This is a genomic window from Micromonospora sp. HM5-17 (assembly GCF_003762835.1).
Lineage (GTDB): Bacteria > Actinomycetota > Actinomycetes > Mycobacteriales > Micromonosporaceae > Plantactinospora.
The window spans coordinates 864,641-979,983 of sequence record NZ_RJWA01000002.1 but is presented as its reverse complement, the minus strand read 5'-3'; the positions used below and the strand labels follow the sequence as shown (position 1 = coordinate 979,983).

The window sequence follows — 115,343 nt, the reverse complement described above, 5'->3', positions numbered from 1 at the left end:
GCGCGCAGGGTGCCGGCGTGATGGGTACGGATCACGGCAAGTGTCTCCTCACGTGTCGCGGGCGGTCCGGGGACCGGCGGTCTGCACCGTCATTCTGTCAGGGCGTCCCGGGGCCGCCGCCGACCCACCCGGCTCCCGCCCGGGCCGGAACGCCCGGGGGGCGGAGCCGGGACGTCCGGCTGTGGAGCCGTCCCGTGCGGCCGGTGGGCAACCGGCGTCACATCCTCGCCCTGGTGGCCGCCTCGGCGCGTCCGCACCGCACTCCGGCGGGCGGTGGTGACGCCACGCCGCGATGGCGCGCGATCGCCGGCAGCGTGATCGCCGGCTCGGTGCGGAGGCGGTGGCGCGTGACCCACCCGGCATCAGCGCAGGCCGACGTGGTCAAGGCCACTCCGATCGGGATAGTAGGAAATACCGCGGAACCGGTAGCCTCACGGCATGAACACCACGGCCCTGACCTGGCACATCGGGCCCGCCTCCGGCATGGTGCCGGGGCGCCGCCACTGTTGTCGCTGACGACCCCGACGCCGTCTCGGCCTTCTCACCACCGTTCTCCCACCCTCGCTCCGCCCGGCGAACACCGCACCCGGCCCACCGAGCGCGGGTGTCCGTAGCACGTACGACATCCGGTGCCGTCGGACGGCACCGTCCTTCCTGGAGCAACACATGCCCCCCGCCTACCGCCGACGCCCGCTCGGGCTCCTCGCCACCGCGGTGGCGACGACCGCCGCCCTGCTCCTCTCGGCCTGCGGCGGCGCCACCGACAACGCCTCCGGATCCGGAACGCCGGATCCCGACGCGACCATCACGATCGGATCGCTCACCGAGCCGACGACCCTGAACACCGTCAAGGGCGGCAACACCGGACACGCCCAGGTCCTGCTCCGCAACGTCGTCGAGGGTCTGACGGTCCTGACCGACGACGGTACGGTCGAGCCGCTGCTCGCCGCCTCCTGGGACATCTCCCCCGACGGCACGGAGTACACGTTCCGTCTCCGCCCCGGGGTCACCTACTCGGACGGCACCCCGCTCCGGGCCGCCGACGTGGTGACCACCCTGAAGCGGGTGATCTCCGACGAGTCGACCAGCGCGCGGAAGAAGAACCTCTCGATCATGAAGGAGATCACCGCGCCGGACGACGCGACGGTCCGGGTGGTGCTCTCCGCGCGCTCCCAGTCGTTCCTGTTCTACCTCACCACGACGGGCGCGGCCGTGACCAAGCCGGGGGTCGGCAACCCGGACACCACGGTCATCGGCACCGGCCCGTACGTCCTCAGCGAGTGGAAGAAGGGCGACTCGATCACCCTCACCCGCAACGACCGGTACTGGGGTGAGCCGGCGAGGAACAGGGAGGTCGTCTACCGGTTCTTCACCGACGCCACCGCCGAGCACAACGCGCTGCTCGCCGGGCAGCTCGACCTGGTCACCCAGGTCACGTCACCGGACGTCCTCACCCAGTTCGAGAACCGGCCGGAGTTCACCATCGTCGAGGGCACCTCGACAACCAAGGAGCTGTTCGTCGTCAACAACGCGATCGCGCCGTTCAACAACGTCGACGTCCGGAGGGCGATCCGCCGGGCCACCGACCGCAGGGCCCTGCTGAACGCCGTGTGGGCCGGGCGCGGGCAGATTCTCGGCTCGATGGTGCCGCCGACCGACCCGTGGTACGAGGACCTGACCGGCATCGACGACCACGATCCGGCGAGCGCGAGGGAGCTGCTGGCCAAGGCCGGGTACGCGGACGGGCTCACCTTCACCGTCGACTACGTGCCCTCCGACTCCAGCACCATCATCGCCCAGGGTCTGAAGAACCAACTCGCCCAGGTCGGGATCACCATCTCGCTCAACCCGGTCGACGACGCGACCTGGACCGACAAGGTCTACCAGCGGCACAACTACCAGGCCACGATCATGACCCACGTCAACCAGCGCGACCTCATCTGGTACGGCGACCCGGACTTCTACTGGCAGTACGACAACCCGCAGGTGCAGCAGTGGGTGGCCGCCTCGGAGACCGCGGCGACGCCGCAGGAGCAGACCGAGCTGCTGCGGAAGGTGGCCCGACAGATCTCCGAGGACGCCGCCAGTGACTGGCTCTACCTCAACCCGGCAATCAAGATCGCCTCGTCGGCGGTGACCGGCTACCAGAAGAACAACACCACGGACAGCTTCTATGTGGCGCCGATCAGCAAGCGGCGCTGACCGGAGCCGCGCCGGGCTCGGCTGGCTGCTCCGCCGGATCGGCTGGCTGCTCGGCTCGCTGGTGGTGGCGGCGTCGGCGGTGTTCCTCCTGCTCCGGGTCCTGCCCGGCGACCCCGCGGTGACCCTGCTCGGGATCGGCTCGTCACCCGAGCAGTACGACGCGGTCCGGCGGCAGCTCGGCACCGACCGTCCCCTGCTCGCCCAGTACGTCGACTGGTTCGGCGGGCTGCTCACCGGCGACCTCGGCGAGGGCCTGTTCACCCGTACCCCGGTGCTCGACCAGATCACCGAGCGCCTGCCGGTGACCCTGCCGCTCGCGCTCAGCGCGTTCGTCGCCTCGGCCCTGGTGGCCGTACCCGTCGGCGTACTGGCGGCGGTCCGCCGGCGCGGTCTCCTCGGGGTGGTGCTCTCCGGCCTCGCCCAGCTCGGCATCGCGCTGCCGGTCTTCTGGCTGGGCATCCTCCTGGTCTGGCTGGTCGCGGTGCGGTGGCGGCTACTGCCACCGGGCGGGTTCCCCAGGGTCGGGTGGCGAGATCCGGGAGGTGCCGTCGAGTCGTTGGTACTGCCGGTGCTCACCCTCACCGTCGCGCAGGCGTCCCTGCTGATTCGGTACGTCCGCTCGGCCACGCTGGACGTGCTGCACCAGGACTACCTGCGCACCGCCCGTTCGCTCGGGTACAGCCTGCCCCGGGCCCTGTGGCGGCACGGGCTGCGCAACGGCGCCGCCCCGGTGGTGAACGTGCTCGGCGTCCTGCTGGCCAGCTCACTACTCGGCACGGTGGTGATCGAGAGCGTCTTCGCGCTGCCCGGGCTGGGCACCCTGCTGCTCTCCAGCGTGCAGGCCCGGGACCTGCCCGTCGTGCAGGGAACGGTCTTCCTCATGACCGCCACCGTGCTGCTGGTGGGGCTCGTCGTCGACGTCGTCCAGCGGCTCATCGACCCGCGGCTGCGAGGTCGGGCGTGACCGCCCGGGCCGGGGGCACGGACCGGGCCGTGCCGGTCGTATCACGGAGTCGGGGCGGGTCACCGTCGTTGGTGGTCGGACTGGTGCTGCTCGGCCTCGTCCTCGGCCTGGCCGTGGTCTCGCTCTTCTGGACCCCGTACGGGATGGACCCGCCGCAGCCGGGCAGCCGGCTCGCCGCCCCGTCCGCGCAGCACTGGGCCGGCACCGACCGGCTCGGCCGGGACCAGTTCAGCCTGCTCATGCTGGGCGCCCGTACCGCGGTCTGGATCGGGCTGGCCGCGGTCGCGGTCGCCGTCGCGGTGGGCGTCCCGCTCGGCCTCCTCGCCGCGGGCGGGGGCCGGCGGATCGACAGCGCGGTGATCGGCCTGATCGACGTCGTGATCGCTTTTCCCACCCTGCTGCTGGCGATGCTGCTCGTCACCGGGTACGGGGCGTCGAGCCTGGTGGCGATCGTGGCGATCGGCGTCGGTGTGTCGGCCGAGGTCGCCCGGCTGACCCGCATCTCGGCCAGCCGGATCCTCACCCAGGACTACGTGCTGGCGGCCCGCACCTGCGGCACCGGTCCACTGGCGATCCTCGTCCGGCACGTCCTGCCCAACATCTGGCACACCCTGCTCGTACAGGTCACCCTCGCGTTCGGGATCGCGGTGATCGCCGAGGCGTCGCTGTCCTACCTCGGGCTGGGCACTCCCCCGCCCACACCGTCCTGGGGGCGGATGCTCCAGGAGGCGCAGTCGACGGTGGCCGTGGCGCCGTGGAACGCGATTCTGCCCGGTCTGGCGGTCTCCGCCACGGTGATCGGGGTCAACCTGCTCGGCGACGGTCTGCGGGAGGTCCTCGATCCGGAGCTGCGCCGACCGAGGCGCGGCACGGCCACCCGCCCCGGCCGTGGCCGGGACCGCCGCCGCCCCGGCCGACCGGGTCGCGCCGCCGGGCACGGGGAGGAGATTCGATGACCATCCTGGCCGCGGAGGACCTCTCGGTCAGCGCTCCCGACGGAACGCTGGTCAGCGGGGTCAATCTCCGGCTCGACGCGGGTGACCGGGTGGGTCTGATCGGCGAGTCGGGCTCGGGCAAGTCGCTGACCGCGCTGGCGCTGCTCGGGCTGTTGCCGGACGGGATGCGGGCCAGCGGCCGGGTCGTGGTCGACGGCCGGGACCTGCTGGGTCGACCCGACCGGGAGTGGCGACGGGTCCGCGGTCGAACCCTGGGCGTGGTCTTCCAGGAGCCGCTGACCGCCCTCGACCCGCTGATGCCGGTCGGCCGCCAGCTCACCGGACCCCTCCGGATGCATCACGGGCTCAACCGGGCCGACGCCGAGGCCGAGGCGGTCCGGTGGCTCGCCCGGGTGCACCTGCCCGACCCGGCCCGGCTCGCCCGGGCACTGCCGCACCAGCTCTCCGGCGGTCAGCGGCAGCGGGTCGCGATCGCCATGGCCCTGGCCTGCCGACCCCGGGTGCTCATCGCCGACGAGCCGACCACCGCCCTGGACGTCACGGTCCAGGCGCAGGTCCTGGAGCTCCTCGGGGAACTCGTGGCCCAGACCGGGGTGGCCCTGCTGTTCATCAGCCACGACCTGCCGGTGGTCGCCGGGTTGGCCCGGGACCTGGTCGTGATGCGGCACGGCCGGGTGGTCGAGTCGGGGAGCGTGGACGACGTCTTGCGCCGTCCCCGGTCCGGGTACGCCCGGCGCCTGGTGCGCAGTGCCCTGGCGGTGACCCGGCTGGCCGGCCAGGCGGTGCCCGCCGGACCGGAGCCGACCGCCGCGGCGGCGCCGGAGCGGCCCGCGGAGCCGGGCAGCGCTGACCAGCCGAAGCAGACCGCACAGCCGACCGCCGCCGGCGACCTGATCCTCACCGGGCAACACCTGACCCGCCGCTACCCGGGACGGCCGGCGCCGGCGCTCGACGACGTCGACGTGAACATCCGGGCGGGCACCAGCCTCGGCATCGTCGGGGAGTCCGGCGCGGGCAAGAGCACACTGCTCCGGCTGCTGCTCGGGGTGGACCGGCCGACCTCGGGCCAGGTTCGGTTCGCCGGGCAACCGCTCGACCGGGTCGACGCGCGTGACTTCCGCCGACAGGTGCAGGTGGTCTTCCAGGATCCGCGGTCCTCGCTCGATCCCCGGATGTCGGTCGCCTCGATCATCGCGGAGCCGCTGCGGTCACTGCGCCTCGCCCCGAACCGGGAGGAGCGGGCGCGCCGGGTGGCCGAGGTACTCACGGCGGTCGGGCTGCACCCCGACGATGGCCGGCGCTACCCGCACGAGTTCTCCGGGGGACAACGACAGCGGATCGCGATCGCCCGCGCCCTGGCACCGCGCCCCCGGCTGCTGCTGGCCGACGAACCGGTCGGCGCGCTGGACGTGTCGGTACGGCAACAGATCGTCGACCTGCTCCGGGAGCTCGTGGACCGGTACGGGCTCACCCTGGTGCTGGTCTCGCACGACCTGGCGGTCGTCAGTCAGCTCTGCGCGCAGGTGATGGTGCTGCGCGACGGGCGGGTGGTGGAGTCCGGCGCGACCGACCGGGTGCTGACCGAGCCGGCCGACGCGTACACCCGAATGTTGCTGTCCGCGGTTCCCCGGCTGCCTTCAGACCTGGAACCGCTGTCGGACGACGGCCGGGTCGATCCGGGCAGGGACGTCCCGGCGTCGACGCTCGTCCGGTGACCGGCATGCCGACGCCGCACCGGGCGCCGAGCCGGCGGCGACCGCCGGCCACGGAACGGGAGGAACGCGATGACCGACCCTGACACGTTCGTCGAGGACTGGCACCGGTGGCGGGCGGAGCGGATCGCCGCCGTCGCCGCCCCCGGCGGCCACCTCACCCTGACCGGGACGCACTGGCTCTCGCCGCGCGACGCGAGGGTGCTGGACGGGGTGCCGGGCAGGTGGTGGGTCGACGGCACGGCCGTCCGGGTCGCCGACGCCGAGGGACTGCTGGTGGACGGCGTGCTCACCCGGGACGCCGTCCTCCGCGACGACCAGCGGCTGACGGTCGGCCGACTGGACCTCCGGATCATCCGCCGGGCCGGCGACGTGGCGGTCCGCACGTTCGACCCGGACGCCGACGCGGTACGCCGGTTCGCCGGCATCGACGCGTACCAGCCCGACCCGTCCTGGGTGATCGAGGCCGAGTTCCGGCCGGCGCCGGCGACCCGTACCGAACGGATCCGGCACTCCAATTCGGACCGCGAGGCGGACTACCGGGCGGTCGGCACGTTCACCTTCCGGGTCGGCGAGGAGCGGGCCACGCTTCTCGGCCTGGACACCGGCGACCCCGGCACGGCGCACATCACCTTCCGCGACGCGACCAGCGGACGAGAGACGTACGGGGCGGCCCGCTTCCTGTTCGTGCCGCTACCGGCCACGGCCGGCCGGGTGGCCTTCGACTTCAACCGGGCGGTGCTGCCACCCTGCGCGTTCTCCGACGCCTTCATCTGCCCGTTGCCGCCGCCCGGCAACGTGCTGCCGTTCCCGGTGACGGCCGGCGAGAAACAGGTGCTCAACCACGGTTAGTCGGGACAACGGTCGCGTCCGAGCCGGCACACCCGCGTCGCCCGCGACGGGCGTGCAGCCCGGTCAGGCCGCCCGACGGCGCGGGACGGCGACGGCCCGGGTCCGGGTGCACGCGGCGGCGAGGCCGGTGGCGAGGGTCGCCGGGCCCACGACGATGAGCAGCAGTGGCAGCCACGGGATCCGCCAGTGCACCGACGCGTTGTACGCGACGTACCCGGCGGATGGGCCGAGGCCGGCGAGCAGCCCGAGCGGCGTACCGAGGCCGGCAACGACGGCGGCCTGGGCGGCGGTGATCCGGCGGCGGAGCCGGGGCCCGGCCCCGACCGCGCTCATCGTGGCGAGATCGTCGCGGAGCTCGGCGATGGTCAGCCCGACCGCCACCCCGGTCGCCGCCACGGTGACCGTCGCGCTGACGGCCGCGAGCAGCCAGAACATCGTCTGGCTCTCGGTCGGGCCGCTCCGCACCCGTGCCGGCTCGACCAGGATCGGGGCCGCCGGCACCGGATCGGCGGCGAGCTGCGCCCGGAGCAGCACGGTCGTGGCGGCGGCGATCTCCTCCGCCCGGGGCATTCGGGTGGTGTCCACCAGCAACTGTCCCGGTGTCACGGTGAGTCCCACCGACCGCGCGGTCGCCTCAGAGATCACCATGCCGGGCAGATCCTTGAAGTACTCGCCGTGCACCGCCACCACGGCCGGCACGGTGACCGGTCCGGCCTTTCCGCTCGCGACCGTGGTCCGGCCGTTGACCAGCAGCGTGTCGTTGAACAGCACCGCGGCGCCGTCGCGCAACGCGGCGAGCTCCGCGCCGGTCGCCTCCCGGCCCGTGACCGCCCGGATCGTCTCGGCACCGCCGACCGCGATCCCGAGCTGGAAGCTGGCGGCGCTGGACAGCACGGCCGGGTCCGACGACGGCATGGTCACGGTGGATCCCGGAGGCAGCTTCGGGTCCGTGCCCATCCGCAGCATGACCGCGCTCCGGGTGGGCAGCGCCGCCGTGAGGCGGCGGATGCCGTCCGGCCCGAGCATGGCCGCCGCGTCGGCCGGCAGCAACACCTGCCCGTCCCGGGCCTCCCGCCAGACCGCCGCCGTGTCGCCGCGGGCCGCGCCGACCAGCCCCAGTCCGACGCTGCCGGCGACCGCGGCGCTGACCGCCGCGACCGCCGCACCGGTACGGAGCCGATGCCGGGCCGAGTGCCGCACCGCGAGTCGGACGGACAGCGGCAGCCGGGACGCGAGCCGGCCGACGACCCAGACCAGCGCCGGCGCGGCGGCGGCGACGCCGAGCAGCACCAGGATCCCGCCGAGCGCGATCAGTTCGACCCGACCGTCTGGGTGCGCCGACCAGAGCAGCGCCGCCACACCGGCACCGAGCAGCAGCAGACCCGCCACCAGCCAGGCCAGGTCCGCCCGGGACCGGTCCCGCTGGCCGCCGAGCCTGGCCCGGACCAGTTCCCTGGCCGCGGCGCGGGCGGGCAGATACGTGGCGGCCAGCCCGACCAGGACGGTCACCGTCACCACGCCGACGACGGACCAGACCGGTACGGAGATGTCGAGCAACGGGTGGTCGGAGATCCGTTCGACGGCCGGCCCGGCGAGGGCGACGGTGGCGACCCCGAGCACCGCCGCGGCACCGGCCGCGACGGCTCCGAGCAACAGCCCGGCGGCGAGCACGATCCGACCCACCTGGCGCGGGGTGCCGCCGGCCGCCGCCACCAGGGCGAGTTCTCGCCGCTGCCGGCGCGCGCCGACCAGGAACGCCGCGCCGACGAGGAGCGTCACCTGGGCCGCCGCAAAGCTGACCACGAGGGTCACGGCTGCCGCCTGCATCGCCCGCTGCTCCAGGGACGGCACGGTGTCGGCACGGGTGAGCATGCCGAACGAGATCCCGCTCGGCACGGCTTCGCCGTTGGGACCCGTCTCGTAGCGCGCGCCGGGCGGTGGGCCCGACCAGCCCGCACCCGCGGGAAGGTCGACCAGCAGTGACCGGCTTGCCCCGGCCGACAGCGGTGCGTCGGCCGGGACGACCAGCGCGGGCAGCCGCAATGATCGACTAATGTCGATGATTCCGACCACGGTCAGCTGGCGCAGCGGCATCCCCGCCTCGATCCGGTCGCCGAGCGTGACGTCGATCTGGTCAGCGAGTGCCCGGGTCACCGCCACCTCGGTCGCGCCCCGGGGCGGGACGCCGGCCCGGACGACGTACCGGCCCCGGTTCAGCGGGTCGGTCGGATCCGTCGCCTCGTACTCGTAGCTGTTCAGTCGCTCGCCGGGCAGGGCGACCACGGTCCGGCCGGTGGCGTGTGGCGCGGTACGGCTGCCGGTCGGGAGCATGGTGGAGAGCTCGGCGAGGTCGGACGGCGCCGCGGAGAGCACCAGATCGGCACGACCGAGCTTGAAGTCGGCGTCCCGGTCAGGGGTGCCCAGGTTGGCCCAGGCGACCACCAGGACGGTGGCGGCGTACGCCGGCAGGAACAGCATCAGCAGGATCAGGGCGCTGCGTCCCCGGTTGCGCCGGACCGACCGCCGGGCGATCCGGAGCGCGGTGCGCCAGGATCCGAGGTACTCGCCGGTCATGCCCGACCCCCGAGAAGCTGCTCCGCGGTGGTGCGGGGTCCGGTGGAGTCGACCAGCCGGCCGTCACGGAGGAAGATCGTGCGGTCGGCCCAGCCGGCGTACCGGGGCTCGTGGGTGACGAGCACCCCCGCGATGCCGGCATCGACCTGCGCCCGTAGCACCTCGAGCACCGCCTCGCCGGTTTCCGAGTCCAGCGCCCCGGTGGGCTCGTCGGCGAGGACGAGCCGCCGCTGCCCGACCAGGGCCCGGGCGATCGCGATCCGCTGCTGCTGCCCGCCGGAGAGCTGGTCGGGGAAGCGGTCGGCCAGCTCGCCGAGGCCGACCCGGGTGAGCGCGTCGAGCGCCTCGCGGCGGGCGAGGCGCGGCCGTACCCCGGCGAGTTCCCGGGGCAGCGCGACGTTCTCCGCGGCGGTGAGGTCGGTGATCAGGTTGTAGTCCTGGAAGACGTAGCCGATCCGGTCCCGGCGCAGCCGCGCCAGGGTGGCGGCGTCCAGTCCGGCGAGGGCGACGCCCTCGACCTCGACCGTTCCCCGGGTGGGCGCGTCAAGCCCGCCGGCGAGGGCGAGCAGGGTGGACTTGCCCGAGCCGGACGGCCCCATCACGGCGACCAGCTCCCCCGCACCCACCTCGAAGCTCACCTCGTCCAGGGCTCGTACCTCGGTATCGCCGGAGCGGAAGACCCGGGTCACGGCGGTGAACCGCAGCACCACGTCGGTCATCGCACCCGCTCCCCCTCGGCCACGCCGGGTTCGGCGGCAGCCGGGTCGGGTGCGGCGGCGGCTCGGGGCGCGGCCGACCGACGGGCGCGGCGTCGGCGCAGCACGGTGGCCTCGACGTGGTCGAGCCAGCGGATCTCGCTCTCGAGCGTGAAGACCAGATGGTCCAGCAGGAGCAGCCAGGTGATGTCGTCGCGGCTGGGGTCGGCGGCCCGACGCAGGTCGGTGAAGTCCCGCATCTGCCGCATCGACTCCGTCCGCTGGGCCTGGATGACGGCGGCCACGTCGACGTCCGGGGTGGCCGCCGCGATGGCGAGCTTGATCGCCAGCTCGCTGCGGGGGCGGTCGGTGTCGGTGACCGGGGTGGCGAACCAGTTTGCCAACGCCTGCCGACCCTTGTCGGTGATGGCGTAGATGGTGCGCCCCTCGTCGTTGGTGCCGGCCTTGGCGACCAGGCCGTCCCGGTCGAGCCGTTCGAGGGTGGTGTAGAGCTGCCCGACGTTGAGCGCCCAGGTACCGCCGGTACGGGCGTCGAACTCGGTTCTCAGCTGGTAGCCGTACTTGGGGCCGTCGGCGAAGAGGGCGAGCAGCCCCCACCGCACCGCGTTCCGCTGCATGGCCGCCAACTTACTCGATAAGTACTTGCTGAGTAAATACCACCCTCCCGGGTACGGAGGGGCGAGCTGACCGATCGCGGAGGCCGCCGGGGCGGGTCGGTCCGACCATGGTCGTTCCTCCCGGTACGCCGACCGCCGTTCCCGCCGGAGGACGCGGATCAGGCCACCGGGCGGCCGTCGTCACACCAGACGTTGCTGTCGGCCCAGTGCACTCCCGGGTGGCCGGGCCGGCTGACGGCACCGAGCCGGTAGCGGCGGCCGAAGACGTTGCCCCGGATGACGACGTTCGAGGCGACCAGTTCGGGGCGGATCGTGACGCTGTAGGCGCCCCCGTCGCAGTAGTTCTCCTCGAACCGGAGATTGTGGACGGCGCCGTCGAGCAGCAGGCACGAGTTCAGCGGTTCTCCGGTGTCGGGCTGGTACGCGTCGAGGCGGTTGTGTCGGACGACCACGTCGGTGGCGTCGGAGACGCGCAGACAGTCGTTGTGCGAGCCCGGGGCCGGGACGAGGTCGTGGATCCAGGAGTCGACCACAACGGTCCGGGAACCGAGCCGGACACCGTCCCGGACGTGGTGGATGTCGACCCGGCGGAGTGTGTAGTCGTCAAGATGGACGGCGGCGGAGGCCCATCCTCGCCCGTCGATCTCCACGTCCTCGACCAGGAGGTTGACCGCCGAACCGAGCGTGCGGATCGCGAACGGCCCGCCCGCACATGTGATCTTCGTGCGACGGATGACGACGTCCCGGGCGTAGACGTTGACGTACCCGGTGACGTGGAGGTCGGTGACGACCTCGCCGTCCCGCTTCAGGTCCAGCGGACCCGAGGACGTCAGTCGGGCTGCCGCCGGTACGCCGGTGGTGGCCGGGCCGGGCCACCGGGCGAGTGGGGTGAGTGGTGCGGGCATGGTCTCTCCCGTACAGACCGTGGTGAAGGAGTCGGAGTCGCGTCGGGCAACCGCCCGACGCTGCTCCGCCCGCCCACCGGTCTCCCGGGGCGCCGCCCGGACCGCTGGCCGGGCCGCCAGGCCGAAGATCGACGGATCCCGCCTCCCCGGATAACCCAGTGTTACCAGACATCGGGGTCACCAGGCACATACCGGACTGACGGATCACGGACAGCGGTCATCCACCTCGGACAGATTCTGCGGGCCGAGGCGAGGCTCCCACGGTTAGTCGGCCAACGACTTCGTGGCAGAGGTAATGGTGCAGTTGTAGTAGGTGCGCTTGGTCATGGTGTAGCCCTGGGTCACGGTGAGCTTTCGATCCCGGCCTGCGGCCACCGTCACCTGGAGGCTCTGGCCGCCGAAACTGTCATCCGAGAAGGGAGTGTCGCCGCCCGTGAAGTTGATCAAGATGTTGTACGTGAAGGTGTGCTCCGACGAGGCGTTCTGCACCGAGATGTCGTACTTGAACTGTCGGGAATCCCTGTCGTAGCGGCAGTTCGTCCCGACGACCTCGCCCATGGCGTTTGAGTCGTAGGTCGGTTGGTCTTCCGAGGCTTCCCGCGGGTCGGCGTTCGACTTGGGAACGAGATCCCGCACGAAGCCGCAGCCGAGACTGGTAACCGCCAGGACAGCCATCATCCCCGTGACAGCAACGCGGGCACGGCGCCGGTTGCGCACCCAAACCTCCCGAACACTCGACGAGCGCGAGTCAGCGTAAAACACCCTCGCAATCGCAGGCCGACGCGAGGTCGATCCGCGTGCGCGGCAATAGGGTCGCCCCTCCACCGTCCGGAGCCGGACGACTGGCCCAAAGGATCACCCCCGCGTGCGCGGGGAACAGTTCACGCCGCGCGCCTTGGAAGTTCCACCATCCGGATCACCCCCGCGTGCGCGGGGAACAGCCACGATGGCGCCTAGGGCCTCTAGCTCATCGAGGGATCACCCCCGCGTGCGCGGGGAACAGGCGCGTCGGCCGGCTTGGGTTTGGGGAGCCTGGGGATCACCCCCGCGTGCGCGGGGAACAGGTCATCCCACGATGACAATCTGCTGACTCATACGGATCACCCCCGCGTGCGCGGGGAACAGGGCGAGCAAGGCCATGTCGGCCGGCGCGGACTCGGGATCACCCCCGCGTGCGCGGGGAACAGGACGCCCCGCATCGGATCTGGTCCGTGCCCGCGGGGATCACCCCCGCGTGCGCGGGGAACAGGCGATGCAGCTCGCCATGTACTCGCGGGGCTGGGGATCACCCCCGCGTGCGCGGGGAACAGTCCGGTCCGGCTCCGATGCGCGGACACGCGCCGGTGGATCACCCCCGCGTGCGCGGGGAACAGATCTCGGCGGAATCGTCGCCGGGCTCGTATAAGGGATCACCCCCGCGTGCGCGGGGAACAGTCCTCTGCCGTCGCTGGCAGTGAGCCGAACAGGGGATCACCCCCGCGTGCGCGGGGAACAGACTTCTTGACCTGGGGCGCTAAAGATCAACTCGCACGATTTCCTTCACTTGATACATCAAGATCACCTATCCCGACAGGAGAACGGAGCCTGGTCCAGAGTCGATGACAAGTCGGTCAACCGAGAGACTACCGACGCAGCAAGCAGCAACGGCCCACTCCAGCGCAACGGTCGAGACACACTCGTAGACGGGACCAATCGCTACCGGGACGAGGTCTTCGGCGACGACACCGTCGCCGCCATGACCGACCGCATCGTCCACCACGCCGAGGTCATCTCCTCTCAAAGGGCGACGGCTACCGGCTACGCAACCGGACCTCAGCTGCGTCCCGGCAGCCAACACCACCGAAACCACAAGCAACGATCCAGACGAAATAAGGGGTCCCGATTCACCCGACGCCAAAGGGTCAAGGTTCAACCGTCGCCGACAACCCCGCGTACGCGGCGAAGAGAGGCCATCACCGCCACCGGTGGTCTTGAGGGCGGGATCACCCCCCGCGTACGCGGGGAAGAGTACGGCGTCGGCGAGGATTGGCGCACCGTGCAGGGATCACCCCGCGTACGCGGGGAAGAGCCATCGAGAAAGGGCGGACGGTGACCAAGATGGGGATCACCCCCGCGTACGCGGGGAAGAGGCCCACCCGCTGGCGGCGCTGGCAATCCGTCGGGGATCACCCCCGCGTACGCGGGGAAGAGGGTCGCCACGCCGAGCGGCGGTTCCGGACACAGGGGATCACCCCCGCGTACGCGGGGAAGAGCAGTGGATCGAGGGTGCCGGTGATGGTGCCCGAGGATCACCCCCGCGTACGCGGGGAAGAGGCTGCTTGACTACCGCGATTCCCATCACACGAGGGATCACCCCCGCGTACGCGGGGAAGAGACTTCGTGACCTGGGGCGCTAAAGATCAACTCGCGCGATTTCCTTCACTTGGCTGCTCACGATGGTGTCTCCTCCATGGTCGCATGAGGACGGGTCCGAAGGCGTCGATCGCTGGGTGGCGTACCCGCGTGACGAGCCGTGACGAGTCACCAGCCAGGCCGGCGACCGACGGGCACAGGCAACCGCGCCGGCTGCGCGCCGCCTACCGTGACGCGACGGTGTGGACGAAGGCTCGCCAGGCGTCCGTCTCGAAGATCAGCACCGGCCCGTTCGGATCCTTGCTGTCCCGTACCCCCACCACGCCGGGCAGGTTGTCCGCCACCTCGACACAGTTGCCGCCGTGGCCGTTGCTGCGGCTGCTCTTCCGCCAGACCGCGCCGGTCAGTTCCATGACTCCGCCACTTCCAGGATCAACTCGATGGACTGCTGCTCGTTCAGGGCCTCACTCCGGATCGACTCCCAGAGCTGCCGGACGACGGTGATGTCGTCACTGCGCTCGACCAGCCGTCCCTGAAGCTGGTCGTCCAGGCAGGCGACGTCGTCGCCGTCGACGAGGGTGGCGATCACGAAGGGGCCGTTCAGCCCAGCGTACGCGCCGGCGCTCGTCGGCACGACCTGCATTCGGACCCGGGGCCGCTCGGCGCACACCTTCGCGATGTGCAGAAGCTGCTCCCGCATCACGGCCGGTCCGCCGACCGGCTGGTGCAGCACCCGCTGGTCGATTACGGCGGTGAACATCGGCGGGATGTCCCGGGCCAGCATCTCCTGCCGGGCCAATCGGGCGGCCACCTGCTGCTCGACCCGTTCCCCCGTCAGCAGGCCACCACTGGCGAGCAGCGCCCGCGCGTACGCCTCGGTCTGCAGAAGCCCCGGAACCACCGACAGCTCGAAGCAGCGGAGCGCGATCGCCTCCTGCTCGAAGGCCGCCCACTGCCGGAACCAGGGCAGGATCGGACCTGGCCCGAGCACCTCGTGGATCCGTTCCAGCAGTCCGCCGGTCTCCAACACGGCGTCGCACCGTTTGGCGAAGTCCCTGGTCGGGCGACGCTGACAGAGCTCGACCTTCGCAACCAGCGCCGCCGAGAAGTTGATCCGCTGGGCCAGGCCCTCCTGGGACAGCTTGGCCATGCTGCGGAACCGGCGTAGCTCGCCGGCGAAGAGGCTGAGTGTGGAGGGCGATTCGGCCACGGACAGGCTCCTTACCTTGGTTGATTGGCCCCGGACATCGACCTGGGTCGCCGGGTGGAGGCTTCCGACAGTAGTGCCTGGATCACCAGACTGTGAACCGGGAAACGCGCCCGACGGCGACCGGAGCCCGACCGGTGGGCGCTTCCCCGCCCCGGGGACCGGGCCCCCGCCTCGCCTGCCGAACCGGTCCCCGGGGCTTCAACCCAGGCATCCCCGGAGGTCGTCCGATGTGGTCACTGTCGCGCCGCCCGCCCACGCCCGTCCGGTACGCCCCACAGCATTGTCGCGACTGGCGGCGTCCCTGGTCGCGGCGCTGCCGCTGCGGTGACCGCTGGCCGTGCCCGGACCGGATCAACCCGCCGCCGCTCGTCCCGCCGTACCCGCCGGACGGTCCGCCAGGCCCAAGATCGGGCGTGAGCGCACCGACGCAGGCGACCTGGACCGGCTCGATCCGGAGCCCGGACCCGATCCGGCCGCCCCGTTCACCCGGTTCCTCGGCTGGCTCCGCCCGGCCCGGGCGGCCCTGACAACGGCCATCCTGACCCGGGCATCCCCGCCCGGGCGTCCTCACCCCGGATCGGGGATGACGGAGTATCGGCCGACTCGGCCTGCCGGACCCGGGTCCGGCCGTAGGGTCAGGACATGCCTGCGGTGCCCTGGTGGGGGGTGCTCTCCTCGGTGGCGGCACCGGTGCTGCTGGCCACCGGCTGGACGCTGGCGGCGGTCCGCCGACCCGACGGGTACGACCCGGTCGCGGACACCATCAGCGTGCTCGCCTCGTTCGGCATGGTGGACCGGCTGATCCTGATCACCTGCCTCGCGGGGCTCGGGGTGGCGCACCTGGTGACCGCGCTCGGCCTGCGTGTCGTCCCACTGGTCGCCCGCGCGGTGTACGGGCTCGGCGGCGTCGCCACCATCGTGGTCGCCTCGGTCCCGAAGGTCGACTCGGCCACCCCGCCTGCCCACGGGATCTCGGCCGTGGTGGGCTTCGTCGCGCTCGGGCTCTGGCCGGCGGTGGCCCTGCTGCCCCGTGCCCGGCGACAATCCGGCGGCACCGGGCGAAGCGGGCCGGTCGTACCCCGGGACCGGCCGTGGGTGCTCCGCCCTCCCGCGGCGCTCGCCGCGACCGGGGTGATGCTCGGCTCCGGACTCTGGCTCGCCCTACAGTTGCCCGACGGCGCCACGGCGGGGCTGGCCGAGGGGGTGACCTCCGGCACGGAGGGACTCTGGCCACTCACCGTCGTCCTCGTCTCCCGTCGGTGGTCCCGTCACCGCCGGCGCGCGGTGCCGGACGCCGGCCGGGACACGCCGTGACCGGCGTGGTCGGGGCCGCTGCCGGTCCGGACGTACCGACCGTCACGGTGGTCCCCGGCCACGCCGGTCGAGGGATGATCGGATCGGATCAGATCAGGAGACGGTCGCTCAGTAGACGCTCACGCCGTACGCGTTCAGCGCCTCGACGACCGGCTGGAAGTAGGTGACGCCGCCGGTCGTGCAGTTACCGCTGCCGCCGGAGGTGAGGCCCAGCGCGGTGTTGCCGGCGAAGAGCGGGCCGCCGCTGTCGCCCGGCTGGGCGCAGACCGTGGTCCGGATCAGCCCGGAGACCGTGCCGCTGCCCTGGTAGGTGACGGTGGCGTTCAGCGCGGTCACCCGGCCGCTGCGCAGCCCGGTGGTGCTGCCGCTCCGCTGCACCGACTGGTTGACCGTCGGGTTGGCGGCGCCGGTGATGTCCCGGTAACTGCCGTTGTACAGGTACACGTCGCCCGGCTGCTGGCCCACGCCGCTCGCGTACCGGACGATGCCGTAGTCGTTGCCGGGGAAGCTGCTGCCGGCGCGGGTGCCGATCACCGAGCCGCCCGAGCTGGCCGACCAGTTGGCCCCCGCGTTGGTGCAGTGTCCGGCGGTGAGGAAGTAGTAGGTGTTGCCGCTGCGGACGTTGAAGCCGAGCGAGCAGCGGCTGCCGCCGGTGTAGATGGCGTTGCCGCCAGAGATCGTGGTGCTCAGGATGCCGGGGATCGGCTGGATCCGGGCCGCGTCGCCGTACGGGGCGATCACGGACTTGATCTTGGCGAGCGTGGCGCCGGTGATCGTGCTGTCCACGTCCACCACCACCTGGTTGCTGACCGGGTCGACATACCAGGCGGTGCCGGGGATCCGGGCCGACGCGTCGAGCGCCGCGGTGACCTTGGCGAGCTCGGCGGCGCCGCGGGCGACGATGCGCGGGATCGCGCCGGCGGCCCGGACCTCGCGGGCGGCGGCCTCGTCGGTCACCGTCACGACCATCTTGCCGCTCACCTCGTCGAGGTACGTCCCGGCGGAGCGGGCGCCGAGCCGCTCGGAGAGCGCCGTGGCGGCGTCCGGGGACGCGACGACGGCGGGTGCGGCGTGGACGGGGGCGCCGGCCAGCACTCCGGCCACCAGGGTGCCGGCGGTGATGGCCACCGCGACACGACGGAGTGGGGACCTCGTGGATCGCATGGAGGGCCTCCCATAGGGGGGTTTGGAGGGTTCTGCACCGAACAACGGCACATCGTTCCCGAGTATTCAGACATATAAGATCATGAACAAGACATCCGCCATATCGACTCGATAGGGACGTACGCCTTATGCATCAGATGCTGACCGCGACCTGACACGACCATTGAGGAGGGTGACTGTCCTCTCTATGCTCTGGCGCACTTCCCACCGGTCACTTCGAGCGGACCACCCCGACGGGATGACCGCCAACCGGCCCGGTCCCGATCGGACCACCCCCCGCTTCTGGCCCAGGCACCGCGATCCGGAGGCCACCGATGTCCACCACCGTCCCCCGCCGCTGGCGAAGGCTTCGCACCACGCTGCTCGCCACCGCCGTCCTCGTCTCCTCGGTCGTGCTCACCGCCGCTCCGGCCGGCGCCGACCCCGGTCCCCCGCCCGCGTCGATGGCCAGCATGGGTGACTCGATCACCCGCGGCTTCAACGCCTGCGGCTGGTACGTCGACTGCCCGTCCCGGTCGTTCAGCACCGGCACCGACTCCGCCGTGAACAGCCACTACCTGCGGATCCGCGCGGTGAACCCGGCGATCAACGGCCATAACCACAACGTCGCCCGCTCCGGCGCGAAGTCGGCGGACATGCCGGGCCAGGCCGACGCGGCCGTCGCACAGAACGTCGACTACGTCACCATGCTGATCGGCGCCAACGACGCCTGCACCAGCTCCGAGTCCACCATGACCCCGGTGACCACGTTCCGGGCCAACATCGACACCGCACTCAACCGGCTGAGGTCCGGGCTGCCGAACGCCAGGGTCCTCGTGATCAGCATTCCGGACCTCCATCGGCTCTGGTCCGTCGGCCGGGGCGACATCCTCGCGCGGACCGCCTGGTCGCTCTTTGGGATCTGCCAGTCGATGCTGGCCAACCCGACCTCCACAGCCCAGGCCGACGTGGACCGCCGCAACCGGGTACGACAGCGCGTCATCGACTACAACACCCAGCTCGCCCAGGCCTGTGCCGCGTACGGCCCGAACTGCCGGTTCGACGGCAACGCGGTCTTCGGCTACCCGTTCACCCTGGACCACCTCTCCGGCTGGGACTACTTCCACCCCAACACCAGCGGGCAGCGGGTGCTGGCGAACGTCTCGTACGCCGCCGGTTTCCGCTGGTAGCCGGCGTCGTACCGGAACGGATGGACCGGCCCGGTGGCTCGTCGTCAGGTGCGGCGGCGGGCGCCGGGACCGGGGCGGGGAACAACGTCCCGGGATCGGGCCACCTCGTGCCCGGCGGCACAGCGCAGCGCCACCCGCACCTCGGCTCCGCAGTCCCGGTGTACGGCCGTGAGCGCCGAGCCCTCCGGGTCGGCCAGGTAGCGGTCGCCCCAGGCCAGCACCGCCACCAGCACCGGCCACAGCTCCAGCCCCATCTCGGTGAGCCGGTACTCGTGGCGCAGCCGTGCGCCCGGCTCCCGGTACGGCTCCCGGCGCAGGACGCCCCGCTCGACCAGCATCGCGAGCCGGGCGGCGAGCACCTGACGAGGAATCCCGGTCCGTTTGCGCATGTCGTCGAAGCGACGGATCCCGCTGAAGATCTCCCGGAGCACCACCAGGGTCCACCGTTCGCCGATGATCGCCATGGCACGGGCGATCGTGCAGTTCTCCACCGACCAGTTGAGCGCCTCGGGTGCCGCCATCCCGCCAGGCTAGGTCTCATTGACAGACCCAGCAAGCTCCTGCCAGGCTGCGTCCATGACTCAGACGCAGCCGGGCCTCCGGCACCGCACCTTCTCCTGGTCCGATCCCGCCGAGAACGCCGCCCTGGTCGGCCGACGCGACGGGCTCGCCCTGCTCCGCGCCGTCACCGCCGGGGAGGTGCCGCCCCCGCCGGTGATGCACCTGATCGGGCTGGACCGGATGACCGCCGACGAGGGCCGGGTGACGCTTGAGATGACCGTGCAGGAGTTCCACTACAACCCGCTCGGTTCGGTGCACGGCGGTGTGCTCTCCATCCTGCTGGACACCGCCGCCGGGTGTGCGGTACACAGCACGCTCCCGGCCGGGATCGGCTACACCTCGCTGGATCTCAACGTCAAGTTCCTCCGCCCGGCCACGCTGGAGAGCGGCGTGCTGCGCTGCGAGGGCACGGTCATCCAGCGCGGACGCCGGGTCGCGCTGGCCGAGTCGCGGCTGACCGACGAACGGGGACGGCTGATCGCCCACGCCACCTCGTCATGTCTGCTCTTCGAGGTACCGATCGACGAGCCCCCGACGGCCTGACCCCGACCCTGGTCGGCCGCCACCGTCACCAAGGGCGACGGCATGGCCCGCCCCCGGTCGGCGATCAGCCGGCGCCGATCCTCCGCCCTCCGGGCGGGCCACCGGGCGGGGCGGCCGGACGATAGGCGACCAGGCCATCGCCGGCCGCCGCGACCAGCAGCCCGGGCAGCGCCACCAGACCGGTCACCGGAGCACCGAGTTCGCTCGTCCAGCGCGGTTGACGATCGTCCACGACGGGACACCAGAGCAGCAGGGCGCCGTCCGCCACCACCAGCCAACTGTCCCACCCGGACCGGACCACCGCGAGGGACCGCACCGGCCCGGTCGCGGTCAGCATCAGCGTCGGCTCGGGAGACTCCGCCCAAGAGGTGTCGGCGCCCCCACCACCGGTCCCGTCCGGCCCGGCGGCCGGCGGCGGATCGGTCCGGAGCAGCTCGGTCACGTCGACGCCGCGGACCAGGCCGCTACGGCCCGCGCCGAAGACCAGCGCCCGCCCGTCGACCGTCGCCCCGGCGACGGCGTACGCCGCACCGCCGTGCCCGGCCAGCACCACGCCGAGCCCTCGACCGGAGCGCAGGTCCCAGAGCCGTACCGTGTCGTCCCCGGCGGCGGTGAGCCCGACCGGCACACCGTCCAGCTCGGCGGTGGCGATCGCGTGGATCGGCCTGGTGTGGCCGTGCCAGGCCACGACCGGCGTACCGGCGGCGATGTCGGCCCGGTGCACGGTGGAACCGGCCGCGAAGAGCAGCGTCCAGACGCCGTCGACCCGGGTCGAGGCCATCGGCCCGAGTCGACCGGCGGACGCCGGTGTGCCCGTCGGGAGCGGCCCGACCAGGCCGAGGTACTCCCCCGTGGCCGGATCCCAGAGGTCGACCCCGTCGGGGGTGACGCGGGCCAGCGTCGGATGGCTCCCCGGCACCAGCACCGGAGCGTCCGGGAGCCCGGCAACCGACGCGGGCGCCCTCCGGACACCGTCCCGCCAGGCCGTCGTATCGGGGACCGGAACCTCGGCACCGTCCGGGCCGGCGAAACCCCGGACCACCCCGTCGGCCCCGCCGGCGAGGACGACGGGCCGACCGTCGCGCGTCGTACCGGCCAGCCGTACCCGGTCGCCACCGGACGCGGCCGGGTCGGACTCCGGCCCGGACGCCGCCACGTCGGAGGCCGGGTCGGCCGTCCCGCAGCCCGCCGCTCCACAGCCGGCCGGGCCGACTCCGGCCAGTCCGGAGCCGATCCGCCGGGAGCCGGCCCGGTGGAAGGGGTACGGCCGCTCCGGGTCCCACACCCAGACCAGCCCCGCGGCGTCTCCGCTGACCAGCATCGGCCCGCCGTCGATCTCCGCCACCGTCATGCTGGTCAGCGCCGCCTCGTACGGGTAGTGGAACGCCTCCCCCACCTGCCCGCCGGTCTCCGGTAGCCAGGCCCGGACCGTCGCGTCGTCGCTGCTCCACACCACCGGACGGGCACCGTACCGGCCCACCGCGACCGCGTTGACCGCCCCACCGTGCCCCGCGAACGACGGCCCGAGCGGGGATCCGCCCGCCGCCTCCCAGGCCCGGGCCAGCCGCCCGGCCGCGCCGAGCAGCACGGGCCGGCCCTGCCACCACACGAACTCCAGCGTGCTGACCAGACCCGGCGCCTCGAAGCCGTACTCGCCGAGCGACGCGATCCGCACCCCGCTCCCGGTCCCGTTGGTGACGCTCAGCCGCCAGAGCGTGATCCGGCCGGTGGTACCGCCGAGCGCCACCACGACATCGTCGCCCAGGTTGGTCGCGGCCAGCGCGGCGACCCGCCCGGTGCCCGCCCGGACGACCGCCAGCCGGTCCCCCCGGTTGGCGGCGAGCGACCAGATCTGGAGCTGGGGCGCGCTGCCGGCCAGCACCGCGACCGGACGGCCGGCGAGGGTCGCGGTCGCCAGCGAACGGATGTCACCGCACCAGCGCCGCCACCGGGGTCGCCCGCTGGCCAGGTCGCTCAGCTGGAGATGACCGGCGACCCCGCCGGAGACGATCATGCGCTCGCCGTCGATCCGAACCGGGGCGCAGACGCTGGCGTTGGGACGCTCGTCCGGCGCGCCGATCACCCGGCCGTCGCGGAGATCGAGCACGACCCGCGTGCCGGCATAGCTGGAGACCACGACCCGGGGTGTCCGATCGTCCGGGTAGCTGGTCAGCCGGGTGACCCAGGCCGGCACCGGGTGGTAGGGCCCGGGCCGACTCCACAGCGATCGCGGTTGGCGCTCCGGTGGTCCCCAGGTCCACGCCGGTTCCCAGGCGATGCCGGAAGCGGGCCGGGCGCCGATCCGCCGCCCGGTGCCGCCGGCGGTACGAGGTGTCGGCCCGCCGGTCATCCGGGCCGCGTCGTGGTCGCCGGTCATCACCGGTCGGCCACGGTTGGATCCCCGTCGCGGCGGTGACCGCCCCGGAGCGTCGACCCATCGAGCCTCGTCGCATCGACAGACATGCCACGTCATGGTAGTCCGGGTCGCCGACGCACCGGTCCCGGCGAAAGCTCCGGCATCCCCGGCAGGCGGGACATAGCGACGGATGCCGACCCTCCGTCGCCTCGTTCCGCAGCCGCGGTGCAATCACCGGCCGGCGCCGCGGTGACTGCTCCGCTCCGCCGGCCTGCGCCCGCGGAGACGCCGGCGGACCCGTCCGGTCTCCGATGACACCGGACGGGCCCGCGGTGCAGCCGTCAGCCGATCGTCGGGTGGAGGTCGGCCGCCGGCGGCTGCCAGACGTCCGCGCTCGCCCCCACCTGCTCACCGGAGCGGATGTCCTTCACCTCGTCCCCCGCGCCGTCCACCCCGGGGAACCAGACGTACGGGATACCCCGCCGCTCGGCGTACCGGATCTGCTTGCCGTACTTGGCGGCCGACGGGGCGACCTCGGTGGGGATGCCGCGCCGCCGCAACGCGTCGGCGATCCGGTTGCTCTCCGCCCGCCGCTCCTCGGAGACCAGCGCCACCAACACACAGGTCGGTACGCTGCGGGAGATCGACAGCGCGTTCGCGCCGAAGAGGAGGCCGAGCAACCGGGTCACCCCGATCGAGATGCCGACACCGGGGAACCGGACGTGCTCGTCGCTGGCCAGGTTGTCGTACCGGCCGCCGGAGCTGATCGACCCGAAACGCTCGAAGCCGCGCAGCTGGGTCTCGTAGACGGTGCCGGTGTAGTAGTCGAGCCCCCGGGCGATCCGCAGGTCGGCGACACAGAGCCCCGGCGCGTGCGCGGCGGCGTTCTCCATCACCGCGACCAGCTCGGCCAGCCCCTCGTCCAGCAGCGGGTCGGTCACCCCCAGCTGCCGCACCGCGTCGGCGAACGACGCGTCCGGGGCGGAGATCTCGGCCAGCGCCAGGCACGCCTTGGCCTGCGCCTCGGTCGCCCCGGCGGTCTCGATCAGCAGCGTCCTCACCCCGTCCGGGCCGACCCTGTCGAGCCGGTCCACCGCGCGCAGCGCCGCCATCGGGTCGGCCAGGCCGATGCCGCGGTAGAAGCCCTCGCAGATCTTGCGGTTGTTGACCTGGATGCGGATCGGCAACCGCCCGTCGGTGCTGCCCAGCGGCAACCCGCCGAGCGCGTCGCCGATGACGAGCGGCATCTCCGCCTCGTGGTGCGCCGACAGGGTGTCCCGGTCGACGATGTCGATGTCGGCCTGGGTGAACTCCCGGTAGCGTCCCTCCTGCGGGCGCTCGCCCCGCCACACCTTCTGGATCTGGTAGCGGCGGAACGGGAAGTGCAGCCTGCCCGCGTTCTCCAGGACGTACCGGGCGAGCGGCACGGTCAGGTCGAAGTGCAGCCCCAGGGTGCCCTCGCCGACGGTGGGGCCGTCCTCGTCCTGGAGTCGGCTGATCAGGTAGACCTCCTTGGAGGTCTCTCCCTTGCGGAGTAGCTGGTCCAGCGGCTCCACCGCGCGGGTCTCCAGCGGCGCGAAGCCGTACAGCTCGAAGGTGGTACGGATCCGGTCGAGGACGTACTGCTCGATCATCCGCTGCGGCGGCGCCCACTCCGGAAATCCGGAAATTGGTCGTGGCTTGCTCATGATGCTCGGTGCTCCTGTCGGATCTCGCGCGATCGGGCGCGCGAGCGGGGATTACCAGCCTCGGGTGGACGCGGCCCCACGCGGCCCGGCGAGGCCGGCGGCCTCGGCCAGGTACGGGTTGCTCGTCCGCTCGCGGCCGATGGTGGTCGCGGGGCCGTGGCCGGGCAGCACGACGGTGTCGTCGGCGAGCGGGAGGATCTTCTCCCGCAGGCTCGTCATCATCGCCGGCAGGCTGCCGCCCGGCAGGTCGGTGCGGCCGATCGACCCGGCGAACAGCACGTCGCCCGCCAGGCAGATCTGTTCCGCCGCCCAGTCCACGCCAGGTGGAAGGGGCAGGTCGGACCGGACAGCCGCGCCTGCGCGCGGCAGCCGGAACAGCACCGACCCGCTGGTATGGCCCGGAGCGTGGTCGACAGTGATCTCCAGCCCGGCCAGGTTGAGCGTGGTGCCGTCGGTCAGCTCGGCGACGTCCTCCGGCTCGGCGTACGGCAGCCGCCCGCTGAAGAGCGCGGTGAGGTCGGCGGAGAGCCCCTTGGCCGGGTCCGCGAGCATCTCCCGGTCGCCCGGATGCACGTACGTGGTGATTCCCCGGGCGCCGCAGACCGGCGCGACCGAGAAGGTGTGATCAAGATGACCGTGGGTCAGCAGCACCGCGGCCGGCCGCAGCCGATGCTCCGCCAGCACAGCGTCGAGCCGTTCCAGCACCCCGATGCCGGGGTCGACCACGACACACTGTTCCCCGGGCGCCGGGGCCACCACGTAGCAGTTGGTGCCGAAGGCGTCCGCGGGGAAGCCGGCGACGAGCACGTCCGCTCCCTTCACTCCACGGTTGGCTCCGCCTACCCTATCCGTCCCGCGCCGGACCGACGCGCCCATCCGCACCGGCCCGGGAGGCCGCCGGATCGGCAGTGATAATCTCCGATGGCTTCGGGGTGACCTCGTACAACACTTTTCCAGCCGGTACCCGTACACTCTGGCGGGCGTGTGGCGTGGCGCACGTGACGCCGCAGCCGCGGAGCGCGCGCGGCCGGACGACCACCGGGCACGGCGACCAGAGGTCAGACGACGACCAGCGGCACAGGGAAAGGGGAGCACGGGTGGCTTCCAGCAAGGACCGGCAGCGAAAACTGGCGCGGGCCAAGTTCGAACGCCAGATGGCCCGGCGGGCGGCCGCCGCCCGCCGCAAGCGGCAGCTCCGAGCCGCCATCGGCTCCGCCGTGGCACTGCTGCTGATCGCGCTCGGTTCGTTCTGGGCGCTCGGCGGTTTCGACCGCAAGCCCACCGCCGACCCCGCGGCGATGGACATCTGCGCCTGGACCAAGCAGGACGCGAATGCGAACACGAACCTCAAGGAGGTCGGCACCCCGCCAACCCGTGACCTGCCGACCACCGGCACCCGCCCGATGACGATCACCACCAACCAGGGCGAGCCGGTGGTGGTGCAGCTCGACCTGGCCGCCGCGCCCTGCGCCGGCGCCAGCTTCACCTACCTGGCCGGCCAGCAGTTCTTCGACAACACCAAGTGCCACGAGATCACCACCGAGGGCGCCCTGCGCTGCGGGGACCCGAGCGGCACCGGGTTCGGCGGCCCGACGTACACCTTCTTCGACGAGAACGTGCCGCCCGCGCCGACGCCGAGCCCGTCCGAGAGCGCGGCCACCCCCACCGCCACCCCGTCCGCGAGCCCGTCGGCCAGCCCCACCGCCACCCCGTCGGCCACCGCCCCCGCCGGTACGCCGCCGGCGTACCCGGCCGGCACGGTCGCCATGATGGGCTTCCCGCCCGGCTCCAACGGCAGCCAGTTCCTGATCTTCTTCAAGGACTACGGTCCCGCCGATCCGATCTACCCGATCGTCGGCAAGGTCACGTCGGGGATGGATGTGATCAAAAAGATCGGCGCCATGGAAACCGTGGACAATGGTTCGGGCGCCAAGGTGAAGCCGAAGCATGACGTGATCATCCAGAGCCTGACCGTCGGTGAACCGTCCTCCGGCAGCCCGACGGCGACGCCGCCGAGCCCGACGCCGACACCGACGACGTCCCCCTCGGCCAGCCCGACCGGCGCCGGGAAGTCCTGAGAACACCCCCAGACCACCGAGCCGCGGCAGGCCAGCCGCGTGCGGCACATAGTCCAGGAGGAGCCACCGTGACGTCGACCAGAGAGCGGCAGCGCGCCGCGGCGCGGGCAAAGCTGGAACGGGAGATGGCCGAGCGTGCCGCCGCGGCCCGCAGGCGCCGTCGGCTGCAGGCCGCCATCGGGACGGGCGTGGCGTTGCTGCTGGTGGTCGCCGGCACGGTGTGGCTCGTGGTGAGTCTCGGTGACGACGAGCAGACGACGAACGAGGCGGGCACGACCACCTGCTCCTGGACCGAGATCCCGGCCGACCAGCGCACCGAGACGATCAAGGACGTCGGGCTGCCGCCGACCACGGTCAAGAACACCGGCAGCCAGATCATGACGATCGACACCAACCTCGGCCAGATCACGGCGAAGCTGAACCTGCGCGACGTACCGTGCACGGCGGCCAGCTTCACCCACCTGGCCGAGAAGAAGTTCTTCGACAACACCAAGTGCCACCGGCTGGTGACCCAGGGGATCCAGGTGCTCCAGTGCGGCGACCCGAGCGTCACGGCCGACAGCAAGTGGAAGGAGACCGACGGCACCGGCGGCCCGGCGTACCGGTTCGCCGAGGAGAACCTGCCGACGGACAAGCGGCCGCCCTACCCCGCCGGCATCATCGCGATGGCCAACTCCGGCCCATCGAGCACCGGCAGCCAGTTCTTCATCGTCTACGGTGACTCCCAGCTCCCCGCCTCGTACACCGTGCTCGGCACCGTGACCCAGGGTCTGGATCTGGTCGCCCAGGTCGGCGCGGCCGGTGACGACGGCGCCTTCGCCAACCAGGCCGGCGGTGGCCACCCGAAGAAGGAAGTTGTGATCAAGAGCCTCACCATGAGCGCCCCGGTCGGCTGACCGGCAGCTCGGCACGAGCGTCCGTCGCGTCGCGACGGACGCTCGTCGTTTGTGGGCGGAGTTTGTGGGCGGACGGAGGCCTGGCCCGGGGTCGCCACAGCGGCGGGATGACGGCATCGCTCGTTCCGCCCCGCCCGGAAGGCGGCCGGTCTCCCGGGCCGGTGCCGGGCCGGGTGGTCCGGCCGTACGCCGCCGGCCCGGTCAGGCCCCGGAGGTGACCCGGTACGCGTCGAAAACGCCGTCGACCTTACGGACCGCGGCGAGCAGGTGCCCGAGGTGCTTCGGGTCGGCCATCTCGAAGCTGAACCGGCTCACCGCCACCCGGTCCCGGGTGGTGGTGACGGTCGCCGAGAGGATGTTGACCCGCTCGTCGGAGAGGACCCGGGTGACGTCGGCCAACAGCTTGTGCCGGTCGAGCGCCTCCACCTGGATCGAGACCAGGAAGGTTGAGGCCGAGGTGAGCCGCCAGCTCACCTCGACGATGCGCTCGCTCTGCACCCGCAGGTTCTCCGCGTTCGCGCAGTCGTCCCGGTGCACGCTCACCCCGCCGGAGCGGGTCACGAAGCCGAAGACCGAGTCGGGCGGGACCGGGGTGCAACACCGGGCGAGCTTGATCCAGACGTCGCTGACCCCCCGGACCACCACACCCGGATCACCGCCGGTGCCGGTACGGCGCGGCGGACGGGTGGCGACGGCGGTCTCGGCGAGGTCCTCGGCCGCGCCCTCCTCGCCGCCGTACCCCGCCATCAGCTTCTGCACCACGGACTGCGCCGAGACCTGACTGTCGCCGACCGCCGCGTAGAGCGAGGCGACGTCGGCCAGGTGCAGGTCCCGGGCGATCGTCATCAGGTTGTCGTGCGTGAGCATCCGCTGCAACGGCATGCCCTGCTTGCGCATCGCCTTGACGATCGCGTCCTTGCCGGCCTCGATCGCCTCCTCGCGGCGCTCCTTGTTGAAGTACTGCCGGATCTTCGTCCGGGCCCGCGGGCTCTTGACGAAGCCCAGCCAGTCCTGGCTCGGCCCGGCGGTGTCGGACTTCGAGGTGAAGATCTCGATGACGTCGCCGTTGGAGAGCGTCGACTCCAGCGGTACCAGCTTGCCGTTCACCCGGGCGCCGATGCACTTGTGCCCCACCTCGGTGTGTACGGCGTAGGCGAAGTCCACCGGCGTGGAGCCGGTCGGCAACGGGATCACGTCCCCCTTCGGGGTGAAGACGTAGACCTCCTGGCTGGAGAGGTCGAACCGGAGCGCGTCCAGGAACTCACTCGGGTCCGCCGCCTCCCGCTGCCAGTCCAGCAGCTGCCGCAGCCACGTCATCTCGTCGATGTGGGCCGGCGGGCCGACGACCGTCTCGCCCTTCTTCTCCTTGTACTTCCAGTGCGCGGCGATGCCGAACTCCGCCGTACGGTGCATCGCGTACGTGCGGATCTGCATCTCCACCGGCTTGCCCGTCGGGCCGATCACCGTGGTGTGCAGCGACTGGTACATGTTGAACTTCGGCATTGCGATGTAGTCCTTGAACCGGCCCGGCACCGGCTGCCAGTTCGCGTGGATCACCCCGAGTGCCGCATAGCAGTCGCGCACCGTGTCGACCAGGATCCGGACCCCGACCAGGTCGTAGATGTCGTTGAAGTCCCGGCCCCGGACGATCATCTTCTGGTAGATCGAGTAGAGGTGCTTCGGCCGGCCGGTGACCTCCGCCTTGATCTTGGCTGCCCGAAGGTCGACCTGGACCTTCTGCGTCACCTGCCGCAGCAGCGCCTCACGCTGCGGCTGGTGCTCGCCGATCAGCCGGTTGATCTCCTCGTACCGCTTGGGGAAGAGGTTGGCGAAGGCCAGGTCCTCCAACTCCCACTTGATCGTGTTCATCCCCAGCCGGTGTGCCAGCGGGGCGAGGATCTCCAGGGTCTCCTTGGCCTTCTGCTCCCGCTTCGCCAGGGGAAGGAAGGTCAGCGTACGCATGTTGTGCAGCCGGTCGGCCAGCTTGATCACCAGGACCCGGGGATCCTTGGCCATCGCGACGACCATCTTGCGGATGGTCTCGGCCTTGGCCGCGTCGCCGAGCTTCACCTTGTCGAGCTTGGTGACACCGTCGACCAGCAGGGCGACCTCGGCGCCGAACTCGGCACGCATCTGGTCCAGGGTGTAGTCGGTGTCCTCGATGGTGTCGTGCAGCAGGGCCGCGACCAGGGTGGTGGTGTCCATCCCCAGGTTGGCCAGGATGGTGGCGACCGCCAGCGGGTGCGTGATGTACGGGTCACCGGACTTGCGGTACTGCCCGGAGTGCCACCGGGCGGCCGTGTCGAAGGCGCGCTGGAGCAGCCGGGCGTCGGCCTTGGGGTGGGACGCCCGGTGGGTCGCGATCAGCGGCTCCAACACCTCGCTGACCTGCGGTGTCTGCCAGGGCGCGTTGAACCGGGCGAGCCGGGCGCGGACCCGTCGGCCGGTGGGGGCGTTGGCCAGGGCGAAGCCGGACGTGGATGCGGACCCGGTGCCGCCCGGGCCGCCGGAGCGGCCGCCCACGGCCGCCGGGCCGGGCCTGCTCGCCGTCGGACCGGCCGGGGCAGGGCTGACCGGGGCCGCACCCTGCCCGACAGCGGTACCGCCGACACCGTTGGCACCACCGGCCCCGGGCGACACGGCGCCGGGCGCCGGCGTCACGTTACCGTCCGCGCTGGTCACGGCGTTGGTAGGACCATCAGCCTGGTTGCTGGGACGCACCGTACCCTCCGCCGGAGGGGCGACATCGTGGGACACCGGCCTCCTCACCACCTCGCCGGGAATGAGCCGACCGTAGCCGGTCGGTCCCGTCCCGCGCCAGCCGGACGCAGGCATGGCGTCCGACCACGAACGAAAATCGTACCCGGCTCACCGGCCCGGCGACCGTCCTCCGGACGTACGGGCCGGTCGAGGCGGGCAGGGACGGATCAAACGGTCAGGAGGGCGTGAACCGGCTGTGGTGCCAGTCGCTCCCGTCCCTTCAGGAAGCCGAGCTCCAGCAGAACGGTGAAGCCCGCGACCGTGCCGCCGGCCCGCTCGACCAGCTCGAGCGTGGCCTTGGCCGTCCCGCCGGTCGCGAGGACGTCGTCGACCACCAGCACCCGGTGCCCGGCGGTGAAGGCGTCCTGGTGCACCTCGAGCGTCGCCTCGCCGTACTCCAGGGCGTAGGAGGCAGCGTAGGCGGCTCGGGGCAGCTTGCCGGCCTTGCGCACCGGCACCACGCCGACCCCGGCCGCGTACGCGATCGCGGCCGCCACCACGAAGCCACGGGCCTCGATTCCGACGACCACGTCGAACGAGTCCCGACCGTGGTGGTCGACGATCTCGTCGACCACCGCCCGGAACGCCGCCCCGTCGGCGAAGAGCGGCATGAGGTCCTTGAAGACGATGCCCGGTTTGGGGAAGTCGGGTACGTCCAGCACCCGGCTGGCCACCAACTGCGCGGTCAGCGGGCCGCTGTCACCACGTACCTCGGTGGGCGTCTCCGTCACGGTGTGTCCTTTCGAACGGAGGCGTCCGCCGGTCAACCCGGCGGACGCCTCGATCTCCGTTCATCGCCTGTCTCCCCGGCGAGGGCCCGCCGGGTGTGGTGCGGCGTGAAACGCCGTCGCCCTGGGTGGCTCAGCGACGCTTGCCGCCGGGCCGGTTTCCACCGGAACGACCGCCACGCGAGCCCGAACGCTTGCCTCCGGCTGGCCGGGCCCCCACCTTGGGCGCCGCACCCGCGAGCGCGGCGCGTTCCGCGTCGGCCGAGGCGGTGGCCTCCTCCGCCTGCTCGGTGGACGAGTCGGCGGAGGCGCCCGGCCGGGGCTGACCGGGCCGTCGCTGCGCCGCCCCGTCGCGGCCTCCGGTCGCCCGGCGGGCGATGACGCGCTGGGTGTGCGACTTGATCCTCGGCTCCTGCTCCTTGAGCGTCACCAGCAGCGGCGTCGCCAGGAAGATCGACGAGAAGAACGCCGCGGCCATACCGACAAAGAGCACCAGACCAAGGTCCTTCAGGGTGCCGGCACCGAGGAGGCCCGCGCCGATGAAGAGCAGACCGCCGACGGGCAGCAACGCGACGACCGAGGTGTTGATCGACCGCATCAGGGTCTGGTTCAGGGCCAGGTTGGCCGCCTCGGCGTACGTCTGGGTGGTGCCCGCGGTGATGCCCCGGGTGTTCTCCTGGATCTTGTCGAAGACCACGACCGTGTCGTACAGGGCGAAACCGAGGATGGTCAGGAAGCCGACGATGGTCGAGGGGGTGACCTCGAACCCGGTCGCCGAGTAGACCCCCGCGGTGAGCACCAGGTTGAGCGCCAGACCCATGATGGCGGCGATCGCCATCCGCAGCTCGAAGCGGATCACGAGGTACGCGGTGACCAGCGCCACGAAGATCAGCAAACCGATCAGGGCCCGCTCGGTGACCTGGCTACCCCAGGCGGCGCTGACCCGGTTGTCACTGACCTCGTCAACCTGGATGCCCAGCTCCTGGGCGATCTCGCCCCGGACCTTGTCGGCCTGCTCCTGGTCGAGCGGGGTCGTCCGGAACAGGTACGTCGCGTCGCCGACCCGCTGGCTCGACACCACCTCGGCCGGGCCGTCCGGCGTCGACTCGTCGGCGAGGGCGGCTTGCAGCGCATCCTCGGCCCGCTGCATGGTGCCGACGCTGGTCGGCACCTGGAACTCGTTGCCGCCCTTGAACTCGATCCCCAGACTGAAGCCCTGGAGAACGACGCTCAGCACCGCCAGCAGCACCAGGCCGCCGGAGATGGCGAACCAGAGCCGGCGCTTGGGGACGATCTCGAGACCGGCTTCACCGCGGTACAGGCGGCTGGCAAGACCACTCCGGCTCATCTCAGGCCTCCTTCACGCGCGGCTTGCCGGGCTGCGGCTCGTCGTCCCGCTGTATCGCGCGGCCGAGCCCGCTGACCCGCGGTGACAGGAACGCCGGGGTACGCGCGAACAGCGTCATGATCGGGTGCCGGAACAGGAAGACGACGACCAGGTCGAGGATGGTGGCCAGGCCGAGTGCGAAGGCGAAGCCCTGCACCGTGCCGACCGAGACGAGGTAGAGCACCACTGCCGCCATGATCGAGATGGCGTTCGCCGAGATGATGGTCCGGCGGGCCCGTGCCCAGGCCCGGGGTACCGCGCTGCGCGGGCTCCGACCCTCCCGGATCTCGTCCTTCAGGCGTTCGAAGTAGATGACGAAGGAGTCGGCGGCGACACCGAGCGAGACGATGAAGCCGGCGATTCCGGCGAGGGTCAGGGTGAAGCCGATCTGCCGACCGAGCACCACCAGCGCGCCGAAGACCAGCAGGCCGGAGAGGAGCAGGCTCAGGAAGATCACCGAACCGAGCAGGCGGTAGTAGAAGAACGCGTAGATGACCACCAGCAGCATGCCGATCCCGGCGGCGAGGAGACCGGCCCGCAGGTGCTCGGTGCCGAGGGTGGCGGTGATGTTCTGCGCCTCCTGCGGCTTGAAGGTCAACGGCAGGGCGCCGTAGCGGAGCTGGCTGGCCAGCTCGTTGGCGGAGGCGGCGGTGAAGTTACCGCTGATCTGCGAGTTGCCGGTGAGGACACCCTGGATCTCCGGCGCGGAGATGACGTCGTTGTCCAAGACCACGGCCACCTTGCACCGGCCCTCGTTGCCGAGCGCCGCCTGGTCGCAGGCCCCACCCTCGTTGTTGTAGGCCTCCCGGGTCAGGGCGGTCCACTTCTTCTGCCCGTCACCGGTGAACTCCAGGCTGACCACCCACTGGCTGGTGCTCTGGTCGAGCACGCCGTCGGCGTCGGCGACGTCGGTACCGAGGACCTTGGCGACGTCGAGGAAATGCTTCACCTGGCCGAGCTCGCACGCCACGGCCTGCTGCTTCTCGTCCTTGATCGAACCGGGCGGACGCTGGTCGAGCTTCTCGCAGGTGATGGTGGGGACGTTGTACTGGATGTTCGGGGGCAGGACCGCGATCTCCTCCGGCGTCAGGTCCGCGAACGGCTTGAGCTTCTCGGCGAGCGCCGCGTCGGTGCTGAAGTCCGCCGGGGCCTGGAGCCCGTTCGCCGCCGACCACGCCTCGGCGCCGACCTTCCGCTCCACCGCGGCCCGCTGCTCCTCGAGGGTCTGGTTGGCCGGATCCACGACCGGGCTGGCGGACGGGGTCGGCGCCGGGCTCCCCGACGTGCTCGGGGTCGGGGTGGCGGACGCACTCGGGGTCGGCGTCGGGGACGCCGGCGCGCCGCCGCCCTGGCCGCCGGAACTCGGCGACGCGGTGGCAGCCGCACTGCTCGGGCTACCGGACGGCGGGGCACCCGCCGACGGTGAGGCACTGGCCCCGGGAGACGGGCTGGCGGACGGGGTGGCGGAGGCCCCCGGTGTCGGGGAGCTGGTCGGGCCGCCACCGTCGGTGGACTTGAGCACCTTGCGGAAGCGCAGCTCGGCCGGGGTGCCGATACCGCTGAGGTCGGCGTTCGTCCCGGGAACCGAGATCACGATGTTCCGGTTGCCGTCGGTGACCACTTCGGCCTCGGCGACGCCTCGGCTGTCGACCCGGGCCTGGATGATCTCCCGTGCCCGCTCCAGCGCCTCGGCCGACGGCGCCTGGCCGCTGGCCATTGTGACCGCCTCCAGGGTCTGCCGAGTCCCGCCGACGAGGTCCAAGCCGAGCTTCGGCTGGAGCCGGTCCGTCCAGCTGCCCTTGGCATCTGCCCCGAAGAACACCAGAAGGTAGAGGACGGTGAAGATCAACCCGAGTACGGCGAGCTGCCGCCCGGGCCGCATCTGTCCCTGAGGTGGTGCCACGTTGTCCTGTCTCCCTGCGCCGTTCGGCCGCTGGTTGTCCGCGGCGAGTCGGTCGCCGGCCCGTCCGGCGACGCGTGGACCGCACCGGTGACTCCCACCGGCACGGCAATCAAGTATCTTCGATCTGGGTGCCGACCCCTCGTCCGGGTCCGGTCACTCCTTGGCTTCGACCTCGTCCGGGACCTGCTCGATCCGCTCCGCCTTCTTGACGACCCGGGCGATCGCCGGCCGCGCGTACCGGGTCTGCACCCCCGGCGCCACCTCCAGCATCACGGTCTCGTCATCGACGGTGGTAACCGTGCCGTAGAGGCCACCGATGGTGACCACCTCGTCTCCCGGGCCGAGCGAGGACTGCATCTGCTCCGCCTCACGACGCCGCTTCTGCTGCGGCCGGATCATCATGAAGTACATGACGCCGAAGAGCAGGACGATCATGAGGATCGGCATCAGGCTGCCGGCCCCGCCGCTGTTCTCTGCTGCCACAGGCACTGTCTATGCCCTTCCCATCGGCCTCGTCGCGACATGGGAATGCCGGAGCGGAGGCAGGATCTCACGTCCTGTCAAACCGCGGCGAGTCTAGTCCCTGTGCCTGAGAACACCGAATGCGGCACGGATCACGTTCGGATCACGGCTCGGCGGACCCGGCGGAGAACAGGTCGGGCGTGGAGGACGCACCGGGGACAAATGTACCATTCGGCGGCGTACGCCCCAAGTGGCGCCATCCGGCCTCGGTCGCGACCCGGCCCCGCGGGGTCCGGGCGAGCAGCCCGGCCCGAACCAGGAACGGCTCGCAGACCTCCTCCACGGTGTCCGGCTGTTCCCCCACCGCCACCGCCAGCGTGGAGAGCCCCACCGGCCCGCCCCGGAACGAGTCGACCAGCGCGGTCAGCACCGCCCGGTCGAGCCGGTCGAGCCCCAGTTCGTCGACGTCGTACACGGCCAGGGCGGCCCGGGCGACCTCGCGGGTGACCGTGCCGTCGGCCCGGACCTCGGCGAAGTCCCGGACCCGGCGGAGCAGCCGGTTGGCGATCCGCGGGGTCCCCCGGGAGCGACGCGCGATCTCGGCCGAGCCGTCCGGGGTGATCGGCACGCCGAGAATCCGTGCCGACCGTTGCAGCAGCAGGTCCAGCTCCTCGGGCGTGTAGAAGTCGAGGTGCGCCACGAACCCGAACCGGTCCCGCATCGGCCCGGTCAGCAGCCCCGACCGGGTGGTCGCCCCGACCAGGGTGAACGGCTCCACGTCCAGCGGGATCGCGGTGGCCCCCGGACCCTTGCCCACCACCACGTCGACCCGGAAGTCCTCCATCGCGCTGTAGAGCAGCTCCTCGGCCGGCTTGGCCATCCGGTGGATCTCGTCGATGAAGAGGACGTCCCCCTCGGTGAGGCTGGTCAGGATGGCCGCGAGGTCGCCGGAGCGCTCGATGGCCGGACCGCTGGTGACCCGGATCCCGGCCCCCAGTTCCGCGGCGACGATGTTGGCCAGGGTGGTCTTGCCGAGCCCGGGCGGCCCCGACAGCAGGATGTGGTCGGGCGGGGTGCCCCGCCCCATCGCGCCGCGCAGCAACAGCTCGAGCTGGTCGCGCACCCGGTGCTGGGCGATGAAGTCGGCCAGCCGCTTCGGCCGGACGCTGATCTCCGCGTCCCGCTCGGCGTCGCTGGCATACGCCGAGACGAGGCCCTCGCTCCGCTCGGTCACGCTGTCTCCCTGCTCCTCGCGGTCATCTCGTCCGGCTCGTCGCGGTCATCGGGTCGCGGCCCGCCGTCATCGGGTCTTGCCGAGCAACCGGATGGCCTGCTTCAACAGCGTCGGGACCGGGGGGATCTCGCCGTCGAGGGTCTCCGCGACCGCCGCGACCGCCTGATCGGCCTGGGCGGCGGTCCAGCCGAGCCCGACCAGCGCCTGCCGTACCTGCTCCGTCCAGGCGCCGGCGGTGACCCCGGCCGCCCCGTCCGGGCCCACCGGGACCGGTCCGATCCGGTCCCGCAGCTCCAGGACCAGCCGCTCGGCCCCCTTCTTGCCGATCCCGGGGACCCGGGTCAGGGTCGCCGTGTCGCCGTTGGCGATCGCCTTACGTACCACGTCCGGGCTGTGCACCGCCAGCACCGCCTGGGCCAACCGTGGCCCGACCCCGCTCGCGGTCTGCAACAGGTCGAAGAGCTGCTTCTCGTCGTCGTCGGCGAAGCCGTACAGGGTGAGCGAGTCCTCCCGGACGACCAGACTGGTGGCCAGCCGGGCGGACGCGCCGATCCGGAGCCCGGCGAGGGTGCCCGGCGTGCAGTGCACCGCGAGGCCCACCCCGCCGACCTCGATCACCGCGCTGTCCGAGGACAACCCGGCGACCACTCCCTGCACACTCGCGATCATGCCGCTCCCTCCTGCCGTCCCGGCCCCGGCCGGCGCCGGCCCGCACCGGTCGCCCCCCGACCCCGGGCATTCTGCTCGGTCGGGCCCACCCACCGTGCCCCTCCCCCGCCGGGCCGGGCCGCGTCGGCCGCCGCCGAGAGTTTCGCCCGGGTGCCACCCCGCCAGACGTGGCAGATGGCCAGCGCCAGCGCGTCGGCCGCGTCGGCCGGCCGGGGCGGAGCATCCAGCCGCAGCAACCGGGTGACCATGGCCGTCATCTGCGCCTTGTCGGCCTGGCCCGAGCCGGTCACCGCCGCCTTCACCTCGCTCGGGGTGTACGTCTGCACCGGCAGCCCGGCCCGCGCGCCGGCCAGCACGGCCACCGCGCTCGCCTGGGCGGTCCCCATCACCGTCCGGACGTTGTGCTGGCTGAACACACGTTCCACGGCGACGCTCTCCGGCTGGTGCTCGGCAACCAGCCGGGTCAGCGTGGTGTCGAGGTGCAGCAGCCGCAACGGCAGCTCGTCCTCGGGGTCGGTGTAGACGACGTAGTAGGCGACCAGGGTGCAGGGCCGCCCCGGCACCCCCTCGACCACACCCACCCCGCACCGGGTCAGTCCCGGGTCGACGCCGAGCACCCGCACGCCGCCCCCCTCCCGCAACGCGTACACGTGTTCGACACACCCTATCGGCCGACGGTGACGCTCCCGATCGCGACACGCCCGGGGCGTCCCTGGCCACCACACCGGCACGGGGCGCCGGCGACAAGCCGGATCACGGTCGGCCGGCGGACACCCGGGTCAGCGGGCGGCGATGCCGGCGATGACCAGGTCGACGAGGCGGGTCGGCAGGTCGTGCTCGTCGAGGTCGGGGTTGGCGCACAGCAGCCGCTGCACGACCAGCGGGGCCGTCAGCAGCGACACGGCGAGTTCGATGTCGAGGTCGGCTCGGATCTCCCCGAGCGCGATACCCCGGCGCAGCACCTCCCGGAGCCTCTGCCGCCTCGGCTCGACGATGTCCTGATAGAGCTGGTACCACCGCTCCGGGCTGCGCTTGATCAGGGGCAGGATGCAGGGCACGATCCGGTCGACCCGGGCGTCGGGGTTGTGCCCCCCCGAGCAGCTGACCAGGGCGATCAGGTCCTCGCGGACCGAGCGGCCGAGCGGTTCGGGCGGCGGCGGCTTCAGCTGGCACAGCGCGTCGTGGAGCAGTGTCTCCTTGCCGGACCACCGCCGGTAGATGGTCGCCTTGCCGACCCCGGCACGGCCGGCTATCGCCTCGATCGAGAGCGCCTCGATGCTGTTGCCCTCGGCGAGCAGGTCGAGCGTGGCCTCAAGGATCGCCTTGTCCGCGTGGATGCTCCGCGGGCGCCCTGGCGCCCGCGGAGCATCCGTCGTGTCGGTCATGGAGACCATTGTTTCCCGGCTGTTACGCGGCGGCCAACTCGGGATCCGCCGCCGGCTCCGGCGGCTGCACCTGCTCACCCGCCGAGCGGCCGGGCAGCCAGCGCAGCACCACGAGGACGCCGAGCGCGACGATGGCCGTCGAGAGCCCCGCCGCCCAGTGCATGGCGGTGACGAACGCGTCGTTCGCGGCACCGATCACCGACGAGCCGGCCGGGCCAAGCCGCTCGGCGACGGCGTACGCCGCGGAGATCGACTCCCGTGCGGCGTCCCGGGCCGGGCCGGGCAGCGGCCGGGCCGCGGCGGCGATCTGGTCACGGTAGACCGCGGAGAGGACGGAGCCGAGCACCGCGACGCCGAGCGCGCTGGCCACCTGACGGATCGTGTTGCCCACCGCCGAGCCCACCCCGGCCTTCTCCCGGGGCAGCGACGACATGATCGACTCGGTCGCCGGCGGCAGGACGTGCGCCATCCCGACGCCCTGGAGGAAGAAGATCAGCTCGATGAACCAGATCGGCGTCCGGGTACCGGCGGTGGCGAACAGGCCGAACGCCACCACGGTCAGCGCCAGGCCGACCGCCGCCACCGCCTTACTGCCGTACCGCTTGACCATGGTCGCGCTCCGCGGCGCGAACACCAGCTGGGCCCCGGCGTACGGCAACATCAGCAGGCCGGTCTCCAGCGGGGTGTAGCCCCGGACGAGCTGGAGGTAGAAGGCGGAGAAGAACATCACGCCCATGCCGGCGAAGAAGACCAGACCGATCACCGCGACCGGCGCGGCGAACCGGGGCACCCGGAACAGCCGGACGTCCAGGGACGGAGAATCGAGCCGCCGCTCGTAGAGGACGAACCCGGTCAGCACCACCAGCCCGCTGACGATGGCCACCCAGACGACGGGCCGGCCGAAGCCGTGCTCGCCGCCGTCGATGATCCCGTACGAGAGGGCGACCAGGCCGATCACCGAGAGCAGGACGCCGAGGACGTCGATCCGCCCCGGCTTCGGGTCACGCGAGTTCGGCACCAGCACCGCGGCGCTGATCATCCCGACCGCCACGATCGGAACATTGATCAGGAAGACCGAGCCCCACCAGTAGTGCTCGAGCAGCAGACCACCGAGGACCGGGCCGATCGCCACGGCGAGCCCGACGGCGCCGGCCCAGATCCCGATGGCCCGGCCCCGCTCCCGGGGGTCGAAGACGTTGGAAATGATCGAGAGCGTCACCGGCATCACGGCCGCGGCGCCGAATCCCATCAGGGCGCGGGCCCCGATCAGCTGTCCGGGATTCTGCGCGTACGCCGACAGCAGTGACGCCAACCCGAAGACCGCCAGGCCGCCCTGCAGGAACCACTTGCGGCCGTACCGGTCGCCGAGTACGCCGAAGGTGAAGAGCAACCCGGCGAAGACCAGCGTGTACGAGTTGATGGACCACTCCAGTTCGCCCTGGCTGGCGCCGAGGCCGTGCACCGGGTCGGCGAGGGTACGCAACGCCACGTTCAGCACGGTGTTGTCCAGCACCACGACCAGGAGGCTGACGACGAGGACGCCGAGAATCGCCCAGCGCCTCGGGTGTCCGGTGTTGTCGGTTGACTGCATGCTGTGGTTTCCCCCCGATGTCCGCATCCGGGCCGGGTCGGGCCCGCGGGAGAGCTTGCTGACGCACCGACGATAGTGACGAGAAAACCGAAACGGAAACGTCTCGTATCGTATTGTGAAGCGGCTCACCCGGGGCCGCGAGCGGGAATAATCCGGGCGACATCAATCAGCAGAGCTGCAGGCGTCGGCGCCACCGTGGCCGGCGCCCCGGGACGGTCGGCTCGGCGCGGGAACCCGGCGCCGGTGGGCCGATGTCGTGCCGCCCCGGCCCCTCTCCTCGTTACCCCGAACGAGTGGTGGCACGTTCGACGACTGTGGGACAGCCCTTCCGCCCCGGCCCCCGTACGGCAGACTGGTCCCCAGCCCCTCCCCGCGTGCGCCGAAGCGTAAGGGTAGGAAGGCTGATGATGATTCGCGGCTCCACACCGCCCGGGCACGCGGCGGTGCGTCCGCAGTGGAGCTGTAGCTGCGGCCAACGCTGCTGGCCCTGTCCGACGGCCCGGACGATCCTGCTGCTCACCACCGACCGGCTCAGCCTGGCCCGGTCGGCGACCACCTGGGTGTACGACGCCGCCCGGGAGCTACCCGACGTCACCCCCGCCGAGCTCTTCGACCGGTTCGTCGGCTGGACCCGCTGACCCCGGTCGCGGCCGACGACACCGGCCGGGTGACCCGTCACCGCGGAACCACCCGGTCGCGGCGCCGGTCGGCGCCGTCCTCACACCCATCAGCGGAACCACCCGGCCCGCGTCGGTCGACGCCGCACCGCACCCGTCAGCGTCGCGCCGGCACGGTGTCGGGGACAGAGATGTGCCACCTGATGCCGTGGCCGGTGAGGAAGTCGAGGAAGTCAATCGGGTCGTACGCCTGGGCGGGGGCGAGCACACCTGGCGCGGCGCCGTCCGCCACGAGTCGGCGGGCGGCCTCGACGGCGATGACCGCGGTGGTGCCGTAGGTGTCCGATCCCTCGATGACGCCACGAACGCATCGGCCGTCGACGCCGACCCCGTCGATGAGGTAGGTGAACCGCTGCGTTCGGCGGGCCTCCTCGGCGGGGCCGTGGGGCAGGCTCTCGATGACCTCCGGAGCAAGCGGGGTACGCAGCCGCGCGCCGAGCGCGGCGTCGACGAGGCCCTCGACGCGCCGGACCTGGACGTGCCGCGGGATGGTGACCACCTCGGACAGGGGGAACGCCACCATCTCCGTCGGTCGCGAGGCGCCGGGAAACGTGACCGACGCGTGCCGGGGCGGGATGCCGAGGTGCCAGGCACCATCGACGTAGCTGAGTCCACCCGCGGTGATGGCGTCGATCGATGCGACGACCGAGCGCAACGATCCGCGGGATGGCCCGCCACCGCCGACGATGACGTGGCTGACGGCGATGTCCGCGAGCGGCTGGACCCGCCGGGCGAGCAGGTGGGCGAGTAGGTCGCCGGGGAGGCAGGCGTCGTTCGTGGCGGGCACGACGGTGACCCCGGCCCGTTCCGCCTCGGCACCGACGGTGTCGAAGACCGATGCGATGAAGAGCTGCTCGCCAGCGGTATCGACGTAGTGGCAGCCGGCGGCGATGGCCGCCCGGACCACGGCGTGCCCGGAGAGCGTGAACGGTCCGGCGCAGTTGATGACGACGTCGCAGTCGCGGAACGCCGCAACGAGGGCGTCGTGCTCCCCGGTGTCGGCCGTCCGCCGGGCGGCGTCGGGGATGCCGACCGCGGCCGCGGCCGCGCGCAGGCGCGCGGCGTTGCGGCCGACGAGCACGGCGTCGAGGTCACGACGGACCAACTCCGCCAGGACCAGCCGCCCCTGATAGCCGTTGGCACCGTACACGGCGATCGTCACGTGGGAACTCCTTCGTGCCGCGATGAGCATGGGCGAACGGGAGGACCGGTCAGGCCGCCCGTGACCACACCGTACGGCGACGAGGAAAGACTCCCAATGCGTCAGCGTCTTCGATTCATACGCAGGCGTCTTCGCCGGCGGGTACGGCGTTCCTCTGGCTGCGTACGATCGATGCGTGGACGTCCTCTCTGACGCGGTGACCGTCATGCGTACCGGCCAACCGCACTCCGCCCGGGTGCGCTGGTCGGCGCCGTTCGGGCGTCGGCTTCCCTCGGTTGACGGGGCCGGGTTCCACGTCGTCCTGCAGGGCTCGTGCTGGCTGATCCCACCGGACGGCGCGCCCGTCGCCCTCGGGGTGGGAGATGTGGCGTTCCTGCCCCGTGGAAGCGCCCACGGTGTGGCGGACAGCCCGGCGACCCCGCTGGTCGACCGCGCCGCCCCCTCGCCTGCGGTCACACCCGACCGCGACGACGGGCCACCCGCCGATCAGCACCCGGCCGCCGAGGACCCGGCCGCGGTGACGGTCATGCTGTGCGGCGCGTACCTGCTGGACCGATCCCGGGTGCACCCCCTGCTCGCCGACCTGCCGGAGGTCATCCACCTGCCGGCCCGGGTCGGACACCGCTCCGCGCTACGGGCCGCCATTGACCTGCTCGGCAGCGAACTGGAGCAGCCGCGGCCGGGCGGTGACGCCATGCTGCCCGCCCTACTGGACGTGCTCCTCCTGCAGATCCTGCGTGCCTGGCTCGACGACCAGGCGGCCGGCGGCGCCGCGAGCGGGTGGGCGGCGGCCCTGCGCGACCCCGCCGTCGCGGCGGCGCTGCAGGCCATCCACGAAGATCCCGGCCGACCGTGGACCGTGCAGGAGCTGGCGATCCAGGCCGGGCTGTCCCGCGCCGCCTTCGCCCGGCGGTTCACCACACTCGTCGGCCAGCCACCGCTGGCGTACCTCACCTGGTGGCGGATGACCCTCGCCGCCCGGCGCCTGCGGGACAGCGACGCGCCCCTGGCCGCCGTCGCCCGGGAGGTCGGCTACACCTCCGAGTTCGCCTTCGCCCACGCGTTCAAACGCGAGTACGGACTAGCCCCCGGTCGGTACCGGCGTCAGCCGACGGCAGCCATGATCTCGTCGGAGACGTCGAAGTTGCTGTAGACGTTCTGCACGTCGTCCAGGTCCTCGAGGGCTTCGATCAGCTTGAAGACCTTCCGGGCCCCGTCCTCGTCCAGCGGCACGGTGACGCTGGGGACCAGCGAGGACTCGGCCGACTCGTACTCGATGCCGGCATTCTGCAGCGCGGTCCGGACGGCGACCAGGTCACCCGGCGCGCAGATGACCTCGAACGCCGTGCCGAGGTTGTTGACCTCCTCGGCCCCGGCATCCAGGACGGCGACCAGCAGGTCATCCTCAGAGAGACCTCCCTCGGGGACGATCACCACGCCCTTGCGGGAGAAGAGGTACGACACGGATCCGGCGTCGGCCAGCGAACCGCCGTTCCGGGTCAGGGCGGTCCGCACCTCGGTCGCCGCCCGGTTGCGGTTGTCAGTCAGGCACTCGATCAACAGCGCGACCCCGCCCGGGGCGTACCCCTCGTACATCACGGTCTGCCAGTCGGCGCCGCCGGCCTCCAGCCCGGAACCGCGCTTCACCGCGCGTTCGATGTTGTCGTTGGGGACCGAGTTCTTTCTCGCCTTCTGGATGGCGTCGTAGAGCGTCGGGTTGCCGGCCGGGTCGCCGCCGCCGGTGCGCGCCGCCACCTCGATGTTCTTGATAAGCTTCGCGAACATCTTGCCGCGCTTGGCGTCGATGACCGCCTTCTTGTGCTTCGTCGTCGCCCACTTTGAGTGGCCGGACATACCCTGAACCTCCGTTACTCGCCGCCGTCCGCGTCGACTGCACCGCGCGTCATCTGGACGATAAGCCGCCGGACCGGCGTCCAATCCTACCGACGCCGTCCCAGCCGTTCATCCCCGGCAGGTCCGATCGCGCGGGTCGCGGCGAACGTCCGGAACCGCCGGCCGTGGCCGGTAGCGTCAGCCCCGCCGCGGCCGACGGTGCCGAGCCGCCCACGGCCGGCGGCGCGCGCGGGCCGCTCGCGGGCGATGGTCCGCGGGCCGCCGGCGGCGGGGTGGTCAGGCCCGCCGCACCAGCTCCACGAAGTAGCGGTGCATCCGGCGGTCCCCGGTCAGCTCGGGATGGAAGGCGGTGGCGACGGCGTTGCCCTGCCGGACGGCGACGATCCGGCCGGCGGCCGGACCGGCGGCGACCCGGCCCAGCACCTCCACCCCGTCGGCGACCCGCTCGACCCAGGGCGCCCGGATGAAGACGCCGTGGACCGGCCCGCCGGGAATGGCGGCGATGGGCACCGGCGCCTCGAAGGAGTCGACCTGCCGCCCGAACGCGTTGCGCCGCACGGTCATCTCGATCCCGCCGAAGCTCTGCTGGTCGGGCCGACCGTCCAGCACCTCGGTCGCCAGCATGATCATCCCTGCGCAGGACCCGTAGACCGGCATCCCCCCGCCGATCCGCTTACGGATCGGCTCCAGCAGGTCGTACGCCTCGGCGAGCTTGCTGATGGTGGTCGACTCGCCGCCGGGGATCACCAGTCCGTCGACCCGCTCCAGCTCCTCCGGCCGGCGGACCGGGTGCGCCGAGGCCCCCGCCGCCACCAGCGCGGCCACGTGCTCCCGGACGTCACCCTGCAGCGCGAGGACCCCGACCGTCACCTCCGCCAAGGCTCACCAGCCCCGTTCCGCCAGCCGGTGCGGCACCGGAATGTCGTCGACGTTGATCCCGACCATCGCCTCGCCGAGCCCGCGCGACACCTTGGCCAGCACGTCCGGGTCGTCGTAGAAGGTGGTCGCCTTGACGATCGCGGCGGCCCGCTTGGCCGGGTCGCCGGACTTGAAGATCCCCGAGCCGACGAAGACGCCCTCGGCGCCGAGCTGCATCATCATCGCCGCGTCCGCCGGGGTGGCGATGCCGCCCGCGGTGAAGAGCACCACCGGCAGCTTGCCGGTCTCGGCGACCTCCTTGACCAGCTCGTACGGCGCCTGCAGCTCCTTGGCCGCGACGTACAGCTCGTCGGGCGGCAGGGAGGTGAGCCGCTTGATCTCCGCCCGGATCCTCCGCATGTGGGTGGTGGCGTTGGAGACGTCCCCGGTCCCCGCCTCACCCTTCGAGCGGATCATGGCCGCCCCCTCGGTGATCCGCCGCAGCGCCTCGCCGAGGTTGGTGGCCCCACAGACGAACGGCACGGTGAAGGCCCACTTGTCGATGTGGTTGGCGTAGTCGGCCGGGGTCAGCACCTCGGACTCGTCGATGTAGTCGACGCCGAGCGCCTGCAGGATCTGGGCCTCCACGAAGTGGCCGATCCGGGCCTTGGCCATCACCGGGATGGAGACCGCGTTGATGATCCCCTCGATCAGGTCTGGGTCGCTCATCCGGGCCACCCCGCCCTGGGCACGGATGTCCGCCGGGACCCGTTCCAGCGCCATCACCGCGACCGCACCGGCGTCCTCGGCGATCTTCGCCTGCTCCGGGGTGACGACGTCCATGATCACGCCGCCCTTGAGCATCTCGGCCATGCCGCGCTTCACCCGGGCGGTGCCGACCACCGGTGCGGCGGTCTGCTCCCGAACCTCGGCCGACGGGTCGGAACCGGACTGGACGGTGGATTCGGACACGGCGTTCTCGCTCCTCGACACGTGCGGTGGCTGAAATCCGGTTTTGATGCTACGCGGGATGCAACGCCAGGCCGACAGCCAATCACACCCCCCGTGGCCTGCCCTGTGGCCCGGCTCACCGCCGCCGGCACCACCTTCTTCTGGGCCGCCAACGCCACCGTCTCCCCGCCACGGGCGCCACCCCGTCCCCGCCGGCGGGCCGCGGATCGGGCGACCGTCAGCCGACCGAGAGCCCGGGACGGGTGTTCAGGGTCGGGTCGTCGATGTCGAAGTACCGGGGCGCCTCATGCTTGCGGGCCATACGCAGCAGCCGTACCAGGGGTCGGCGCCGCAGCGAGAGCGCGTCACGGACCAGGTCGGTGTGCACCTGCCGGGCCAGGGCGAGCCGGCGGCTGGCCGCGATCACCGCCTCCGCCGCCGGGTGGTCCGGATCCAGCGGGGTCCGCCGCAGCTGCCGGGTGAGGTCGTTCTCCGCCGCCTCCCGCTCGTCGCCCTCGGCGTCCAGCGCGATCCGGGCGGCCGCGTACAGCTCGACCGAGTACCGATCCTCGGCCAGCACGGCCGCGGCGGCGGCGCGGCGGAGCAGGTGCGCGTCGAGCGCCCGGGCGGCCGACCCGACCCGGGCGTGCAGGCGGTCGACCCGGGCCGCCGTCCAGGTCAGGTAGACCGATACCAGGACAACCGCGGCGACGAGGCCGACCACCCACCACATGCCCGGCATCGTAGTGCGGACAGCTTCGAATGCCCGGTACGCCACCGGCGGCGAGGCGTACGCCGCGGCCCCGGCACCGGTGGGTCCGCCGGCCACAGACCCAGGACGCCGGCCCCGGGCCACGCGGTCCCCGCCGTCAGCCGGGTCAGGTCGGCCCGATCCACTCCTCGTCCAGCACCCGGCCGTCGGTGGCCTCGATCGCCGTGGCGTAGACCTCCAGCACCCGTCGGGCGATCGTCGGCCAGTCGAAGGCCTCGACCACCTCCCGGGCGCGGGCCGACAGCGCCGCGCGGCGGGCCGGGTCGTCGAGCAGCGCGTCGAGGGTGTGGCGGAGCGCCACCGCGTCACCGGTGGGAAAGAGTTCGCCGGCCCGGCCGCCGTCCAGCACCCGGCGGAACGCGTCCAGGTCGCTGGCGACGACCGTCGCCCCGGCGGCCATCGCCTCGGTGAGGATCATGCCGAAGGACTCGCCGCCGGTGTTCGGCGCCACATAGACGTCGACGCTACGCAGCATCCGCGCCTTCTCCTCCTCGGTCACCCGGCCGAGGAAGGTGATCTGCTCCCGCAGTTCCGGCGGCACACCCTCGTGCACGTCGGCCAGGTCACCCGGCCCGGCCACCAGCAGTCGCAGCCCCGGGCGGTGCGGCGCGAGCGCCACGAACGCGTCCCGCAGCACCGCGAACCCCTTGCGCGGCTCGGTGAACCGGCCGAGGAAGCCGAGCGTGCCGCCCCGCCCCGGCCCACAGGGTCCCGGCCAGCCCGGAAGGGGCTCCGCGTCGGCGAACTTCGCCACCGCCACCCCGTTGGGGATCTCCACCGCACCGCCGCCGAGGTGCTCGACCTGCACCTTCCGGGCCAGGGCGCTCACCGCGATCCGGGCGGTGATCCGCTCCAGCACGAGCTGCAGGACCCCCTGCGCCACTGCGAGGGCGCGGGACCGGGTCATCGCCGTGTGGAAGGTCGCCACCACCGGCCCCCGGGCGGAGAGCACGGCGAGCAGCGAGAGACTCAGCGCCAACGGCTCGTGCACGTGCAGCACGTCGAACCGCCCCCGGGCCAGCCAGCGCCGGACCCGGGCGGTGGAGACCGGGCCAAAGGTGATCCGGGCGACCGAACCGTTGTACGGCAACGGCACGGACCGCCCGGCGGGCACGACGTACGGCGGCAGCTCCGCGTCGTCGTCCGCGGGCGCCAGCACGCTCACCTCGTGGCCGAGACCGATCAGCGCCTCGGCAAGGTCCATCACGTGGTTCTGCACCCCGCCGGGCACGTCGAGCGAGTACGGACAGACGATGCCGATCCGCACTGCTCCCCCCTCCCCTCAGGCTGGCCCGGCCGTGGTCGCCGGATCCACCGGTGGCTCCGAAGCGCGACGCGCCTCCGCCGACCGCTCCGGCGCCCCGGCCGAGGAGGCCGGCGTCCGGACCGGTGGGGCGACGGTCGACGGCTCGTCGATCCAGACCCGCTGCAGCATGTGCCAGTCTTCCGGGTGCGCGGCGATACCGGCGGCCAGCTCGTCCGCGATCCGCTGGGTCAGGATCCGGACCCGGGCGTCGAGCGGCCCGCTCTCCGGCGCCGGCACCTCCAGCGGACCCACCAGCCGCCCCCGCGGCCCGTCCGGTTCGTACCACATGTTCGCGACGTAGAGCGGCGCGCCGGTACGGAGGGCGAGCACGGCCGGCCCGGCCGGGATCCGGGCCCGCCCGTCGAAGAAGCGCACCTCCACGCCCCGGGCGGAGAGGTCGCGGTCGGCGAGCAGCGGAACGAGGTAGCCCTGGCCGAGGAAGTCGGTCAGGGCGTCGAGGGGAGGCCGCTCACCGCCGTGGGTCGGAAGGATCTCCATGCCGAGCCGCCGCCGGAACGCGACGAAGCGCTCGTACACCCCCTCCGGCTTGAGCCGCTCCATCACGGTGGCGATCGGCCACCCCATCGCGGCGACCCACGCGCCGGCGGCGTCCCAGTTCCCGGCGTGCGGCAGCGCCACCACCGCGCCCCGGCCGCGCGCCATCGCCGCCGCCAACTCCTCGGTGCCGTCGAGCCGGAAGAAGTCGCGCATCCGCGCCCGGTCCAGCGACGACAGCCGGAACACCTCCAGCCAGTACCGCGCGTACGACCGCATCGCCCGGCGGACCAGCCGCTCGAACTCGACCTCGGGCAGGTCCGGGCCGACCACCCGACGCAGGTTGGCGGCGAGCCGGGTGGTCCCCCGCCCCCGCCTGCGGTAGGCACGGTCGGCGGCGGCCTGGAACGCCGCCGCGGCGAGCGGCCGCGGCAGGACCCGCACCAGGCGCCAGCCCGCCAGGTAGGCCACCTCGATCGGCGTCACCGGGGCGCCCGCCGCCGATCAGTCCGCCGACCCGCCGGGGCCGTCGACCCGTCCGCCGTCACGCGTCCACGCCCAACTCGGCCCGCTGCGCCTGCCGGTAGACGTGCGCCATCCGCTGCCCGACCGTGAAGAGCGAGACCGCGGCGAGCAGCCAGAGGGCGGTGATCAGCGCCCAGTCGAGGCCCAGACCGGTGAGGAGCGCGCCGACCCCCACGATCAGCAACCGCTCGGTCCGTTCGGCGACCCCGACGTTGCAGGTCATCCCGAGCCCCTCGGCCCGGGCCTTGACGTACGAGACCAGCCCGCCGGCGACGAGGCAGGTCAGGGCGGCAGCAACGCCGAGGTGGTCGCCCTGGGTAGCCAGCCAGTACGCGACCGCCCCGAAGACTGCACCGTCGGAGGCCCGGTCCATGCTCGAGTCGAGGAACGCCCCGAACCTGCTGGACCCACCCCGCAACCGGGCCATCGTCCCGTCGAGCATGTCGGTCAGGGCGAAGAAGGCCACCACCAGCGCTCCGGCCACCAGGTGACCCCGGGCGCCGAGCACGATCGACCCGACCAGCACGCCGAGCGTGCCGGTGACGGTGACGACGTTGGGCGTCACCCCGACCCGCAGCAGGGCCCGGGCGATCGGTTCGACGACCCGGGCCATCCCGGCCCGGGCGGACACTTGGAAGATCTTCGCCATCGCGGTCCCACCATAACGGGCGGCGTACGGAGGCGGTACGCCCGGTGGCGCATAGTTCGCCTCGCGGGCTTGTGTCACGTCTGGTACGGGGTGTGAGATCGGAGCAGGGGGCGTGACGTCGCTCACTGTCTCAACCGGCACGTCCCCGGTGCACGGCAGACCACCCGAGGATATCGCCGCGGAGTCGCCAGGGCAGCTTCCCCGTCGCACGCGGCGGTCGCCACCAACTACCGGCTGAGGGAGGTGCGCCCGATGGCGCAGAAGAGTCAGGAGAAGGGGGTCACCGGCCCGGCGCCGGTGGTGGACGAGCCCGGCAGGGTACGCAACGTGGTGCTGGTCGGCCACTCCGGGGCCGGGAAGACGACCCTGGTCGAGGCGCTGCTCGCCGCGACCGGCACGATCCCCCGTCCCGGGTCGGTACTCGACGGCACCACGATCTGCGACCACGATCCCGCGGCCGTACGGCAGCAGCGCTCGATCAACCTCTGCTGTGCGCCGCTGGTCCACGGCGACGTGAAGGTCAACCTCCTGGACACTCCCGGGTACGCCGACTTCGTCGGCGAGCTGCGCGCCGGGCTGCGGGCGGCGGACGCCGCGCTCTTCGTGGTCTCGGCGGTCGACGGGATGGACGGTGCCACCGCCGCGCTGTGGCAGGAGTGCGCCGCGGTGGGGATGCCCCGGGCGGTCGCCGTCACCCGGCTCGACCACCCGCGGGCCGACCTGGACGAGACGGTGGCGCTCTGCCAGCGGGTCTTCGGCGACAACGTCCTCCCGCTCTACCTGCCGATGCTCGACGACGACGGCGTCCAGGTGGTCGGGCTGATGGGCCTGATCACCCGCCGGGTCTTCGACTACTCCGCCGGGCTGCCACCGGTGGTGCGCGACCCCGATCCCGAGCACCTTCCGGCGATCGCCGACGCCCGCAACGAGCTGATCGAGGGAATCATCGCGGAGAGCGAGGACGAGACCCTGCTGGACCGCTACCTGGCCGGCGAGGAGATCGAGCCCGAGGTGCTGATCGACGACCTGGAGACCGCCGTCGCCCGCGGGCACTTCTATCCGGTGGTGCCGGTCTGCGCCGAGACCGGGCTCGGGGTGGACCGGCTGCTCGAGGTGCTGACCTCGGCGTTCCCGACCCCGCTGGAGCACGACCTGCCGGCGGTCACCGGGGTCGACGGCTCGCCGCGCCCGCCGCTGACCTGCGACCCCGACGGCCCGCTGGTCGCCGAGGTCGTCAAGACCACGATCGACCGGCACGTCGGTCGGGTCTCCCTGGTCCGGGTCTTCTCCGGTACGCTCCGCCCCGACCAGGTCGTCCACGTCTCCGGGCACGGCATGGCGGAACGCGGCCACCCCGACCACGACGCCGACGAACGGATCGCCCACGTCTACAGCCCGCTCGGCGCCGCGCTGCGCGAGGTGCCGTACTGCGTGGCCGGCGACATCTGCGCGATCACCAAGTCGGGTACCGCGGAGACCGGGGACACCCTCTCCGGTCGGGACAATCCGCTGCTGATCTCCCCCTGGGAGATGCCGGAGCCGCTGCTGCCGGTCGCGGTCGCGGCGAAGAGCCGGGCCGACGAGGACGCCCTGGCAAAGAACCTGGCCCGGCTGGTCGCCGGCGACCCGACGATGCGGCTGGAGCGCAACCCGGAGACCCACCAGTTGGTGCTCTGGTGCATGGGTGAGGCGCACGCCGAGGTGGTGCTGGAGCGGCTGCGCAGCGGCGGGGTCGACCTGGAGACCGAACCGGTCCGGGTGGCGCTGCGCGAGACGTTCGCGGTGGCGTCCAAGGGACACGGCCGGCACGTGAAGCAGTCCGGTGGGCACGGCCAGTACGCCATCTGCGACATCGAGGTGGAGCCGCTGCCCCGGGGCGCCGGCTTCGAGTTCGCCGAACGGGTCGTCGGCGGCGCGGTGCCGCACAACTACATCCCGTCGGTGGAGAAGGGCGTCCGGGCCCAGATGGAGCGCGGCATCATCGCCGGCTACCCGGTGGTCGACATCCGGGTGACCCTTGTCGACGGGAAGGCGCACAGCGTGGACTCCTCCGACGCGGCGTTCCAGACCGCCGGTTCGCTGGCGCTGCGGGACGCGGCCGACAAAGGCCAGGTGATCCTGCTGGAACCGGTCGACGAGGTGGTCATCCGGGTGCCGGACAGCGCCGTCGGCGCGGTGATGAGCGACCTCTCCGGGCGCCGCGGCCGGGTGCTGGGCAGCGAACCGGATCCGGCCGGGACCGACCACACGGTGGTCCGGGCCGAGGTGCCGGCCACCGAACTGCTCCGGTACGCCGTCGAGCTGCGGTCGATGACCTCCGGCGGCGGCACGTTCCGGCGCTCGTTCGCCCGGTACGAGCCGATGCCGACGCACCTGGCGGACCAGATCCGCACCGCGCACGGCACCGGCCGGTGAGCCCCCCGACCGGGGAATTCGACCGGTGGGCGCCGCTGTTCGCCCGCCCTCGCGGGGGTCACCCGCGTGCCGGCCAGGCGGCGGCGAGCAGGGCTCGGGTGTCGGCCAGCAGCTGCGGCAACACCTTGGTCCGGGCGATCACCGGCATGAAGTTGGCGTCGCCGCCCCACCGCGGCACCACGTGCTGGTGCAGGTGGGCGGCGATCCCGGCGCCGGCCACCCCGCCCTGGTTCATCCCGAGGTTGAAGCCGTGGGCCCGGCTGACCTGACGGATCACCCGCATCGCCGTCTGGGTGCAGGCGGCCAGCTCCGCCGTCTCGGCCTCGTCCAGCTCGGTGTAGTCGGCGACGTGCCGGTACGGGCAGATCAGCAGGTGGCCCGGGTTGTACGGGTAGAGGTTGAGCACCACGAAAACCAGGTCGCCCCGGTGCACCACCAGGTTGTCGTCGCCCTCCCGCTCGGGTGCGAGGCAGAACGGACAGCCGGTCGGCTTCTCGTGCCCCGCGCCCGGGCGGTCCTCCCCCGCGATGTACGTCATCCGGTGCGGAGTCCAGAGCCGCTCGAGTCCGTCCGGTGTGCCGATCTCCGCGTGGGGGGCCGCGCCTGTCACGCCGACGATCCTACGACCGCCGCCGACCGCCGCCGTACCCGCCGGGGTGGTGCGGGCCGGACCGGCGCCCGGAACCGACGGGGGACGGATAGGGCCGGGCGGGCACGGACGAGGTCGGACGGGGCACGGGTCGGGCCGGCGACCCGCGGCGCGGTCCCGCCTGACCGCCCCACGTGGGTCACCCCGGCCGCACCCCCGGGCCCCGCCGCCCGCGCACCACCGTCACGTCGTGGTGCCACAGGACCGGGCACCCACGTTCGGCTCCGCCGCGTCGGGGCGCCGGTCACGCCGGCTCGGCGGCTCCCGGCCCCGCGCTCGGCCCGGAGTTGGTCCGCGAGCGCACCACCTCGACCACGTGCGCGACCGCCTCGGCGAACGGCACACCGTTGCGCTGCGACCCGTCCCGGTACCGGAAGGAGATCGCGCCCGCCTCCACGTCCGCGTCCCCGGCGAGCGCCATGAAAGGGATCTTCTGCTGCTGGGCGGTACGGATCTTCTTCTGCATCCGGTCGTCGGAGGTGTCGACCTCGGCGCGGATTCCCTCGGCGCGCAGCGCCGCGACGAAGGACTCCAGGTGCGTGGTGTGCTCCTCGCGGATCGGGATCCCGACCACCTGAACCGGTGCCAGCCAGGCCGGGAAGGCCCCGGCGTAGTGCTCGGTGAGGACGCCGAGGAACCGCTCGATCGAGCCGAACTTCGCCGAGTGGATCATGACCGGCCGCTGTCGCGAGCCGTCCGGCGCCTGGTACTCCAGGCCGAACCGGGCCGGCTGGTTGAAGTCGTACTGGATCGTCGACATCTGCCAGGTACGACCGATGGCGTCCCGGGCCTGGACCGAGATCTTGGGTCCGTAGTACGCCGCCCCACCCGGGTCCGGTACCAGCTCCAGCCCGGTCTCCCGGGCCACCCGCTCCAGCACCTCGGTCGCGGTCTCCCACTCCTCGTCCGAGCCGATGAACTTGTCCGACCGTGGATCCCGGGTGGAGAGCTCGATGTAGAAGTCCTCCAGGCCGAAGTCGCGCAGCAGGCCGAGGATGAAGGTGAGCAGGTGGCGGATCTCGTCGGGGGCCTGCTCCGGGGTGACGTAGGAGTGCGAGTCGTCCTGGGCGAAGCCCCGCACCCGGGTCAGGCCGTGCACCACGCCGGACTTCTCGTACCGGTAGACCGAGCCGAACTCGAACAGCCGCAGCGGCAGCTCACGGTACGAACGTCCCCGCGACTTGTAGATCAGGTTGTGCATCGGGCAGTTCATCGCCTTGAGGTAGTAGGCGCTGCCCTCCAGCTCCATCGGCGGGAACATCGTCTCGGCGTAGTACGGCAGGTGGCCCGAGGTCTCGAAGAGCCCCTGCTTCGATACGTGCGGGGTGCCGACGTACTGGAAGCCCTCCTCGATGTGGCGCCGGCGAACGTAGTCCTCCATCTCCCGCTTGATCACCCCGCCCTTGGGGTGGAAGACGGGCAGGCCGGAGCCGAGCTCGTCGGGGAAGCTGAACAGGTCGAGGTCGCGGCCGAGCTTGCGGTGGTCGCGCCGGGCCGCCTCCTCCAGCAGCCTCAGGTACGCCTTGAGCGCGTCCCGGGTCGGCCAGGCGGTGCCGTACACCCGCTGGAGCTGGGGGTTGCGCTCGTTGCCCCGCCAGTACGCGGCGGCGGACCGCATCAGCTTGAACGCGCCGATCAGCCGGGTGTTCGGCAGGTGCGGCCCCCGGCACAGGTCCGACCAGCAGACCTTGCCGGTCTCGGCGTCGAGGTTGTCGTAGATGGTGAGCTCGCCGGCGCCGACCTCCATCACCTCGTCGGCGTCCAGTCCGGCGCCGCCGCCATCCACGCCCGCGCCCTTGATCTCGATCAGCTCGAGCTTGAACGGCTCGTCCGCCAGCTCGCGGCGGGCCTCCTCCAGGCTCTCGAAACGCCGCCGCCGGAACCGCTGACCCGACCTGATGATCTCCTGCATCCGCTTTTCCAGCGTGGCGAGGTCCTCGGGCTGGAAGGGCCGGTCGACGGCGAAGTCGTAGTAGAAGCCGTTCTCGATCGGCGGACCGATGCCGAGCTTGGCCTCGGGGAAGACGTCCTGGACCGCCTGGGCGAGGACGTGCGCGGTCGAGTGCCGGAGCACGTTCAGCCCGTCCGGGGAGTCGAGCCGGACCGGCTCGACCGGGGTGTCGACCTCCGGCACCCAGTCCAGGTCCCGTAGCTGCCCCTCGGGGTCGCGGACCACCACGATCGCGCCCGGGCCGGTGGCCGGCAAGCCGGCGGCGGCCACCGCGTCGGCCGCCGTGGTCCCGGCCGGGACGACGACGGGGTCGGCCACAGCGGGGGTACGGGGTTCGGACACGCTGGCTCCTTCGGTCTCGCGACGAACGACGTTCGATCTGGGCGATTCTGACGACGCCGCGCTCGGCGGCTGTGCAGATGCTATCGGTCCTGCCGTTTCCGCCTGCCGGCACCGGTGGCTCGGCGTTAGATTGACGCCGTGACCGCCGTCGACGCCATCAGCGCGCTGGACCGCCGCTACCGGAGCTTCTTCGCCAGCCGGCCGGCGATACCGTTCGCGGTGGTCGAGGCGGATGGCCGGACCCGGATCCTCGGCCCCGGCGACCCGCGGTTCACGATCGTGATCAAGGACGAGCGCGGGGCGAAGGCGCTGGCCACGCTCGACCAGTTCGCGGTGGCGGTGGCGTACCTGCAGGGCTCGCTGGACGTCGACGGCGACCTCGCCGCCGCCCTACGCATGCGCGCGTTCTTCCCCGACCGGCACCCCCTCGCCTTCCTCGGCCGGTTCGTCCCCGGGTTGCTGCGGGGACGCCGCGAGGACGACCGGCGGTCGATCTCACACCACTACGACGAGGACTCGGAGTTCTTCCTGACCTTCCTCGACCGGCGACACCGCTGCTACACCGAGGGCGTCTTCGCCTACGACGACGAGCCGCTCGAGGACGCGATGACCCGGAAGATGGATCTGGCGCTGGCGGCGCTCGGGGTCGGGCCGGGCGACCACGTGCTGGAGGTCGGCGGCGGCTGGGGCGCCTTCGCCGAGTACGCCGCCCGCCAGGGGATCCGGGTCACCACGACGACCCTGTCGCGGGAGTCGGAGCGCTTCCTCACCGACCTCGTCGCACGCGAGCAGCTGCCGGTGCGGGTGGTCCGGCAACACATCTTCAGCTACTCGCCCGGTGAGCGGTACGACGCGATCGTCAACATGGGGGTCACCGAGCACCTGCCCGACTACAAGACCACGCTGCGCAAGTACGCCGAGCTGCTCCGCCCCGGCGGCCGGGTCTACCTGGACGCGCTCGCGATGCGTCGCAAGCACCTCGTCTCGACCTTCATGAAGCGGTACGTCTATCCCGGCGCCTCCGCCCCGCTGCTGCTGCACCAGTACCTGCGGCACGTGGCACGTTCCCCGTTCGAACTGCTCAGCCTGGTCGACGACCGGCACAACTACTACCTGACCTGCCGGGAGTGGGCACGCCGGTTGGACGCCGCCCGGGAGGAGATCGTTCGACGCTGGGGCGAGCCGCTGTACCGGCGGTTCCGGCTCTTCCTCTGGGGGTCGGCGGCCGGCTTCGACACCGGGCTGGTGCAGGCGTACCGCTGGGTGCTCGAGCTGCCCGCCCGGTAGGGCGGCGGCCCGGCCGCCGGACCGCTGGCCGGGCCGCCCGGGCGCGGTCCGGGCCGCCCGGGCGCGGTCCGGGCCGGATCGACCGCCAACGGCCTCCCCGCGCCACGTCGTGACCTGCTGATCCGCCCGCGCCGGCGCCCCGCCGGACGCCGGTCCGACCCGACTCGCCGGGCACCGATCCACCCGACTTGCCATGCGCAGTACGGTCATCAGGTGGCCACGGTGCTGTTGGTCGAAGACGACCATGTCGTACGCGGCGCAATGCTGCGCTCCCTCGCTGACCGCGGGCACGCGGTGCACGCGGTCGGCACGGCGCTCGACGCACTGCGCCGGGTTGCTGCCCAGACTCCCGATCTGGTCGTCCTGGACCTCGGGCTACCCGACCTGGACGGCGCCGACGCGCTGCGGATGCTCCGCGGCATCACGGACGTGCCTATCATCATCGCCACAGCCCGCGACGACGAGCAGTCGATCGTCCGGCTGCTTCGCGCCGGCGCCGACGACTACATGGTCAAGCCCTTCACCGGGGCGCACCTGGACGCCCGGATCACCAGCGTGCTCCGCCGGGTCGGCCGGGCCAGCCGGACGGTGGAGCCGGCCGTGTACTGCGTCGGCGGGCTCCGCATCGACGTCGGCGAGCGCAGCGCGTACCTCGACGGGGTGCCACTGGCGCTGACCCGCAAGGAGTTCGACCTGCTGGCCTACCTCGCGGCGCGACCCGGCCGCGTCGTATCCCGCCGGGAACTGTTGGAGGAGGTATGGCGGCAGCCCTCGGTCGGCGAGGATCAGACCATCGACGTGCACCTGTACTGGCTGCGCCGCAAAATGGGCGAGTCCGCGGCGAAGCCGCGCTACCTGCGCACCGTGCGGGGAGTCGGGTTCCGGTTGGTGGCACCGGACTGAGGCTGGCCCTCGCCTACCTCTCGGCCGGCATGACCACCATCGTCGCGCTGGCCTTCCTCATCCCGCTCGGTACGGCGCTGCAACGCGACGCCCGCCAGGAGGCCCTCGCGGACGCGGCCCGGCGCAGCGCCATCGTCCGGGGTGCCCTGACGGTCGGTTCCGACCCGGCTGCGCTCGGCCGGGCCATCGAGATCGCCGGTGCCAACGCGCCAGCGCCGCCGTTCGTGCACGGGCTCTCCACCGGCGGTACGCCCCGGGCCGCGGCCGCCGACGTGGACCGCGCGGTCCAGAACGGGTCGCCGGTCGTCGCCGACGTCCCCGGTGGGGTGGTCCGGCTGGAGCCGGTGCCGGTCGCCGGCCGGGTCCTCGTGGTCGAGGTCTTCGTGACCAAGGCGGCCCTCACCGCCGGAACCCGCGGCACCTGGCTGATCCTGATCCTGATCGCGCTCGGCCTGGTGATCGCCTCGGTGATCGTGGTGGACCGGCTCGCCGCCCGGGCGGTGGCGTCGGCCAGGGAGCTGGTCCGGGCCGCCCTCGCGGTCGGCGACGGCGACCTCGGGGTGCGGATCCAACCGAGTGGCCCCCGGGAACTGGCCGAGGCGGGGTACGCCTTCAACCGGATGGCGGACCAGCTGGTGGCGCTCCGCGCGGACGAGCGGGAGCTGGTCGCCGACCTGTCGCACCGGCTCCGCACCCCGCTGACCGTGCTGCGCCTCGACGCCGACGCGCTGGACTCCGACGACACCAGCGTGGGCTCGTTCAGCGCCGCCGAACTCGACCGGCGCCGGACCATCCGGCGCATCCGGCAGGCGATCGCGACACTGGAGGGCGAGGTCGACGTCCTGATCAACACCACCCGCAAGGCGGTCACCCAGGAGACCGGGCCGGCCAGTTGCGACGCCAGCGAGGTGGTCCGGGACCGGATGGTCTTCTGGTCGGCCCTCGCCGGCGACCAGGGCCGCGCGCACCGGGTCATCGGCGCGCACACCCGGATCCCGGTGCCGGTCCCCCGCGCCGAACTGGCGGCGGCGCTCGACGCGGTGCTCGGCAACGTGTTCCGGTACACCCCGCAGGGGACCGAGTTCGAGGTCGCCGTCTCCCGCCGGGACGGCTACGTGGCGATCCGGATCGACGACGCGGGCCCCGGCATCGCGGACCCGGACCGGGCGCTCCGGCGGGGCGCCAGCGACCAGGGCTCCACCGGGCTGGGGCTGGACATCGCCCGCCGGGTCGCCCAACAGGCCAACGGTTCGGTCAGCATCGACCGGGCCCGGCTCGGCGGGGCGAGCGTGGTGATGCTGCTCGCCGACCCGGAGGCGCCGCCCCGGCAGGTAAGCCGGTTCGGGCTGGTCGGTCGGCTCGCCCGCGAGCGCGAGTCCGGCAGCCGTCGCCGCTGGACGCGGCGGTCCAACCGGTGAGCACGCCTCGGCCGTGGGGCTGGTGAGCACGCCGGACCCGGCGGGTGGGCACGCCTCGGCCGTCCGGCGGGCGGGGCAACCCGACGGCCCGGCCCCCGGACCACCCGCCGGCGCACCGTCCGGCTCGCCGCCGACCGCGTCAGCTGCCGCCCACTCGCCTCGAATCCGAGTGAAGTTCTGGTTCGGCGCAAGTCTTCCTTAGAACTGGCTTAACGACGTACCCGCGGCTCGGTTCCGGTGACACCATCGATCGCGATCCCATCCCGCTCCACCGGGCCACCCCCCACAGATGATCGCCCCAAACGACGGCCCGGGGAGCAACGCGTGCGGCGGGAGCACGGTCCCCCACACCAAGACTCCCGCCGCACGCGGATCCCCAGGTGACATGGGCAGCGTCGCCCCCTCGACCGCTGGCCCGGCGCGGCCGCCCGCAGCACCCCGCGCCGGGCCAGCCCACACCCGGCCGGCCACCGTACCCGCCGGTACGGGAGGCCGCCGGGTCGTCACCGGAGTCGCGCACCCGCACCCGGTCGGGGCTCGCCCCGCCGCCGACCCCATCGGCGGCGTCCCACGTCACGACCGGGCGAGGTAGTCGTCGATCTCGGCATGCAGCTTCCTCTTCTCCGGCTCGGGCAGGAAGGAGACGCTGACCGCGTTCCGGGCCAGGGCGGCGACCCCGGCCGCGTCGAGGTCGAGCAGCCGGGCCGCGACGGCGTACTCGTCGTTCAGGGTGGTGCCGAACATCGGCGGGTCGTCGGAGTTGATGGTGACCAGCAGGCCGGCCGAGACGAGCCGCGGCAGCGGGTGCTCCTCGAGCGAAGCCACCGCCCGGGTCCGGACGTTCGAGGTGGGGCAGACCTCCAGCGGGATCCGCCGCTCGGCGAGGTGGCGAAGGAGCTCGGGGTCACGGGCCGCGGCGATGCCGTGTCCGATCCGCTCCGCGCCCAGCTCGCGCAGCGCGTCCCAGATGGTCTCCGGGCCGGTCGTCTCACCCGCGTGCGGCACGGAGTGGAGTCCGGCCGCCCGGGCCTGGTCGAAGTACGGCTTGAACTGCGGCCGGGGCACCCCGACCTCCGGACCGCCCAGACCGAAGCTGATCAGCCCCGCCGGCTGCTCGTCGAGCGCGATCCGCAGGGTCTCCTCGGCCGCCGGCAGCCCCGCCTCGCCCGGGATGTCGAAGCACCAGCGCAGCACGACGCCGAGTTCGGCCTCGGCGGCGACTCGGGCATCCTCGATCGCCTCGCAGAACGCCGGAGCCGGAATCCCCCGGTGCACGTGCGAGTACGGCGTGACGGTCAGCTCCGCGTACCGGACCTGCTGTCGGGCCAGCTCCCGGGCCACCTCGAAGGTCAACAGCCGGACGTCCTCCGGGTCCCGGATGAGGTCCACGACGCTGAGGTAGATCTCGATGAAGTGGGCGAAGTCCCGGAACTCGAAGTAGCCGGCGAGGGCGTCCGGGTCGGCCGGCACCCGGGTCCGTCCCTCGTGCCGGGCGGCCAACTCCGCCACGATTCGCGGCGAGGCGGAGCCGACGTGGTGGACGTGGAGTTCCGCCTTGGGCAGGCCGGCGATGAACGCCGAGAGGTCGGTCACGAGGTTTCTCCCTGGGGTCGGGCGCCGGTGCGGGCGACAACGAAGATACGGCGGAACGGAAAGTACACCCACCCGTTTCGGGCCGGATACGCCGTCGCGAGCCGCTCGCCGAGCGCGGCCCGGAAGTCGTCCCAGGCGGCGCCACCGCCCAGGACGGCCCGGACCGGGCGCAGCGCGGTCCCCTCCAGCCAGCTCAGCACCGGGTGCGCCGCACCGTCGTCGACCGGTAGCAGGTGCACGTAGGTCGTCTCCCAGGCGTCGACCCGGCAGCCGGCGTCGGCCAGCAGCGCGGCGTAGCCGACCGGGTCGTCACCGACCTCACCCCCGGCCGGACCGGGGCGCAGGACCGGGGCGACCACGTCCCGCCAGCGCGGCTCGTTGGCGAGCGTCCGCAGCGCCTGATGCGACGGCGCCCCGAAGTTCCCCGGGAGCTGGAACGCCAGCCAGGCCCCGGCGGGCAGTTCCCGGGCCCAGCGCCGCAGCAGGGCGTCGTGGCCGGGAACCCACTGGAGCATGGCGTTCGAGATCACGACGTCGACGTCGGGCCCGGGCGACCAGTCCCGGGCGTCACCCACCGCGAACTCAACCCGGGCCGCCTCCGGTGCCGTTCCGCCCGACCGGCGGGCGGCGGTCGCCGCCTCGATCATCTCGGGCGACGAGTCCAGGCCCACCACCCGGGCACCGGGCCAACGCTCCGCCAGGGTCAGGGTGAGGTTCCCGGGCCCGCAGCCGAGGTCGACCACCGTGCGGGGCCGTTCCGCCCCGACCCGGGCGAGCAGGTCGTAGAACGGCCGGGACCGCTCGTCTCCGTACCGGAGGTAGCTGGTCGGATCCCACATGACGCCTCCAAACCGTACGTACGTCTTGTTACATCGTACGCCCCGGCCAGGCCCGCCCCGCACCGGCCCCGCGCGGCCGGACCGCCTCCCGGATAGGCTTCGCGCCGTGGAACAACGCAGCTTCCCCCGGCTGGCCCGCCAGGTCGGCGTGGTGGGGCTCGGAACCTGGCAACTGGGCGCCGACTGGGGCCAGGTCAGCGAGTCCGAGGCTCTGGAGATCCTGGACGCCGCCGTCGAGGCCGGCGTCACCTTCCTCGACACCGCCGACGTCTACGGGGACGGTCGCAGCGAACGGCTCATCGGCCGGTTCCTCCGTCAACGACCCGACGCCGGGCTGATGGTGGCGACCAAGATGGGACGCCGGGTGCCGCAGACCCCCGAGGCGTACGTCCTGGAGAACTTCCGGGCCTGGACCGACCGTTCCCGGGCCAACCTCGGGGTCGACGTCCTCGACCTGGTGCAGCTGCACTGCCCACCCACCCCGGTCTTCCACACCGACGCGGTCTTCGACGCGCTGGACACCCTGGTCGCCGAGGAGCGCATCGCGGCGTACGGGGTCAGCGTGGAGACCTGCGACGAGGCGCTGGCCGCCATCGCCCGGCCCGGCGTCGCCAGCGTACAGATCATCCTCAACGCGTTGCGGCACAAGCCGATCGAGCGGGTGCTGCCGGCGGCGGCGACGGCCGGGGTCGGGATCATCGCGCGGGTCCCGCTGGCCAGTGGGCTCCTCTCCGGCCGGTACGACGAGCGGACGACCTTCCCGAGCGACGACCACCGCACCTACAACCGGCACGGCGCGGCGTTCGACGTCGGCGAGACTTTCTCGGGGGTGGACTACCAGGTGGGGCTCGCCGCGGTCCGGCGTCTGCTTCCACTGGTCCCGCCGGGTGCCACGATGGCGCAGGTCGCGCTGCGCTGGATCGTCGACCAGCCCGGGGTCACGGTCGTGATCCCCGGTGCGCGTACCGCCGCGCAGGCACGGGCGAACGTCGCCGCCGCCGACCTGGCCCCACTGACCGCGGAGGCGGTGACGACGATCGACGCCGTCTACGACGACCTGATCCGCCCCCAGGTGCACCACCGATGGTGACCCCGCCGGAACCCGTGACGACCCCGCCGGCCGAGGCCATCGGCGCCGACCGGACACCGGCGGCCGGCCCCGCGACGGTCGGCGAGGGCGCGGCCGACCGGACGGCGGCCGAGGCGCGGGCCGACGCCGGCCCGACCGACGCCGCCGTCGGCGGTACCACCGACGCGACGATGCGGGGCTGGTTCCGGCTCACCCTCGGGCTGCTCGCGGTGGTCGTCGGCGCGCTCTGGACCCTGCAGGGGCTGGGCCTGCTGGAGGACAGCGTGCTGAGCGGGGAGCTCGTCTGGGCGGTCGTCGGCCCGGGACTCGTCCTGGTCGGGCTGGTTCTGCTCCGCCTTGGGCTCCGGGCCCGGAACCGGCGTACGCCCTCCGGGTCGGACGCGTCGGGGTAACGACGCCCTCGACACCCGGACACGCGGCACCCGGACACGCGTCGAGCCCCGTGCGTCACGGGGCTCGACGCGGATCCGTAGGGAATCCCCATTCCAGGCCGGCGACCGGCCGTCACGGAATCAAATGGGGCGAACCTGCTCCGCCTGCGGGCCCTTCTGGCCCTGGGCGATCTCGAACTCCACCCGCTGGTTCTCCTCCAGCGTGCGGTAACCGCTGGTCTGGATGGCCGAGAAGTGGACGAACACGTCAGCACCCCCGCCGTCGACGGTGATGAAGCCGAAGCCCTTGTCTGCGTTGAACCACTTCACGGTTCCCTGCGCCATGTGTATCTCCTTCGGTTACGGGCGGCTGAGCACGCCGTGCGGCCGGTTGGCCGTTTTCGAGCAGCGGCGCCTCGAGTCGGCCCCCACGAAGGAGGACTTCCCTCGACCCACACTGTCTCAACAGCGGGGAACAGCAAACCACGTACGCAAAAACTCCGCCCAGCCTACCCGATGACGTCGCCGACATGTGACCCGAGGAGACCCGAGCCGGCCCGGCCGGCATCGGCGCAGTCCAGGCCCCTCGTCTGCGGACCGTCGCCGTCGTCGGACCTCGCCGCGGGGCACCCCGGCGGCGGGACGTCCCGCTACCGCGGAGCCCGGATGGTGACCGCTGCGTCGTAGTCCGAGAGGTTCACCGTCACCGCCCCGCCCTCGGTGCCGGGCAGCGGGAACGTGACCCGGTGCGGCACCGGTCGGTCGACGCCGATCCAGAGCGTGCCGACGACGTCCTCACCCACACCGGGCACGAGGGTCCCGAGGGTGGGGCCGGGCAGGGTGGCCCGGATCCGGTGGCAGGGCACCCCGTCGATGCTCTCCCGACCCTCGATGGTGCCGGTGGTCGTGGCCAGCAGGTGGGCGAGGCCGCGGTCCGGCGAGAGCAGCGCGGACGGGTCGTAGATCAGGGCCGCGGCCGACAGCGGCACGCGCTGCCACCGGACGGTGAGGCCGTTGACGTACAGGCTGTCGCCCTTGACCACGAACGACAGCTCCCGGGTCCCGGACGCCTGGACGAGCCGGGCGCTCCCCTGCGCCTCGCCCTCGGCGGTGACCACGCCCTCGGCGGCCCGAAGGTCGAGGACGGTGGCCGAGCCGGCGGTCGTCATCGCGAACCGGACGCTGCGGGCGCGGCCCACCTCGGCCGCCGCGGCGGTCAGCACCTCGCCGGCCGCGGCCCGGGGTGCCCCGGTGGCGTCGGCCGGGTCGCCGGGAGTCTCCGGGGTCCGGCCGGTACAGGCGACCAGGCCGGCAAGCAGCAGGGACAGCGCCCCGGCAAGGGCGAGGGACCGACGCATAGCCGAAGCGTACTCACGATGTCCCCGATCAGTCCGGCCAACGACCGGTGAACCGGCGGACGCCGATCGCGCCGGCGCGGTCCACCGCGGCCCGGACCACGGCGAAGATCGCGCCCTGCAGGGCGGCGGCGGCGAGGATCTCGCCCCACCCCCGGTGCTCGTCCGTGGCGTTCGGCGCGTCGCCGTCGCCGGACGCGAGCTTCCACACCTGCCGGAACACCGCGCCCGCGGCCACCCCCGCCGCCATGCCCAGCAGGATGCCCACCGGTCGGTAGGCGATCGTGTTCACCGTCTTGCCCATCCGGGCCTCCCTCCGGTCGTCGCTGACTCCCGCCCGGTCGCGCGGTCGGCCGTCGACTCCGTCGTTCCCACCCTCCCGCGGAGTGCGGCCTCGCCGCGCCGACGCCGGGGGCGGCGCGGTGCGGACGTCACCGGCGCCGGGCTCGGGCCACCACCAGCAGCGCCACCAGCGCGAGCGCCCCGGCGGCGGCCGCCGCCCAGGGGATCGGATGGCGTAGCGCCACCGCCCCCGCGTCGTGCAGGGAGTTCCGGACGTTCGCGGTGGTCTGGCCGGCACGCTGCCGCATCCGGTCGCGGGTCTGCGCGGCCGAGCCCTTGAGCCGCGCCTTCACGTCCGCCTTGGCCGCGAGGGCCTGCACCGTCTCGCTGAGTTCCGCCCGGGTCTGCCGGATCTCCGCCCGAAGCGCCTCCGGATTGCCGGATCCGTTGCTGCGGGTCATTCCCGTCCCCTGTCCCGGACCGCCGAGGCGACGGTACGCACGTCGGTCTTCAGGCTGTCGGCCGTGGCCGTCGGCACCGGCGGTGCCGCGCGGCGCATCCGCCGCCGGCCGGACAGGGCGACCACGCCGCCCAGGAGGAAGAACGCCCCCGCCACCACCAGTGCCGCCGCCCAGCCGGGAATCACCAGGGCCAACGCCAGCACCGCGGCGGCCGCGAGCACCCCGAGCCCGCAGAGCGCCAGTACTCCCCCACCGCCGAGCAGTCCGACCCCGATGCCGGCCTGCCGGCCCTTCTCGGTCAGTTCGATCCGGGCCAGCGCCAGCTCGTCGCGGACCAGCCGCGACAGCTGCTCGGTCGCGCGCTGGACCAGCTCCGCGGTGGACTGCTCCGCGACCGGTCGCGCGGGATCGCGTACGACCTCGGCCATGCTGCCCTCCTTCTCCGCTCCATGGGCGGTATGCCCCCGTCACCCGCCAGTCAATCCCCGTGTCCGGTGCGGCGCGACCCGGCACGTCGCGGCGGTCCGCCGGGGCGGTACCCGACCCGCGGTGCCACCACGCCGGGTGTCTGTTCGCCGACGTTCCGTTGCCGTTAGTGTCCGCCACCGATCCCGCCGATGACGGCGGATCGGGCAGGTCGACGGGGTGACGCCGACACCGGACGAGTGACGCGTCCGCCGGGTCGGCGAACCGGCCGGGGCCGGTCAGCGCGGCGGAGCCTCCGCCGGTTCGTCCGGGCCGAGGAAGGTGCTACCCCGGGCCTCACCGTCGTCGTCGCCGCCGAAGAGGCGGGCGTCGTCGGGCGGCTCGTGCTCCGCCGTCCGAACCGCGGACGGCCGCTCGGTCGGGGCGGGACCGGACGGTGGGCTCCACTGCCAGGGCAGCCGACCAGAGGCGTCCCCGACCTCGGCGCGCAGCCGGGGCAGCGCCGTCGGACGCCGGTCGCGCAGCCAGCCGACCAGGTGCTCCCGGACGAGGCAGCGCAGATCCCAGAGCCGCGGCGCGTCGGCCGCGCTGACCAGCGCCCGGAGCCGGACGAACCCGCCGACGGCGTCGGTGACCTGCAGGACGCAGGTCCGGCCGTCCCACAGCTCGGTCCCCTCCACCAGGCGGCGCAGTTCCTCCCGCATCGCCTGTACGTCCACCGACCAGTCCACGTCGAACTCGGCGGTGCCGAGCACCGCCGACTGGGTTCGGGTCCAGTTCTGGAACGGCCGGGTGGTGAAATACGAGGTCGGCAGGATCAACCGGCGGTCGTCCCAGATCTGGACCACCACGTAGCTGAGGGTCAGCTCCTCGATCCGGCCCCACTCCCCCTCGACCACGACGACGTCGTCGAGTCGGACCGCGTCGCTGAAGGCCAGCTGGAGCCCGGCGAAGACGTTGCCGAGGACGCTCTGCGCGGCGAGCGCGGCGATCGCCCCGATCACGCCGGCCGAGGCGAGCACGCTGGCGCCGACGCCGCGCACGCTGGGGAAGGTCATCAGCATCACGCCGGCGGTGAGGACCACGATGACCGCGATCGTGAGCCGCCGGAGCATCACGATCTGTGTTCGGATCCGCCGGGCCTGCCGGTTGTCCGGCACGTCGATGCGGAACCGGGCCAGCGCGGTGTCCTCGGTGACCAGCAGCAGGGACGCGACCAGCCAGGCGGTGGTCGCGATGACCGCCAGGACAAGCAGGTGCAACAGGGTCCGTCGCCAGGCGGTGTCGACGCCGTACCCGGTGCTGAACCGGACGCCGAACTGCACCGCGAGCACGGTCGCCGCCACCTGGAACGGCCGGTGCGCGTGCTCCGACAGCTCGGCGAGCAGGACCGACCGCCGGCCGAGCCGGCGCACGGTTCGGTGGACCGCCTCCACCGCCCCGAGCGCGACCACCGCCGCGCCGACGGCGACGACGGGCGTCCACAGGTAGCTCTGCACGGTTCTCCTCCCCCCGTACCGGACCGGTCGGCGCGCGGGCGGCCGGCCCGCCGCGTCAGCGCGGCACGCGGGGCGCGGGCCCGGGCGAGTGCGTGGGCAAAGACATGGAATGCCCAGGTTAGCCCGATACGCCGGGCCGAGCGGCGCAGATCTTCCGGCACCTCACATGCCCGGGCGAACCCGCGAAGGCGGCGACCCAACCAGGTCCCGGCCGCCCCGAAGTCGCTCGGCCGCGCGATCGGGAGCCGCCGCGCCTCCGCACGGGAGGCGTTCACCCGCGGACGCAAGGTGGGGATGCGGGGGCGGCGCGGGCGTCACCCGGGGTTGCGACCGATCCGTACCACGACCTGGTCGGCGTCGGCGCTCTCGATCGTCGCGTAGAGGCCGCCGACCTCGGTCGCCTGCTGGCCGACGGTGAGGGTCAACCGTTCGCCGGCCACCTCGATGGTGACCCGGTCGCCGTCGACGCCCACCAGCTTCGCCTCGACGCCGAGGATGCTGGCTCGCGCGTCGACGCCGCGGTTGAAGGTGACGGTGCAGGAGTCGAGCCCGCAGTCGGTGGTGGCGTTCTCCGAGCTGCAGCCGGTCAGAACGGCCGCGCCGAGAGCGAGGCCGGCAAGGAGCCCGGCGACGCGACGGACGGAAATGTGGCGGTACGGGGGAGAATTCGTCACCCCACCAAGGGTACCGAGGGTGATCCAGGCGGCCGTTCGTCCGCCTCCGCGCCCGTCCCGCCAGGGTGCCCGCCGTGCCGTTCGACATCACCCGGGTTCGGGCCACCCAGCCGGCACCGAACGAGGCGGCGGCGCTGCCCGGCCCCGCGTCGACCACGACGCCACGTCGAGGACGTCGACCGGGCTGGCCGCACTCGACCGGTTGACCGTGACCGGGGTCACCGACGCCGCCGGGCTGGTACGAGGAGAATCGATCCGGTGAACCTACTGGTCCAAGACAACCCCGCCGAACGCCGGTTCGAGATCCTGCTGGACGACAGCCTCGCCGGCTTCGTCGCCTACCGTGTCGAGGCCGGGACCCCGGTCCTGGTGCACACCGAGGTCGACCCGCGGTACGCGGGGAAGGGGGTCGGCAGCGCGCTGGCCCGGGGCGCCTTCGAACAGCTCCGCGACCGGGGCGACCGGGTCCGGGTCACCTGCCCGTTCCTGCTCGGGTACCTCGAACGACACCCCGAGTACGCCCCGGTGCTCGTCGACGACTGAACGGCGCGGGGAGACGGGGCCGAACGAGTCGTCGCCGCGGCCCGCGCCGACGCGTTGGGGTCGGCGACCGGTCCGCGTCGACCCGCCGCCGAGCCGGCGACGGATCGGGCCGGCGAGGGGCCGATCCGTGCACGCCTCCCCGGCCCGCACCGACGCGTGCTCCGGCGCGGTCTCCCGCCCGCCGCGGGCGTGTGGTCAGATCGCGTGCTCCGGGGCGGGGAGTTCGGTGAACGGGAAGCGTAGCCGGAAGTCGGGCCAGGGAACGGTGAGCCGCAGCGCCTCCGCGCTCCGGGCGGGCGTGACACCGAGGCCCGTGAACTCGGCGAGGTCGTCGAGCGAGCGCCGGGCCTGCTCGACGGTCACCCCGGCGGCGTTGGCGAGGTTCGGCAGGCTGGTCGTGACCACTCGGCGCCGCCACCGGCGCCGGGTTCGCTGTGCGAGCCGGCGGATCGCGATGGCGACCAGGACCGCCTGGTCGTCCCGCTGCGCGCGCAGCTCCAGCTCCCGCTCCCGCGGAGACAACGGGAGCACGTCCAGCGGGTCACGGTCCAGCCGGGGCCGCACCCACGGATCGCCGTCGCCCTCGTCGGTCACCTCGAACAGCCCGAGCCGGGCGAGGCAGAGCAGCAGCTCGCCGACGGTGTGCGGAACGGGAACGTCGCGTCGGCGGCACATCTCGGCGAAGAGTTCGATCCGGGTCGCGCGGACCCGGACCATCCAGGCGTAGTGCTCCCGGGCGTGCAACTCGGCGTGCGCGGCGTCCCGCCCGCCGTGCCGTCGCTGGGCACGGGCGACCCACTCCTCCACGCTGCCCGGATCGCACCACGCCGACTCGTCCCAGGGGACCATGCCGGACCACGCCGAGCGGCGAAACCGGGACGGTCCGGGAACGACGGTGAGATAGACGAACGCGCAGGGTAGCCACCGGATCCAGGACGGCGTAAGGGGAGCCCGCTGCCAGCGAGGGGTCACCGAAGGACGATACCGCAACTCGGCGTACACGTGGGGGCACCCATGGTGACCCAGCTCGATTCGGCAGTCGGTCGGCTCGGGGCCGGACGCCCGGGACGGGCGCGACGGATCCGATCAGGACGGTCGGGGGCGCCGGACCGGCACGGCCGGTGCGTGGGACGCGCCTGGCCGCCCCGGGGAGACCACGAGCCGGCACCCGCCGTCAGGACGGTACGACAACCGCCTCGACGGTGGCCCGGCCGGCGAGCACCTCGGCCGCGGCCCGGCCGGCGGCCCAGGAGGCACCGTGGGTCGCGAGGTGCAGTTGGCCGATGACCACCGCCGGCACCCCGAGTTCCACCACGACCGCCTCCGGGCGGATCGCCAGCGCCTGTCGTACCGCGTTCGCCATCCACGAGTGACGGTGCAGGTCACGGACCACCAGCACCAGGGGCCGACCACGGGCCGGGGCCAGCGCCTCGGCCGGCAGCTCACCGTCGGGGCCCAGGCGGTCCGCGGTCAGCCGGAGCGTCGTGGTGCCGGGCAGCAGCGTGGCGAGCGGCTCACCCACGCCCCACGGCGTCTCGGCGCCGGTGGCGATGTTGTGCGGTGGCGCGAACTCCAGCACGTGCGCCGGCCCCGCGAGCGGCAGCTTCCCCGCACCGGGGGCGGCGGTGAGCCGTACGGCCCGTCGTGCGGCGGCCAGCCCGAGCGGTGAGCCCCCCGTGCCGCGGCCGGCCCAGCCCGTACCGCCGACCCGGGCCGTACCCGTCCACGCCGCGAGCTGGGCCAGCCGTTTGGCCGCCTCGACCAGGCGTTCCTCGGGCAGGATGCCGGCGCGGACCGCCTCGACGATCGCGTCCCGCAGGCGCCGGGCGTCCGCCTCGTCGGCGTGTTCGCCGCCGATGCAGATCGTGTCCGCGCCGGCGGCCAGGGCTCGCACCGTGGCGCCGGCGAAGCCGTACCGGTGGGTGACGGCCCGCATCTCGATGGCGTCGGTGATCACGGCGCCCTGGAAGCCGAGTTCGTCCCGGAGGAGATCGGTCAGGATCCGGCGGCTCAGGGTCGCCGGCCACTCGTCGTCGATCGCCGGGACCAGCAGGTGGCCGGTCATCACCGCCTGCACGCCGGCGGCGATGGCGGCCCGGAACGGCACCAGCTCGCAGGCGTCGAGCCGGGACCGGGGCACGGCGATCCGGGGTACGGCCAGGTGGGAGTCGACGCTCGTGTCACCGTGCCCGGGGAAGTGTTTGGCACAGGCGGCGACGCCGGCGGACTGGAGGCCGCGTACCCAGGCGGCGGTGTGCCGGGCGACCAGCTCCGGATCGGCGCCGAAGGCCCGGACCCCGATGACCGGATTATCCGGGTTGGCGTTGACGTCCGCGTCGGGCGCGTAGTCGAGGTTGATCCCGACGGCCGCCAGCTCGGCGCCGAGATCCCGGGCGACCGCCTCGGTGAGGTCGACGTCGTCGACCGCGCCGAGCGCCAGGTTTCCGGGACGGGAGCTGCCGCGCCGGGACTCGATCCGGGTGACGTCGCCGGCCTCCTCGTCGATCGCCACCAGCACGTCGGCCCGTTCGGCCCGCAGCGCGGCGGTGAGCGTGGCGAGCTGCTCGTTGTCGACCACGTTGCGGGCGAACAGCACCACCCCGCCGAGCCCCTCCCCGAGCCACCGACGGACCCAGTCCGGCGGGGTGGTCCCCACAAAGCCCGGCTGTAGTACCGCGGCGGCCAGGCTGGTCAGGTCCGTCGTCTCACTCATCCCGCCGGTTCTCCCCCGTTTCTCCACACTGGACGCCTCCCCGGCCACGCCGGGTGCAAGCCATGGTCACACTCACCCCAAGAATAGTCAATAAACCTTCCTATTAATGGGAACGGTCCCCGCCGTGCGACAGTGCTTGCATGCCACACCACATCTCGGAAACCGGCCCGCGGCTGGCGGACCTGTCGTACCGGCTGCTCGCCGCCGAGGACACGGCCTGGTCGGACATCCCCGGCGTCCGGCTCGTCGGCGCCATCCTCGGCACCGTGCTCCTGGTCGCCGCCCTCCGGGCGATGTTCGGCAAGAGCGGCCGGTAGCCCACGCCCGGGCGCCACCCGACCTCACGTGCCGTCCGCCGCCCGGAGTGGGCCGCGACACGGCCACGACGAGGGCCGGACGTCCTCTGTGGAGAGCGGGGCTTCACGACAGGTTGGCGCCACGCCGCTCTCGGCGCCGGTGGTCAGCCGGCGGGACCGGCTCGCCCCGATCCCGGAGGGATCCACGATGCCGGCGACGCTCGGCGTTTCGCGTTGCGGGGGGCGCGCCCGTGCCGTGAGATGTGGTGGTTTGCCATCAGGGAAGGGATGTTGCCGTGACCGAGCAACCGCTGTACGCGACCGAGTTCGGGTTCTCCGACGACGAATGGGGGCTTCTCGTCGGGCTGCCCCAGTCGGTGGTCACCGCCGCCAGTGCCGCCGAGTCGGACAGCAGCCGCCGGACCAGGTCGGAGAACGCCGCCGGCCTGGAGTCCATCGCCGCCGGCCGGGAGTCGGCCAGTCGGCTGGTCGCCGCCGTCGCCGGTGAACTGGTGGCCCGGATCGGCGACCCCGAGGCGGGCGAGGAGCTGCCGGCGATCGAGCCGGCCGATCCGAAGGCGATGATCGCCGACGTCCTTGCCCGGGCGAAGCGCGCCGCCGACCTGCTCGCCCGCCGGGTCGACGAGGGCGAGGCCGGCGCGTACAAGCACTGGCTGCTCTCGATCGCCGACAACGTCGTCACCGCCGCGCCGACCGGCGGCGTGCTGGGGCTGGGCGGCGAGACGGTCTCCGAGGCCGAGCGACGGTTCCGGGACGAACTCGCCCACGTTCTCACCGACTGAGCCGCCGCGGCCGCCGGCCGTACGGCGCCGGCATCGCGGCGGCCGGGCCCGGCCCGTACCGTCCGCCCGGCCCCGCGACCGGCCCGCCGCCGACCCGGACCCCACCCGCCGACCCGTACCGCCCCGCGGTGCCGGTACGGCGTTACCGGCGCCCCGACCTCGCGGCGGACGGCGGGTTCGGGTGGAGGAGGTCGAGCACCGCGGCCTCGGCGACGTCCCGCGGCGCGTCGGCGGCGACCCGCGCCAGCACCCCGTCGTGGTAGAGGTCGACCACCCGCGGGTGCACGTAGGAGGCGCGCGCCACCGCTGGGGTGTTGCCGAGCAGTGCGGCGACCTCCCGCATCACCGCCGCCACGGCCCGGCGGCGACCGGCGGCGGAGCGCGGCGGGGCGTCACCAGCCAGCCGGGTGGCCGCGAGCACGGTCGCGTGCCAGGTCCGGAAGTCCTTGGCCGTCATCTCGCCGCCGCTCGCCGCGCGCAGGTAGTCGTTGACCTCGTCGCTGCGGACGTCCCGCCACGCCCGTCCGTCCCAGTAGCCGAAGAGCCGCGCCGCACCGCGGCGGCGCCGCCGCAGCGCCCGTAGCACCTGGCACAGCCGCGGGTCGTCGACGCGCAGCACCTGATCGATGCCACCCTTGGCCGGGAACGCGAAGATCACCGCGCCGCCCCGGCACCGGAGGTGCTCGGGCCGCAGCGTCGCAACGCCGAACGTCGGGTCGTCGCCGGCCGCGTACTGGTCGCTGCCGATTCGGAACGTCCCCATGTCCAGCAGCTTGGCCACCGTCGCCAGCACCCGGGGCCGGCGCAGCCCACGGGTGGCGAGATCGGCGTCGACCCGTCGGCGCAGCGTGGGGAGCCGGGTCGCCACCTCGAGGACGTGGTGGAACTTGGCCTGGTCCCGGCGCGTCCGCCACAGTGGATGGTAGAGGTACTGCCGTCGCCCGGCCGCGTCGACACCGACCGCCTGGATGTGCCCCGCCGGATGCGGACAGATCCAGACGTCCCGCCAGGCGGGCGGGATCGCCAGGGCCCGGAGCCGAGCGATCTCGTCCGGATCGCGCAGCGGTCGCCCCTCGGTGTCGAGGAACCGCACCCCCCGGCCGTACCGGCGCCGCCCGTAGCCGGGCGCGGCCAGGTCGCTACGCCGCAGTCGCACGGTCCCGTCCCGCACGTACGTCCCGGTCCCGGCCCGCCCGCTCGGCCTCGGCCGCGGCGGTGAGGACCTCGTCGACCCCGATCGCGGCCAGCGTCGGATGCGGCCGGTGCCGACCGTCCCCGGACCCGGCCGCGACGTCGTCGGGCGACCCTAGGGCGGAATCGGCGTCCGGGGCGCCGAGGGCCGGAGAGCCAGCGGCGGCCGGGGAGCCGGCAGCCGCCCGGTCGGAGCCGAGGACCCGGTGCCAGGGCCGATCCGGCGGCGGTCCCCACCGGTGCGGCGGAACCGGGCCGAAGAGCACCACCGACGGGGTCCGGTACGCGGTGGCCAGGTGGGCCACTCCGGTGTCCGTACTGACCAGCAGCCGGCCGTACGCGACCAGCGCCGCGAGCTCGACCAGGCCGAGCCGCCCCGCCAGCGCGGCGGTGTGCGGCAGCCCGGCGCCACGGACCACCCGCTCCACCAGCGCCCGCTCCCCCGGCGAGCCGGTCACCACGACCCTGTGCCCGGCCCGGGCCAGTTCCCGGGCCACCGCCGCGAAGCGCGCCGGGGGCCAGCGGCGGGCGCTGCCCTTGCCGCCCGGATGCACCACGGTCGCCCCGACCGACACCCGGCCGGGCGCCGGGCGCCGCAGCTCCAGGTCCCCCGGGTCCGCCTCGATGCCGTACCAGCGCAGCAGACGACACCACCGGTGCACCTCGTGCTCGTCGTCGTGCCAGACCGGGCCATCCAGGTGCCCCGCCTCCGGGCAGCGGAAGGCGCAGAGCCGCTCGGCCCCCGCGGCCTGGAGCAGCCGGTGTGACTCGGGACCCCGCCCGTGCAGGTTGACCGCCCAGTACGGCACCGGGCCCCGCCACTCGACCCGGTCCAACCCGTCGGTGGGGATCACGTTGTCGACGTCGCCGACCAGTTCCACCAGCGGGGTGAGCCAGTCGGGCGCGGCAACGGTCAGGGTGTGCTCCGGAAAGGCGGCACGCAGTCCGCGCAGCGCCGGCACCGCCGTCGCCAGGTCACCCACCCCGAGCGCCCGCAGCACCAGGATCACGGGTACGACGACTCCCGATCCGCGCAGACCACGAGTTCCCGGATCGCACAGCCGGGCGGCTGGCGCAACGCGAACACCACGGCGGCGGCGACGTCGGCCGGATCGGTCAGGGCGGCGTCCGGACCGGGCCGGTACTGCTCGGCGCGACCGTCGAAGAAGGCGGTCCGCATCCCGCCAGGGATCAACAGCGTCACCCCGACCGAGCCGGCGAGCTCGGCGGCCAACGCCCGGGTGAACCCCACCACCCCGAACTTCGCCGCACAGTACGCGGTGGCATCGCTGACCGCCTTCACCCCCAGGGTCGACGCCACCGTCACCACGGTGCCGGCCGAGCGCTCCAGGTACGGCAACGCGGCCCGGACCACCGCCGCCGTGGCGAGCAGATCGACCGTGACCACCCGCTCCCAGGCCTCCGCCGGAACCTCCGCCAACCGACCCGGAGTGTCGATACCAGCGGCGGTCACCACCCCGGAGAGCCCACCCGCTCGCTCGGCCAGTTCTCGGGTCGCCGCCTCGGCGGCCCGGGTGTCGGCCAGGTCGCAGGCGACCCACGGCACCTGCACGCTCGGCGCCCGCTGGTCAAGGACGCAGGGCCGGCCTCCGGCCGCGGCGATCGCGGTCACCACCGCCGCCCCGAGGCCGCTGGCGCCACCGGTGACCAGGACCGCACCGTCGGCCGCGACCGGGGCCGGTCGGCCGCCCGCCACCGCGCCGGTCATCGGGTCCCACCCACCGGCCGGGCACCCGCCCGGGCCGCGGCGATCATGCTGCTGGTCGAGCGACCGTCCAGGTAGGGCACCACGACGGCGTACCCGCCCCAGCGCCGCAGCATCTCGGCCTCCGGCAGGTCCGGGCCGTCGCCCCCGGTGCCGTAGTCCCCGCCCTTGACCCAGACGTCCGGGCGCAGCCAGGAGAGCACCGCGTTCGGGGTCGGCTCGTCGAAGATCACGACCGCGTCCACGCAGCCGAGGGCGGCCAGCAGCCGGGCCCGGTCGGCGTGCCGGACCAGCGGCCGCTCCGGCCCCTTCAGCCCCGCCACGCTCTCGTCGGAGTTCACGCAGACCACGAGGCAGTCGCCGAGCTGGCGCGCCGCCTGCAGCGTCGCCACGTGCCCGGCATGCAGCAGGTCGAAGCATCCGCCGGTGGCGACCACGGTGCCGCCGACGGCGCGTACCCGGGCGACGACCTCGCCGGCCGCCCGTGGACCGATCCGGTCGCTCCAGTCCACGGCCGCGATCGGCACGGTGGCGCGTGCGGCCAGGCCGACACCGGGACCGTCACCGACGATCCGGCCGACCGGCGGCACCGCGGCGGCCGGCAGCCCGGTGCCGGCGCCGGACGGAAGCGGGGTCAGCACCGGTACGGCCTCGGCCACACCGCCGGCCGCCACGTACCCGGAGGCCTCGACGACGGCCCGCTGCACCGCCTCGGAAACCAGCGCCCCCTCGGCCAACGCCAGCGTCGCGGTGGCCGCGAACCGGTCGCCGGCCCCGCAGGTGTCGCCGTCGGCGCAACCGGGGGCGGGCACCATCAGCGGGGTCGCGCCGGCATGGCTGAGCAGTGCGCCCTCGCCGCCGAGGGTCACCGCCACGGCGGCGGCCCGCCACCGTTCCCGCAGGGCCTGGGCGCTGCGGGACGCGTTCGTCAGGCGGGAGCCGCCGGGCGCCACCCCGGCCAGTTCCCGGGCCTCCACCTCGTTCGGGGTGGCCAGTCGTACCCCGGGCACCGCCGCCGGTCCGCGGGGGTGCGGATCCCAGACGATCGGTGCCGTGCCGGCGGCCAGGGCCGACCGGAGGGTGGGATGGCGGGCCACGCCGCGGCCGTAGTCGCTGACCAGCACCGCCGTCGCCTCGGCCAGCAGTTCCAGCACGGCCTCGGACGGCTCCCCGGGTGGGCCCGCCGGGCCGCCCCGGTCGTGCCGTAGCAGCACCCGACCCCGGGTCCGCAGCCGGATCTTCTCGGGTGTGGCACCGGCCAGCGGCAGCCCGTAGACCTGCACCCCGGCCGCGTTGAGCAACTGGCTCAACCGAGCCCCACCCTCGTCGTCGGCCAGGGCCGTGACGAGCGCGACCTCGAACCCGCGCCCGGCGGCGAAGAGCGCGGCGAGCCCGGCGCCGCCGGGCCGGTCGACGCTGGTGTTCTCGTCGAGCACCGGCACCGGCGAATCCGGGCACAGCCGGTTCACCACTCCCTCGACGTCCCGGTCGAGCAGCGTGTCGCCGACAACCACGATCTGTCCGGTCACGGCTCCTCCTCGCTCGTCCCCAGGTCGATGCCGCCCGGCACCCGCAGCACGAGTTCGTCGGCCACCCCGGAGGGCCGGACCGGTGGGGTGGCGCCCGGCGCCGCCGGACCCGGCTCCGCCGCCGGTGCGCCCAGCGGGTTGGGCGACGGCTGGCCGGCGCCGTACCGGCCGGCCGGGCCGAGCAGCACCGGCAGGTGGGCGTCGACGTACGCGCAGAGGACGTGGGCCGAGACCAGGTGCAGTTCCTGCACCACCTGGTTGTCCGGCGAGGGAACCGCGAGGACGTCGGTGCAGGCGTCGGCGAGCGGGTTCGGCGTCGGCCCGGTTAACGCCCAACAGCGCAGGCCGAGTTCCCGGCCGGCCCGGGCGGCCCGGACCAGGTTGGCGCTGCGGCCGCTCGTCGAGAGCAGCAGCAGGATGTCGCCGGAGCGGCCGTGCGCGCGGACCTGCCGGGCGAAGACCTCGTCGAAGCCGTAGTCGTTGCCGAGCGCGGTGAGCGACGAGGTCTCCGCGCAGAGCGCGATCGCCGAGAGCGGAGCCCGGTCGTCGCGGAGCTTGCCGACCAGTTCGGCGGCGAGGTGCTGGGCCTCGGCCGCGCTCCCGCCGTTCCCGGCGACCAGCAGCCGCCCCCCGCCGGCCAGCAGTCGCGCCAGGTCGTGGCCCCAGCGGGCGAGCCGGCCCGCCACCGAGCGGTACGGCAACAGCGCCGAGGCGAGCCCGGCGAGGTGGCCGTCGAGCAGCTCCATCGACGTCGGCACGGTCATCCGGCGACCACCCCGCTCGGCCGCCGCACCTCGCTGACCGCCGCGTAGACGGCGCCGATCTGCTCGGCGGTCCGGCTCCAGGCGTACTGGCGCCGGGCCCGGTCCAACGCCGCCCGGGCGTACGCGTAGCGGCGTACCCGGTCGGCCAGCAGGTCCCGGACGGCCGCCCCGAGCGCCACGGGATCGCGGGGCGGCACCAGGTCGCCGGTCCGTCCGGCGACGATCGTGTCGGTGAGGCCGCCGACGGCGGTGCCGACCACCGGCACCCCGCAGGCCATCGCCTCCAACGGGGTCAGCCCGAACGGCTCGTACCAGGGGGCGGCGACCAGGACGTCCGCCGACCGGTACCAGTACGGCATCTCCTCCCGGGGGACGGCGCCGACCAGGCGTACCCGGTCGGCGACCCCGACCTCGGCGGCGAGCGCGCGCAGTCGCCGCACCTGCGGATCGGTGTCGACCTCGCCCGGCGGCGGCCCGCCGACGATGACGCACTCGGCGTCGGGAATCGCCGGCATCGCCCGGATCAGGTCCTGGTACCCCTTCCGCTCCACCAGCCGTCCCACGGTCAGGATCCGTGGCCGGCCCGGCACCCGGGGCACGGCGGGGCCCTCCGGGGAGAAGGTCCGGTTGTTGACCCCGGACGGGATCACCGTCATCCGGTCCAGCGGAACCCCCATCCGGACCAGTTCCCGAACCTCGTCCTGGCTCTGCGCGATGACCCGGTCCACGGCCCGGCCGAGCGCGCGTTCGTAGCCGATGCGCCGGGCCGGGCTGGTGTCGGCCGCGCCCTGGTGCCGCCGCTTGACCGTGCCGAGCGCGTGGTACGTCTGCACCACCGGCACCCCGCTCCGCCGCCCGGCGGCGATACCGGCCAGGCCGCTCATCCAGAAGTGCGCGTGCGCCACGTCGGGGAGCCAGTCCCCGCCCTGCCACCGATCGACCAGCCAGCGGCTGAACTCCTTCATGTACGGCAGCAGGTCGTCCTTGGCGATCGGCTCCGGTGGGCCGGCCGGAACGTGGACGACGTCCACGCCGTCGCGCATCCGTACGGTCTCCGGCAGCTCCGGTCCGTCCCGCCGGGTGTAGACCCGGACGTCGTGGCCGGCATCGGCGAGCGCCGCGGAGAGCTCGGCGACGTGGGTGTTCTGGCCGCCGGCGTCCTCGCCGCCGAGTACCGCGAGCGGGCTGGCGTGCTCGGAGATCATCGCGACGCGCATACTTCCTCCTCCAGCAACCGGTCCCAGTCCGCCAGGAACCGATCGAGGCCGTACCGGGCCTGGGCGGTCTCCCGGGCTCGCGCGCCGATCCGGCGCGCGGTCTCCGGCTCGGCGACGAACCGGCGGGCACCGTCGAGCAGGGTCTCCACCCGGGTCGCGAGCACCCCGGCGTCCGGCGGTACGGCGGCGACCGCCTCGGTGGCGGCGAGCACCACCACCGGCATTCCCATCGCCATCGCCTCGATCAGGCTCAGCCCGAGCGAGGTCCAGCGGCACAGGTGCAGGTACGCCCGCCGCCGGGCGATCTCCGCCTGCATCCGGCTCTGCGGCAGATCGTCGTAGACGGCGAGCCGGTCCGCCGGCAGGCCGAGCCGCTCCGGCAGCCCCGTCACCCCCATCCCGAAGACGTCGAGCGGGGCGATCTCGGCGAAGCGCGGCAGCAGGTCGGTGCCGGTGACCCGCCACCGGCGTACCGGCTCGTTCACCACGACCGCGAGCCGGGGCAGCTCTCCGGTGTAGCGGGCGGTCGGCGCGACGATGCCGTGCTCGACGACCGTGGTCCGGGTACCGCCGGTGTCCCAGAAGAGCGCGTTGAAGTGCGTGACGTGCACGATCAGCAGGTCGTCCCGGTCGGCCAGCGGGTGCCGGCTGTTCGGCACGTTCCCCTGCTTCGGGGTGTTGTGCTCGACGAAGACCGCCGGCACGTCCCGGCCGATCCGCCGGCCCAGCCACGCCTCGGCGAGCTCGATCTCCTCGGGCCGTTGCAGGATCACCACGTCGACCTCGGCGCGGGCCAGCTCCTCCGGACTGATCTCGTCCACGGTGTCCGGCCACGGGTAGGTCCGGGCCCGCCCCAGCCCGTACGGGCCGCGGTCCGGGGTGACCGGCACGAGGTAGCGGTGCTTCCCCTGGACGAAGGCGGTGGTCCAGGAGCCGTGCACGTGCCACAGCAGGATGTTCACGATCCCACCTCCGACGGTCGGGTGGGAGGTGGACCGCCGGCGGGCGGGAGCCGGCGGCCGTGGTACCCGCCGGCCACCAGCGCGCCGACCGTGACCACGCCCCCGGCCGGCCGACCCGGTACGGCTCCGGACGCCGGAACGGCCCTCGCGACCAGGGTCGCCCCGGCTGCCGCCGTCGCGGGCGATCCGCTTCCCCCGGCGGCGGCGCCGGAGACCGGTACCCCGCCGGAGATCGTGCCCGCGCCCACGGCCGACCCGGCTCCGGTGCCGGCGTCGGTGACCGTGGTCGGCGCCCCCTGGACGGGTCGATCAGGATCGCCGGGCGTGCGCGTACCGCGGACGGACCCGGCGGGCCGGGCCAGCCCGCGGTCCAGGAGCCGGACCGCCTCGACCACCTGTCGCGGCTCGATCCCGGACAGGCAGGGGTGGCCGGGCACCGGGCAGGTGGTGGCCCGGGTGTGCCGGCAGTCGGCGGCGGCGGCGCCCAGCCGGACCGTCGGCACACGGAAGGGCCCCCACTGTCCGAAGGGGACGGTGGGGGCGAAGAGGCTGACCACGGGAACGCCGACGGCCGCGGCGAGGTGCGCCGGCCCCGTGTTGCCGACCACCAGGCAGGCGGCCCGGGCGATGATCGTGGCGAGCCGCCGCAACGACGTCTGTCCACCGAGGTCGATCCCGGTACGCCCGGCGACCCGGGCGGTCAGCGGCCCCTCCCCCGGACCGCCGGTCACCACCACCCGGTGCCCGGCGTCGGTCAACGCCCGGACGATCCGCGCACAGACCTCGGGCGGGCAGGCGCGGGCCGGCACCGAGGAACCGGGGTGGACCACCACGTAACCGGGCTCGGGCAGGGCCGCGCCACGGTCGGCATCCCCGGACTCGGACGCGACCGGGCCACCGTGACCGGATCCGGCCGCCGCCGTGCCGAGTTCCTCCGGGCGCAACCGCAGGCGGGGTTCGTCCTCGGCGGGCAGCGGAAATCCCGCCGCCGCGGCGAGCGACAGCGCCCGCTCGGCCTCCGGAATCCCGGACGGCACCCGGTGCCGCACGTCGAGCAGCGAACCGGGATAGTCATCGCTGATCGCCGAGATCCGGCCGACCCCGGCCATCCGCAGCAGCAGCGCGAGCGGCAGCGCGGACTGGTGAAACGAGGTGAAGACGACGGCCTCGTCCGCGCCGACCTCGGCGAGCCGGGCGACGAGCCGCGCCATCTCGGCGGGATCCACCGCCCCGGGTTGCGGATCGATCCAGGGCAACCGCCACTCCACCAGTTCGTCGACGCCGGGCAGCAGCTCTGCGGCCGCCCGGCCACGCGGACCGCAGAGCATCACCACCCGGTCGGCGTTCGCCGCCACCGCGCGGATCGCCGGACCGGTGACCAGGACGTCGCCCACCGAGTCGGGTCGGGCGACCAGTACGCACCGGCGGCGTCCGCGGCGCGGCGGGTCGGCGTCGGACCCGCCCAGCCTGTGTCGCCAGAGGATCAGGTCCACCGCGGCATTCAGGTCGGCGGCCACCGCCGGGGCCGCGGCGATCTCCGCGACGCGGGTCGCACGCGTCGGCACCAGGATGCCGCTGGCGCCGGCGGCACCGGCCGCGGTCATGTCCGCACCGATGTCGCCGACGAGCACGCACCGGGTCGGATGGGTACCGAGCGCCCGCGCCGCGTCCCAGATCAGACCGGGCGCCGGTTTGCGGCACTGGCAGCCCGGCACGCCGGGGGCGACGTCGGCGTGTGGGCAGACGTGCCAGGTGTCGAAGGGACCGAGGAGTTCGTCGACCCGGGCGTTGACCCGGGCCAGGTCGGCGGCGGTGATGCGACCGCGGGCGAGCCCGGACTGGTTGGTCACCACGCCCAGCCGCAGTCCGGCGGCGCGAAGCCGGTCCAGCGCCACGCGGGCCCCCGGTAGGGGGCGGACGAGGTCGGGGTCACCGTTGTACGGGACGTCGTACACGAGCGTGCCGTCCCGGTCCAGGAGCACGGCGTCGAACAGCCCCGGTCGGATCCGCACCTCGCCGGGGCCACCGCGCGGTGTCCCTGACCTGCGAAGATGCGGGTCGACCTGGTCGTTGCGCACGGCGGCGGGTTCCCGGGGGCAGGAGGAGTAAACATCAATCCGGCCCGACCGGGGCACACGGGACCAGCCGGGCGCCGTCCGGCGCGCCGGCGGGCTCACCTGGTGTGCCGGCGCGGTCGGAACGGCCCCGCCGCCCGTCCGCCTCCGCCGCAGATCGACCCGGCGTCGCCCGGGTCCACCTACCCTTACCCGCCGCGGTCGGACGGATACCGCGCGAGGCGGCGGGAATTCGACCGGGACACCGGACGCGGTGTCTGGCGCGGCGGGCCGGGAGTCCCCGGTGACCGGGCGCCCGGACGGCCCGCGGCGCCGCCGGCCCGGACCGTGGGCGACCGACGATCGGGTACGCTCCGCAGGCCGGACCGCGCGGCGGCAGTCGTCGAGCTTCCGATGCTGACAGACGATTTAGGCCATTTGAACCGTGTTGTAATGCCGGCTCCACGTCACGTTACGCTTTGCCCCTGACCGCTGTCGGCCAACCAAGGACGCCCGATGATCGAACCCGTGGAGCTGCCGTCGCCCTGGCGGGACGCTCGCCTGACCGTCGTCGTTCCCACCTACAACGAAGCGGGCAATCTGCCGGTACTGGTCGAACGCCTGCTCGCCCTCCCGCTGCCCAGGCTGAGCATCCTCGTCGTCGACGACAACTCGCCCGACGGCACCGGCGAGATCGCCGACAAGCTCGCCATCGAGCACCCCGAGCGCATCCAGGTCGTGCACCGCCCCGGCAAGGAGGGGCTCGGGCGGGCGTACGTCGACGGCATCAGCCGGGCGCTCGACGGCGGCGCCGAGTACGTCGCCCAGATGGACGCCGACCTGTCCCACCCGCCGGAGGCGCTGCCCGGCATGCTCGGCGCGTTGCTGTCCACCCGCGCCGGCGTGGTCATCGGCTCGCGATACGTTCCCGGCGGCGAGCTCGACCAGGCGTGGCCGCTGTATCGGAGGGCGTTGAGCGGGTGGGCCAACTTCTACGTCCACACCCTGCTCCAGGTCCGGATCCGCGACCTGACCGCGGGCTTCAAGATCTGGCGGGCCAACGCCCTGCGCGACATCGGCCTGGACCGGGTCCAGTCGAACGGATACAGCTTCCAGGTCGAGATGCACTACCTGGCCACCAAGCTCGGTCACACCATCCTGGAGGTGCCGATCCGCTTCGAGGAACGCCGTGACGGCGACTCGAAGATGACCACGGCAACCAAGATCGAAAGCGCCCTGATGCCGTTCAAGCTGCGCGGGCGCCACCGCCGCATCACCCCGGCACAGCCGCCCCGGGAGACCCCGGCAGAGCCCGAGGATCCCGCCGAACCGACCGGCTGACCCGTCCGGGCGCGGGAAACGGCCACCGCCCGCCGCCGACCCGGCTCGGGGTCGGCGGCGTCACGCGTAGACGGCCCGCAGCGCCGCCGAGACCGCCGCGCCGTAGACCCGGCCGGTCAGGGCCCGGTCCCGGGCCAGCGCGGCCCGGGCCGCGTTGGCGCCCGGCCCGCCGTGTACGCCGCCGCCGGGGTGCGCCGAGGCGCTGGCGAGGAACAGCCGGTCGATCGGGGTGTCCGCCCGACCCAGCCCGGGCACCGGTCGCAGGAAGAGCTGCTGGTACGCCGCGGACGTGCCACCGCCGACGGCGCCGCCGACCAGGTTCGGGTCGCCCGCCGCCAGGTCGGCTGGTCCGGCGACGTGCCGCCCCCGGACCAGCGCCCCGAACCCGGGCGCCGCCCGCTCCAGCACCGCCTCGAGCACCGCGACCCGCTCGGCGACCTCGTCCGGCGACCAGTGCCGGCGGAACGGCAGGTGGGTGTACGCCCAGAACGACTCCGTACCCGCCGGCGAGCGGCTCGGGTCGGCCACCGTCAACTGGCCGGCCAGGACGAACGGCTCCGCCGACAGCTCGCCCCGGCGCAGCCCGGCCGCGTACCGGCTGAGCCCGTCGACGTCCCCGCCGAGGTGCACCGTGCCGGCCCCGGCGACGGCCGGGTTCCGCCACGGCACCGGCCCGGCCAGGGCCCAGTCCACCTTGACCGTCGACCCGTCCCAGCGGAAGTGCGCCAGGTCCGCGACGAGCCGGGGCGGCAGGCGTTCCGTGCCCACCAGGTCGAGGAAGAGCGCCGGAGCGGGTACGTCGGCCAGGACCGCCCGGCGGGCCCGCCACAGGCCGCCGTCCGCCGATCGCACCCCGACGGCCCGGTTCCGCGCGATCAGGATCCGGTCGACCGGGGTCCGGTAGCGGATCTGACCGCCGCGTTCCAGGAGGCGGGCCACCAGGGCGTCGGTGATCCGTTGCGCCCCGCCCACCGGAACCGGCCAGCCCACCTCCTGGCCGAGCATGGCGAGCAGCCAGCCGTACACGCCGGAACCCGCGTCGTCCGGCGTGAGGTCGGTGTGCAGCGCGCAGCCGGCCAGCAGGGCCGGTCCCCCGTCCCCGGCGAAGAGCTCGGCGCCGAGTTCGCGGACGGGCAGCACCAGCTGGCGGGCCAGGCGGAGCGCACCGGCGGTACGGAGCCGCCGCAGCAGCGCCCACCCGGGTCGTACCGGGGGGAACGGCGTGAGAAGCGCGTCGAGCAGCGGCGCCGAGATCTCACGCCACCGCGCGTACGCGGCGAGCCAGCGCTCCCCGTCCCCGGCGCCGAACCGCTCCAGCGAGGCCGCGGTGACCTCGGGGGCGCGGTTGAGCACCACCGCCCGGTCGTCCGGGAAGAGATGCGCCACCACGTCCGGGGCGTGCCGCCAGGCCAGCCCGTAGCGGTCGAGTCCCAGCCGACGCAGCACCGGTGAGGCGAACCCGAGCGGGTAGAAGGCGCTGTACAGGTCGCTGAGGTAGCCCGGGGCGGTCACCTCCGCCGACCGGACCGCACCGCCGGCCCCGGCGGTCGCCTCGAGCACGAGCACGTCCCACCCGGCGTCCGCCAGCAGGTTGGCCGCGACCAGGCCGTTGTGTCCGGCGCCGACGACGACGGCGTCGGCACCGTCGGGGAGGGCCGTCACCCGGGCACTGTATACCGCCGCCCGCGCGCTACCCGTCTCGGATGGGTCGAAACGATCGAGTTTGGCGCGCGTGGGCGGGGGCAACCTGCGTCCCATGTACCACGTGCAGCAGCTGATCGCCGGTGTGTGGGGGGCCGACGGTGACGGCGGACGGTTGACCGTGCTCGACCCGGCGGGCGGGACACCGGTCAGCGAGGTCCCGGTGGCCGGCGAGGCCGAGATCGCGGCCGCGGTGAAGGGGGCGCGCGCGGCGTTCCTGGGCTGGGCCCGGACCGCCCCGGTGGAGCGGGCCGCCGCGCTTCACCGCGCGGCGGACGCGCTGGAGGCGAACGCGGACCGCCTCGCCGACGCGCAGACCGCCGAGATGGGGCGGCCCCTGGGCGCGGCCCGGACCGGGGTGGAGGCCGGGGTGGCGACGCTTCGCCAGTACGCCGAACTCGGGCCGGTCCGCGGCGGGCGTACCCTGGCCGGGGAGCACGACGCGATCGACCTGATGGTGCCCCAGCCTCGGGGCGTGGTCGCGGTGATCACCCCGTGGAACGACCCGGTCGCGGTCTCCTGCGGCCTGCTCGGCGCGGCCCTGGTCACCGGCAACACGGTGGTCTACAAGCCGAGCGAACGCAGCCCGGCCACGGGCTGGCTGCTCGCCCGACTGCTCGACGAGCACCTGCCGCCCGGGGTTCTCTCCCTGGTGACCGGAGACGGCGGGGTGGGCGCCGTCCTCGCCGGCCAGGACGTCGACGTCGTCGCGCACGTCGGCTCCACCACCACCGGTCGGTCCATCGCCGCGGCGTGCGCCCGTACCGGCGCCAAGGTGCTGCTGGAGAACGGCGGCAGCGACCCGCTGATCGTGGACGACGGCGTCGATCCGTGCTGGGCCGCCGAGCAGGCGGCGCTCGGCGCCTTCGCCAACTCCGGCCAGCTCTGCGTCTCCGTGGAACGGATCTACGTCCTGCGCTCCGTCGCCCCCCGGTTCCTCACCGCGCTGGTCCAGCGGGCGGAGGCGTTGCGGGTCGGGCCGGGGCGGGACCCGCTGACCGAACTCGGTCCGCTGGTGGACCAGCGGCACCGCGAGCGCGTGGCCCGGCAGGTCGACGCCGCGGTCGCCGAGGGCGCCCGAGTCCTCACCGGCGGCCGGGTCCCGAACGGGCCGGGCGCCTTCTATCCGCCGACGGTGCTCGCCGAGTGCACCGACCAGATGGCGGTGATGCGGGAGGAGACCTTCGGCCCGGTGGCGCCGGTGATGGTGGTGGACTCGTTCGACGAGGCGCTGTCCCGGGCGTCCTCCTCGCCGTACGGGCTGGCCGCCACGGTCCTGACGACCTCGATGAGCCACGCCCAGCGCGCGTGGCGGGAGCTGCCGGTCGGAACCGTCAAAATCAACTCCGTCTTTGGTGGCGCGCCCGGTGGCGCGGCCGAGCCCCGGGGCGGCAGCGGACACGGCTTCGGGTACGGCCCGGAGCTGCTCGACGAGCTGAGCGCCGTCAAGGCCGTGCACATCGAGGCGCCCGGCGGCGAGGCGGACGGCCGGTGGTGAGCACCGGATCGCCCGCCCGCCACGGTCACCGCCGCCTGCGCCCCTTCTCCCGCTCCCGCGCCTCGGCGGTGCGCCGGTTGTTCGCCTTCTGGATCGCGCCCACGAGTTCGGCCTTGGTCATCCGGGAACGACCCCGCACCTCCAGCCGCTTCGCGACCTCCAGCAGGTGTGCCTTGGGCGCGTTGGCGTCGACGCCGCTGGCGGTCGGCGTACGCCGCGCCGGCCCGCCACCGGCCGCCTGCGGGTCGCTCGGACCCTTGCGGCCCTTCGGCTCCCAATGGTCGCCGACCTTCTCGAAGGAGTGCTTGAGCGCGGCGAACGCCGTCCGGTGCGACCGTTCACCCTCGCCGTACGTCTCGACGGCCGAGTCGTGGGTCTTCGCCCACGTCCGCTGCGCCTTGTCGGACGAGCGGCGCACCGTGCTGGGCAGAACCTCGCGTCCGGGCATGATCTCCTCCTCCGGCTAGCGGTTCGTCCCCCGTCCGGACCATCCGAACGGGTCCGCCCGGGTCCGTGGCCACCCGGCCCGCCGCAGCGTGACCGCCCGGCCGGTCGCGGGCGTTCCCCTCCGTTTCCCGGGCCGGGCGGAAACTAACCGCCCCCGACCGCCGCCACCCCGTCGCGAGGCGCCGGCGCGGGTCGGCGTGTGCGGCGCGGCCGCGACCACCGTTTGGCGTCGGCGCCCTCGGGTAGCGCACCAGACATGGAACGTGGCAGCAGCAAGCACAGCCCGCGCGTGGACGAGGAGATGGGCCGCGAGGTGAAGGGCACGGTGCAGAGCACGGCCGGGGGCCGCGCCGCGGAGTGGCGCGAGCCGGAACCGGCCGGCGAGGACCAGCCGGTGATCACCCGGGCGCCCGAGAACGACACCCGGAGCGGCGTGCCACAGGGCATGACCCCGGAGGAGATCGAACAGCGCAGCCAGTTGGGGAGGTTCATCCCGCTGTCGGCGCTGCCCGGGGACCGGGACAGCCTCCGGCTCAGCGCCGAGGAGAACGAGGCGCCGGACGAGGTCCTCGCCCAGCTCGACCGGCTGCCGCCGGACACCGACTTCCAGACCGTGTCGGAGATCTGGGCCGCCCTCGGACACGGGAACGAGACCCAGCGCTGGTGACCACCGACTCGCCCGGCGACGGCACGAGGACCAGGCCGATCGACGAGAAGGAGGAGGGCATGAGCAGCGTGACCAAGTCCGTCGACGTCGCGGTGCCGATTCGGACCGCGTACGGCCAGTGGACCCAGTTCGAGGACTTCCCGGAGTTCATGGAGGGTGTCGAGGAGGTCCGGCAGATCTCCGACACGATGACCCACTGGAAGGTCGAGATCGGCGGGGTGAGCCGGGAGTTCGACGCCCGGATCACCGAGCAGCTCCCCGACGAGCGGGTGGCCTGGACCTCGACCGACGGCACCCGCCAGGCCGGGGTGGTGACCTTTCACCGGCTCGACGAGAACCACACCCGGGTGACCGCGCAGCTGGACTTCGAGCCGCAGGGGGTCGTCGAGAAGACCGGTGACAAGCTCGGCGTGGTGGACCGCCGCGTCGAGGGCGACCTGCGCCGGTTCAAGGAGTTCATCGAGCGGCGCGGCGCCGAGACCGGCGCGTGGCGCGGCACGGTGTCCCGGCCGCAGCCGTAGCCGGAACCGCGACGTACCGGATGGCCGCCGGGGAGGCCGGGCCGTCCGGTCGCGCGTCCGTCACCGCCGGCCCGGGTCGGATCCACCCGGCTCCGGGTCGGCCGCCGAGCGGTGGTCGTGCCGCCGGGTCGCGATTCTCGAACGCTTTCCGCCGCCCCGACGACGCGGTGGAGCGCGGCGCCGGAGTGCCGGCGCCGCGCCGGGCCGGGCGTCCCCGTCGGCGGCACGGCGCGACCCGCCCACCGTTTGTCGCTCCACCGGGCCGGGTAGGGCGAGGGCATGACCGACGATGACAGGCACGTGTGGCGGGACGAGGAACGCCTCCCCCTGGCCGAGCTGACCCGGGCGGTGGCCACCTCCACCCCCGACGGGCAGGTGGACGACGTCACCGGCAACGACGCGGGCGAGGAGTCGGCGTTCGGCCACGGCGCCGCGGTCGACGACGCGCCACGCGACGCGGCGACCGAGCCGGACCGTACCGCGGAACGCGCCGACGACCAGCGCCGGCACCGCCCCTCGACGACCGGCCGGAACGGACCGCACTGACCGGGTCCGCCGCCGTCGCGCGCCCGCCGGACGGCGCCGACCGTGTCCGGGGCCGGAATATCCCGGAGGCCCGGCGGGCGGCGTCCTGAGCTCAGGCCGCCGGATCGGGCCGTACGCCCGGACGACGCGCCGCCGTTCCGCGCCGATCCGACGCACGGTGGAGCGCCAGCATGACGAGCGACGCCACGAGAAGCGCCGGCCCCAGCGCCTCGACCGAGGCCCGACCGATCAGCACCCCGAACCCGCTCGGGATGAGGGCACCGCCCAACCCCGCCGCGGCGATCTGCACCCCGATCGCCCGGTCGGCGTGCCGTCGCCCCACCCGCTCCGCGGTGGTGAGGGTGAGGAGCGGGAAGACCGGGGCCGCCGCGAAGCCCAACACGGCGAGCCCGGTCACCGCGAGCCAGGCCGGCCCGGGCACGGCCACCAGGCCGGACCCGACGGCCATCCCGACCATGCCGCCGAGCAGCACCGGACGGGTCCCGAGCCGCTCGGCCAGCAGCCCCTGGGCCACCCGGCCGAGGAAGAGGCTGCCCCAGTAGGCCGAGACGCAGAAGCCGGCCGCTGCCGGCGTCATCCCCCGGCCCGTGGTCAGCAGCAGGAAGGCCCAGAGTCCGGCGGCGACCTCGACCGCCACGTAGACCGCGAAGGTCGCCGCGCCGAACCACACGGCCGGCCGCGTCAGGGTCTCGCGGATCCGCACCGGTTCGGCGGCGGCCGGCGCCGCCGGCCGCGGCTCCGTCGCGAGCCCAGGCTCACCCCCGGCGAGCGCGGCCTCCTCCCCGACCGGCCCGACCACGGGAGCGCCCGGAGGTGCCCCCGCCGGCAGGGAGGCGGCCGGAGACGACCCGGGCGGGAGCGTCTCACCCGGAGACGACTCCGGCGACCGCACCGCGGCCGCGGCGACGGTCGACCCGTCCGGCGGCGCCGACACGGGAACGGCCGCGGCGGGGGCCGGAGGACGCCGGGTCCAGATGCCGACGGTCAGGACGAAGGCGAGGGCCAGGACCGCCTGGGCGGCCGCGACGATGCCGTACCCCCAGCGCCACGCCAGGTCGGCACCCAACACCGTCGTCATGATCATCGGGCCGGCCGCGACACCGAGGCCGAAGCAGGCGTGCATCCAGTTCATGTGCCGGGGCCCGAACGCGTCGGCCGCGTACGCGTTGAGGCCGGCGTCGATCGCCCCGGACCCGAGTCCGAGCAGCAACGCGCAACCGATCATCGACGGCAGGGCCGGCGAGGCCGCGTACCCGGCCAGGGCGAGGCTGGCCAGGGCGGTGCTGCCGGCCAGGAGCCAGCCGACCCCGAGCCGGGCGATGCTGAACCCGGCGACCACGCTGGAGACGAGGTACCCGACCGTTCCCGACGTCAGCAGCAGGCCGACGGCCTCGGTCGGCACCGTGAACTCGGACCGGATCGACGGCCACCCGACGCCGAGCAGTCCGTCGGGCAGGCCGAGACTGATGAAGGCCAGGTAGGCGAGAAGGAGCAGGGAGGCCCGCGCGGTCTGCCGGACGGGAACCGGGGCTGAGGAGGAGGACACGCCCGCCGATCATGCCCGACGCCGGCCCGATACACCACCGGATCCGCCACCCCGAACGGGTGACCCGCCGGCCGCTCCCGAACCTGCGAGCCGGCCCGGGTCGGCCCGGGGCGCGCCGCCCGGTCAGCGGTACACGTGCAGCCGGACGGTGGTCGAGGTCTCGTCGGTGTGCACCTGGACCAGGTCGCACAGGTAGTTGGCCAGGAAGAGTCCCCGGCCCCGGTCGGCGGCCGGCGCCGGTGGTATCCGCCCGGCGAGTCGGTCGGTGAGGACGCTGGTGCCGGTGACCTCGCAGACCACGCCCTCCTCGTCCGGCCAGACCCGGACCACGGCGGGTCGGCCGGAGTGGACGACGGCGTTGGTGGCGATCTCGTTGGTCGCGATCCGCAGGTCCTCGACCCGGTCGGCCGACAACCCGGCCTCGGTCGCCAGCGCGGCGACCATCGCGCGCATCCCGGAGAGCCCCGAAGCGTCGAAGAAGAGGGTCGCGGCGGACGGCGACGGCGCGGGAAAGGGCACGTTGAAGGCGTCGACCACCTCCTCCGGGCACCCGTAGCCGGCGCTGGGCTGCCGGTCACCGTCCCTGATCAGGAAGGGGTGGGTACTCGCGGCGTCGGCGATGGCGTCGACGCCGAGCCGCACCGCGTCGTACGGGCAGAGGATGCTGACCGGACGGTCGGCGAGCACGATGTTGATCAATGCCTCGTGCTGGACGCACCGCGGGTAGACCGTCGCCGACCGTTCCGGCCAGATCGGCTCCCCGACGATCCGCACCCGCCGGCCGCCGTGCTCGGCGACGAAGGCGTGCAGCACCCCGGGAATGATCCACGCGGGGTTACGGCCGTCGCGGGCCATGTCGACGAAACGCAGTTCCGCCTGGGTGAAGGCCGCCCGCAGCAGGTCCAGCCGGGCCCCGGGCACCGCGATCAGGACCGGCTCGCCGGCGGCCAGTCCGGCCTCGACGAACGACCGGATGCCGGCGACGTAGTCCTCGTCGCCGAGGTAGAAGAGGGCATCGTGTCGAAGTGGACCGCCCGCCCGCTGAGCAGTCAACTCGAGGTTCATGGCCGGTCCGCCACCCGCGACGCCTCCACCCGCACCTCCGACAGGTCCCGCCGCCCCGGCGGCCGCACTGGGTACAGCATCGCACCACGGTGGGCCGCCACGACGCCGACCCCGTGGCGGATCCCGGCCGAGCTGACCGGAGGAGGCATTGATCGGGCGTCTCGACACCGTGCGTCGACACCCATCGGGCCCACCCGTCACCGAGGCCCCGTGACCTGCGGCGGGGCCGACGTCTCGAAACCGGTACTTCACACGAGGGCAACATGGGCTTACCGTTGTCGATGTCTATGGGAGCGCTTCCATAAATACTTCTCAATACCACGCCGTCCCGAGGGAGCTCCGCATGCGTCTGAGATCCGCGCTCACCGCCGCCGGCGCCGTCGCCGCCGCGGCACTCGCCGCGACGGCCGGCACCGCCGTCGGCCTGCTGCACCCCACCGCCGCCCGCGCCGCCGACTCGGCCTTCTACGTCGACCCGGACACCAACGCGGCCCGCTGGGTGGCCGCGAACCCGAACGACCCGCGGGCCGCCATCATCCGGGACCGCATCGCCAGCGTCCCACAGGGACGGTGGTTCACCCAGAACAACACGAGCACCGTACGTGGCCAGGTCAACGCCTTCGTCAACGCCGCCGCGGCGGCGGGCAGGATCCCGATCCTGGTGATCTACAACATCCCCAACCGGGACTGCAGCGGCGCCAGCAGCGGTGGCATGCCCAACCACACCGCGTACCGGCAGTGGATCGACGAGGTCGCGGCCGGGCTCGCCGGACAGCCCGCCAGCATCATCCTGGAGCCGGACGTACTGGCGCTGATGACCAGCTGCATGACCGAGGCGCAGCAGGCCGAGACGCGGGCCTCCATGGCGTACGCCGGCAAGCGCCTCAAGGCCGGCTCCAGCCAGGCCAGGGTCTACTTCGACGCGGCGCACTCCGCCTGGCTCGCACCGTCCGCGATGGCCGCCCGGCTCGTCGCCGCCGACATCGCGAACAGCGCCGACGGCATCTCGGTCAACGTCTCGAACTACCGCACCACGGCCGAGTCGGTCAGCTACGCCAAGGCGGTCGTGGCGGCCACCGGCGCGTCCCACCTGAAGATCGTCGTCGACACCAGCCGCAACGGCAACGGGCCGGCCCCCGACGGGGAGTGGTGCGACCCACCGGGGCGGGCGATCGGCACCCCCAGCACCACCAACACCGGCGATCCGGCGGTCGACGCGTTCCTCTGGATCAAGCTTCCGGGTGAGGCCGACGGCTGCATCGCCGGCGCCGGCCAGTTCGTCCCGCAGCGGGCGTACGAGATGGCGATGGCCGCACCGAACCCGCCGACCACCCCGCCCACCACCGCTCCCACCACTCCGCCGACGACCCCGCCCACGACCCCACCGACCACACCGCCCACGACCCCACCGACCACACCGACGACCCCACCGAGCGGCGCCTGCCAGGTGAGCTACAGCACCAACCAGTGGCCCGGCGGCTTCACGGCCGAGATCCGGATCACCAACAACGGCGCCGCCCTGAACGGCTGGAGCCTGACCTTCACGGTCGGTTCCGGGGTACGGCTGAGCACCGGCTGGAGCGGCGTCTGGAGCCAGTCGGGGAACCAGATCACCGTCAGCAACGCGGCGTGGAACGCGTCCCTCCCCTCCGGAGGCACCGTCAGCGTCGGATACCAGGGCACCTACTCCGACAGCCTGCCGCCGCCCACGGCCTTCACCCTGAACGGATCCGCCTGCGCCAGCTGATCCCGGCGGGTCCGCGGCCGGGTCGCCGTCCGTCCCTCACCCGCGACGGCGGCCCGGCCCACCGCAGCTCCACCGGCCCGCCAGGGCGGACGCCGCACGGGCGGTGCCGGAAGACGTCCGTACGATCAGAACGGTGATGACGAGATGACGGTCACCGAGGCCCGGCAGCGGCCCGTCGGCCAGCTGCTCCGGAGCTGGCGCGAACGGCGCCGGCTGAGCCAGCTCGAACTCGCCATTGCGGCGGAGATCTCCACCCGACACCTGAGCTTCGTGGAGACGGGCCGGGCCATGCCGAGCCGGGACATGGTGCTCCGCCTCGCCGACAAGCTCGACGTGCCGCTGCGGGAACGCAACCAACTCCTGCTCGCGGCGGGCTACGCGCCGATCTATCCACGAACACCGCTGGACTCCCCCGCGCTGCGCGCGGTCCGCGCGGCGGTCCGCCGGGTGCTCGCGGCCCACCAGCCCTATCCGGCCGTGGCGGTGGACCGGAGCTGGCACCTAATCGAGGCCAACGACACCATCGACGTGTTCACCGAGGGCGCCGACCCGGCACTGCTCGTCCCACCGGTCAACGTGCTCCGGCTGGCCCTGCACCCGGCCGGTCTCGCGCCCCGGATCGTCAACCTCGGCGAGTGGCGGGCCCACCTGCTCGGCCGGCTCCGACGGCAGCTCGAGCTGACCGGCGACGCCGAACTGGCCGACCTGTACGACGAGCTGCGGGCGTACCCCTGTGACCAGCCGGAGCCGGAGGTGGAGGTCCCGGGTCCCGGTGAGGTCGTGGTGCCGCTGCAGATCCGGCGCGGTGACCGGCGGCTCTCGTTCCTCAGCACCATCGTCACGTTCGGCACTCCGTTGGACGTCACCGTGGCGGAGCTCTCCGTCGAGTCGTTCTACCCGCTCGACGACGACACCGCGGCGGCGCTCACCCCGGCCACGAGCCACCACCCCGACGCCACAACCGCCCGGTCCACGCCTCGGTGACGGGGCACCCCGGCGGCCACGCCGGGGGACGTACCACCCGTTCGGGCCGAGACCACCGCCGAGCCGGAAAGACGGCCAACCGTGCCGGGACGGACCGTGCCGAGGGGATCCCGACGCCCTCCCCGGCGGGTCCGCCGTCCACCCATCCGACCGGTCCGCCCGCCGCGGCGCCCAGGCCCGGTTTACCCCGCTGTGGGGGCGGGAAGTCGAGTGCCGATGAGGGAGGCGATGCATCATGTCCAGAAATCCGACGGTGTCGTGGCAGTCCGGAACGCCGGGTGTGCCGCGGATAGCGGGCGGAAACAACCTTCCGGCGAGCCCCTCCGGTGACCAGTCCCAGGCGCCCAGCAGCGCGGGCGCCGAGCCGTCCCGCCCCACCGTGACCGTCGCGTCGTACCCCGACTACCCGTCGGCGCAGTACACGGTGGACTTTCTGTCAGACAACCACTTCCCGGTCGAGCGGACCGCGATCGTCGGCACCGACCTCACCCTGGTGGAGACCGTGTTGGGCCGGATGACCACCGGCCGGGCCGCCCTGGCCGGCGCCGCGACCGGTGCCTGGTTCGGACTCTTCATCGGACTGCTCTTCGGGATCTTCACCGTCGGCAACTGGTGGGCGGTGATCCTGGTCGGCCTGGGGATCGGGGCGGTGTGGGGCGCGATCTTCGGCGCCATCGCGCACGCGATGACCGGCGGCCGGCGGGACTTCACCTCGGCGAGCAGCCTGCGCGCCAACCAGTACGCGGTGACCGTGGACACGGCCTTCGCCGACCAGGCCCGCCAGCTCATCGCCCGGATGAACTGGCCCGGGCAGCCGGCCGCCGGCGCCTCCCGCTAGCCGGAACGCCCGTCGCCGACCGATCCGTCCGCCGGTCCCCGCCTCGCGGGGCTCGGCGGACGCGTCTGTCCAGCCGCATACGTCAACATTTTGTTGACAGACCACCATCCATGCCGGAGCATGACCGGATGCCGCACCGACACCGGGTCGGGCCGGGTTCACCACCCCGGTCCCGTTCCCAGGCTGGATCAGCCGCGCCGCAGACATCCCGGACCGACCTCGTCGGCACCGAGGGCGACCCAGACCCACGGCCCCCGCACCGGGCCGACGACGCGGCCGGGCCGACCGGCGGCGTGGCGGCGCCGACCGACGACGCCACCGCCCTGGCCGATCACGCCGCCGTGCTGGCCGCCGCGTCATCGGTCGCGGCCGACCGGCCCGAACTCCTGGCCGCGCTGCGGCGGCTCGTCGCCCTGAAGCGCCACCTCGACACGGCCGAACGCCGGCTGATCGAGGCGAGCCGCGACCGCGGGGCGAGTTGGGCACAGCTCGCGGACGCACTCGGCCTGGCGAGCCGCCAGGCGGCGGAGCAGCGCTGGCTGAGGCTGTCCGGCGGGCGAACTCGGGATCCCGGACCGGTACGTCGGGCCCGCAGAAGTCAACGATCTGTTGACCTCGCCTACGGCGAGGCGATCGTGGACCTTCGCGCCGCCGTCACCGCCGTACACCGGCTCCTTGCCCGGGATCCGGACTGGGACGAGCGGCATCCGCGGGCCCGACTGGCCCGAGCCACCCTCGCCTTGGCCGTCGCGGCCGACCCGCGGGCCGTGTTCGCACTGGCCGTGCAGGCTGGCGCGGATCTCGGCGCCGTACCGCCCGAACGGCTCCCGGCCTGGGTGGCGGCCCCGCTGGACCGGTTGCGGCGGGCGATCGCCACCGCCACCCCGCCGTCCGCGCGCCCGACACCGGGCCACCTTGAGTCCGATTAGCTCAAGAACTCGTTGACATCCTGCGTCCGGGGCGCCAAGGATATGAGTCGCTTCGACTCAACATCGTGCGAAGGGCGTCCCCCATGCTGTCGCTGCGACCGCGCCGAACGGGCAACCGCAACGTCCCCCTGTTCCTCGGGATCTCCCTGTTCTCCGGGTTCGCCGGCACCGCCATGCGGCTGGTGTCGGGAGTCTGGGTGCTCGACCTGACCGGGTCCAGCAGCCTGGCCGCCCTGATCGGCACCTGCATCTTCGCTCCGACGCTGCTCGGTCCGGTGCTCGGCGCCATCGTGGACCGGCTGCCCCGCCGCCCGCTGCTCGTCGCCACCCACCTCGGCACCGCGGCCGCCGTCCTCGCCCTGCTCACCGTCCGCTCCGAGGCCGGGGTCTGGCTGATCTTCGCGGTGATGGTCGGGTACGGCGTCAGCTTCGTCCTCGTCGACGCCGGCGAGGCGGCCATCCTGCCGGCGGCCCTGCCCCCGGAGGAGCTCGGCGCCACCAACGGACTGCGGATGAGTGCCCAGGAGGGGGTGAAGCTGGTCGCGCCGGCGGTCGGAGCGGGGCTCTTCGCCTGGGGTGGCGGGCACCCCGTCGTCGCGGTGACCGCGGCGCTCCTGCTGGTCGCCGCCGGCCTCTACCCCCTGCTCCGGCTCGACCGGGCACCGGTCGCACCGGCAGTTCCCCGCTCCGACACCTCCGATCCGTCCGGCGGACGGTACCGGATCCGGGACGGCATCCGGTACCTCCGGGACGTTCCGGAGCTGCGGCTCACGGTCCTACTCGGCTCGGTCGCGATCGCGATGTCGGGCCTCAGCACGGCGGGGCTCTACAGCGTCGTCACCGAGGATCTGCATCGGCCGGCCGCCTTCCTCGGGGTCCTCACCTCCGCCCAGGGCGCCGGCTCGATCCTCGGTGGACTGCTCGTCGGCCGGCTGCTACGGGCCCGCGGAACCGTTGCCGTCGGCGCCCTCGGCGCGCTGCTGTTCGCCCTCGGCGTCGTCGGCTACGGCGCGGCGCCCTGGTGGCCGCTGACGGTGGCGAGCGCGTTGGTCGTCGGTCTCGGCCTGCCCTGGACCCTGGTGGCCGCGATGACGGCGGTCCAGACCCGTACCCCCGACCGGCTGCTCGGCCGGGTGTCGGCCACCGCGAACACGCTGCTCTTCACCCCGGTCGCGATCGCGACCCCCGCCGGAGCCGCCATGGTCCTGCTCGATCACCGCCTGCCACTGGCCGTCTCCGCGACCTGCGCCACCGTCGCCGCCATCCTCACGATTCGCGCGCAACGCCGCGCTCGTGGGTCGGCGCACCCCGGGTCCCGGGGGCCCGCGGACCGGTCGACGCCGGAGCGCCCGACGGAGCGGGTCGCCTGAGCCGGCTCAGCCGAGGCCACCCGTCACGCGGACACCGCGAAGATGCCGGCCACCCCCAGGACGACCATCACCAGCACCGCGACCAGAGCCCCCCGCTCGCTCTCGACCGCCGCCGGCTCCGGCAGGTCCCGCTTGACGTCCCTGATCTCGCCGGACATCTGTCCTCCCCTGGTCGTCACCGTTCGGCCCTGGACGCGTGTCGGCCCACCGGTCGTCCACCAGCCGGGTCCACGGTGGCGTCCCGCGCACCGGTGGTGGGACGGCCGGCGTCACGCCCTGGGCGGGGCGGCGCACCCCGCTCGGCTGCCACGGGTCTGCCGGACAGACCACCACGCGACGCCCCACACCCCGCCACGGCTCATACCGGCCAACCCCAGACACCGAATTGCCCGTCAGGGCCGCCGGAAACCCGAAGCGCAGCCCGACTTCCCGGTAACATGCCCGGCTCGCGGTCCCGCCTCCCGGCGAGACCCCACGGGGCGGTGAGACCACGCAGACATTGCAGAACCACACGGAACGGGGCAGACGTCACGGACGACCCGGGGCGGACTCTCGGTGTGTTTCCACCCCCCGGCGGCTGGGTGCCGGGGAACCCCGGGTCAGGTCGCCGGCGGCACGTCCAGGTCGACGTCGTCCGCGACGTCGTCGCAGCGGACGACCCGCAGCAGCGCCGCGTGCCGCCGCAGATACCCCCGCGCGCCGACGTCGCCGGTGGCGGAGGCGGCGACCCCCGGCCAGTGATCGCGACCGAGCAGCACGGGATGGCCGCGCCGGGGACCGTACCCCGCGGTGGCCAGCACCTCCGGGGCGGCGAGGTCGACCAGCCGACCTACCGCGTCGGCGGTGACACCGGGCATGTCGACGAGAAGCACCAGCGCGGCGACGGCGTCGGTCTCGGCCAGCGCGGCCAGGCCGGCCCGCAACGAGGAGCCCATCCCGGTCGGCCAGTCCGGGTTCTCCAGGGGCACGGCCGCGCCGAGGTCGGCCCGGGCCCGGACCGTGGCCGCGGCCGCACCGAGGATCACGACCACCGGGTCGCAGCCACCGTCTCGGGCCGCCTCGACCGCCCGCTCGACCAGGAGGCGTCCGTCGTCCAGTCGGACCAGCGCCTTCGGGCGCCCGTACCGGCGCCCGGCCCCCGCGGCGAGCACCAGCCCGGCGACGCGGGCGGCCGGAGCGCGCGGTGTGGTCGCTGCGATGGGCACGTCCGGAGCCTAGTCGAGCGACAGTATCGCGTGACCCGAACCATTTATCCAGAAGGCGAGCTTAATACATCGTCCTTTCGGCCAGATCTCTTCCATACGATCAGGCTAGGATGATGACCCAAACAGATACATCTATGCCAGACCAACGGACATCAGCGCACGGTTCAGGGGGACCACCATGACAGCGACCACGAACCGGCAAGCCGCCACACCCCACAGCACCACAGCCGCCCTCGACCCGGCCGTTCTCACCGACAGCGCCACCGACCTGCTGCACGCCCTGGCCGCCCTGCCGGCCCGTCACCCCGACCGTCCCGCCCTGCGCGACAGGGCCGTCGAGGCCTGGCTCCCCCTGGCCCACCACCTCGCCCACCGCTACGGCGGACGCGGCGAGCCCACGGACGACCTCGTCCAGACCGCCGCCATCGGCCTCATCAACGCCATCGACAGGTACGATCCCGCCCGCGGCGTCGACTTCGCCGGCTACGCCATCCCGACGATCATCGGCGAGCTCAAGCGACACTTCCGTGACCGCACCTGGGACATCCGGGTTCCCCGCCGCCTCCAGGAACTCCGCCTGGCCATCGGCGAGGCCACCACCCGGCTCCCGCAGACGCTCGGCCGCTCGCCCACCGTCGCCGACATCGCCGCTCACCTCAACCTCACCGAGGAAGAGGTCCTTGACGGACTCGAGGCCACCCGCGCCTACTCCGCCCTGTCCCTCTCCACCCCCACCGGCGACGGCGACCGCACCACCGAACTCGGCGACCTGTTCGGGGCCGACGACAACGAGTACGAGCTGGCCGAACTCCGGGTCGCCCTCCACCCCGCCCTGGCCACCCTCGACGAACGCGAGCAGAAGATCCTCACCCTCCGCTTCTACGGCAACCTCACCCAGTCCCAGATCGCCGAGCGGATCGGGGTATCGCAGATGCACGTCAGCCGGCTGCTGGCCCGCGCCCTCGCCACGCTCCGCACCCGGCTCGCCGACACGTACTGAGCGGGACCGCACGAACGGACGAGCCCCGTCGCCGATCCGGCCGGCACCGCGTACCGGCGGACCGGCCTCCGGCCGCGCGGTGCGACACTGTGCCGGTGCCGCTTCCCGATCCGCTGCCTGACCTCCCGGTCCGGCACGCGCTCGCGGACGTGTCGGCGGCGCTCCGCGACTCCGGAACCGCCGTCCTGGTCGCGCCGCCCGGGACCGGCAAGACCACCCTGGTCCCGTTGGCCCTGACTGATCAGGTCGACGGCCGGGTCGTGATCGCCCAGCCGCGCCGGATCGCCGCCCGGGCCGCCGCCCGCCGGATGGCGGAGCTCCTCGGCGAGCGCGTCGGCGAGACCGTCGGGTACGCCGTGCGCGGCGAGCGCCGGGTCGGGTCCCGGACCCGGATCGAGGTGGTCACCACCGGCCTGCTCGTCCAGCGCCTCCAGCACGACCCGGAGCTGGCCGGCACCGGCGCTGTCCTGCTCGACGAGTGCCACGAGCGACAGCTCGACTCCGACCTTGCGCTGGCGTTCAGCGTCGAGGTGCGGGCCGCGCTCCGCCCCGACCTGCGCCTGCTCGCGATGTCCGCCACGGCCCGGGAGGAGCGGCTCGCCACGCTCCTCGGCGACACCCGCGGGCCGGCGCCGGTGCGGTACGCCGAGGGGCGGACGTACCCGGTGGAGGTGGTCTGGGCACCCCCGCCGCGGCCGGTGGACCCGCCGCACGGCCTGCGCGTCGATCCCCGGTTGCTCGACCACGTCGCGGCCACGGTCCGGCGCGCGCTCGCCGAAGCGGACGGTGACGTGCTGGTCTTCCTGCCCGGGGCGGGAGAGATAGCCGGGGTCACCGGACGGCTGGCCGGCGTACGCGACGACGTCGAGCTGGTGACCCTGCACGGACGCCAGTCCAGCGACGCGCAGGACGCGGCGCTGCGGCCGGCGGGCGCCCGGCGCCGGGTGGTGCTCGCCACCGCCGTCGCGGAGACCAGCCTGACGGTGCCGGGGGTACGGGTGGTGGTCGACGCCGGGCTGAGCCGGGTGGCCCGCACGGATCTGGCGCGTGGGCTGGGCGCGCTGGTCACGGTGCCGGTATCCCGAGCGGCGGCCGACCAGCGCGCCGGACGCGCCGGACGCCAGGGGCCGGGTCGGGTCTACCGGTGCTGGTCGGAGCTGGACCACGAGCGGCTGCCCGCACACCCCGAACCGGAGATCGCGGTCGCCGACCTCACCGGCTTCGCGCTCCACCTCGCCTGCTGGGGCGACCCCGACGGAACCGGGCTCGCCCTGCCGGACCCGCCGCCGGAGGCCGCGTTGCGGGCCGCCCGGCGCGTCCTGGCGGCGCTCGGCGCGGTCGGGCCCGACGGCCGGGCCACCGAGCGGGGTCGGGCGATGGCCGCGATCGGCATCCATCCCCGGCTGGCCCGGGCGCTGCTGGACGGGGCCGGGACGCTGGGGACACCCCGCGCCGCCGAGGTGGTGGCGGTGCTCGCCGAGACCCCGACGGGTGGCGATGACCTGGTGGAGACCTGGCGACGGCTGCGGTCCGGGGCGGACCCCGCCGCCACCGCCCGCTGGCGCACCGAGGCACGCCGGTTGTGCGCCGCCCTCGACGGCCCGGGCCGGGCCGCCAGCCGGGACGCGGGGGACGCCGAAAATCCGAACGACGACCAGCGCCACCGCGACCGGGGTGCCGCCGGGGACTGGGCGGTCGCCGGGGCACCGGGCGGCGGCCGACCGGTCCGGACCGACGCCGACCTGCCGGACGACCTGGCCGCGGGCCTGCTGGTCGGCCTGGCCTATCCGGAGCGGCTGGCCCGGGTACGCGAGCCGGGCGGCACGACGTACCTGATGGCTGGCGGCACGGCCGCGGAGCTGGTGCCCGCCTCCCCGCTGGCCGGGGCACCGTGGCTGGCGATCGCGGTCGCGGACCGCGCGCCCGGTCGGCGGGGCGCGGTGATCCGGCAGGCGGCGGTCGTCGACGAGGTGACGGCGCGGGAGGCGGGCGCCGCGCTGCTCCGGCAGGAGCAGGAGATCAGATGGTCCGACGGGGACGTGGTGGCCCGCGAGCTGACCCGACTCGGCGCCATCGTCCTGGCCGACCGTCCGCTCCGTCAGCCCGACCCCGCCGCCCTCACCGCCGCACTGCTCGACGGTCTCCGCCAGGTCGGCCTCTCCCTGCTGCCCTGGACCCCGGCCGCCCGGGCGCTACGGGACCGGCTGGCGTTCTGCCGGTACGCGCTCGGCGCGCCCTGGCCGGACGTGAGCGACGCGGCGCTGCTGGCCGGAGCCGAGGAGTGGCTCGGACCCGAACTCGCCGCCTCCCGGCGGCGGGCCGACCTCGCCCGGATCGACGTGGCGGCGGCACTGCGCCGGCTCGTGCCGTGGGCCCAGGCCGCCCGGCTCGACGAGGTGGCACCGGAACGGCTCACGGTGCCCAGCGGGTCGCGGCCGCGGGTGGACTACCGCGATCCGACCGCGCCCGTGCTGGCGGTCCGGCTTCAGGAGACCTTCGGCTGGCGGGAGGTGCCGCGGATCGCCGACGGGCGGGTACCGGTGCTGCTGCACCTGCTCTCTCCCGCCGGGCGGCCGGTGGCGGTGACCCGGGACCTCGCCTCGTTCTGGCGGACCGGCTATCCCCAGGTCCGGGCCGAGTTGCGGGGACGGTACCCCCGCCATCCGTGGCCGGCGGACCCGACCGAGGCGCCCCCGGCCCGGGCGGGCCGGCCCCGCCGCTGACCCGGCCGGCGACGGGTCGGCGCCGGCCGCTCAGCCGTCGACGAGGTCGGCGACCACGACGGTGATGTTGTCCGGCCCACCCGCCTGGAGAGCCAGCTCGACCAGCCGCTGGGCGCAGGCCGCCGGGTCGGCGTGCCCGAGCAGGGTCTCCGCGAGCGTCTCACCGCGGACCACATTGGACAACCCGTCGCTGCAGAGAAGCCAACGGTCGCTCTCCTTCGGCACCAGCGTGGTGTACGCGGGGGTGACCGGCTCCCCCTGGAGGGCCCGGGTGACGACGGCCCGCCGCGGGTGGTTCTGCGCCTCCTCCAGGCTGATGACCCCCTCGTCGAGCAGTAGCTGGACGAAGGTGTCGTCCCTGGTCAACTGGGTCATCGTGCCGCCGCGCAGCAGGTACGCGCGGGAGTCGCCGACGTGGGCCAACGCGAGGCAGCCTCCGGTCCGGGCGAGCAGGAGCGCCGTGAGCGTCGTCCCCATGCCCTGCCGCTCCGGGTCCTCGGTGACCGCGGCCCGGATCCTGGCGCTGGCCGCGTCGACCGCGTCCTGTAGGGCGCCGACCAGACTCTCCTCGGGAGTCTCCACGTCGAGCGGCCGGAGCGCCTCGATGGCGATTCGGCTGGCCAGGTCGCCAGCGGCCATCCCTCCCATGCCGTCGGCCACGGCGATCAACCAGGGACCGGCGTGCACGGAGTCCTGGTTCGCGTCCCGGATCAAACCGCGGTGGCTCACCGCCACGGATCGCAGCTTCAGGCTCATGGCAGGCAGCCTGCCAAAAAGACGGCCGGAATGCTCGCAGTAGATCACCGACTGGCCGAAGCGGATCCGAATTTGACCCTGCGTCACGGCACGGACAGCGCTCCGGAGTCACCCGACCGGTCGGTCGCCCGGATGCCGGACCGCCCAGCCGACACACCATCCAGATCAGTCGATTGACACCTCGGTCGGGGACTGGCACCATCAGCACCGATGATTGGGAGCGCTCCCACTCGCGGCTCGGCATCCGACCCGGTCGCCGGGCCCGCCCGCACCACGAGACACCGCCCGCACCACCACCTGCCCGCACGCCCCCACACCACCCTCGGCGGCGCCCCGGAGACGACCACACACCCGCATCACCCAGCCACGCACCGGGACGGCCGTACCGCACGTCACGAGGCCGACCGGGCGTCAACCGTCCCCCAACCGGAAGGATTCCCTGTGCCCCGATCCCGCCACCGCGAGCCCGGGTTCCACCGGTCGCTCACCCTGCTCGCCACCACCGTGTTACTGCTCGGCGGCACCACCGCCGCGTACGCCGCGCCGGCCGAGCCGCTCGCGCCCACCGAGCACATCGTCAACGGCACCTTCACCGACGGCACCGACCCGTGGTGGTCCACCGCCAACGTCCCGCTCTCGGTCGTCGACGGTCAGCTCTGCGCCGAGGTGCCGGGCGGGCTGACCAACCCGTGGGACGCCAGCCTCGGGCACAACGGCATCCCGCTCGCGACCGACGCCGCCTACGCGCTACGGTTCCGCGCCTCGGCCGACACCCCCGTCACGGTCCGGGTCAACGTTCAGCTGAACGAGGAGCCGTACACCACGGTCCTCTCCCGCGAGGTGGCGCTGGACACCGAGGCCGAGGAGTTCGGCTACGACTTCACCGGCACCCTCAACTCGGCCAACGGCACGCTCACCTTCCAACTCGGCGGCGCCGCCGAGGCGTTCACGTTCTGCCTGGACGACGTCTCGCTGCGCAGCGACGCCTCGACCGACCCGCCCGGCGGCCCCGAGCAGATCAGCAACGGCGACTTCAGCAACGGCACCGCCGGCTGGTACTCCTACGGCACCACCGCCACCGGCGTCGTCGACGGCCGGCTCTGCTCCCAGGTGCCGGGCGGGCTGACCAACCCGTGGGACGCCGGGGTCGGCCAGAACGACGTACCGCTGATCGCCGGAGAGACGTACGTCCTGTCCTTCGACGCCTCGGCCGAACCGGGCGCGACGGTCCGGACGACGGTGCAGCTCGGCAGCGAGCCGTACACCTCGTACTTCGCCGAGGACGTCGCGCTGACCGGCGAGGTCCGGCACGTCGAGCGGACCTTCACCGCCACCGAGGACACCAACCTCGCCCAGGTCGCCTTCCAGGTCGGCGGCAACGCCGAGCCGTACACGTTCTGCCTCGACAACGTCTCGCTGCGCGGCGGGGAGGAGGAGCCGCCGTACGTGCCGGACACCGGCCCCCGGGTCCGGGTCAACCAGGTCGGCTACCTGCCGGACGGGCCGAAGAACGCCACCATCGTCACCGAGGCGACCGAGCCGCTCACCTGGGAACTGACATCGGCCGCCGGCACCGTGGTGGCGCGCGGCCGGACCACCCCGCGCGGCGTCGACCCGGCCTCCGCACAGCACGTGCACACCGTCGACTTCTCCGACTACCGCACCCCGGGCACCGGCTACACGCTCAGCGCGGACGGCGAGACCAGCCACCCGTTCGACATCTCGGCCGACGTGTGGAAGCAGCTCCGCTCCGACGCGCTGCAGTTCTTCTACATCCAGCGCAGCGGCATCCCGATCGACGGCGACCTGGTCGGCGCCGAGTACGCCCGGCCGGCCGGCCACCTCGGGGTGGCGCCGAACCAGGGCGACACCGACGTCCCCTGCCAACCGGGAGTCTGCGACTACCGACTCGACGTACGCGGCGGCTGGTACGACGCCGGCGACCACGGCAAGTACGTCGTCAACGGCGGCATCGCCACCTACCAGCTGTTGAACGCCTTCGAGCGGACCAAGACCGCGCCCAGCGCCGGCGGTGGCGCGGCGCTCGGCGACGGCACGCTGCGGGTGCCGGAACGCGGCAACGGCGTACCGGACATCCTCGACGAGGCGCGGTGGGAGCTGGAGTTCCTGCTCCGGATGCAGGTACCGGCCGGCAAGCCGCTGGCCGGGATGGCCCACCACAAGATCCACGACCGGAACTGGACCGGGCTGCCGCTTCAGCCGGAGGACGACCCCGAGCCGCGCGAACTGCACCCGCCGTCGACCGCCGCCACCCTCAACCTGGCCGCCACCGCCGCCCAGTGCGCCCGGCTCTACGCCCCGTATGACGCCGCCTTCGCGAAGCGCTGCCTGACCGCGGCCACCACGGCGTACGCGGCGGCCAAGGCGAACCCGACCCGGTACGCCGACCCGAACGACGGCAACGGCGGCGGCTCCTACGCCGACGGCGACGTCACCGACGAGTTCTACTGGGCCGCCGCCGAGCTGTACCTGACCACCGGGGAGGCGTCCTACCTGGCCGATCTGACCGCTTCGCCGCACCACACCGGGAACGTCTTCGGGCCGACCGGGTTCGGCTGGGGCAGCACCGCGGCGCTGGGTCGGCTCGACCTGGCCACCGTGCCGAGCCGCCTGCCGGCCGCGGAACGGGACCGGATCCGCGCCTCGGTGGTCGCCGCCGCCGACGCGTACCTGGAGACGCTGCGCGGACAGGCGTACGGCCTGCCGATGCCGGGCCACGCCGGCGCCTACTTCTGGGGCGGCAACAGCAACATCATCAACAACGCGGTGGTGCTCGCCACCGCGTACGACCTGACCGGCGAGGTGGCGTACCGGGACGGTGCGGTGCAGTCGATGGACTACATCTTCGGCCGCAACGCGCTCAACCAGTCCTACGTCACCGGTTGGGGTGAGAAGGCGTCCCGCAACCAGCACAGCCGGATCTTCGGCAACCAGTACGACCCCACGCTGCCGAACCCGCCGGCGGGCTCCCTCGCCGGTGGCGCGAACGCGAACCTCGACGACCCGTTCGCCAAGCAGCTTCTCGACGGCTGCGCCCCGATGTTCTGCTACGTCGACGACATCGCCTCGTACGCGACGAACGAGGTGGCGATCAACTGGAACTCCGCACTGGCCTGGATCGCCTCCTTCCTCGCCGACCAGGGCACCACGCAACCGACGTCGCCGAGCTGCCGGGTGACGTACACCAACTTCGGCAGCTGGGAGGGCGGCACCGGCTTCACCGGGCAGGTGACGATCACCAACACCGGCTCGACCCCGATCACCGGCTGGACCCTCCGGTTCGCCTTCACCGGGGACCAGAAGGTACGGGAGGCGTGGCTGGCCAAGGTCAGTCAGACGGGGGCGACGGTGACCGCGACCAACGAGTCGTACAACTCGCGGATCCACCCCGGCGCGAGCGTGATGTTCGGATTCAACGCCACCACGGCCGGCGGCGCGAATCCCGATCCCGAGCTGTTCACCCTGAACGGAGCGGCCTGCCGTTGAACCGGGATGCGTCCGGTCGGGGTCGCCGCGGGACGGCGGCCCCGACCGGGCACGGAACCCGGCCGGCCGACGATGGGGGTCGCCGGCGGGCCGGTGGCCTGCGCCGGCCGGGCGGATCGGCACGGGTGTCAGGCGGTGCCGAACGGGTTGTCGATGACGTAGCGCCAGCGGCCGTCGGCACCCCGGCGGATGACGTCGGCGGCGGTGCCCCGCAGGTCGACCGGGTGACCCTGTGGACCGGTGCCCTGCATGGACCAGTCGACGATGAGCAGCGCGATGTCGTCCGCGACGTAGGCGTGTCGGGTCCGTGCGGTGAGCGGCAGTCCGAACCGGAGCAGGTGCTGGTGTGCCTCGATCCGTCGCGACGCGTCCGTCAACGGCACACCCGGTCGGGGTACGAGCACCGCGCCCGGCTCGTAGTGCTGGTCGAGGAGTTCACCCGAACCACTCTCGAAGGTCGCGCAGTAGGCGGCGACGTGCTCGGCCGGATCCGTGGCGAGCCGGACGGAACGGGGTGCGGCATGAGAACTTGTCATGCCCTCCCAGTAAAACATGGCCGCTGATCCGGCCCGCCGGCGGCCCCCGTCACGAATCCGCGTTTCTGTCACGATGGACGATGTGGCAACCACGGAACTGACGGTTCGCTCGGGTGGCCCCCGGGATGTTCCGGTGGTGCTCGCGCTCCTCGACGGGGCGACCCGCTGGCTGGTCGCCCGGGGCCGGACGGACCAGTGGGGCAGCGCCCCGCACTCCACCAACCCGCGCCGGGTCGCCCAGGTGACCCGGTGGGCCACCGATGGCGGGCTGTACCTCGCCGAGTTGGCCGGTAGCCCGGTCGGCGCGCTGGTGATCGGCGCCGCCGTGCCGCACGTCCCGCCCGCGACCGAACCCGAGTTGTACGTCAACCTGCTGGTGACCGACCGGGCGCACGCCGGGATGGGAATCGGCGGCCGGCTGCTCCGGTACGCCGAGCAGTTGGCCCGCGAGCGCGGGATCGGGCTGCTGCGGGTCGACTGCTACGCGGGCGGCGACGGAGCGCTGATCCGCTACTACGAGGGCCAGGGCTTCACCGCGACGGAACGCTTCACCGTGCAGCTGACGGACCGCCGCTGGCCGGGTCAGCTGCTGGAACGTCGGCTCCGCTGAGGCCGGCCCCGCACCGCCCCGGAAACCGCGACCACCACGGCGTGCCCGCCGACGACGGTCACGGCGGTCATGCCGTACCGCCCCGCCGGCCGGTCACTCGCTGTGCGCGCCGGCTCCCGGCCCGGCGACGCCCTCGCCGACCCAGACCGCCTTGAGGGTGCAGAACTCCCGGATCCCGTGGGCGGAGAGCTCCCGCCCGTAACCGGAGTTGCGCACCCCGCCGAACGGCAGCTCGGGGTACGAGGTCGTCATGCCGTTGATGAAGACCAGACCCGCGTCCAGGTCGGTGACGAACCGCTCCTGTTCGGCCGGGTCCCGGGTCCAGGCGTTCGACCCCAGCCCGTAGTTGGTGCCGTTGGCCAGCGCGATCGCCTCGTCGTACGACGAGACCCGGTAGAGCCCGGCGACCGGCCCGAAGACCTCCTCGGCGTACATCCGCATCCCCGGGGCGAGGTCGGCGACCACCGTCGGCGGATACCACCATCCGGCCCGCTCCGGGGGATCGCCGCCGCAGAGCACCCGGGCGCCCCTGTCGACGGCGTCCCGGACCTGCTCCGCCACCTCGTCCCGGCCCCGCTCGGTGGCCAACGGGCCGACGTCGGTCTCCTCCGACATCGGGTCGCCGACCCGCAGTGCCGCCATCCGGGCGACGAAGGCCTCCGCGAAGGCGTCGTAGACGTCGGCGTGCACGATGAAGCGCTTGGCGGCGATGCAGGACTGACCGTTGTTCTGACACCGCGCCACCGTGGCGACCTCGGCGGCCCGCTGCACGTCGGCCGACGGCATCACCACGAACGGATCGCTGCCGCCGAGTTCCAGAACGGTTTTCTTCAGGTGCCGGCCGGCGCTGGCCGCGATCGACCGGCCCGCGCCCTCGCTGCCGGTCAGCGTCGCCGCCCGGACCCGGGGATCGGCGAGCACCCGGTCGATCGCCGAGGAGCCGATCATCAGGGCCTGGAAGGCGCCGACCGGGAACCCGGCCCGGCGGAAGAGCTCGTCCAGGTAGAGAGCGGTCTGGGGAACGTTCGAGGCGTGCTTGAGCAGGCCGACGTTCCCGGCCATCAGCGCGGGCGCGGCGAACCGGATCACCTGCCAGAGTGGAAAGTTCCACGGCATCACGGCCAGCACCGGCCCCATCGGCTGGTACCGGCCGTACGCACGGATCGCACCGACCGCCGCCGCGTCCGCCGGCTCGTCGGCGAGGAAGCTCTCGGCGTGTCGGGCGTAGTACCGGCAGGCGGCGGCACACTTGGTCACCTCGGCCTTCGCCGACGCGTACGTCTTGCCCATCTCCGTCGTCATCATCCGGGCGACGTCGTCGCGCTCGGCGTCGAGCAGGTCGGCCGCCGCCGACATCCACCGGGCTCGCTCGTCGAATCCCGTGGTACGCAACCGTGCGAAGCCGTCCGCCGCCCGGGCGAGCGCGGCGTCCAGCTGTTCGTCGGTCAGCTCGTCGAAGGTCTTGAGCACCTGCCCGCTGGTCGGGTCGATGGTGGCGATCGACATGGCGTCGTACTCCCCCCGTGAGTCGGCGGCGGCCACCGCGCCGGACGCCGGGACGCGCCGTCGCGGCCGCCGGGTCACTCGAACATCGAATGGCGGGTCCCGGGTGGCTCCTCCCGGCGCCGGGCGATCCGGCGGCGCTGGACCACCACCAGGTCCACCACGGCCACCGCGGCGAACACCAGGAGGACCGCCCCGAGCACCGGCAGCTCGGCCCGCAGCGCCAGTACCCCGAGCGCCACGCAGACAACCAGGCCGAAGGAGGCCAGGAGTAGGCGGAGGTTCAACGCGCTGTACGCGTGCCCCACCGTCCCTTTTCGCCCTCTGGGCTGCGATCTCGTCGCCATCACGCCCGGCTACCCGTTATCCGGGCCGGCTAACCTTCCACCGACGCGCCGGACGGCCGGCGCCGGCGCCGGCAGCGGATGCCGTGTCGGTGGGGCCGCGCGTCGCCCGGGGCAACGCGCGGACAGCGGGTAGAAAAGGAGACATGACATCCTCCCCCGTACCGCCGGAGAGCCACGCCGACCTGCTGACCCGTCCGCTCTTCGCCCACCTCGCGACCGTGCGGCCCGACGGCGCGCCGCAGAGCAACGTGATGTGGTTCGCGTGGGACGGCGAACGGATCCGGATGACCCACACGAAGACCCGACAGAAGTTTCAGAACCTGCGGCACGAACCGCGGGTCTCACTCTCCATCGCCGACCCCGACGATCCGTACCGGTTCCTCGAGGTGCGGGGCGTGGTGGAGAAGATCGAGGACGACGACGAGCAGGCGTCGTTCTACCGGTCGCTCCAGGAGCGCTACGGCAGGGTCTACGACATCACCGACGCCCCGGTCCGGGTGGTCGTGACGATCCGGCCCGAGAGCTTCTGGGCGGTCGCCGGTGGACAGCCGGCCCGGAGGCACTGATCGGAGGCCTGTCGGTGGGGCGCCCCGGCCACCCGCCCGGGGCGGTGGGCCACGGGTCGTGGGTGGACGCATCTCTACCGACGTGTTGTCGTGAGGACGACACCGCGGACCTGGGCTTCCGGACCGGAACCGACAGCGCGTAGAGTTACGAGTCGATTGCTGTCCGCTCCGCTGGGGTCCGGGGAGACGTATGGCCAGACGCTGGACCGCCGCCGTCACGGCCGTACTCGCGGCCGTCGCCCTGGCCTGTGAGGGTGGTGCCGAGGGGGGCCGGCCCCCGCGGCCACCCGACTCCCCCCGACCCGGTCTGCCGTCGTCGATCGCCGCTCTCGGCGACTCGATCACCACCGGGTTCGGCTCCTGTCTCGTGCTCGCCGCCTGCCAACACAACTCGTGGGCGACCGGAAGATCGACGCGGGTCGACAGTCTCTACCGCCGTCTCCTCGAGGTGAACCCCGCGATTCGCGGCAACGTCCGCAACGTCGCGACCAACGGCGCTCGGGTGGGGGACCTGGTCGCCCAGGCCCGCACCGCGGTACGGGCCGAGGCGGACTACGTCACCGTTCTGGTCGGCGCCAACGACGCCTGCCGGAACCGGGTGGAGGAGATGACGGAGGTGGCGACCTTCCGGGACCGCCTCGACCAGGCGCTCCGGGTGGTACGGGAGGGGCGGCCCCGGGCCCAGATCCTGGTGCTGAGCATCCCGGACCTGTACCGGCTGTGGGAGGTCGGACACACCGAGGAGCGGGTCGTCCGGGCCTGGGGCAACCGGATCTGCCCGACGCTGCTGGCCAACGCCACCTCGACGGCGGAGGCGGACCGGACCCGCCGCTCGACGTTCCGGGCCCGGATCGACGCCTACAACCGGGAACTCTCCGCCGCCTGCCGGGCGTACGGGTCACGCTGCCGCTACGACGGCGGCGCGGTGCACCGGGTGCGGTTCAGCCTGGACATGGTCAACCACCTCGACTACTTCCATCCCGACGTGGAGGGTCAGCGGCGCCTGGCCGAGGTGGCCTGGCGCGCCTCCGGACTCGCCCGCCGCGCCGACTGACCGGGGCCGGCGGACGACATCGGGCAGCCCGCCGACACGGTGGGTTTCCGAACACGAGTGTCACGGCCGGCCGGGCGGATGCCACGGCCGGCCGGACACTCGACACCGCGTCGACGGGCCGACGGATGCGACGGGTCAGGGACCCGGCGCCCCGGCCGGTCGGGTCAGGGAGTCGACGGGGGCGACGCGATGGCCCGAGGCCGGTAGAGTTCCACGCTCCGCGCCGCCAGATCCTTGGTGGCCGACGAGTTCGCCCAGGTGCCGAGGAGGATCGCGGCCCCCGGCACCACCTTGGCGGCGAGCCGCTTCACGGCCCGGACCCCGGCCATCCGGGCGAGCTTGAACCCCAGCCGCAGCACCGCCTGCCGCAGCGGCGTCGCGGACTGACCCAGCAGCACACTGGCCCGCTCGCGGCCGGCCGCCACCCCGAGCGCCAGCCGCGCCGTCTGCGCAATCTTGTGTACGCGCTGCAGGACCAGCAGGTCAATGGCCCGGTCGGGATGCTCCGGATCGTGGTCGTACGCGGCGGCGATGTGCAGCACCAACCGAGCCTGGGTCCAGGCCAGCACCCCCATGTCGACCACCGCGCCGGGCAGGCCGATGGCACCGGAGATCGCCCCGGAGAGTCGGGCCCGGTTGACGAACTTCCGGATCGCGAGCTGTGCCATCTCGTCCGCGGAGAGTTCCGGGTTACCGGCGCGGACCCGGGCGGCCCAGTCCCGGGCCTCGGGCCCGAGCCTCCGGACCGCCTCCAACGCGAGGTGCTCCGGGGCGTACTGGGGGTCGGTCTTCATCCGCTCCCAGAGTCCGAGGGGCGGCGTCGCCACCGCCTCGGGGTCCGCATCCTCGTCGGTCGGGTCGGGCACCGGCGCGGACGCGGAGGCCGGAGGGGGCGCGGGTGGGCCCTCGTCCGCCGTACCGGGCGGGACCTGGCCCGCGGGGACACGGGAGGCCGGCACGTCGGCCGGCACGGGTACGGGATCGGTGCCGAGTGGCGGGGACTCGGTCAAGAGACACTCCAGAGGGCTGAAGAGGGGTGGGTGGAGCTAGCGGCGCCGCGGCGTCCGTCGGGGCGGGTCAGTGCCGGCCGCGCAGCCGGGCAACGAACCGGCGCAGCCGGCGCCGGGTGGCGGGCGAGGCGAGTTCGCGGCGACCCTGTTCGACGAGCCGTCGGCCCTGGGGCGAGCTGAGGAATCTCTGGATCCGGTACATCAGCGACGACATTCGGCCTCCTGGCTCGTCCTGTCTCAGGTGTACCCGATGGCCGGCCGCGACACCGTGAGTGGCCGCAGGGGCCCGGACCTCCATCATGGCCCGATCCGACAACGTCGTCCGCACGGGGCGGCCCTCGCCGGTGGGCCGGAAACGGGTTTCTGGCCCACCGACGGGGGCCTGCGACGAGCGGATCGTCGAGCGCCGCGGGCCGGGCGGGGACGCCGGGAAGCCGGCCCGGCGGTCGGCGCCGACGCGCCGTGTCAGTGCCGCCGGTCGTCCGGCAGGAGCGCGTCGACCACCTGGGTGGCGGCCCACTCGTGCTTCGCGTAGTGCTCCGGGTACGCCGAGACCTGCACCGCCTGGGCCGCGTCGGTGAGCCGCATCTGCTGCCACCCCGGTACCCGACGCAGCGCCTCGAAGAACCGGGCGGTGGCGTACGCGGGGTCCATCAGCCGGTTCACCGGGCCCCAACCGGCGCTGCTGCGCTGCTGGAAGAGTCCGACCGAGTCGTGGTCCCAGCCGGTGCCCTGGTGCGGGTACCGCTTGGACTCCGGCACGACCTCGCTGGCCCGGTTGAGCAGACTGCTCTCCTGCATCGCCGTGGCGACGCCGATGATCAGCCCACGACGCGGAATCCCCATGTCCCGCCCGGTCCGGACGATCGCCCGGGCGTTGTCCATCTGCACCTGGCTCAGGCCCGCCACCGGCGGTGTGTCGGCCAGCGGTGGCGACTCGCCCGCGCGCTCCGGCGCCGGGGTCGCGGTGTGCGGTTCGGCCGGGGCGTCCACGGCGCCGGCACCCCCGCTGGCGGACCGGCCCACGCGGGAGAGGGCGGCCCGGTCGCCGGACGTCCCGCCGACGGGCTCCGGCTCGGCCGCCGGCCCGCCGTGGACGGCGGTGATCAGGCCCAGGCAGCAGAGCACCCCCGCGGCCGTCACGGCCAATACCGGGCGGCGGACCGCACCCAGGCGCCGGAGAACCGGCCGGTCGAGGAGCACCGCGGTCCGCGTACCCGCCCGCCGGATGCCGTCCGCCCCGCGTCGGGCGACCCGGCGGAGGGCGGCTTCACCGGCGCGGAAGGCGGGCCAGCGCCGGGCCCGGTCGAGCAGCGGCTGGACCGCACGCCGCAGCCGCGGCCCGTGGACCCGGACCTGCTGCGCGGCGAGCCGGGCCACCGCACGCCGCCAGCGTCGGACGATCCGGACCAGCGGATCACGCCAGCGCCGAAGGAACCGGGCCACCGGATCGAGCCGGAGCCGGGCCGCCCCGGCCACGGCCCCCAGAGCGGACCGGACGGACCGCACCGCCGGACCGAGCCGGGACAGCCCGAGCCTGGCCCGGCCCACCAGTCCGTTCAGCAGGAGTACCAGCGCCGACCACGTCCGGGCCCAGGCTCGCCCGGCCTCCGACCCGACGGACTGTCCGGACGGGGGGATCTCATTCGATCGGTCCCCATGCTGCGGCGCACCGTTCTCGAGATCAGGAAGCTCGTCGTCACGCATTCGACGAGGCTAGGCAGCCGAAACCCCCGATTACGATGAGTGATCACGTGGTACTCGACACATTCCCTGACTGAGCAATCGGTCAGGGAATGACAGAGGTGGCCGTCGATGGCCAGCCCGGACAATCCTGTCAAGCCAGGCTCAGCGCCCGAGACCGACCAGGAGGGCGGCTACCTCCGCGCCGTTCATCCCGCCGCGCGGAATCGTCCGCCTCGCCCGATCGGCCAACCCGGCCACCCGCCAACCGGCCCACCGTCCGATCCCCACCGTGGCCGACGCCGTGAGACCGTGGGTTATGACCCAGGTCACCGGGAGCAGACGGGACCTCCGCCGGCTGCCCAAGGCCAACCTGCACCTGCACCTCACCGGTTCGATGCGGCCCGCCACCCTCGTCGAGCTGGCCGACCGCTACGGACTGCCACTGCCCGAGCCGTTGCCCACCGGCGCGGTACACGGCTGGTCAGCGTTTCAGCGTCGGTACGACCTGGCCCGCGCCGCCCTACGGACCGCCGACGACCTGCGACGCGTCGTCGCCGAGGCGGCCGAGGACACCGCCGCCGACGGGGGCGGCTGGCTGGAGATCCAGGTCGACCCGACGACGTACGCCGCCCGGCTCGGCGGGCTCGAACCGGTGGTGGAGGCCGTGCTGGCCGGTGCGGCCGGCGGCCGGACCGGCGTGGTCCTGGCCGCGAGCTGGGCGGGATCGCCGGAACAGGCGCTCCGGGTGGCCCGGCTCGCGGTCCGGTACGCCGACCGGGGCGTGGTCGGCTTCGGCCTCTCCAACGACGAGCGTCTGGGTCGGGTCGCCGACTTCGTCCCCGCCGCCCGGGTCGCGGCCGGGGCCGGACTGCTCGCGGTGCCGCACGGCGGCTTCTACGAGCCTGCCCGGCACGTCCGCGACTGCGTCCGGCTGCTCGGGGCACACCGGATCGGCCACGGACTCACCGCGACGGCCGACCCGGCCACCCTGGAGCTGCTCGCGAGCCGCGCGGTCGCCCTGGAGGTGTGCCCCAGCTCATACCCGCCCTTCGGGGTCACCGCCGACCTGGCCTCGACGCCGCTGCGTACGCTGCTGGCCGCCGGCGTGCCGGTGGCGCTGGGCACCGACGACCCGCTGCTGTTCGGCACCGGCCTGCTCGACCAGTACGTCCTAACCCGAGACGTGCTGGGCTGCTCCGACGCGGAGCTGGCGACCCTGGCCGCGAGCTCCATCGACGCCTCGGCCGCTCCGCCCGCGCTCCGCGCGCAGCTGCGGGCGGGGGTCGCCGAGTGGCTCCACGGAATGGACAAAGATAGCGGCAGCGTTTGCTACAGCGGGGCGCCGTTCGCACGGACGCGTCCCGGTGTACCCCGTTGAGGAGGTCCTGACCGGTGCTCGACCCGAACGAGCTCTACCAACTCACCGACGACCTGCCCGAGCTGGGGCAGCCGGTGCTGATCCAGGCGCTGTCCGGCTTCGTCGACGCAGGGAACGCGACCCGGCTCGCTCGCGAACACCTCATGTCGACGCTCGACTGCCGGACGATCGCCGCCTTCGACGTCGACCAGCTGCTCGACTACCGGTCCCGGCGCCCAACCATGATCTTCGTCGAGGACCACTGGGAGCACTACGAGCAGCCGAGGCTGGAGCTGCACCTGCTCCGAGACGACGCGGGTACGCCGTTCCTGTTGCTCTCCGGCCCGGAGCCGGACTTCCAATGGGAACGGTTCATCACGGCGCTGATCGGGCTGGTCGAACGGCTCGGCGTCCGGCTCACCGTCGGGCTCAACGCGATTCCGATGGCCGTACCGCACACCCGTCCGATCGGGGTGACCGCACACGCCACCCGCCCGGATCTGATCATCGGGTACGAGTCGTGGCTGCAACGCATCCAGGTCCCCGGCAGCGCCGGAAACCTGCTGGAGTTCCGCCTCGGCCAGCTGGGGCGGGACGCGCTCGGGTTCGCGGTGCACGTACCGCACTACGTGGCCCAGTCCGAGTATCCGGCCGCCGCCGAGCTGCTGCTCGCCTCCGTGTCCCGGGCGACCGGTCTGCTGTTGCCGACCGAGCGGCTGCGACTCGCCGCCGAGGCGGTACGCGTCGAGATCGACCAGCAGGTGGCCCAGGCCGACGAGGCCCGGTCGCTGGTGCAGGCGCTGGAAGAGCAGTACGACGCCTTCACCCGGGGCCGGAACGGCCCCAACCTTCTCGCCAACCCGAGCGGACCGCTGCCCACCGCCGACGAGCTCGCCGCCGAGCTGGAGCGGTTCCTCGCCGAGCAGGGCCACTCGGGCGAGACGCCCGCGAGCTGAGGCCCCGCCGCCCGCCCGCGGGCCGACCGGCGTGGCACGTCGCACCGCTCGCCGGGCGGGATGCGGGGAGATCCGGCACGCTGGGCACATGCGCCTGGCTACCTGGAACGTGAACTCGGTCAAGGCCCGGCTCCCCCGGCTGCTCACCTGGCTCGCCGACACCCGGCCCGATGTCGTCTGCCTTCAGGAAACGAAGTGCCCCGCCGGGGCGTTCCCGGTCGCGGAGGTCGGCGAGCTGGGCTACACGGCGGCCAGCCACGGCGACGGCCGATGGAACGGGGTGGCGATTCTGTCCCGGGTCGGGATGGCGGACGTGGCGGTCGGCTTCGCCGACGAGCCGGGCTTTCCGGAGCCGGAGGCCCGGGCGATCGCGGCGACCTGCGCGGGGCTACGGGTGTGGTCGATCTACGTGCCGAACGGGCGAACCCCGGACTCGCCCCACTACGAGTACAAGCTGGCCTGGCTCGCGGTGCTGCGGGACGCGCTCGCCGCCGAGCTGCGGACGGGACGTCCGCTGGTGGTCTGCGGCGACTTCAACGTCGCGCCGACCGACGCCGACGTGTGGGACCCGGCGCTCTTCGTCGGCGCCACCCACGTGACCCCGGCCGAACGGCAGGCCCTCGCCGACCTGCGCGCGCTCGGGCTCTCCGACGTCGTGCCGACGCCGATGAAGGGACCGCATCCGTTCACGTACTGGGACTACCGGGCCGGGATGTTCCACCAGAACAAGGGCATGCGGATCGACCTGGTGTACGCGACGGAGTCGTTCGCCGCCACGGTCCGGTCGGCGTACGTCGACCGCGAGGCCCGCAAGGGCAAGGGCCCCTCGGATCACGCCCCGATCGTGGTCGACGCCGATCTCGGCGCCGGCCCGCCGGCCCGCTAGCGGCGAGGGTGGGGGTGCGCGTCGGTGCGCCCGGTCACGTGGTGCGGGCGTCCACCAGCGAGGCGAACGCGATCACGTTGTCCGCGTAGCCGGTGCTCCCCCCGACCCACCGACCGCCGCAGGTGATCAACCGGAGCCAGGGACGCCGGTAGTCGCCGTACACCCGCTCGACCGGCAGGGCGTCCTTGTCGAAGCGTTCGACCGAGTTGACCTCGAAGATCGCCACCGAGCGGTCCTGCCGGGTCACCTCGACCCGTGCTCCGGGACGGAGCTTGGCCAGGCCGTGGAAGACCGACGGACCGGTACGGGTGTCGGAGTGCCCGACGAGGATCGCCGGGCCGAACTGCCCGGGGGTCGGCCCCCGCTCGTACCAGCCCACCTCGTGGTGCCGGTCCAGATCGGGTACGGCGATCGAGCCGTCCTCGGCCAGGCCCACCCGGTGCACCGGGGCGCGTACCCCGATCGACGGGATCTCCAGCCGCACCGGCCGGCTCGGCTCCAGCACCGGAAACTCCCGTGGCGGCTCCCGGGTGCCGCTGTACCGCCACCACCACGGGTCGTCCGCGGACCGGCCGAGGCCGGCTCCGGTGGCGAAGACGCCGAGCAGCACGAGGACGACGGCGAGCGGCCCGACCGGGCTCCGGCGCCGCCGGCCGGTGCCGCGGGCGGCGGGGTGCCGCAGGTACGGCGCCGGCCGCCGGCTGCCGATGATCGGCCGGCGGGAACTGGCGGAGGCGGTGCGGGGCATCGGACCGGGGTGTGACCTCAGATCCGACCCGCGACCGCCGACCGCCGCCGGCGGCGGAGCGCGACCAGACCCAGCACCGCGCCGAGACCGGTGACGCCGAGCCCTCCGACCGTCAGCAGCCGTCCCGGATCGTCGCCCGCGGT

The 115,343-nt window shown here is 73.5% G+C and carries 103 protein-coding genes, 4 pseudogenes and 1 CRISPR repeat array (2 of these 108 running past the window's edge); of the genes and pseudogenes, 40 read left to right on the top strand and 67 right to left on the bottom strand.

The genetic code is table 11. The features are described from left to right. A protein-coding gene (gene aspS / locus EF879_RS09375) for an aspartate--tRNA ligase (RefSeq protein ID WP_123556738.1) crosses the window boundary here: on the bottom strand, positions 1-35 show its start. 1,774 nt of this gene lie to the left of the window's left edge; 35 of the gene's 1,809 nt are visible here — the first part of the coding sequence; the start codon lies at positions 33-35; its stop codon lies off the left edge, out of view. Positions 36-666: 631 nt separating this feature from the next. On the opposite strand from aspS, the gene EF879_RS09370 reads away from it, so the two are divergent. From EF879_RS09370 to EF879_RS09350, 5 genes are all read left to right on the top strand, one after another. Then, positions 667-2,202, top strand: coding sequence for an ABC transporter substrate-binding protein (locus EF879_RS09370; protein WP_123556736.1), 1,536 nt, complete (start codon positions 667-669; stop codon positions 2,200-2,202). Then, a complete protein-coding gene (locus tag EF879_RS09365; protein WP_123556734.1) occupies positions 2,174-3,166 on the top strand; it encodes an ABC transporter permease in 993 nt (330 codons plus the stop codon). Before EF879_RS09370 ends, EF879_RS09365 begins: the two co-directional genes overlap by 29 nt. Positions 3,167-3,195: 29 nt before the next feature. Continuing rightward, positions 3,196-4,122, top strand: a complete 927-nt coding sequence (locus EF879_RS09360; protein WP_199736243.1) for an ABC transporter permease — start codon at positions 3,196-3,198, stop codon at positions 4,120-4,122. After that, positions 4,119-5,837 (top strand): ABC transporter ATP-binding protein, encoded by a 1,719-nt coding sequence (locus EF879_RS09355; protein WP_123556730.1) that lies wholly within the window; start codon positions 4,119-4,121, stop codon positions 5,835-5,837. The genes EF879_RS09360 and EF879_RS09355 overlap by 4 nt, the downstream gene beginning before the upstream one ends. Before the next feature lie 69 nt (positions 5,838-5,906). After that, positions 5,907-6,686 (top strand): DUF1684 domain-containing protein, encoded by a 780-nt coding sequence (locus tag EF879_RS09350; protein WP_123556729.1) that lies wholly within the window; start codon positions 5,907-5,909, stop codon positions 6,684-6,686. Positions 6,687-6,749: 63 nt separating this feature from the next. On the opposite strand, the gene EF879_RS09345 is transcribed toward EF879_RS09350, so the two are convergent. The 7 genes from EF879_RS09345 to EF879_RS09315 all read right to left on the bottom strand — a co-directional run bounded on the left by EF879_RS09345 (position 6,750) and on the right by EF879_RS09315 (position 15,060). Further along, complete coding sequence (locus EF879_RS09345; protein WP_123556727.1) at positions 6,750-9,260, bottom strand: FtsX-like permease family protein; 2,511 nt, start codon at positions 9,258-9,260, stop codon at positions 6,750-6,752. Then, positions 9,257-9,979, bottom strand: coding sequence for an ABC transporter ATP-binding protein (locus EF879_RS09340; protein WP_123556725.1), 723 nt, complete (start codon positions 9,977-9,979; stop codon positions 9,257-9,259). Before EF879_RS09340 ends, EF879_RS09345 begins: the two co-directional genes overlap by 4 nt. Beyond that, positions 9,976-10,593 carry a PadR family transcriptional regulator gene (locus tag EF879_RS09335; protein WP_123556723.1) on the bottom strand — a complete coding sequence of 206 codons (618 nt, stop codon included), beginning with the start codon at positions 10,591-10,593 and terminating at the stop codon, positions 9,976-9,978. Before EF879_RS09335 ends, EF879_RS09340 begins: the two co-directional genes overlap by 4 nt. Before the next feature lie 158 nt (positions 10,594-10,751). Next, a complete protein-coding gene (locus tag EF879_RS09330) occupies positions 10,752-11,498 on the bottom strand; it encodes a hypothetical protein (protein WP_123556721.1) in 747 nt (248 codons plus the stop codon). 264 nt (positions 11,499-11,762) lie between these two features. After that, the gene (locus EF879_RS09325; RefSeq protein ID WP_148086394.1) at positions 11,763-12,215 is read right to left on the bottom strand and encodes a hypothetical protein; all 453 of its coding nucleotides are present in this window, start codon (positions 12,213-12,215) and stop codon (positions 11,763-11,765) included. A gap of 135 nt (positions 12,216-12,350) precedes the next feature. Next, positions 12,351-12,993: direct repeats of the CRISPR family, unit length 28 nt; unit sequence GGATCACCCCCGCGTGCGCGGGGAACAG. A gap of 1,081 nt (positions 12,994-14,074) precedes the next feature. Further along, complete coding sequence (locus EF879_RS09320) at positions 14,075-14,263, bottom strand: DUF397 domain-containing protein (RefSeq protein WP_123556717.1); 189 nt, start codon at positions 14,261-14,263, stop codon at positions 14,075-14,077. Next, a complete protein-coding gene (locus tag EF879_RS09315; protein ID WP_233604334.1) occupies positions 14,254-15,060 on the bottom strand; it encodes a helix-turn-helix transcriptional regulator in 807 nt (268 codons plus the stop codon). The genes EF879_RS09320 and EF879_RS09315 overlap by 10 nt, the downstream gene beginning before the upstream one ends. A gap of 642 nt (positions 15,061-15,702) precedes the next feature. Between EF879_RS09315 and EF879_RS09310 the strand changes: the two genes are divergently transcribed. Next, positions 15,703-16,374 carry a DUF998 domain-containing protein gene (locus tag EF879_RS09310; RefSeq protein ID WP_123556715.1) on the top strand — a complete coding sequence of 224 codons (672 nt, stop codon included), beginning with the start codon at positions 15,703-15,705 and terminating at the stop codon, positions 16,372-16,374. Positions 16,375-16,482: 108 nt separating this feature from the next. On the opposite strand, the gene EF879_RS09305 is transcribed toward EF879_RS09310, so the two are convergent. Next, positions 16,483-17,538 (bottom strand): S1 family peptidase, encoded by a 1,056-nt coding sequence (locus EF879_RS09305; RefSeq protein WP_123556713.1) that lies wholly within the window; start codon positions 17,536-17,538, stop codon positions 16,483-16,485. 314 nt (positions 17,539-17,852) lie between these two features. On the opposite strand from EF879_RS09305, the gene EF879_RS09300 reads away from it, so the two are divergent. Beyond that, on the top strand, positions 17,853-18,707 hold the full coding sequence (locus EF879_RS09300) for a GDSL-type esterase/lipase family protein (RefSeq protein WP_123556711.1): 855 nt from the start codon (positions 17,853-17,855) through the stop codon (positions 18,705-18,707). Between the two features lie 44 nt (positions 18,708-18,751). Here EF879_RS09300 and EF879_RS09295 read toward each other — a convergent pair whose 3' ends face one another. Next, positions 18,752-19,228, bottom strand: a complete 477-nt coding sequence (locus tag EF879_RS09295; protein WP_123556709.1) for a helix-turn-helix domain-containing protein — start codon at positions 19,226-19,228, stop codon at positions 18,752-18,754. Between the two features lie 55 nt (positions 19,229-19,283). Here EF879_RS09295 and EF879_RS09290 point away from each other — a divergent pair, with 55 nt between their 5' ends. Next, complete coding sequence (locus EF879_RS09290) at positions 19,284-19,811, top strand: PaaI family thioesterase (RefSeq protein ID WP_123556707.1); 528 nt, start codon at positions 19,284-19,286, stop codon at positions 19,809-19,811. Between the two features lie 64 nt (positions 19,812-19,875). Here the strand turns inward: EF879_RS09290 and EF879_RS09285 are convergent, their stop codons facing one another. From EF879_RS09285 to EF879_RS09275, 3 genes are all read right to left on the bottom strand, one after another. Then, positions 19,876-22,188, bottom strand: a complete 2,313-nt coding sequence (locus tag EF879_RS09285; RefSeq protein ID WP_123556705.1) for a WD40 repeat domain-containing protein — start codon at positions 22,186-22,188, stop codon at positions 19,876-19,878. 320 nt (positions 22,189-22,508) lie between these two features. Next, complete coding sequence (gene hisS, locus EF879_RS09280; RefSeq protein ID WP_123556704.1) at positions 22,509-23,855, bottom strand: histidine--tRNA ligase; 1,347 nt, start codon at positions 23,853-23,855, stop codon at positions 22,509-22,511. 51 nt (positions 23,856-23,906) lie between these two features. Then, a complete protein-coding gene (locus tag EF879_RS09275; RefSeq protein ID WP_123556992.1) occupies positions 23,907-24,662 on the bottom strand; it encodes an MBL fold metallo-hydrolase in 756 nt (251 codons plus the stop codon). A gap of 290 nt (positions 24,663-24,952) precedes the next feature. On the opposite strand from EF879_RS09275, the gene EF879_RS09270 reads away from it, so the two are divergent. Together EF879_RS09270 and EF879_RS09265 are read left to right on the top strand one after the other, a co-directional pair. After that, the gene (locus EF879_RS09270) at positions 24,953-25,933 is read left to right on the top strand and encodes a peptidylprolyl isomerase (protein ID WP_123556702.1); all 981 of its coding nucleotides are present in this window, start codon (positions 24,953-24,955) and stop codon (positions 25,931-25,933) included. Positions 25,934-26,001: 68 nt separating this feature from the next. Beyond that, positions 26,002-26,829 carry a peptidylprolyl isomerase gene (locus EF879_RS09265; protein WP_233604333.1) on the top strand — a complete coding sequence of 276 codons (828 nt, stop codon included), beginning with the start codon at positions 26,002-26,004 and terminating at the stop codon, positions 26,827-26,829. A 201-nt stretch (positions 26,830-27,030) separates the two neighbouring features. Here EF879_RS09265 and EF879_RS09260 read toward each other — a convergent pair whose 3' ends face one another. The 10 genes and pseudogenes from EF879_RS09260 to EF879_RS09215 form a co-directional block, all read right to left on the bottom strand. Continuing rightward, positions 27,031-29,511 (bottom strand): bifunctional (p)ppGpp synthetase/guanosine-3',5'-bis(diphosphate) 3'-pyrophosphohydrolase, encoded by a 2,481-nt coding sequence (locus EF879_RS09260; protein ID WP_370375462.1) that lies wholly within the window; start codon positions 29,509-29,511, stop codon positions 27,031-27,033. A 245-nt stretch (positions 29,512-29,756) separates the two neighbouring features. Beyond that, positions 29,757-30,320 (bottom strand): adenine phosphoribosyltransferase, encoded by a 564-nt coding sequence (locus tag EF879_RS09255; protein ID WP_123556698.1) that lies wholly within the window; start codon positions 30,318-30,320, stop codon positions 29,757-29,759. A gap of 130 nt (positions 30,321-30,450) precedes the next feature. Continuing rightward, the gene (secF, locus tag EF879_RS09250; protein WP_123556696.1) at positions 30,451-31,665 is read right to left on the bottom strand and encodes a protein translocase subunit SecF; all 1,215 of its coding nucleotides are present in this window, start codon (positions 31,663-31,665) and stop codon (positions 30,451-30,453) included. Between the two features lies 1 nt (position 31,666). After that, positions 31,667-33,607, bottom strand: a complete 1,941-nt coding sequence (secD, locus tag EF879_RS09245; protein ID WP_123556694.1) for a protein translocase subunit SecD — start codon at positions 33,605-33,607, stop codon at positions 31,667-31,669. 153 nt (positions 33,608-33,760) lie between these two features. Continuing rightward, positions 33,761-34,054: a preprotein translocase subunit YajC gene (gene yajC / locus EF879_RS09240; RefSeq protein WP_199736293.1), complete on the bottom strand. Its 294-nt coding sequence runs from the start codon at positions 34,052-34,054 to the stop codon at positions 33,761-33,763. Between the two features lie 178 nt (positions 34,055-34,232). Continuing rightward, the gene (gene ruvB / locus EF879_RS09235; protein ID WP_123556690.1) at positions 34,233-35,303 is read right to left on the bottom strand and encodes a Holliday junction branch migration DNA helicase RuvB; all 1,071 of its coding nucleotides are present in this window, start codon (positions 35,301-35,303) and stop codon (positions 34,233-34,235) included. A gap of 66 nt (positions 35,304-35,369) precedes the next feature. Then, positions 35,370-35,972, bottom strand: a complete 603-nt coding sequence (ruvA, locus tag EF879_RS09230) for a Holliday junction branch migration protein RuvA (protein WP_123556688.1) — start codon at positions 35,970-35,972, stop codon at positions 35,370-35,372. Positions 35,973-36,073: 101 nt separating this feature from the next. Beyond that, positions 36,074-36,595: pseudogene (gene ruvC, locus EF879_RS09225) on the bottom strand (crossover junction endodeoxyribonuclease RuvC); the annotation flags it as partial. A gap of 156 nt (positions 36,596-36,751) precedes the next feature. After that, positions 36,752-37,357, bottom strand: a complete 606-nt coding sequence (locus tag EF879_RS09220; protein WP_370375461.1) for a TetR/AcrR family transcriptional regulator — start codon at positions 37,355-37,357, stop codon at positions 36,752-36,754. A gap of 22 nt (positions 37,358-37,379) precedes the next feature. Further along, on the bottom strand, positions 37,380-38,948 hold the full coding sequence (locus tag EF879_RS09215; RefSeq protein ID WP_123556683.1) for an MFS transporter: 1,569 nt from the start codon (positions 38,946-38,948) through the stop codon (positions 37,380-37,382). A gap of 404 nt (positions 38,949-39,352) precedes the next feature. On the opposite strand from EF879_RS09215, the gene EF879_RS09210 reads away from it, so the two are divergent. After that, positions 39,353-39,586, top strand: a complete 234-nt coding sequence (locus EF879_RS09210; protein WP_123556681.1) for a hypothetical protein — start codon at positions 39,353-39,355, stop codon at positions 39,584-39,586. 136 nt (positions 39,587-39,722) lie between these two features. On the opposite strand, the gene EF879_RS09205 is transcribed toward EF879_RS09210, so the two are convergent. Beyond that, positions 39,723-40,787, bottom strand: coding sequence for a trans-acting enoyl reductase family protein (locus tag EF879_RS09205; RefSeq protein WP_123556679.1), 1,065 nt, complete (start codon positions 40,785-40,787; stop codon positions 39,723-39,725). A 175-nt stretch (positions 40,788-40,962) separates the two neighbouring features. Here EF879_RS09205 and EF879_RS09200 point away from each other — a divergent pair, with 175 nt between their 5' ends. Beyond that, positions 40,963-41,940 (top strand): AraC family transcriptional regulator, encoded by a 978-nt coding sequence (locus EF879_RS09200; protein WP_123556677.1) that lies wholly within the window; start codon positions 40,963-40,965, stop codon positions 41,938-41,940. Here the strand turns inward: EF879_RS09200 and EF879_RS09195 are convergent. The 7 genes and pseudogenes from EF879_RS09195 to pgsA all read right to left on the bottom strand — a co-directional run bounded on the left by EF879_RS09195 (position 41,892) and on the right by pgsA (position 48,197). Then, positions 41,892-42,641, bottom strand: a complete 750-nt coding sequence (locus tag EF879_RS09195; protein WP_123556675.1) for a YebC/PmpR family DNA-binding transcriptional regulator — start codon at positions 42,639-42,641, stop codon at positions 41,892-41,894. The genes EF879_RS09200 and EF879_RS09195 overlap by 49 nt on opposite strands. Before the next feature lie 276 nt (positions 42,642-42,917). After that, positions 42,918-43,520, bottom strand: a complete 603-nt coding sequence (gene pdxT / locus EF879_RS09190; protein WP_123556673.1) for a pyridoxal 5'-phosphate synthase glutaminase subunit PdxT — start codon at positions 43,518-43,520, stop codon at positions 42,918-42,920. Positions 43,521-43,523: 3 nt separating this feature from the next. Continuing rightward, positions 43,524-44,402, bottom strand: coding sequence for a pyridoxal 5'-phosphate synthase lyase subunit PdxS (pdxS, locus tag EF879_RS09185; RefSeq protein WP_123556988.1), 879 nt, complete (start codon positions 44,400-44,402; stop codon positions 43,524-43,526). Between the two features lie 286 nt (positions 44,403-44,688). Then, the gene (locus tag EF879_RS09180) at positions 44,689-45,192 is read right to left on the bottom strand and encodes a hypothetical protein (RefSeq protein ID WP_123556671.1); all 504 of its coding nucleotides are present in this window, start codon (positions 45,190-45,192) and stop codon (positions 44,689-44,691) included. Between the two features lie 136 nt (positions 45,193-45,328). Beyond that, positions 45,329-46,489 (bottom strand): glycosyltransferase family 4 protein, encoded by a 1,161-nt coding sequence (locus tag EF879_RS09175; RefSeq protein ID WP_123556669.1) that lies wholly within the window; start codon positions 46,487-46,489, stop codon positions 45,329-45,331. Positions 46,490-46,621: 132 nt separating this feature from the next. Beyond that, positions 46,622-47,509: pseudogene (locus EF879_RS09170) on the bottom strand (phosphatidylinositol mannoside acyltransferase); the annotation flags it as partial. A gap of 58 nt (positions 47,510-47,567) precedes the next feature. Then, positions 47,568-48,197: a phosphatidylinositol phosphate synthase gene (gene pgsA / locus EF879_RS09165; protein ID WP_123556666.1), complete on the bottom strand. Its 630-nt coding sequence runs from the start codon at positions 48,195-48,197 to the stop codon at positions 47,568-47,570. Positions 48,198-48,449: 252 nt separating this feature from the next. Between pgsA and EF879_RS09160 the strand changes: the two genes are divergently transcribed. Beyond that, positions 48,450-50,612, top strand: a complete 2,163-nt coding sequence (locus EF879_RS09160) for an elongation factor G-like protein EF-G2 (RefSeq protein ID WP_123556664.1) — start codon at positions 48,450-48,452, stop codon at positions 50,610-50,612. A 58-nt stretch (positions 50,613-50,670) separates the two neighbouring features. Here EF879_RS09160 and EF879_RS09155 read toward each other — a convergent pair whose 3' ends face one another. Both EF879_RS09155 and thrS read right to left on the bottom strand, forming a co-directional pair. Continuing rightward, the gene (locus tag EF879_RS09155; RefSeq protein ID WP_370375460.1) at positions 50,671-51,222 is read right to left on the bottom strand and encodes an HIT domain-containing protein; all 552 of its coding nucleotides are present in this window, start codon (positions 51,220-51,222) and stop codon (positions 50,671-50,673) included. Positions 51,223-51,505: 283 nt separating this feature from the next. Next, positions 51,506-53,554 carry a threonine--tRNA ligase gene (thrS, locus tag EF879_RS09150; RefSeq protein ID WP_123556661.1) on the bottom strand — a complete coding sequence of 683 codons (2,049 nt, stop codon included), beginning with the start codon at positions 53,552-53,554 and terminating at the stop codon, positions 51,506-51,508. Between the two features lie 138 nt (positions 53,555-53,692). Between thrS and EF879_RS09145 the strand changes: the two genes are divergently transcribed. From EF879_RS09145 to EF879_RS09135, 3 genes are all read left to right on the top strand, one after another. Further along, complete coding sequence (locus EF879_RS09145; protein WP_233604332.1) at positions 53,693-54,841, top strand: class I SAM-dependent methyltransferase; 1,149 nt, start codon at positions 53,693-53,695, stop codon at positions 54,839-54,841. A gap of 213 nt (positions 54,842-55,054) precedes the next feature. Continuing rightward, the gene (locus EF879_RS09140) at positions 55,055-55,744 is read left to right on the top strand and encodes a response regulator transcription factor (protein ID WP_123556659.1); all 690 of its coding nucleotides are present in this window, start codon (positions 55,055-55,057) and stop codon (positions 55,742-55,744) included. Positions 55,745-55,773: 29 nt separating this feature from the next. Continuing rightward, positions 55,774-57,162, top strand: coding sequence for a HAMP domain-containing sensor histidine kinase (locus EF879_RS09135; RefSeq protein ID WP_123556657.1), 1,389 nt, complete (start codon positions 55,774-55,776; stop codon positions 57,160-57,162). 573 nt (positions 57,163-57,735) lie between these two features. Here EF879_RS09135 and EF879_RS09130 read toward each other — a convergent pair. Next, positions 57,736-58,755, bottom strand: coding sequence for an adenosine deaminase (locus EF879_RS09130; RefSeq protein WP_123556655.1), 1,020 nt, complete (start codon positions 58,753-58,755; stop codon positions 57,736-57,738). After that, entirely contained in the window at positions 58,752-59,594 is an 843-nt protein-coding gene (locus EF879_RS09125) for a trans-aconitate 2-methyltransferase (protein ID WP_123556652.1), read from the bottom strand. Before EF879_RS09125 ends, EF879_RS09130 begins: the two co-directional genes overlap by 4 nt. A gap of 106 nt (positions 59,595-59,700) precedes the next feature. Here EF879_RS09125 and EF879_RS09120 point away from each other — a divergent pair, with 106 nt between their 5' ends. Beyond that, positions 59,701-60,684, top strand: coding sequence for an aldo/keto reductase (locus tag EF879_RS09120; RefSeq protein ID WP_123556650.1), 984 nt, complete (start codon positions 59,701-59,703; stop codon positions 60,682-60,684). 170 nt (positions 60,685-60,854) lie between these two features. Further along, positions 60,855-61,076, top strand: a complete 222-nt coding sequence (locus tag EF879_RS09115; protein ID WP_123556982.1) for a hypothetical protein — start codon at positions 60,855-60,857, stop codon at positions 61,074-61,076. A gap of 120 nt (positions 61,077-61,196) precedes the next feature. On the opposite strand, the gene EF879_RS09110 is transcribed toward EF879_RS09115, so the two are convergent. The 7 genes from EF879_RS09110 to EF879_RS09080 all read right to left on the bottom strand — a co-directional run bounded on the left by EF879_RS09110 (position 61,197) and on the right by EF879_RS09080 (position 65,752). Then, positions 61,197-61,400 (bottom strand): cold-shock protein, encoded by a 204-nt coding sequence (locus EF879_RS09110; protein WP_007075740.1) that lies wholly within the window; start codon positions 61,398-61,400, stop codon positions 61,197-61,199. Between the two features lie 305 nt (positions 61,401-61,705). Then, complete coding sequence (locus EF879_RS09105; protein WP_123556648.1) at positions 61,706-62,413, bottom strand: LppX_LprAFG lipoprotein; 708 nt, start codon at positions 62,411-62,413, stop codon at positions 61,706-61,708. A 28-nt stretch (positions 62,414-62,441) separates the two neighbouring features. Beyond that, positions 62,442-62,714 (bottom strand): DUF4235 domain-containing protein, encoded by a 273-nt coding sequence (locus tag EF879_RS09100; RefSeq protein ID WP_123556646.1) that lies wholly within the window; start codon positions 62,712-62,714, stop codon positions 62,442-62,444. Positions 62,715-62,841: 127 nt separating this feature from the next. Continuing rightward, positions 62,842-63,153 carry a DUF3618 domain-containing protein gene (locus EF879_RS09095; protein ID WP_123556644.1) on the bottom strand — a complete coding sequence of 104 codons (312 nt, stop codon included), beginning with the start codon at positions 63,151-63,153 and terminating at the stop codon, positions 62,842-62,844. Next, positions 63,150-63,581 carry a phage holin family protein gene (locus EF879_RS09090; protein WP_123556642.1) on the bottom strand — a complete coding sequence of 144 codons (432 nt, stop codon included), beginning with the start codon at positions 63,579-63,581 and terminating at the stop codon, positions 63,150-63,152. The genes EF879_RS09095 and EF879_RS09090 overlap by 4 nt, the downstream gene beginning before the upstream one ends. 276 nt (positions 63,582-63,857) lie before the next feature. Next, positions 63,858-65,078 carry a mechanosensitive ion channel family protein gene (locus EF879_RS09085; protein ID WP_123556640.1) on the bottom strand — a complete coding sequence of 407 codons (1,221 nt, stop codon included), beginning with the start codon at positions 65,076-65,078 and terminating at the stop codon, positions 63,858-63,860. 314 nt (positions 65,079-65,392) lie between these two features. Then, on the bottom strand, positions 65,393-65,752 hold the full coding sequence (locus tag EF879_RS09080; RefSeq protein WP_123556638.1) for a hypothetical protein: 360 nt from the start codon (positions 65,750-65,752) through the stop codon (positions 65,393-65,395). A gap of 258 nt (positions 65,753-66,010) precedes the next feature. Between EF879_RS09080 and EF879_RS09075 the strand changes: the two genes are divergently transcribed. Continuing rightward, positions 66,011-66,295: a GNAT family N-acetyltransferase gene (locus tag EF879_RS09075; RefSeq protein ID WP_123556636.1), complete on the top strand. Its 285-nt coding sequence runs from the start codon at positions 66,011-66,013 to the stop codon at positions 66,293-66,295. Between the two features lie 195 nt (positions 66,296-66,490). On the opposite strand, the gene EF879_RS09070 is transcribed toward EF879_RS09075, so the two are convergent. Both EF879_RS09070 and EF879_RS09065 read right to left on the bottom strand, forming a co-directional pair. Then, positions 66,491-67,267: a DUF6042 family protein gene (locus tag EF879_RS09070; RefSeq protein WP_148086393.1), complete on the bottom strand. Its 777-nt coding sequence runs from the start codon at positions 67,265-67,267 to the stop codon at positions 66,491-66,493. A gap of 202 nt (positions 67,268-67,469) precedes the next feature. After that, on the bottom strand, positions 67,470-69,008 hold the full coding sequence (locus EF879_RS09065) for a glycoside hydrolase family 3 protein (RefSeq protein WP_123556632.1): 1,539 nt from the start codon (positions 69,006-69,008) through the stop codon (positions 67,470-67,472). Positions 69,009-69,148: 140 nt separating this feature from the next. Between EF879_RS09065 and EF879_RS27205 the strand changes: the two genes are divergently transcribed. Together EF879_RS27205 and EF879_RS09060 are read left to right on the top strand one after the other, a co-directional pair. Next, positions 69,149-69,325: a hypothetical protein gene (locus tag EF879_RS27205; RefSeq protein WP_158624145.1), complete on the top strand. Its 177-nt coding sequence runs from the start codon at positions 69,149-69,151 to the stop codon at positions 69,323-69,325. 275 nt (positions 69,326-69,600) lie between these two features. Continuing rightward, positions 69,601-70,107: a hypothetical protein gene (locus EF879_RS09060; RefSeq protein WP_123556631.1), complete on the top strand. Its 507-nt coding sequence runs from the start codon at positions 69,601-69,603 to the stop codon at positions 70,105-70,107. Positions 70,108-70,249: 142 nt separating this feature from the next. On the opposite strand, the gene EF879_RS09055 is transcribed toward EF879_RS09060, so the two are convergent. The 8 genes and pseudogenes from EF879_RS09055 to EF879_RS09020 all read right to left on the bottom strand — a co-directional run. Beyond that, positions 70,250-71,263: a DNA topoisomerase IB gene (locus EF879_RS09055; protein ID WP_123556980.1), complete on the bottom strand. Its 1,014-nt coding sequence runs from the start codon at positions 71,261-71,263 to the stop codon at positions 70,250-70,252. Beyond that, complete coding sequence (locus EF879_RS09050) at positions 71,247-72,308, bottom strand: glycosyltransferase family 9 protein (protein ID WP_123556629.1); 1,062 nt, start codon at positions 72,306-72,308, stop codon at positions 71,247-71,249. Before EF879_RS09050 ends, EF879_RS09055 begins: the two co-directional genes overlap by 17 nt. After that, complete coding sequence (locus EF879_RS09045) at positions 72,305-73,027, bottom strand: SDR family oxidoreductase (protein WP_123556628.1); 723 nt, start codon at positions 73,025-73,027, stop codon at positions 72,305-72,307. Before EF879_RS09045 ends, EF879_RS09050 begins: the two co-directional genes overlap by 4 nt. Then, positions 73,024-74,553: a PfkB family carbohydrate kinase gene (locus EF879_RS09040; RefSeq protein ID WP_123556626.1), complete on the bottom strand. Its 1,530-nt coding sequence runs from the start codon at positions 74,551-74,553 to the stop codon at positions 73,024-73,026. Before EF879_RS09040 ends, EF879_RS09045 begins: the two co-directional genes overlap by 4 nt. After that, positions 74,550-75,311, bottom strand: a complete 762-nt coding sequence (locus EF879_RS09035) for an SIS domain-containing protein (protein WP_370375468.1) — start codon at positions 75,309-75,311, stop codon at positions 74,550-74,552. Before EF879_RS09035 ends, EF879_RS09040 begins: the two co-directional genes overlap by 4 nt. A 2-nt stretch (positions 75,312-75,313) precedes the next feature. After that, on the bottom strand, positions 75,314-76,534 hold the full coding sequence (locus EF879_RS09030; protein WP_123556622.1) for a glycosyltransferase: 1,221 nt from the start codon (positions 76,532-76,534) through the stop codon (positions 75,314-75,316). Further along, complete coding sequence (locus EF879_RS09025) at positions 76,519-77,496, bottom strand: glycosyltransferase (RefSeq protein ID WP_123556620.1); 978 nt, start codon at positions 77,494-77,496, stop codon at positions 76,519-76,521. The genes EF879_RS09030 and EF879_RS09025 overlap by 16 nt, the downstream gene beginning before the upstream one ends. A 350-nt stretch (positions 77,497-77,846) precedes the next feature. Further along, a pseudogene (locus tag EF879_RS09020) lies at positions 77,847-79,574 on the bottom strand (HAD-IIIA family hydrolase); the annotation flags it as partial. Between the two features lie 492 nt (positions 79,575-80,066). On the opposite strand from EF879_RS09020, the pseudogene EF879_RS09015 reads away from it, so the two are divergent. After that, positions 80,067-80,825 (top strand): annotated as a pseudogene (locus EF879_RS09015) (polyprenol monophosphomannose synthase); the annotation flags it as partial. Positions 80,826-80,951: 126 nt separating this feature from the next. Here the strand turns inward: EF879_RS09015 and EF879_RS09010 are convergent. Continuing rightward, entirely contained in the window at positions 80,952-82,553 is a 1,602-nt protein-coding gene (locus EF879_RS09010; RefSeq protein WP_233604331.1) for an NAD(P)/FAD-dependent oxidoreductase, read from the bottom strand. 94 nt (positions 82,554-82,647) lie between these two features. On the opposite strand from EF879_RS09010, the gene EF879_RS09005 reads away from it, so the two are divergent. Next, on the top strand, positions 82,648-84,090 hold the full coding sequence (locus EF879_RS09005) for an aldehyde dehydrogenase (RefSeq protein WP_123556616.1): 1,443 nt from the start codon (positions 82,648-82,650) through the stop codon (positions 84,088-84,090). 25 nt (positions 84,091-84,115) lie between these two features. Here EF879_RS09005 and EF879_RS09000 read toward each other — a convergent pair whose 3' ends face one another. Further along, a complete protein-coding gene (locus EF879_RS09000) occupies positions 84,116-84,538 on the bottom strand; it encodes a ChaB family protein (RefSeq protein ID WP_123556614.1) in 423 nt (140 codons plus the stop codon). A gap of 255 nt (positions 84,539-84,793) precedes the next feature. Between EF879_RS09000 and EF879_RS08995 the strand changes: the two genes are divergently transcribed. The 3 genes from EF879_RS08995 (at position 84,794) to EF879_RS08985 (ending at position 86,271) form a co-directional block, all read left to right on the top strand. Then, positions 84,794-85,204: a DUF2795 domain-containing protein gene (locus tag EF879_RS08995; RefSeq protein ID WP_123556612.1), complete on the top strand. Its 411-nt coding sequence runs from the start codon at positions 84,794-84,796 to the stop codon at positions 85,202-85,204. A 59-nt stretch (positions 85,205-85,263) separates the two neighbouring features. Further along, a complete protein-coding gene (locus tag EF879_RS08990; protein WP_123556977.1) occupies positions 85,264-85,725 on the top strand; it encodes an SRPBCC family protein in 462 nt (153 codons plus the stop codon). Between the two features lie 279 nt (positions 85,726-86,004). Beyond that, a complete protein-coding gene (locus EF879_RS08985; RefSeq protein ID WP_123556610.1) occupies positions 86,005-86,271 on the top strand; it encodes a hypothetical protein in 267 nt (88 codons plus the stop codon). Positions 86,272-86,362: 91 nt separating this feature from the next. On the opposite strand, the gene EF879_RS08980 is transcribed toward EF879_RS08985, so the two are convergent. Together EF879_RS08980 and EF879_RS08975 are read right to left on the bottom strand one after the other, a co-directional pair. Next, a complete protein-coding gene (locus tag EF879_RS08980) occupies positions 86,363-87,817 on the bottom strand; it encodes a sugar MFS transporter (protein ID WP_233604330.1) in 1,455 nt (484 codons plus the stop codon). A gap of 123 nt (positions 87,818-87,940) precedes the next feature. Further along, complete coding sequence (locus tag EF879_RS08975) at positions 87,941-88,882, bottom strand: sensor histidine kinase (protein ID WP_123556608.1); 942 nt, start codon at positions 88,880-88,882, stop codon at positions 87,941-87,943. 343 nt (positions 88,883-89,225) lie between these two features. On the opposite strand from EF879_RS08975, the gene EF879_RS08970 reads away from it, so the two are divergent. The 5 genes from EF879_RS08970 (at position 89,226) to EF879_RS08950 (ending at position 94,750) form a co-directional block, all read left to right on the top strand. Next, entirely contained in the window at positions 89,226-90,629 is a 1,404-nt protein-coding gene (locus tag EF879_RS08970) for a glycoside hydrolase family 6 protein (RefSeq protein ID WP_123556606.1), read from the top strand. 144 nt (positions 90,630-90,773) lie between these two features. After that, on the top strand, positions 90,774-91,613 hold the full coding sequence (locus EF879_RS08965; protein ID WP_123556604.1) for a helix-turn-helix domain-containing protein: 840 nt from the start codon (positions 90,774-90,776) through the stop codon (positions 91,611-91,613). Between the two features lie 235 nt (positions 91,614-91,848). Next, positions 91,849-92,451, top strand: a complete 603-nt coding sequence (locus EF879_RS08960) for a general stress protein (RefSeq protein WP_123556602.1) — start codon at positions 91,849-91,851, stop codon at positions 92,449-92,451. A 128-nt stretch (positions 92,452-92,579) separates the two neighbouring features. After that, entirely contained in the window at positions 92,580-93,380 is an 801-nt protein-coding gene (locus EF879_RS08955) for a hypothetical protein (protein WP_148086392.1), read from the top strand. 83 nt (positions 93,381-93,463) lie between these two features. Continuing rightward, positions 93,464-94,750, top strand: a complete 1,287-nt coding sequence (locus tag EF879_RS08950) for an MFS transporter (protein WP_123556598.1) — start codon at positions 93,464-93,466, stop codon at positions 94,748-94,750. Between the two features lie 23 nt (positions 94,751-94,773). On the opposite strand, the gene EF879_RS28500 is transcribed toward EF879_RS08950, so the two are convergent. Both EF879_RS28500 and EF879_RS08945 read right to left on the bottom strand, forming a co-directional pair. Next, entirely contained in the window at positions 94,774-94,908 is a 135-nt protein-coding gene (locus tag EF879_RS28500; protein WP_255420906.1) for a hypothetical protein, read from the bottom strand. A 441-nt stretch (positions 94,909-95,349) separates the two neighbouring features. Continuing rightward, a complete protein-coding gene (locus EF879_RS08945) occupies positions 95,350-95,955 on the bottom strand; it encodes an NTP transferase domain-containing protein (RefSeq protein WP_233604329.1) in 606 nt (201 codons plus the stop codon). A 178-nt stretch (positions 95,956-96,133) separates the two neighbouring features. Between EF879_RS08945 and EF879_RS08940 the strand changes: the two genes are divergently transcribed. After that, positions 96,134-96,955 (top strand): RNA polymerase sigma factor SigF, encoded by an 822-nt coding sequence (locus EF879_RS08940; protein WP_123556596.1) that lies wholly within the window; start codon positions 96,134-96,136, stop codon positions 96,953-96,955. A gap of 95 nt (positions 96,956-97,050) precedes the next feature. Further along, the gene (locus tag EF879_RS08935; RefSeq protein WP_233604328.1) at positions 97,051-99,678 is read left to right on the top strand and encodes an ATP-dependent RNA helicase; all 2,628 of its coding nucleotides are present in this window, start codon (positions 97,051-97,053) and stop codon (positions 99,676-99,678) included. Between the two features lie 30 nt (positions 99,679-99,708). Here the strand turns inward: EF879_RS08935 and EF879_RS08930 are convergent, their stop codons facing one another. Further along, positions 99,709-100,434, bottom strand: coding sequence for a PP2C family serine/threonine-protein phosphatase (locus tag EF879_RS08930; protein ID WP_123556594.1), 726 nt, complete (start codon positions 100,432-100,434; stop codon positions 99,709-99,711). A 441-nt stretch (positions 100,435-100,875) separates the two neighbouring features. On the opposite strand from EF879_RS08930, the gene EF879_RS08925 reads away from it, so the two are divergent. After that, positions 100,876-103,941: a glycoside hydrolase family 9 protein gene (locus EF879_RS08925; protein ID WP_370375459.1), complete on the top strand. Its 3,066-nt coding sequence runs from the start codon at positions 100,876-100,878 to the stop codon at positions 103,939-103,941. Between the two features lie 128 nt (positions 103,942-104,069). On the opposite strand, the gene EF879_RS08920 is transcribed toward EF879_RS08925, so the two are convergent. After that, positions 104,070-104,477 (bottom strand): DUF4440 domain-containing protein, encoded by a 408-nt coding sequence (locus EF879_RS08920; RefSeq protein WP_123556590.1) that lies wholly within the window; start codon positions 104,475-104,477, stop codon positions 104,070-104,072. Positions 104,478-104,550: 73 nt separating this feature from the next. On the opposite strand from EF879_RS08920, the gene EF879_RS08915 reads away from it, so the two are divergent. After that, entirely contained in the window at positions 104,551-105,087 is a 537-nt protein-coding gene (locus EF879_RS08915; protein ID WP_123556588.1) for a GNAT family N-acetyltransferase, read from the top strand. 93 nt (positions 105,088-105,180) lie between these two features. On the opposite strand, the gene EF879_RS08910 is transcribed toward EF879_RS08915, so the two are convergent. Next, complete coding sequence (locus tag EF879_RS08910) at positions 105,181-106,593, bottom strand: NADP-dependent succinic semialdehyde dehydrogenase (protein WP_123556969.1); 1,413 nt, start codon at positions 106,591-106,593, stop codon at positions 105,181-105,183. Between the two features lie 74 nt (positions 106,594-106,667). After that, the gene (locus tag EF879_RS08905) at positions 106,668-106,937 is read right to left on the bottom strand and encodes a hypothetical protein (protein ID WP_123556967.1); all 270 of its coding nucleotides are present in this window, start codon (positions 106,935-106,937) and stop codon (positions 106,668-106,670) included. Between the two features lie 143 nt (positions 106,938-107,080). On the opposite strand from EF879_RS08905, the gene EF879_RS08900 reads away from it, so the two are divergent. Continuing rightward, on the top strand, positions 107,081-107,503 hold the full coding sequence (locus EF879_RS08900) for a PPOX class F420-dependent oxidoreductase (protein ID WP_123556586.1): 423 nt from the start codon (positions 107,081-107,083) through the stop codon (positions 107,501-107,503). A gap of 190 nt (positions 107,504-107,693) precedes the next feature. Next, a complete protein-coding gene (locus EF879_RS08895) occupies positions 107,694-108,557 on the top strand; it encodes a GDSL-type esterase/lipase family protein (protein ID WP_123556584.1) in 864 nt (287 codons plus the stop codon). A 164-nt stretch (positions 108,558-108,721) separates the two neighbouring features. Here the strand turns inward: EF879_RS08895 and EF879_RS08890 are convergent, their stop codons facing one another. The 3 genes from EF879_RS08890 to EF879_RS27195 form a co-directional block, all read right to left on the bottom strand. Further along, positions 108,722-109,423 (bottom strand): EcsC family protein, encoded by a 702-nt coding sequence (locus tag EF879_RS08890; RefSeq protein WP_233604327.1) that lies wholly within the window; start codon positions 109,421-109,423, stop codon positions 108,722-108,724. 211 nt (positions 109,424-109,634) lie between these two features. After that, entirely contained in the window at positions 109,635-109,781 is a 147-nt protein-coding gene (locus EF879_RS27200; RefSeq protein ID WP_158624144.1) for a hypothetical protein, read from the bottom strand. Positions 109,782-110,032: 251 nt separating this feature from the next. After that, positions 110,033-111,274, bottom strand: coding sequence for a hypothetical protein (locus tag EF879_RS27195; RefSeq protein ID WP_158624143.1), 1,242 nt, complete (start codon positions 111,272-111,274; stop codon positions 110,033-110,035). 295 nt (positions 111,275-111,569) lie between these two features. Between EF879_RS27195 and add the strand changes: the two genes are divergently transcribed. The 3 genes from add (at position 111,570) to EF879_RS08865 (ending at position 114,452) form a co-directional block, all read left to right on the top strand. Next, positions 111,570-112,631, top strand: coding sequence for an adenosine deaminase (gene add / locus EF879_RS08875; RefSeq protein WP_123556577.1), 1,062 nt, complete (start codon positions 111,570-111,572; stop codon positions 112,629-112,631). A gap of 14 nt (positions 112,632-112,645) precedes the next feature. After that, positions 112,646-113,566, top strand: a complete 921-nt coding sequence (locus tag EF879_RS08870) for a proteasome assembly chaperone family protein (protein WP_123556575.1) — start codon at positions 112,646-112,648, stop codon at positions 113,564-113,566. Between the two features lie 88 nt (positions 113,567-113,654). Beyond that, a complete protein-coding gene (locus EF879_RS08865) occupies positions 113,655-114,452 on the top strand; it encodes an exodeoxyribonuclease III (RefSeq protein ID WP_123556573.1) in 798 nt (265 codons plus the stop codon). A 34-nt stretch (positions 114,453-114,486) separates the two neighbouring features. On the opposite strand, the gene EF879_RS08860 is transcribed toward EF879_RS08865, so the two are convergent. Next, the gene (locus tag EF879_RS08860) at positions 114,487-115,200 is read right to left on the bottom strand and encodes a class F sortase (protein ID WP_123556571.1); all 714 of its coding nucleotides are present in this window, start codon (positions 115,198-115,200) and stop codon (positions 114,487-114,489) included. Positions 115,201-115,217: 17 nt separating this feature from the next. After that, positions 115,218-115,343: the 3' portion of a hypothetical protein gene (locus tag EF879_RS08855; RefSeq protein WP_233604326.1), read on the bottom strand. 387 nt of this gene lie beyond the right edge of the window; 126 of the gene's 513 nt are visible here — the last part of the coding sequence; its start codon lies off the right edge, out of view; it ends in the stop codon at positions 115,218-115,220.

Bases quoted from the DNA above. Each gene is read 5' to 3' on its own strand.
- EF879_RS09370 (WP_123556736.1), top strand. From the start codon at position 667: ATGCCCCCCGCCTACCGCCGACGCCCGCTCGGGCTCCTCGCCACCGCG.
- EF879_RS09365 (WP_123556734.1), top strand. From the start codon at position 2,174: ATGTGGCGCCGATCAGCAAGCGGCGCTGACCGGAGCCGCGCCGGGCTC.
- EF879_RS09355 (WP_123556730.1), top strand. From the start codon at position 4,119: ATGACCATCCTGGCCGCGGAGGACCTCTCGGTCAGCGCTCCCGACGGA.
- EF879_RS09350 (WP_123556729.1), top strand. From the start codon at position 5,907: ATGACCGACCCTGACACGTTCGTCGAGGACTGGCACCGGTGGCGGGCG.
- EF879_RS09345 (WP_123556727.1), bottom strand. From the start codon at position 9,260: ATGACCGGCGAGTACCTCGGATCCTGGCGCACCGCGCTCCGGATCGCC.
- EF879_RS09340 (WP_123556725.1), bottom strand. From the start codon at position 9,979: ATGACCGACGTGGTGCTGCGGTTCACCGCCGTGACCCGGGTCTTCCGC.
- EF879_RS09335 (WP_123556723.1), bottom strand. From the start codon at position 10,593: ATGCAGCGGAACGCGGTGCGGTGGGGGCTGCTCGCCCTCTTCGCCGAC.
- EF879_RS09330 (WP_123556721.1), bottom strand. From the start codon at position 11,498: ATGCCCGCACCACTCACCCCACTCGCCCGGTGGCCCGGCCCGGCCACC.
- EF879_RS09320 (WP_123556717.1), bottom strand. From the start codon at position 14,263: ATGGAACTGACCGGCGCGGTCTGGCGGAAGAGCAGCCGCAGCAACGGC.
- EF879_RS09310 (WP_123556715.1), top strand. From the start codon at position 15,703: ATGCCTGCGGTGCCCTGGTGGGGGGTGCTCTCCTCGGTGGCGGCACCG.
- EF879_RS09305 (WP_123556713.1), bottom strand. From the start codon at position 17,538: ATGCGATCCACGAGGTCCCCACTCCGTCGTGTCGCGGTGGCCATCACC.
- EF879_RS09300 (WP_123556711.1), top strand. From the start codon at position 17,853: ATGTCCACCACCGTCCCCCGCCGCTGGCGAAGGCTTCGCACCACGCTG.
- EF879_RS09295 (WP_123556709.1), bottom strand. From the start codon at position 19,228: ATGGCGGCACCCGAGGCGCTCAACTGGTCGGTGGAGAACTGCACGATC.
- EF879_RS09290 (WP_123556707.1), top strand. From the start codon at position 19,284: ATGACTCAGACGCAGCCGGGCCTCCGGCACCGCACCTTCTCCTGGTCC.
- EF879_RS09285 (WP_123556705.1), bottom strand. From the start codon at position 22,188: ATGACCGGCGACCACGACGCGGCCCGGATGACCGGCGGGCCGACACCT.
- hisS (WP_123556704.1), bottom strand. From the start codon at position 23,855: ATGAGCAAGCCACGACCAATTTCCGGATTTCCGGAGTGGGCGCCGCCG.
- secF (WP_123556696.1), bottom strand. From the start codon at position 31,665: ATGAGCCGGAGTGGTCTTGCCAGCCGCCTGTACCGCGGTGAAGCCGGT.
- yajC (WP_199736293.1), bottom strand. From the start codon at position 34,054: ATGCCGATCCTCATGATCGTCCTGCTCTTCGGCGTCATGTACTTCATG.
- ruvA (WP_123556688.1), bottom strand. From the start codon at position 35,972: ATGATCGCGAGTGTGCAGGGAGTGGTCGCCGGGTTGTCCTCGGACAGC.
- EF879_RS09220 (WP_370375461.1), bottom strand. From the start codon at position 37,357: ATGACCGACACGACGGATGCTCCGCGGGCGCCAGGGCGCCCGCGGAGC.
- EF879_RS09215 (WP_123556683.1), bottom strand. From the start codon at position 38,948: ATGCAGTCAACCGACAACACCGGACACCCGAGGCGCTGGGCGATTCTC.
- EF879_RS09210 (WP_123556681.1), top strand. From the start codon at position 39,353: ATGATGATTCGCGGCTCCACACCGCCCGGGCACGCGGCGGTGCGTCCG.
- EF879_RS09195 (WP_123556675.1), bottom strand. From the start codon at position 42,641: ATGTCCGGCCACTCAAAGTGGGCGACGACGAAGCACAAGAAGGCGGTC.
- EF879_RS09180 (WP_123556671.1), bottom strand. From the start codon at position 45,192: ATGCCGGGCATGTGGTGGGTGGTCGGCCTCGTCGCCGCGGTTGTCCTG.
- pgsA (WP_123556666.1), bottom strand. From the start codon at position 48,197: ATGGCGAAGATCTTCCAAGTGTCCGCCCGGGCCGGGATGGCCCGGGTC.
- EF879_RS09160 (WP_123556664.1), top strand. From the start codon at position 48,450: ATGGCGCAGAAGAGTCAGGAGAAGGGGGTCACCGGCCCGGCGCCGGTG.
- EF879_RS09135 (WP_123556657.1), top strand. From the start codon at position 55,774: ATGACCACCATCGTCGCGCTGGCCTTCCTCATCCCGCTCGGTACGGCG.
- EF879_RS09125 (WP_123556652.1), bottom strand. From the start codon at position 59,594: ATGTGGGATCCGACCAGCTACCTCCGGTACGGAGACGAGCGGTCCCGG.
- EF879_RS09115 (WP_123556982.1), top strand. From the start codon at position 60,855: ATGCGGGGCTGGTTCCGGCTCACCCTCGGGCTGCTCGCGGTGGTCGTC.
- EF879_RS09110 (WP_007075740.1), bottom strand. From the start codon at position 61,400: ATGGCGCAGGGAACCGTGAAGTGGTTCAACGCAGACAAGGGCTTCGGC.
- EF879_RS09105 (WP_123556648.1), bottom strand. From the start codon at position 62,413: ATGCGTCGGTCCCTCGCCCTTGCCGGGGCGCTGTCCCTGCTGCTTGCC.
- EF879_RS09100 (WP_123556646.1), bottom strand. From the start codon at position 62,714: ATGGGCAAGACGGTGAACACGATCGCCTACCGACCGGTGGGCATCCTG.
- EF879_RS09095 (WP_123556644.1), bottom strand. From the start codon at position 63,153: ATGACCCGCAGCAACGGATCCGGCAATCCGGAGGCGCTTCGGGCGGAG.
- EF879_RS09090 (WP_123556642.1), bottom strand. From the start codon at position 63,581: ATGGCCGAGGTCGTACGCGATCCCGCGCGACCGGTCGCGGAGCAGTCC.
- EF879_RS09065 (WP_123556632.1), bottom strand. From the start codon at position 69,008: ATGAGTGAGACGACGGACCTGACCAGCCTGGCCGCCGCGGTACTACAG.
- EF879_RS27205 (WP_158624145.1), top strand. From the start codon at position 69,149: ATGCCACACCACATCTCGGAAACCGGCCCGCGGCTGGCGGACCTGTCG.
- EF879_RS09045 (WP_123556628.1), bottom strand. From the start codon at position 73,027: ATGACCGGCGCGGTGGCGGGCGGCCGACCGGCCCCGGTCGCGGCCGAC.
- EF879_RS09030 (WP_123556622.1), bottom strand. From the start codon at position 76,534: ATGCGCGTCGCGATGATCTCCGAGCACGCCAGCCCGCTCGCGGTACTC.
- EF879_RS09005 (WP_123556616.1), top strand. From the start codon at position 82,648: ATGTACCACGTGCAGCAGCTGATCGCCGGTGTGTGGGGGGCCGACGGT.
- EF879_RS09000 (WP_123556614.1), bottom strand. From the start codon at position 84,538: ATGCCCGGACGCGAGGTTCTGCCCAGCACGGTGCGCCGCTCGTCCGAC.
- EF879_RS08995 (WP_123556612.1), top strand. From the start codon at position 84,794: ATGGAACGTGGCAGCAGCAAGCACAGCCCGCGCGTGGACGAGGAGATG.
- EF879_RS08990 (WP_123556977.1), top strand. From the start codon at position 85,264: ATGAGCAGCGTGACCAAGTCCGTCGACGTCGCGGTGCCGATTCGGACC.
- EF879_RS08985 (WP_123556610.1), top strand. From the start codon at position 86,005: ATGACCGACGATGACAGGCACGTGTGGCGGGACGAGGAACGCCTCCCC.
- EF879_RS08975 (WP_123556608.1), bottom strand. From the start codon at position 88,882: ATGAACCTCGAGTTGACTGCTCAGCGGGCGGGCGGTCCACTTCGACAC.
- EF879_RS08970 (WP_123556606.1), top strand. From the start codon at position 89,226: ATGCGTCTGAGATCCGCGCTCACCGCCGCCGGCGCCGTCGCCGCCGCG.
- EF879_RS08965 (WP_123556604.1), top strand. From the start codon at position 90,774: ATGACGGTCACCGAGGCCCGGCAGCGGCCCGTCGGCCAGCTGCTCCGG.
- EF879_RS08960 (WP_123556602.1), top strand. From the start codon at position 91,849: ATGTCCAGAAATCCGACGGTGTCGTGGCAGTCCGGAACGCCGGGTGTG.
- EF879_RS08955 (WP_148086392.1), top strand. From the start codon at position 92,580: ATGCCGCACCGACACCGGGTCGGGCCGGGTTCACCACCCCGGTCCCGT.
- EF879_RS08950 (WP_123556598.1), top strand. From the start codon at position 93,464: ATGCTGTCGCTGCGACCGCGCCGAACGGGCAACCGCAACGTCCCCCTG.
- EF879_RS28500 (WP_255420906.1), bottom strand. From the start codon at position 94,908: ATGTCCGGCGAGATCAGGGACGTCAAGCGGGACCTGCCGGAGCCGGCG.
- EF879_RS08940 (WP_123556596.1), top strand. From the start codon at position 96,134: ATGACAGCGACCACGAACCGGCAAGCCGCCACACCCCACAGCACCACA.
- EF879_RS08930 (WP_123556594.1), bottom strand. From the start codon at position 100,434: ATGAGCCTGAAGCTGCGATCCGTGGCGGTGAGCCACCGCGGTTTGATC.
- EF879_RS08920 (WP_123556590.1), bottom strand. From the start codon at position 104,477: ATGACAAGTTCTCATGCCGCACCCCGTTCCGTCCGGCTCGCCACGGAT.
- EF879_RS08915 (WP_123556588.1), top strand. From the start codon at position 104,551: ATGGACGATGTGGCAACCACGGAACTGACGGTTCGCTCGGGTGGCCCC.
- EF879_RS08910 (WP_123556969.1), bottom strand. From the start codon at position 106,593: ATGTCGATCGCCACCATCGACCCGACCAGCGGGCAGGTGCTCAAGACC.
- EF879_RS08905 (WP_123556967.1), bottom strand. From the start codon at position 106,937: ATGGCGACGAGATCGCAGCCCAGAGGGCGAAAAGGGACGGTGGGGCAC.
- EF879_RS08900 (WP_123556586.1), top strand. From the start codon at position 107,081: ATGACATCCTCCCCCGTACCGCCGGAGAGCCACGCCGACCTGCTGACC.
- EF879_RS08895 (WP_123556584.1), top strand. From the start codon at position 107,694: ATGGCCAGACGCTGGACCGCCGCCGTCACGGCCGTACTCGCGGCCGTC.
- EF879_RS27200 (WP_158624144.1), bottom strand. From the start codon at position 109,781: ATGTCGTCGCTGATGTACCGGATCCAGAGATTCCTCAGCTCGCCCCAG.
- EF879_RS27195 (WP_158624143.1), bottom strand. From the start codon at position 111,274: ATGCGTGACGACGAGCTTCCTGATCTCGAGAACGGTGCGCCGCAGCAT.
- add (WP_123556577.1), top strand. From the start codon at position 111,570: ATGACCCAGGTCACCGGGAGCAGACGGGACCTCCGCCGGCTGCCCAAG.
- EF879_RS08865 (WP_123556573.1), top strand. From the start codon at position 113,655: ATGCGCCTGGCTACCTGGAACGTGAACTCGGTCAAGGCCCGGCTCCCC.
- EF879_RS08860 (WP_123556571.1), bottom strand. From the start codon at position 115,200: ATGCCCCGCACCGCCTCCGCCAGTTCCCGCCGGCCGATCATCGGCAGC.